At 73.0% G+C, this 111,482-nt stretch carries 109 protein-coding genes and 7 pseudogenes; 51 read left to right on the top strand and 65 right to left on the bottom strand.

Annotated elements, in window-relative coordinates:
• The first annotated feature begins 169 nt into the window (after positions 1–169).
• Positions 170–709 (top strand): RNA polymerase sigma factor, encoded by a 540-nt coding sequence (locus ACIG87_RS11615; RefSeq protein ID WP_396850381.1) that lies wholly within the window; start codon positions 170–172, stop codon positions 707–709.
• 367 nt (positions 710–1,076) lie between these two features.
• On the opposite strand, the gene ACIG87_RS11610 is transcribed toward ACIG87_RS11615, so the two are convergent.
• Positions 1,077–1,229 carry a hypothetical protein gene (locus tag ACIG87_RS11610; RefSeq protein WP_396850379.1) on the bottom strand — a complete coding sequence of 51 codons (153 nt, stop codon included), beginning with the start codon at positions 1,227–1,229 and terminating at the stop codon, positions 1,077–1,079.
• Positions 1,230–1,374: 145 nt separating this feature from the next.
• Here ACIG87_RS11610 and ACIG87_RS11605 point away from each other — a divergent pair, with 145 nt between their 5' ends.
• The 3 genes from ACIG87_RS11605 to ACIG87_RS11595 all read left to right on the top strand — a co-directional run bounded on the left by ACIG87_RS11605 (position 1,375) and on the right by ACIG87_RS11595 (position 3,402).
• The gene (locus ACIG87_RS11605) at positions 1,375–1,998 is read left to right on the top strand and encodes a hypothetical protein (RefSeq protein WP_396850377.1); all 624 of its coding nucleotides are present in this window, start codon (positions 1,375–1,377) and stop codon (positions 1,996–1,998) included.
• Between the two features lie 115 nt (positions 1,999–2,113).
• The gene (locus tag ACIG87_RS11600; RefSeq protein ID WP_396850375.1) at positions 2,114–2,455 is read left to right on the top strand and encodes a PadR family transcriptional regulator; all 342 of its coding nucleotides are present in this window, start codon (positions 2,114–2,116) and stop codon (positions 2,453–2,455) included.
• Positions 2,452–3,402 (top strand): permease prefix domain 1-containing protein, encoded by a 951-nt coding sequence (locus tag ACIG87_RS11595; RefSeq protein WP_396850373.1) that lies wholly within the window; start codon positions 2,452–2,454, stop codon positions 3,400–3,402. The genes ACIG87_RS11600 and ACIG87_RS11595 overlap by 4 nt, the downstream gene beginning before the upstream one ends.
• A gap of 93 nt (positions 3,403–3,495) precedes the next feature.
• Here the strand turns inward: ACIG87_RS11595 and ACIG87_RS11590 are convergent, their stop codons facing one another.
• The 8 genes from ACIG87_RS11590 to pgsA all read right to left on the bottom strand — a co-directional run bounded on the left by ACIG87_RS11590 (position 3,496) and on the right by pgsA (position 10,000).
• A complete protein-coding gene (locus ACIG87_RS11590; protein ID WP_396850371.1) occupies positions 3,496–3,648 on the bottom strand; it encodes a hypothetical protein in 153 nt (50 codons plus the stop codon).
• A gap of 318 nt (positions 3,649–3,966) precedes the next feature.
• Entirely contained in the window at positions 3,967–4,719 is a 753-nt protein-coding gene (locus ACIG87_RS11585; RefSeq protein ID WP_396850369.1) for a YebC/PmpR family DNA-binding transcriptional regulator, read from the bottom strand.
• A 222-nt stretch (positions 4,720–4,941) separates the two neighbouring features.
• On the bottom strand, positions 4,942–5,547 hold the full coding sequence (pdxT, locus tag ACIG87_RS11580) for a pyridoxal 5'-phosphate synthase glutaminase subunit PdxT (protein WP_396850368.1): 606 nt from the start codon (positions 5,545–5,547) through the stop codon (positions 4,942–4,944).
• A 14-nt stretch (positions 5,548–5,561) separates the two neighbouring features.
• Positions 5,562–6,479, bottom strand: a complete 918-nt coding sequence (gene pdxS / locus ACIG87_RS11575; RefSeq protein WP_396850366.1) for a pyridoxal 5'-phosphate synthase lyase subunit PdxS — start codon at positions 6,477–6,479, stop codon at positions 5,562–5,564.
• 266 nt (positions 6,480–6,745) lie between these two features.
• Positions 6,746–7,249, bottom strand: coding sequence for a hypothetical protein (locus ACIG87_RS11570; RefSeq protein WP_396850562.1), 504 nt, complete (start codon positions 7,247–7,249; stop codon positions 6,746–6,748).
• A gap of 8 nt (positions 7,250–7,257) precedes the next feature.
• A complete protein-coding gene (locus ACIG87_RS11565; RefSeq protein ID WP_396850364.1) occupies positions 7,258–8,427 on the bottom strand; it encodes a glycosyltransferase family 4 protein in 1,170 nt (389 codons plus the stop codon).
• Positions 8,428–8,441: 14 nt separating this feature from the next.
• Entirely contained in the window at positions 8,442–9,383 is a 942-nt protein-coding gene (locus ACIG87_RS11560) for a phosphatidylinositol mannoside acyltransferase (RefSeq protein WP_396850362.1), read from the bottom strand.
• On the bottom strand, positions 9,380–10,000 hold the full coding sequence (gene pgsA, locus ACIG87_RS11555) for a phosphatidylinositol phosphate synthase (protein ID WP_396850361.1): 621 nt from the start codon (positions 9,998–10,000) through the stop codon (positions 9,380–9,382). The genes ACIG87_RS11560 and pgsA overlap by 4 nt, the downstream gene beginning before the upstream one ends.
• A gap of 251 nt (positions 10,001–10,251) precedes the next feature.
• Between pgsA and ACIG87_RS11550 the strand changes: the two genes are divergently transcribed.
• Positions 10,252–12,375: an elongation factor G-like protein EF-G2 gene (locus ACIG87_RS11550; protein WP_396850360.1), complete on the top strand. Its 2,124-nt coding sequence runs from the start codon at positions 10,252–10,254 to the stop codon at positions 12,373–12,375.
• A 239-nt stretch (positions 12,376–12,614) separates the two neighbouring features.
• On the opposite strand, the gene ACIG87_RS11545 is transcribed toward ACIG87_RS11550, so the two are convergent.
• From ACIG87_RS11545 to thrS, 4 genes are all read right to left on the bottom strand, one after another.
• Entirely contained in the window at positions 12,615–13,673 is a 1,059-nt protein-coding gene (locus ACIG87_RS11545) for an aldo/keto reductase (RefSeq protein WP_396850358.1), read from the bottom strand.
• Between the two features lie 297 nt (positions 13,674–13,970).
• Entirely contained in the window at positions 13,971–14,636 is a 666-nt protein-coding gene (locus ACIG87_RS11540; RefSeq protein ID WP_396850356.1) for a hypothetical protein, read from the bottom strand.
• A gap of 29 nt (positions 14,637–14,665) precedes the next feature.
• Positions 14,666–15,238 carry an HIT family protein gene (locus ACIG87_RS11535; RefSeq protein WP_396850354.1) on the bottom strand — a complete coding sequence of 191 codons (573 nt, stop codon included), beginning with the start codon at positions 15,236–15,238 and terminating at the stop codon, positions 14,666–14,668.
• 68 nt (positions 15,239–15,306) lie between these two features.
• Positions 15,307–17,313: a threonine--tRNA ligase gene (thrS, locus tag ACIG87_RS11530; RefSeq protein ID WP_396850353.1), complete on the bottom strand. Its 2,007-nt coding sequence runs from the start codon at positions 17,311–17,313 to the stop codon at positions 15,307–15,309.
• Positions 17,314–17,521: 208 nt separating this feature from the next.
• On the opposite strand from thrS, the gene ACIG87_RS11525 reads away from it, so the two are divergent.
• The gene (locus tag ACIG87_RS11525) at positions 17,522–18,526 is read left to right on the top strand and encodes a DUF1775 domain-containing protein (protein WP_396850351.1); all 1,005 of its coding nucleotides are present in this window, start codon (positions 17,522–17,524) and stop codon (positions 18,524–18,526) included.
• Between the two features lie 2 nt (positions 18,527–18,528).
• On the opposite strand, the gene ACIG87_RS11520 is transcribed toward ACIG87_RS11525, so the two are convergent.
• On the bottom strand, positions 18,529–19,449 hold the full coding sequence (locus ACIG87_RS11520) for an ADP-ribosylglycohydrolase family protein (protein ID WP_396850349.1): 921 nt from the start codon (positions 19,447–19,449) through the stop codon (positions 18,529–18,531).
• Between the two features lie 74 nt (positions 19,450–19,523).
• On the opposite strand from ACIG87_RS11520, the gene ACIG87_RS11515 reads away from it, so the two are divergent.
• Positions 19,524–20,213: a response regulator transcription factor gene (locus tag ACIG87_RS11515; RefSeq protein ID WP_396850347.1), complete on the top strand. Its 690-nt coding sequence runs from the start codon at positions 19,524–19,526 to the stop codon at positions 20,211–20,213.
• A 29-nt stretch (positions 20,214–20,242) separates the two neighbouring features.
• A complete protein-coding gene (locus ACIG87_RS11510) occupies positions 20,243–21,646 on the top strand; it encodes an ATP-binding protein (RefSeq protein ID WP_396850345.1) in 1,404 nt (467 codons plus the stop codon).
• 222 nt (positions 21,647–21,868) lie between these two features.
• Here ACIG87_RS11510 and ACIG87_RS11505 read toward each other — a convergent pair whose 3' ends face one another.
• On the bottom strand, positions 21,869–22,888 hold the full coding sequence (locus ACIG87_RS11505; protein ID WP_396850344.1) for an adenosine deaminase: 1,020 nt from the start codon (positions 22,886–22,888) through the stop codon (positions 21,869–21,871).
• Positions 22,885–23,398 (bottom strand): annotated as a pseudogene (locus tag ACIG87_RS11500) (methyltransferase domain-containing protein). The gene ACIG87_RS11505 and the pseudogene ACIG87_RS11500 overlap by 4 nt, the downstream one beginning before the upstream one ends.
• An 84-nt stretch (positions 23,399–23,482) precedes the next feature.
• Here ACIG87_RS11500 and ACIG87_RS11495 point away from each other — a divergent pair.
• Together ACIG87_RS11495 and ACIG87_RS11490 are read left to right on the top strand one after the other, a co-directional pair.
• Complete coding sequence (locus tag ACIG87_RS11495; protein WP_396850343.1) at positions 23,483–24,466, top strand: aldo/keto reductase; 984 nt, start codon at positions 23,483–23,485, stop codon at positions 24,464–24,466.
• An 88-nt stretch (positions 24,467–24,554) separates the two neighbouring features.
• The gene (locus ACIG87_RS11490) at positions 24,555–24,749 is read left to right on the top strand and encodes a hypothetical protein (protein WP_396850341.1); all 195 of its coding nucleotides are present in this window, start codon (positions 24,555–24,557) and stop codon (positions 24,747–24,749) included.
• Positions 24,750–24,938: 189 nt separating this feature from the next.
• Here ACIG87_RS11490 and ACIG87_RS11485 read toward each other — a convergent pair whose 3' ends face one another.
• The 8 genes and pseudogenes from ACIG87_RS11485 to ACIG87_RS11450 form a co-directional block, all read right to left on the bottom strand.
• Positions 24,939–25,142: a cold-shock protein gene (locus tag ACIG87_RS11485; RefSeq protein WP_067306996.1), complete on the bottom strand. Its 204-nt coding sequence runs from the start codon at positions 25,140–25,142 to the stop codon at positions 24,939–24,941.
• A gap of 346 nt (positions 25,143–25,488) precedes the next feature.
• Positions 25,489–25,761 carry a DUF4235 domain-containing protein gene (locus ACIG87_RS11480; protein ID WP_396850340.1) on the bottom strand — a complete coding sequence of 91 codons (273 nt, stop codon included), beginning with the start codon at positions 25,759–25,761 and terminating at the stop codon, positions 25,489–25,491.
• Entirely contained in the window at positions 25,758–26,123 is a 366-nt protein-coding gene (locus ACIG87_RS11475) for a DUF3618 domain-containing protein (protein ID WP_396850339.1), read from the bottom strand. Before ACIG87_RS11475 ends, ACIG87_RS11480 begins: the two co-directional genes overlap by 4 nt.
• Positions 26,120–26,554: a phage holin family protein gene (locus tag ACIG87_RS11470; RefSeq protein ID WP_396850338.1), complete on the bottom strand. Its 435-nt coding sequence runs from the start codon at positions 26,552–26,554 to the stop codon at positions 26,120–26,122. Before ACIG87_RS11470 ends, ACIG87_RS11475 begins: the two co-directional genes overlap by 4 nt.
• 247 nt (positions 26,555–26,801) lie before the next feature.
• Positions 26,802–27,998: pseudogene (locus ACIG87_RS11465) on the bottom strand (mechanosensitive ion channel family protein); the annotation flags it as partial.
• Positions 27,999–28,078: 80 nt separating this feature from the next.
• Positions 28,079–28,900, bottom strand: coding sequence for a DUF1206 domain-containing protein (locus ACIG87_RS11460; RefSeq protein WP_396850337.1), 822 nt, complete (start codon positions 28,898–28,900; stop codon positions 28,079–28,081).
• A 60-nt stretch (positions 28,901–28,960) separates the two neighbouring features.
• Positions 28,961–29,323 carry a hypothetical protein gene (locus tag ACIG87_RS11455; RefSeq protein WP_396850335.1) on the bottom strand — a complete coding sequence of 121 codons (363 nt, stop codon included), beginning with the start codon at positions 29,321–29,323 and terminating at the stop codon, positions 28,961–28,963.
• Positions 29,324–29,559: 236 nt separating this feature from the next.
• Positions 29,560–31,047: a glycoside hydrolase family 3 protein gene (locus ACIG87_RS11450; protein WP_396850333.1), complete on the bottom strand. Its 1,488-nt coding sequence runs from the start codon at positions 31,045–31,047 to the stop codon at positions 29,560–29,562.
• 142 nt (positions 31,048–31,189) lie between these two features.
• Between ACIG87_RS11450 and ACIG87_RS11445 the strand changes: the two genes are divergently transcribed.
• The 3 genes from ACIG87_RS11445 (at position 31,190) to ACIG87_RS11435 (ending at position 33,602) form a co-directional block, all read left to right on the top strand.
• Positions 31,190–31,315 (top strand): hypothetical protein, encoded by a 126-nt coding sequence (locus ACIG87_RS11445; protein WP_396850331.1) that lies wholly within the window; start codon positions 31,190–31,192, stop codon positions 31,313–31,315.
• An 89-nt stretch (positions 31,316–31,404) separates the two neighbouring features.
• The gene (locus ACIG87_RS11440; protein ID WP_396850329.1) at positions 31,405–33,036 is read left to right on the top strand and encodes a RecQ family ATP-dependent DNA helicase; all 1,632 of its coding nucleotides are present in this window, start codon (positions 31,405–31,407) and stop codon (positions 33,034–33,036) included.
• 62 nt (positions 33,037–33,098) lie between these two features.
• A complete protein-coding gene (locus ACIG87_RS11435; RefSeq protein ID WP_396850327.1) occupies positions 33,099–33,602 on the top strand; it encodes a hypothetical protein in 504 nt (167 codons plus the stop codon).
• A 181-nt stretch (positions 33,603–33,783) separates the two neighbouring features.
• Here the strand turns inward: ACIG87_RS11435 and ACIG87_RS11430 are convergent, their stop codons facing one another.
• The 11 genes and pseudogenes from ACIG87_RS11430 to ACIG87_RS11380 form a co-directional block, all read right to left on the bottom strand.
• A complete protein-coding gene (locus ACIG87_RS11430; RefSeq protein ID WP_396850325.1) occupies positions 33,784–34,986 on the bottom strand; it encodes a helix-turn-helix domain-containing protein in 1,203 nt (400 codons plus the stop codon).
• A complete protein-coding gene (locus tag ACIG87_RS11425; protein ID WP_396850324.1) occupies positions 34,973–35,143 on the bottom strand; it encodes a hypothetical protein in 171 nt (56 codons plus the stop codon). Before ACIG87_RS11425 ends, ACIG87_RS11430 begins: the two co-directional genes overlap by 14 nt.
• Before the next feature lie 190 nt (positions 35,144–35,333).
• The gene (locus ACIG87_RS11420) at positions 35,334–36,545 is read right to left on the bottom strand and encodes a helix-turn-helix domain-containing protein (protein WP_396850322.1); all 1,212 of its coding nucleotides are present in this window, start codon (positions 36,543–36,545) and stop codon (positions 35,334–35,336) included.
• A 678-nt stretch (positions 36,546–37,223) separates the two neighbouring features.
• Positions 37,224–38,207 (bottom strand): DNA topoisomerase IB, encoded by a 984-nt coding sequence (locus ACIG87_RS11415; protein WP_396850320.1) that lies wholly within the window; start codon positions 38,205–38,207, stop codon positions 37,224–37,226.
• A gap of 1 nt (position 38,208) precedes the next feature.
• Positions 38,209–39,216, bottom strand: a complete 1,008-nt coding sequence (locus ACIG87_RS11410; protein WP_396850319.1) for a glycosyltransferase family 9 protein — start codon at positions 39,214–39,216, stop codon at positions 38,209–38,211.
• Positions 39,213–39,914 carry an SDR family oxidoreductase gene (locus ACIG87_RS11405; protein ID WP_396850317.1) on the bottom strand — a complete coding sequence of 234 codons (702 nt, stop codon included), beginning with the start codon at positions 39,912–39,914 and terminating at the stop codon, positions 39,213–39,215. Before ACIG87_RS11405 ends, ACIG87_RS11410 begins: the two co-directional genes overlap by 4 nt.
• The gene (locus tag ACIG87_RS11400) at positions 39,911–41,434 is read right to left on the bottom strand and encodes a PfkB family carbohydrate kinase (protein WP_396850315.1); all 1,524 of its coding nucleotides are present in this window, start codon (positions 41,432–41,434) and stop codon (positions 39,911–39,913) included. Before ACIG87_RS11400 ends, ACIG87_RS11405 begins: the two co-directional genes overlap by 4 nt.
• A gap of 230 nt (positions 41,435–41,664) precedes the next feature.
• Positions 41,665–42,366, bottom strand: a pseudogene (locus tag ACIG87_RS11395) (SIS domain-containing protein); the annotation flags it as partial.
• On the bottom strand, positions 42,366–43,583 hold the full coding sequence (locus ACIG87_RS11390) for a glycosyltransferase (protein ID WP_396850313.1): 1,218 nt from the start codon (positions 43,581–43,583) through the stop codon (positions 42,366–42,368). The pseudogene ACIG87_RS11395 and the gene ACIG87_RS11390, both read right to left, overlap by 1 nt.
• On the bottom strand, positions 43,568–44,542 hold the full coding sequence (locus ACIG87_RS11385; protein WP_396850311.1) for a glycosyltransferase: 975 nt from the start codon (positions 44,540–44,542) through the stop codon (positions 43,568–43,570). The genes ACIG87_RS11390 and ACIG87_RS11385 overlap by 16 nt, the downstream gene beginning before the upstream one ends.
• Before the next feature lie 113 nt (positions 44,543–44,655).
• Positions 44,656–46,299, bottom strand: a pseudogene (locus tag ACIG87_RS11380) (HAD-IIIA family hydrolase); the annotation flags it as partial.
• A 230-nt stretch (positions 46,300–46,529) separates the two neighbouring features.
• Here ACIG87_RS11380 and ACIG87_RS11375 point away from each other — a divergent pair.
• Together ACIG87_RS11375 and ACIG87_RS11370 are read left to right on the top strand one after the other, a co-directional pair.
• Positions 46,530–46,775, top strand: coding sequence for an SRPBCC family protein (locus ACIG87_RS11375; RefSeq protein ID WP_396850310.1), 246 nt, complete (start codon positions 46,530–46,532; stop codon positions 46,773–46,775).
• Between the two features lie 91 nt (positions 46,776–46,866).
• A complete protein-coding gene (locus ACIG87_RS11370) occupies positions 46,867–47,634 on the top strand; it encodes a polyprenol monophosphomannose synthase (RefSeq protein ID WP_396850309.1) in 768 nt (255 codons plus the stop codon).
• A 74-nt stretch (positions 47,635–47,708) separates the two neighbouring features.
• Here the strand turns inward: ACIG87_RS11370 and ACIG87_RS11365 are convergent, their stop codons facing one another.
• Entirely contained in the window at positions 47,709–49,313 is a 1,605-nt protein-coding gene (locus ACIG87_RS11365) for a phytoene desaturase family protein (RefSeq protein WP_396850308.1), read from the bottom strand.
• Between the two features lie 70 nt (positions 49,314–49,383).
• On the opposite strand from ACIG87_RS11365, the gene ACIG87_RS11360 reads away from it, so the two are divergent.
• Positions 49,384–50,817, top strand: coding sequence for an aldehyde dehydrogenase family protein (locus ACIG87_RS11360; protein WP_396850307.1), 1,434 nt, complete (start codon positions 49,384–49,386; stop codon positions 50,815–50,817).
• Positions 50,818–50,946: 129 nt separating this feature from the next.
• Here ACIG87_RS11360 and ACIG87_RS11355 read toward each other — a convergent pair whose 3' ends face one another.
• A complete protein-coding gene (locus ACIG87_RS11355) occupies positions 50,947–51,348 on the bottom strand; it encodes a ChaB family protein (RefSeq protein WP_396850561.1) in 402 nt (133 codons plus the stop codon).
• A 165-nt stretch (positions 51,349–51,513) separates the two neighbouring features.
• Between ACIG87_RS11355 and ACIG87_RS11350 the strand changes: the two genes are divergently transcribed.
• The 4 genes from ACIG87_RS11350 to ACIG87_RS11335 all read left to right on the top strand — a co-directional run bounded on the left by ACIG87_RS11350 (position 51,514) and on the right by ACIG87_RS11335 (position 53,261).
• Entirely contained in the window at positions 51,514–51,771 is a 258-nt protein-coding gene (locus ACIG87_RS11350; RefSeq protein WP_396850306.1) for a YihY/virulence factor BrkB family protein, read from the top strand.
• Positions 51,772–51,836: 65 nt separating this feature from the next.
• Positions 51,837–52,253, top strand: a complete 417-nt coding sequence (locus tag ACIG87_RS11345; protein WP_396850305.1) for a DUF2795 domain-containing protein — start codon at positions 51,837–51,839, stop codon at positions 52,251–52,253.
• A gap of 52 nt (positions 52,254–52,305) precedes the next feature.
• Positions 52,306–52,767: an SRPBCC family protein gene (locus ACIG87_RS11340; protein ID WP_396850304.1), complete on the top strand. Its 462-nt coding sequence runs from the start codon at positions 52,306–52,308 to the stop codon at positions 52,765–52,767.
• Positions 52,768–52,997: 230 nt separating this feature from the next.
• Positions 52,998–53,261, top strand: a complete 264-nt coding sequence (locus tag ACIG87_RS11335; RefSeq protein WP_396850303.1) for a hypothetical protein — start codon at positions 52,998–53,000, stop codon at positions 53,259–53,261.
• Between the two features lie 28 nt (positions 53,262–53,289).
• Here the strand turns inward: ACIG87_RS11335 and ACIG87_RS11330 are convergent, their stop codons facing one another.
• Entirely contained in the window at positions 53,290–54,621 is a 1,332-nt protein-coding gene (locus tag ACIG87_RS11330; RefSeq protein WP_396850302.1) for an MFS transporter, read from the bottom strand.
• Positions 54,622–54,782: 161 nt separating this feature from the next.
• On the opposite strand from ACIG87_RS11330, the gene ACIG87_RS11325 reads away from it, so the two are divergent.
• The gene (locus tag ACIG87_RS11325) at positions 54,783–54,995 is read left to right on the top strand and encodes a hypothetical protein (RefSeq protein WP_396850301.1); all 213 of its coding nucleotides are present in this window, start codon (positions 54,783–54,785) and stop codon (positions 54,993–54,995) included.
• 196 nt (positions 54,996–55,191) lie between these two features.
• Positions 55,192–55,557, top strand: a complete 366-nt coding sequence (locus ACIG87_RS11320) for a DUF6401 family natural product biosynthesis protein (RefSeq protein WP_396850300.1) — start codon at positions 55,192–55,194, stop codon at positions 55,555–55,557.
• Between the two features lie 166 nt (positions 55,558–55,723).
• Here the strand turns inward: ACIG87_RS11320 and ACIG87_RS11315 are convergent, their stop codons facing one another.
• The gene (locus tag ACIG87_RS11315) at positions 55,724–56,599 is read right to left on the bottom strand and encodes a hypothetical protein (protein WP_396850298.1); all 876 of its coding nucleotides are present in this window, start codon (positions 56,597–56,599) and stop codon (positions 55,724–55,726) included.
• A 200-nt stretch (positions 56,600–56,799) separates the two neighbouring features.
• Here ACIG87_RS11315 and ACIG87_RS11310 point away from each other — a divergent pair, with 200 nt between their 5' ends.
• Positions 56,800–58,923, top strand: a complete 2,124-nt coding sequence (locus ACIG87_RS11310) for a SpoIIE family protein phosphatase (protein WP_396850296.1) — start codon at positions 56,800–56,802, stop codon at positions 58,921–58,923.
• 68 nt (positions 58,924–58,991) lie between these two features.
• Positions 58,992–60,287: a cation:proton antiporter gene (locus tag ACIG87_RS11305; protein WP_396850294.1), complete on the top strand. Its 1,296-nt coding sequence runs from the start codon at positions 58,992–58,994 to the stop codon at positions 60,285–60,287.
• A 28-nt stretch (positions 60,288–60,315) separates the two neighbouring features.
• On the opposite strand, the gene ACIG87_RS11300 is transcribed toward ACIG87_RS11305, so the two are convergent.
• The 3 genes and pseudogenes from ACIG87_RS11300 to ACIG87_RS11290 all read right to left on the bottom strand — a co-directional run bounded on the left by ACIG87_RS11300 (position 60,316) and on the right by ACIG87_RS11290 (position 63,924).
• Positions 60,316–61,263, bottom strand: coding sequence for an NAD(P)/FAD-dependent oxidoreductase (locus tag ACIG87_RS11300; RefSeq protein ID WP_396850560.1), 948 nt, complete (start codon positions 61,261–61,263; stop codon positions 60,316–60,318).
• 38 nt (positions 61,264–61,301) lie between these two features.
• Positions 61,302–62,081 carry a glucose 1-dehydrogenase gene (locus ACIG87_RS11295; RefSeq protein WP_396850292.1) on the bottom strand — a complete coding sequence of 260 codons (780 nt, stop codon included), beginning with the start codon at positions 62,079–62,081 and terminating at the stop codon, positions 61,302–61,304.
• Positions 62,081–63,924 (bottom strand): annotated as a pseudogene (locus ACIG87_RS11290) (glycoside hydrolase family 15 protein). The gene ACIG87_RS11295 and the pseudogene ACIG87_RS11290 overlap by 1 nt, the downstream one beginning before the upstream one ends.
• Positions 63,925–64,076: 152 nt before the next feature.
• Between ACIG87_RS11290 and ACIG87_RS11285 the strand changes: the two are divergent.
• Positions 64,077–64,664, top strand: a complete 588-nt coding sequence (locus ACIG87_RS11285; RefSeq protein ID WP_396850290.1) for a general stress protein — start codon at positions 64,077–64,079, stop codon at positions 64,662–64,664.
• A gap of 110 nt (positions 64,665–64,774) precedes the next feature.
• Here the strand turns inward: ACIG87_RS11285 and ACIG87_RS11280 are convergent, their stop codons facing one another.
• Positions 64,775–65,329, bottom strand: a complete 555-nt coding sequence (locus tag ACIG87_RS11280) for an XRE family transcriptional regulator (RefSeq protein ID WP_396850288.1) — start codon at positions 65,327–65,329, stop codon at positions 64,775–64,777.
• Positions 65,330–65,438: 109 nt separating this feature from the next.
• On the opposite strand from ACIG87_RS11280, the gene ACIG87_RS11275 reads away from it, so the two are divergent.
• Entirely contained in the window at positions 65,439–65,762 is a 324-nt protein-coding gene (locus ACIG87_RS11275) for a hypothetical protein (RefSeq protein WP_396850287.1), read from the top strand.
• Positions 65,763–65,786: 24 nt separating this feature from the next.
• On the opposite strand, the gene ACIG87_RS11270 is transcribed toward ACIG87_RS11275, so the two are convergent.
• The 4 genes and pseudogenes from ACIG87_RS11270 to ACIG87_RS11255 all read right to left on the bottom strand — a co-directional run bounded on the left by ACIG87_RS11270 (position 65,787) and on the right by ACIG87_RS11255 (position 67,239).
• A complete protein-coding gene (locus ACIG87_RS11270) occupies positions 65,787–65,972 on the bottom strand; it encodes a DUF397 domain-containing protein (RefSeq protein WP_396850285.1) in 186 nt (61 codons plus the stop codon).
• A pseudogene (locus ACIG87_RS11265) lies at positions 65,969–66,193 on the bottom strand (Scr1 family TA system antitoxin-like transcriptional regulator); the annotation flags it as partial. The pseudogene ACIG87_RS11265 and the gene ACIG87_RS11270, both read right to left, overlap by 4 nt.
• Before the next feature lie 96 nt (positions 66,194–66,289).
• Positions 66,290–66,481 carry a DUF397 domain-containing protein gene (locus ACIG87_RS11260; protein WP_396850283.1) on the bottom strand — a complete coding sequence of 64 codons (192 nt, stop codon included), beginning with the start codon at positions 66,479–66,481 and terminating at the stop codon, positions 66,290–66,292.
• On the bottom strand, positions 66,472–67,239 hold the full coding sequence (locus ACIG87_RS11255; protein WP_396850281.1) for a DUF5753 domain-containing protein: 768 nt from the start codon (positions 67,237–67,239) through the stop codon (positions 66,472–66,474). The genes ACIG87_RS11260 and ACIG87_RS11255 overlap by 10 nt, the downstream gene beginning before the upstream one ends.
• A gap of 424 nt (positions 67,240–67,663) precedes the next feature.
• On the opposite strand from ACIG87_RS11255, the gene ACIG87_RS11250 reads away from it, so the two are divergent.
• The 4 genes from ACIG87_RS11250 (at position 67,664) to ACIG87_RS11235 (ending at position 70,118) form a co-directional block, all read left to right on the top strand.
• Positions 67,664–67,933, top strand: coding sequence for a hypothetical protein (locus ACIG87_RS11250; RefSeq protein ID WP_396850559.1), 270 nt, complete (start codon positions 67,664–67,666; stop codon positions 67,931–67,933).
• Positions 67,930–68,184 (top strand): flavin reductase, encoded by a 255-nt coding sequence (locus ACIG87_RS11245; RefSeq protein ID WP_396850279.1) that lies wholly within the window; start codon positions 67,930–67,932, stop codon positions 68,182–68,184. The genes ACIG87_RS11250 and ACIG87_RS11245 overlap by 4 nt, the downstream gene beginning before the upstream one ends.
• Positions 68,185–68,638: 454 nt before the next feature.
• Entirely contained in the window at positions 68,639–69,121 is a 483-nt protein-coding gene (locus tag ACIG87_RS11240) for a MarR family winged helix-turn-helix transcriptional regulator (protein WP_396850278.1), read from the top strand.
• A 10-nt stretch (positions 69,122–69,131) separates the two neighbouring features.
• Positions 69,132–70,118 (top strand): pirin family protein, encoded by a 987-nt coding sequence (locus tag ACIG87_RS11235; protein WP_396850277.1) that lies wholly within the window; start codon positions 69,132–69,134, stop codon positions 70,116–70,118.
• Between the two features lie 48 nt (positions 70,119–70,166).
• Here the strand turns inward: ACIG87_RS11235 and ACIG87_RS11230 are convergent, their stop codons facing one another.
• On the bottom strand, positions 70,167–70,295 hold the full coding sequence (locus ACIG87_RS11230) for a hypothetical protein (RefSeq protein ID WP_396850275.1): 129 nt from the start codon (positions 70,293–70,295) through the stop codon (positions 70,167–70,169).
• A 135-nt stretch (positions 70,296–70,430) separates the two neighbouring features.
• On the opposite strand from ACIG87_RS11230, the gene ACIG87_RS11225 reads away from it, so the two are divergent.
• On the top strand, positions 70,431–72,014 hold the full coding sequence (locus ACIG87_RS11225; protein WP_396850558.1) for a phospholipase D family protein: 1,584 nt from the start codon (positions 70,431–70,433) through the stop codon (positions 72,012–72,014).
• Here the strand turns inward: ACIG87_RS11225 and ACIG87_RS11220 are convergent.
• Entirely contained in the window at positions 71,963–72,736 is a 774-nt protein-coding gene (locus ACIG87_RS11220) for a hypothetical protein (RefSeq protein WP_396850273.1), read from the bottom strand. The genes ACIG87_RS11225 and ACIG87_RS11220 overlap by 52 nt on opposite strands.
• A gap of 388 nt (positions 72,737–73,124) precedes the next feature.
• Between ACIG87_RS11220 and ACIG87_RS11215 the strand changes: the two genes are divergently transcribed.
• Complete coding sequence (locus ACIG87_RS11215; RefSeq protein WP_396850272.1) at positions 73,125–73,949, top strand: SigB/SigF/SigG family RNA polymerase sigma factor; 825 nt, start codon at positions 73,125–73,127, stop codon at positions 73,947–73,949.
• A 252-nt stretch (positions 73,950–74,201) separates the two neighbouring features.
• Here ACIG87_RS11215 and ACIG87_RS11210 read toward each other — a convergent pair whose 3' ends face one another.
• From ACIG87_RS11210 to ACIG87_RS11200, 3 genes are read right to left on the bottom strand one after another with little or no spacing between them, the layout of a single operon-like run.
• A complete protein-coding gene (locus ACIG87_RS11210; RefSeq protein WP_396850270.1) occupies positions 74,202–74,795 on the bottom strand; it encodes a GNAT family N-acetyltransferase in 594 nt (197 codons plus the stop codon).
• Positions 74,792–76,312 (bottom strand): APC family permease, encoded by a 1,521-nt coding sequence (locus ACIG87_RS11205; protein WP_396850268.1) that lies wholly within the window; start codon positions 76,310–76,312, stop codon positions 74,792–74,794. The genes ACIG87_RS11210 and ACIG87_RS11205 overlap by 4 nt, the downstream gene beginning before the upstream one ends.
• A 48-nt stretch (positions 76,313–76,360) precedes the next feature.
• Complete coding sequence (locus tag ACIG87_RS11200) at positions 76,361–76,987, bottom strand: GPP34 family phosphoprotein (protein WP_396850557.1); 627 nt, start codon at positions 76,985–76,987, stop codon at positions 76,361–76,363.
• A 142-nt stretch (positions 76,988–77,129) separates the two neighbouring features.
• On the opposite strand from ACIG87_RS11200, the gene ACIG87_RS11195 reads away from it, so the two are divergent.
• The 3 genes from ACIG87_RS11195 to hrpB are packed head-to-tail and all read left to right on the top strand — an operon-like array spanning position 77,130 to position 80,827.
• Entirely contained in the window at positions 77,130–77,975 is an 846-nt protein-coding gene (locus ACIG87_RS11195; protein WP_396850267.1) for a helix-turn-helix domain-containing protein, read from the top strand.
• Between the two features lie 43 nt (positions 77,976–78,018).
• The gene (locus ACIG87_RS11190) at positions 78,019–78,219 is read left to right on the top strand and encodes a DUF397 domain-containing protein (RefSeq protein ID WP_396850265.1); all 201 of its coding nucleotides are present in this window, start codon (positions 78,019–78,021) and stop codon (positions 78,217–78,219) included.
• 25 nt (positions 78,220–78,244) lie between these two features.
• Positions 78,245–80,827, top strand: coding sequence for an ATP-dependent helicase HrpB (gene hrpB / locus ACIG87_RS11185; RefSeq protein WP_396850264.1), 2,583 nt, complete (start codon positions 78,245–78,247; stop codon positions 80,825–80,827).
• A 132-nt stretch (positions 80,828–80,959) separates the two neighbouring features.
• On the opposite strand, the gene ACIG87_RS11180 is transcribed toward hrpB, so the two are convergent.
• Positions 80,960–81,685: a PP2C family protein-serine/threonine phosphatase gene (locus tag ACIG87_RS11180; protein ID WP_396850263.1), complete on the bottom strand. Its 726-nt coding sequence runs from the start codon at positions 81,683–81,685 to the stop codon at positions 80,960–80,962.
• Positions 81,686–81,936: 251 nt separating this feature from the next.
• Here ACIG87_RS11180 and ACIG87_RS11175 point away from each other — a divergent pair, with 251 nt between their 5' ends.
• Together ACIG87_RS11175 and ACIG87_RS11170 are read left to right on the top strand one after the other, a co-directional pair.
• Positions 81,937–84,546, top strand: a complete 2,610-nt coding sequence (locus ACIG87_RS11175) for a glycoside hydrolase family 9 protein (RefSeq protein WP_396850556.1) — start codon at positions 81,937–81,939, stop codon at positions 84,544–84,546.
• 134 nt (positions 84,547–84,680) lie between these two features.
• On the top strand, positions 84,681–85,091 hold the full coding sequence (locus tag ACIG87_RS11170; protein WP_396850262.1) for a hypothetical protein: 411 nt from the start codon (positions 84,681–84,683) through the stop codon (positions 85,089–85,091).
• A 132-nt stretch (positions 85,092–85,223) separates the two neighbouring features.
• Here the strand turns inward: ACIG87_RS11170 and ACIG87_RS11165 are convergent.
• From ACIG87_RS11165 to ACIG87_RS11155, 3 genes and pseudogenes are all read right to left on the bottom strand, one after another.
• Positions 85,224–85,748, bottom strand: a pseudogene (locus ACIG87_RS11165) (snapalysin family zinc-dependent metalloprotease); the annotation flags it as partial.
• A 96-nt stretch (positions 85,749–85,844) separates the two neighbouring features.
• Positions 85,845–86,102, bottom strand: coding sequence for a UBP-type zinc finger domain-containing protein (locus ACIG87_RS11160; RefSeq protein ID WP_396850261.1), 258 nt, complete (start codon positions 86,100–86,102; stop codon positions 85,845–85,847).
• Complete coding sequence (locus ACIG87_RS11155; protein WP_396850259.1) at positions 86,102–87,679, bottom strand: Na+/H+ antiporter; 1,578 nt, start codon at positions 87,677–87,679, stop codon at positions 86,102–86,104. Before ACIG87_RS11155 ends, ACIG87_RS11160 begins: the two co-directional genes overlap by 1 nt.
• Before the next feature lie 67 nt (positions 87,680–87,746).
• On the opposite strand from ACIG87_RS11155, the gene ACIG87_RS11150 reads away from it, so the two are divergent.
• Positions 87,747–88,259, top strand: a complete 513-nt coding sequence (locus tag ACIG87_RS11150) for a TetR/AcrR family transcriptional regulator (protein ID WP_396850258.1) — start codon at positions 87,747–87,749, stop codon at positions 88,257–88,259.
• Positions 88,260–88,331: 72 nt separating this feature from the next.
• Here ACIG87_RS11150 and ACIG87_RS11145 read toward each other — a convergent pair whose 3' ends face one another.
• The 3 genes from ACIG87_RS11145 to ACIG87_RS11135 form a co-directional block, all read right to left on the bottom strand.
• The gene (locus ACIG87_RS11145; protein ID WP_396850256.1) at positions 88,332–89,297 is read right to left on the bottom strand and encodes a TIGR03885 family FMN-dependent LLM class oxidoreductase; all 966 of its coding nucleotides are present in this window, start codon (positions 89,295–89,297) and stop codon (positions 88,332–88,334) included.
• Between the two features lie 86 nt (positions 89,298–89,383).
• On the bottom strand, positions 89,384–90,796 hold the full coding sequence (locus tag ACIG87_RS11140) for an NADP-dependent succinic semialdehyde dehydrogenase (RefSeq protein ID WP_396850254.1): 1,413 nt from the start codon (positions 90,794–90,796) through the stop codon (positions 89,384–89,386).
• A gap of 13 nt (positions 90,797–90,809) precedes the next feature.
• Positions 90,810–91,073 carry a DUF6343 family protein gene (locus ACIG87_RS11135; RefSeq protein WP_396850252.1) on the bottom strand — a complete coding sequence of 88 codons (264 nt, stop codon included), beginning with the start codon at positions 91,071–91,073 and terminating at the stop codon, positions 90,810–90,812.
• 207 nt (positions 91,074–91,280) lie between these two features.
• Between ACIG87_RS11135 and ACIG87_RS11130 the strand changes: the two genes are divergently transcribed.
• On the top strand, positions 91,281–92,135 hold the full coding sequence (locus tag ACIG87_RS11130; RefSeq protein ID WP_396850250.1) for an SGNH/GDSL hydrolase family protein: 855 nt from the start codon (positions 91,281–91,283) through the stop codon (positions 92,133–92,135).
• A gap of 130 nt (positions 92,136–92,265) precedes the next feature.
• Here the strand turns inward: ACIG87_RS11130 and ACIG87_RS11125 are convergent, their stop codons facing one another.
• The 3 genes from ACIG87_RS11125 to ACIG87_RS11115 all read right to left on the bottom strand — a co-directional run bounded on the left by ACIG87_RS11125 (position 92,266) and on the right by ACIG87_RS11115 (position 94,417).
• On the bottom strand, positions 92,266–92,991 hold the full coding sequence (locus tag ACIG87_RS11125; RefSeq protein ID WP_396850555.1) for an EcsC family protein: 726 nt from the start codon (positions 92,989–92,991) through the stop codon (positions 92,266–92,268).
• Between the two features lie 215 nt (positions 92,992–93,206).
• Positions 93,207–93,356 (bottom strand): hypothetical protein, encoded by a 150-nt coding sequence (locus tag ACIG87_RS11120; protein ID WP_168222413.1) that lies wholly within the window; start codon positions 93,354–93,356, stop codon positions 93,207–93,209.
• 164 nt (positions 93,357–93,520) lie between these two features.
• A complete protein-coding gene (locus ACIG87_RS11115; protein ID WP_396850248.1) occupies positions 93,521–94,417 on the bottom strand; it encodes a peptidase M23 in 897 nt (298 codons plus the stop codon).
• Positions 94,418–94,835: 418 nt separating this feature from the next.
• Here ACIG87_RS11115 and ACIG87_RS11110 point away from each other — a divergent pair, with 418 nt between their 5' ends.
• The 3 genes from ACIG87_RS11110 (at position 94,836) to ACIG87_RS11100 (ending at position 97,971) form a co-directional block, all read left to right on the top strand.
• Positions 94,836–95,756 carry a proteasome assembly chaperone family protein gene (locus ACIG87_RS11110; RefSeq protein WP_396850246.1) on the top strand — a complete coding sequence of 307 codons (921 nt, stop codon included), beginning with the start codon at positions 94,836–94,838 and terminating at the stop codon, positions 95,754–95,756.
• A gap of 218 nt (positions 95,757–95,974) precedes the next feature.
• Entirely contained in the window at positions 95,975–96,814 is an 840-nt protein-coding gene (locus ACIG87_RS11105) for an exodeoxyribonuclease III (protein ID WP_396850244.1), read from the top strand.
• Between the two features lie 836 nt (positions 96,815–97,650).
• On the top strand, positions 97,651–97,971 hold the full coding sequence (locus ACIG87_RS11100; RefSeq protein ID WP_396850242.1) for an antibiotic biosynthesis monooxygenase family protein: 321 nt from the start codon (positions 97,651–97,653) through the stop codon (positions 97,969–97,971).
• Positions 97,972–98,295: 324 nt separating this feature from the next.
• On the opposite strand, the gene ACIG87_RS11095 is transcribed toward ACIG87_RS11100, so the two are convergent.
• Both ACIG87_RS11095 and ACIG87_RS11090 read right to left on the bottom strand, forming a co-directional pair.
• On the bottom strand, positions 98,296–98,907 hold the full coding sequence (locus ACIG87_RS11095; RefSeq protein WP_396850240.1) for a class F sortase: 612 nt from the start codon (positions 98,905–98,907) through the stop codon (positions 98,296–98,298).
• 401 nt (positions 98,908–99,308) lie between these two features.
• Positions 99,309–99,968 (bottom strand): hypothetical protein, encoded by a 660-nt coding sequence (locus ACIG87_RS11090; protein ID WP_396850238.1) that lies wholly within the window; start codon positions 99,966–99,968, stop codon positions 99,309–99,311.
• Positions 99,969–100,098: 130 nt separating this feature from the next.
• On the opposite strand from ACIG87_RS11090, the gene trmB reads away from it, so the two are divergent.
• From trmB to ACIG87_RS11045, 9 genes are all read left to right on the top strand, one after another.
• The gene (trmB, locus tag ACIG87_RS11085; RefSeq protein ID WP_396850236.1) at positions 100,099–100,812 is read left to right on the top strand and encodes a tRNA (guanosine(46)-N7)-methyltransferase TrmB; all 714 of its coding nucleotides are present in this window, start codon (positions 100,099–100,101) and stop codon (positions 100,810–100,812) included.
• Positions 100,813–100,882: 70 nt separating this feature from the next.
• The gene (locus ACIG87_RS11080; RefSeq protein ID WP_396850234.1) at positions 100,883–103,396 is read left to right on the top strand and encodes a DEAD/DEAH box helicase; all 2,514 of its coding nucleotides are present in this window, start codon (positions 100,883–100,885) and stop codon (positions 103,394–103,396) included.
• 203 nt (positions 103,397–103,599) lie between these two features.
• Positions 103,600–104,358, top strand: a complete 759-nt coding sequence (locus ACIG87_RS11075) for a GntR family transcriptional regulator (RefSeq protein ID WP_396850233.1) — start codon at positions 103,600–103,602, stop codon at positions 104,356–104,358.
• A gap of 45 nt (positions 104,359–104,403) precedes the next feature.
• Entirely contained in the window at positions 104,404–105,120 is a 717-nt protein-coding gene (gene deoC / locus ACIG87_RS11070; protein WP_396850231.1) for a deoxyribose-phosphate aldolase, read from the top strand.
• 263 nt (positions 105,121–105,383) lie between these two features.
• Positions 105,384–106,508: a zinc-binding dehydrogenase gene (locus ACIG87_RS11065; protein WP_396850229.1), complete on the top strand. Its 1,125-nt coding sequence runs from the start codon at positions 105,384–105,386 to the stop codon at positions 106,506–106,508.
• A complete protein-coding gene (locus tag ACIG87_RS11060) occupies positions 106,505–107,713 on the top strand; it encodes an MFS transporter (RefSeq protein ID WP_396850227.1) in 1,209 nt (402 codons plus the stop codon). Before ACIG87_RS11065 ends, ACIG87_RS11060 begins: the two co-directional genes overlap by 4 nt.
• Positions 107,710–108,990 carry an MGH1-like glycoside hydrolase domain-containing protein gene (locus ACIG87_RS11055; RefSeq protein ID WP_396850226.1) on the top strand — a complete coding sequence of 427 codons (1,281 nt, stop codon included), beginning with the start codon at positions 107,710–107,712 and terminating at the stop codon, positions 108,988–108,990. Before ACIG87_RS11060 ends, ACIG87_RS11055 begins: the two co-directional genes overlap by 4 nt.
• A complete protein-coding gene (locus tag ACIG87_RS11050; RefSeq protein ID WP_396850224.1) occupies positions 108,987–109,997 on the top strand; it encodes a Gfo/Idh/MocA family protein in 1,011 nt (336 codons plus the stop codon). Before ACIG87_RS11055 ends, ACIG87_RS11050 begins: the two co-directional genes overlap by 4 nt.
• A gap of 152 nt (positions 109,998–110,149) precedes the next feature.
• On the top strand, positions 110,150–110,794 hold the full coding sequence (locus ACIG87_RS11045) for a hypothetical protein (RefSeq protein WP_396850223.1): 645 nt from the start codon (positions 110,150–110,152) through the stop codon (positions 110,792–110,794).
• Positions 110,795–110,941: 147 nt separating this feature from the next.
• Here ACIG87_RS11045 and ACIG87_RS11040 read toward each other — a convergent pair whose 3' ends face one another.
• On the bottom strand, positions 110,942–111,424 hold the full coding sequence (locus ACIG87_RS11040) for a cytidine deaminase family protein (RefSeq protein ID WP_396850222.1): 483 nt from the start codon (positions 111,422–111,424) through the stop codon (positions 110,942–110,944).
• Positions 111,425–111,482 lie beyond the last annotated feature (58 nt).

The raw sequence follows: 111,482 nt of genomic DNA, 5'->3' as shown, positions 1-111,482 counted from the left end.
GCGACCGGTCCTGCTCCCGATCTCCACCGCTGCCCCGCCGCCCCGAGCCGCTCGTCCACCATGGGCCACGGCCTGCGTGACCGGTCGGCTGGCCGACTCGGCAACCACGGGGCCGGCCCCGGCGTCCTACCCTCGACAGCACGACACGGCGGTGGTCGGGAGACCTGGCATGCTCCTCTCGGACGACATCGACGACCTGGCCCGAGCCGCCGCCCAGGGCGTGCCGGGCGCGGTCGACGCGCTGCTGGCGGCGGTACGCCCCGAGGTCCTGCGACTCTGCGGCCGACTGCTGCCGTACCGCGAGGACGCCGAGGAGGCCTGCCAGGACGCCCTGCTCGCGCTGGCCCGGGGCATCGGACGATTCGAGGGCCGGTCCTCCTTCCACACCTGGCTGTACCGGCTCACCGCCAACCGGGCCCGGTTGACCTACCGGGCGCTGCGTCGACGCTGGCAGGTCGAGGCCGGCGGCGTGCCGCTGCCCGACCCGCCCGACCCGCGGCGCACCAGCGTGGTCGCCGGCACCCGGCTCGACCTGCTCGACGCGCTGGACGCGGTCCGCCCCGAGCTGGCCGAGGCGCTGACCCTGCGCGACGTGCTCGGCCTGTCCTACCGCGAGATCGCCACCCTGCTCGACGTGCCGGAGGGAACCGTGAAGTCCCGCGTCCACCTGGCCCGCCGGCAGGTACGGGAACGGCTGACCGGTGACTGAGCCGCGACGCCGGGCCCCCGTCGCGCCCGCACCGCCCCGCCACCCCGACCGGCCAACCAACGACCGTTCGCCCACCGACCCTCGGCCGGGTCGCCGGGCGACGGGGTGGCTCGACGGGGTGGCTCGACGCAGCGCCGCTCGGAAGGCATCCGTGTCGGGGTAACGGTCGGCGGGGCGGGACGCGGGGGCCCGACGCAGCACCGTAGCCACCGGTCCGGGCACACCCACCGCGCGCAGCCGTTGATCGGGACCGCCGAGCAGCCGGAGCCCCAACCGGCCCAACCCGAACACCTCGCTGCGGGTGTCCACCACGGCCAGCGGATCGTCCTGCTCGGGCGCCATGTAGCCGGGGTGCCGGCGCGGGCCGTCAGCCCGGACGCGGCGGCGAGCGCCTTGGCCAGCCCCAGGTCCGCGATGACCACCCGAGGACCGGGTCGTGGCCGAGCCAGACGGTCGCGAAGGAGCCCGTGCCGAGCAGCCGCTCGATCCGGTAGGACCCGATCCACGCCGGAGTGCTCATCGCCCCACCCCCACCGCACGGTAACCGGCGTCGACGGATGACGGGGACCGCCGCGGGCCGGGACCGGTCGGGAAATCGGCGAACCTAGTCCGGCCGGGCGGAGACCAACAGAACGACAGACCCGTACCGCCGAAGGAGTTGCGTCATGCATCGTCTCCCCGCCATCCTGCTCGCCAGCGTGCTGGCCCTCGCCACCGCCGCGCCGGCCACTGCCGCGCCCGCCACCGCTCCGCCGGCCGACGCCGCCCGGCCGGGCTCCGACAACAACGCCCGGTCCGGCTCCACCGTGGACCTCCCGCCGGGCCGCTCGGGCCCGGCGGCCGACAGCACCGACCTGCTCAGCGTCCGGGGAGCGGGTCCGTTCCGGATCGGAGCGTCGCTGACCCGGCTCACCTCGGCCGGACTGATCGACTGGACGGCCGTCGGGTGCGACGGCGTCGTCCAGGCCGGCGTCACCGGCGAGTGGGCCGGGGTGATCCTGTTGGCCTTCCGGGACGGGCGGCTGGTCGAGGTGGGTACCGCCACCGCGCCGCCCCGGTCGCCGGCCGGGGCGGCGGTGGGCATGACCTTCGCCGAGCTGGCACAGGTGTACGGCCGACAGGGCTCGTTGATCCACAGCGATGCCGGGGACGCCACGGCGTACCTGGTGCGGTTCGGCAGTCGGGTGGAGCTGTTCACCGGGCACCCGGTCCGGCCGGTCGTCGGCTACTTCCAGGTCGGGCCGGCGGACCACGTCGAGCGGGCCTTCCGGCAGGGTCGCTCCTGCTGACGACCGTACGGGCAGGGGCGTCTTGGCTTCCTCGACGTCCCTGCCGGCGTGCTGGCATGTCCCACATTGATGTACCAGTCGACATTAGTGTGCGCCACACACTATGGTGTGAAGCATGGTCAGCGACGAGATCCTGCGAACCCATCTCCAGGAGCTGCGTCGAGGCACCGTGGTGGTGGCCAGCCTGCTGGCCCTGCGCCAGCCCGGTTACGGCTACGCGCTGCTGCAACGCCTCGCCGGGCACGGCTTCCCGGTCGACGCCAACACCCTCTATCCCCTGCTCCGGCGGCTGGAGGAGCAGGGGCTGCTGACCAGCGAGTGGAACACCGAGGAGAGCCGGCCGCGCAAGTTCTACCGCACCAGCGCCGACGGGGAGACGGTCCTGGCCCGACTGCTGGACGACCTCGCCGCCGTACAGACCTCCGTGACCGGGCTGATCGAAGGAGCCGACCGATGAGCACCCTGACCGACCGCTACCTCGCGGCCACCCTGCGGGCGGTGCCGGCACCCCGACGGGAAGAGATCGCCACCGAGCTGCGCGCCGCCATCGAGGACATGATCGACGATCGGACCGGCGGCGGGCAGGACGACGCCACCGCCGAACGTGAGGTGCTCACCGAGCTGGGCCACCCGGAGCGCCTGGCCGCCCGCTACGCCGACCGCCGGCTCCAACTCATCGGCCCCACCTACTACCTGGTCTGGCAGCGGGTGCTGCGGCGGCTGCTGACCACCATCCCCGGTGCGGTGGGCGTCATCGTCGGGGTGGTCCAGGCAACCCTCGGCGACAACCCTGCCGGGGCCATCGGGTCGGGCATCAGCGTCGCCTTCCAGACGGCCGTGCAGATCGCCTTCTGGGTGACCCTCAGCTTCGCCGTCCTGGAACGCACCGCCGCCCCGCCGAAGCTGCCCGAATGGAGCGTCGACCAACTGCCCGAGGCACCGGTGGAGCGCGACGTCCGGCTCACCGACACCTGCGCCTCGGTGGCGATGATCCTGCTCACCCTGGCCTTCCTGCCCTGGCAGCACTTCCGGTCCTGGGCCCGGGGCACCGGAGGCGAACGAATCCCGCTGCTCGACCCGGCGCTGTGGACGTCCTGGCTGCCGGTGCTGGCCGCCGCGCTGCTGGCCAGCCTGGCCCTGGAGGTGGTGAAGTACCGCACCGGGCGGTGGACCTGGCCGCTCGTCGCGGTCAACGCCCTGCTCGACCTGGCCTTCGCCGTACCGCTGGTCTGGCTGGTGCTCACCGACCGGCTGCTCAACCCGGACCTGGTCGCCCGGTTCGCCTGGTTGCGCGACGGCGACGGTCTGCACACCGTCACCCGGGGCACGGTCGTGGCCGTCGCGGCGATCACGCTCTGGGACGTCGTCGACAGCGTGGTGAAGACCCGCCGGTCCGGCGCCTGAACCCCGGTCCCGGTCCGGCGCACACGGGGACGCCGGACCGGGACCGGCCCGGCCGGCCGCCCTGGCCACGATGGTTCTCCCTGGTCACGACGGTCAGCAGGGCACGCTGTCCCAGCCAGCCGGCAGCCGTGGCACCGGCCAGGACGGGTCCGGCCGCCAGTCCGCCCAGCCCGTGTCCCACCAGCGCTGCCCCGCGTCGAGCAGGTCGGCGATCCGGTCCCCCTCGGCCCGGATCGCCGCTGCCATGCCCGGATAAGCCGGCGAAGGTACGGTCGGGCCCGGTCCAGAAGACGTCGACCGAGTGCGCCTCGCCGGGGCGTTGCAGCATCAGCTTGCCGTGCCCGGACCACACGGTGCGCCCGGCGGTCCACCACGGGTGTCGGCCGCACGGGAAGACGCCGGCCTCGGGAAAGCCCAACTCGGTGCCCGACGGCAGGTAGAGCGCCAGCAGGTCGGCGGTGTCCGCAACGCAGATGGTGGGGCAGCCGAACCACACCTCACCGCGCAGGATCTCCCGCCGGACGACCACGTCGCCCGGCGGGAACCGACGTCGCGTCACCGGGATCAGGCGTCGACGGCCGCCATCACGTCGTCGGAGACGTCGAAGTTCGCGTAGACGTTCTGCACGTCGTCGCAGTCCTCCAGAACGTCGATCAGCTTGAAGATCTTGCGCGCACCGTCCTCGTCCAGCGGCACGTTGACGCTGGGGATCAGGGCGGACTCGGCCGACTCGTACTCGATCCCGGCGTCGCGCAGGGCGGTGCGGACGGCGATCAGGTCGGTCGGCTCGGAGACCACCTCGTACGCCTCACCGAGGTCGTTGACCTCCTCGGCGCCGGCGTCGAGGACCGCCATCATCACGTCGTCCTCCGTGGTGTCGGCCTTGGGGACGATCACCACGCCCTTGCGGGAGAACATGTACGACACCGAGCCGGCGTCGGCGAGCGAGCCGCCGTTGCGGGTCAACGCCGTCCGGACCTCGGTGGCGGCCCGGTTACGGTTGTCGGTCAGGCACTCGATCAGCATCGCCACGCCACTCGGGCCGTAACCCTCGTACATGATGGTCTGCCAGTCCGCGCCGCCGGCCTCTAGGCCGGAGCCACGCTTGACCGCGCGGTCGATGTTGTCGTTCGGGACCGAGCTCTTCTTGGCCTTCTGGATGGCGTCGAAGAGGGTCGGGTTGCCGGCCGGGTCACCGCCGCCGGTCCGCGCCGCGACCTCGACGTTCTTGATCAGCTTGGCGAACATCTTGCCGCGCTTGGCGTCGATGACGGCCTTCTTGTGCTTGGTGGTCGCCCACTTGGAGTGGCCGGACATCTCGTACCTCCGTCTGTTGACTCACGCCTCGCGTCGACTGGCCGCGCCGACTCCAGGCCAGGACCGGTCGCACTGGAGGGCTGCGACGGGCAGTGCCCGCGCCGAACCGCGGCAATCCTACCGAGAGCACCCACCCCACCGTCACACCCGGCGCGTCACCAGCACGAGCCCACCCCCGAATCGTCGCCCTTTGCCCGTTTCAGCGGCCGGACCGAGGCGGGCTCAACCGGCGGCCCGGACCAGGTCCGTGAAGTAGCGGTGCAGGCGCAGGTCGCCGGTCAGCTCCGGATGGAAGGAGGTGGCCAGCAGGTTGCCCTGGCGGACGGCGACGATCCGGTCGACGGCCGGGCCACCGGTGATCCGACCCAGCACCTCGACGCCGTCGCCGACCCGCTCGACCCAGGGGGCGCGGATGAAGACCGCATGGAACGGCCCGCCGTCGACCCCGGTGATCTCCACCGGGGCCTCGAACGAGTCGACCTGACGACCGAACGCGTTGCGCCGCACGGTCATCCCGATGCCGGCGAAGCCCCGCTGGTCGGGGCGGCCGTCCAGCACCTCGTCGGCCAGCATGATCATGCCGGCGCAGGACCCGTAGACCGGCATCCCGTCGGTGATCCGCTTGTCGATCGGCCCGCGCAGCCCGAAGATGTCCACGAGCTTGCTCATGGTGGTGGACTCCCCGCCGGGGATGACCAGCCCGTCGACCGCGTCCAGTTCAGCCGGCCGGCGCACCGGACGAGCGTCCGCGCCGACCCCGGCGAGGGCGGCGACATGCTCGCGGACGTCCCCCTGCAGCGCGAGCACCCCGATCACCGGTCCGCGCACGTCCCCTCCTCGCGTCACCAACCGCGCTCGGCCAGCCGGTGCGGCTGGGGGATCTCGTCGACGTTGATGCCGACCATCGCCTCGCCCAGGCCGCGGGACACCTTGGCCAGCACGTCCGGGTCGTCGTGGAAGGTGGTGGCCTTGACGATCGCGGCGGCCCGCTGGGCCGGGTTGCCGGACTTGAAGATGCCGGAGCCGACGAAGACGCCCTCCGCGCCGAGCTGCATCATCATCGCGGCGTCGGCCGGGGTGGCGATGCCGCCCGCGGTGAACAGCACCACCGGCAGCTTCCCGGTCTCGGCAACCTCCTTGACCAGGTCGTACGGGGCCTGCAACTCCTTGGCCGCGACGAACAGCTCGTCGGCCGGCAGCGAGCTGAGCCGGGCGATCTCCTGGCGGATCTTCCGCATGTGCATGGTGGCGTTGGAGACGTCGCCGGTGCCGGCCTCGCCCTTGGAACGGATCATGGCCGCCCCCTCGGTGATCCGGCGCAGCGCCTCACCCAGGTTGGTCGCGCCGCAGACGAAGGGGACGGTGAACGCCCACTTGTCGATGTGGTTGGCGTAGTCGGCCGGGGTCAACACCTCGGACTCGTCGACGTAGTCGACGCCGAGCGACTGGAGGACCTGGGCCTCGACGAAGTGACCGATCCGGGCCTTGGCCATCACCGGGATGGAGACGGCCGCGATGATGCCGTCGATCATGTCCGGGTCGCTCATCCGGGACACCCCGCCCTGGGCGCGGATGTCGGCCGGCACCCGCTCCAGCGCCATGACGGCGACGGCGCCGGCGTCCTCGGCGATCCTGGCCTGCTCGGCGGTGACCACATCCATGATCACACCGCCCTTGAGCATCTCGGCCATGCCGCGCTTCACACGGGCGGTGCCCCAGACCTGGTTGGCACCGGCGCTCGGAGAGGTCGTTTCGGGCACGGTTCATCACTCCTCGGACCTGCTCGGGGGGCTGGCTCCGGCTGATGCTACGACGCCCCGGACGCCGCTCCGACAGCCAATCAGCCCCACGGTGGCCTGCCCGGTGGCCCCCGTCACCCGACGCCCGCACCGCCCACCGCCACGTCACCCGACGCCGGCACCGCCCCATCGCCACGTCACCCGACGCCGGCACCGCCCCATCGCCACGTCACCCAGCGCCGGCACCCGTCCCGTCACCCGGCACGGCGCACCCCGGTATCCCCTGGTCAGCTGGTGGGGACGTCGGCGGGGAGGGCCAGGGTGGGGTCGTCGACGTCGAAGTAGCGTGGCCAGGGGTGGCGGCGGCCCATCCGGCACAACCGGACCAGCGGACGGCTCCGCGCGGCGCGGGCGTCCCGGACCAGGTCGGTGTGCACCTGCCGGGACAGGGCCAGTCGTCGGCTCGCCGCGATCACCGCCTCGCAGTCGGGATCGGTCGGGTCGAGCCGGACCGCCCGCAGCTGCCGGGTGAGGTCGTTCTCGGCGGCCTCCCGCTCCTCGGGCACGGCGTCCAGGGCGATCCGCGCCGCCGCGTACAGCTCCACGCCGTACCGCTTCTCGGCCAGCACCGCGGCGGCGGCGGCCCGGCGCAGCAGGTGGGCGTCGAGCGCCCGCGCCGCCGATTCCGCCCGGGTCTGCAGCCGCTCGACCCGGCCGGCCGTCCAGACCAGGTAGACCACGATCAGGCCGACGACGACCGCGGCGACCAGCGCCGCCCACACGTGCGGCATCGTCGTGGTCACTCCGGACCACCCAGCCCCGCCCACTCCTGGTCGATGACCCGGCCGTCGGTGGCCTCGATCGCCGCCGCGTAGACCTCCAGCACCCGGCGGGCCACCACCGGCCAGTCGTAGCTGGCGGCCACCAGGTCGCCGCAGGCGCTCAACGCGGCCCGCTGGTCCGGGTCGTCGAGCAGCTCGGTCAGGGCGGCCCGCAGGCCGACCGCGTCGCCGGTCGGGAAGAGCCGGCCGGCCCGCCCGCCGTCGAGGACCCGGCGGAAGGCGTCGAGGTCGCTGGCGACCACCGTGGCACCGGCGGCCAACGCCTCGGTGAGGATCATGCCGAACGACTCCCCGCCGGTGTTCGGGGCGACATAGAGGTGCACGCTGCGCAGCATCCGGGCCTTGTCCGGCTCGGAGACCAGCCCGAGGAACGTCACCCGGTCGCGCAGCTCCGCCGGGAACCGCCCGTACAGGTCGTCCGGGTCGCCCGGCCCGGCCACCAGCAGGCGCAACCCGGGCCGGTGCGGGGCCAGCGCGACGAAGGCGTCCCGCAGGATCGGGAAACCCTTGCGGGCCTCGGTGAACCGGCCCAGGAAACCCAGCGTGCCGCCGGTGCCCGGCCCGCACTCCCCCGGCCAGCCGGGCAACGGCTCGACCCCGGCGAACTTCGCCACCGCCACCCCGTTGGGGATCTCCACCGCTCCGCCGTCGAGGTGCTCGACCTGCACCTTGCGGGCCAGCGCGCTGACCGCGATCCGGGCGGTGATCCGTTCCAGCAGGATCTGCAGCATGCCCTGCGCGGCGGCCAGCATCCGGGACCGGGTCAACGCGGTGTGGAAGGTCGCCACCACCGGCCCCCGGGCCGACAGCACCGCCATCATCGACAGGCTCGGGATCAGCGGCTCGTGCACGTGCAGCACGTCGAAGTCGCCCCGGGTGATCCACCGCCGCACCCGGGTCGTGTAGAAGGGCCCGAACGCGATCCGGGCCACCGAACCGTTGTACGGCAGTGGCACCGTCCGGCCGGCGGCGACCACGTACGGCGGCAGCGTCGACTCCTCGTCGGCGGGGGCCAGGACGCTCACCTCGTGCCCCAACCCGAGCAGCGCCTCGGCCAGGTCCATGACGTGGTTCTGCACCCCGCCCGGGACGTCGAAGGAGTACGGGCACACGATGCCGATCCGCACTGGCGCCCCCTCCCTCAGACCGAACCGGCGCTGGCCGGGGGCGGCGGCGCGGTGGACCCGCCGTCGGTGGAGCCCCGCTGGTCCAGCCACATTCGTTGCAACATGTGCCAGTCTTCCGGATGACGGGCGATGCCCGTCGCCATACAGTCGGCAATCCGCTGGGTCAGCACCCGGACCCGCTCGTCCAAGGGTGCGCCGTCCGGCTCGGGCACCGGCAACGGGCCCTCCAGCTGCGCGCGTGGCATCTCCGGTTCGTACCACAGCGAGGCAACGTAGAGCGGGGCCCCGGTACGGATGGTCAGCAGGGCGGGCCCGGCCGGCATCCGGGTCCGGGCACCGAAGAAGTCGACCTCGATGCCCCGGGCGGACAGGTCCCGATCGGCCAGCAGCGGCACCACCGTGCCGGCGCGCAGCCGGTCCACCAGCACGTCGAAGGCGGGACGGGCGCCGCCGTTGCTGGGCAGGATCTCCATGCCCAGGCCCTGGCGGAAGGCGAGGAACCGCTCGTAGACACCCTCCGGCTTGAGCCGTTCGGCGACCGTGGTGATCGGCCAGCCGCTGGCGGCCACCCAGGCGCCGGCGGCGTCCCAGTTGCCGGCGTGCGGCAACGCCACCACCGCGCCCCGGCCGGCCGCCACGTCGGCGGCGAGCATCTCCGAGCCGCCCAGGTGGAACCCGGCGAGGATCTGCTGGCGGCTCAACGAGGGCAGCCGGAACGCCTCCATCCAGTACCGGGCGTACGACCGCAGGCCGCGCTTGACCAGCGCGTCCAGCTCCGCCTCGGGCAGTTCGGGGCCGACCACCCGACGCAGGTTGGCGCGCAGTCGGGTGGTAGCGGTGCCGTGGGCGCGGTGGGCGCGGTCGGCACCCGCCCGGAAGGCCGCGGCGACCACGGGCCGGGGCAGCGCGCGGGCCAGCCGCCAGCCGGCGACGTAGCCGAGTTCGGTGAGGTTCACTCCTGGCCGACCAGCTGTGCCTGCCGGTAGACGTGGACCACCCGCTGCCCCACCGTGAAGATCGACACGGCGGCGAGCAGCCAGAGCGCGATCTCCAGGGCGGGCCGGACGCCGAGGCCGGTGAGCAGCCCACCGACGCCGACGATCAGCAGCCGCTCGGTGCGCTCGGCGACGCCGACGTTGCTGGTCATCCCCAGCCCTTCGGCGCGGGCCTTGACGTAGGAGACCAACCCGCCGGCGGCGAGGCAGATCAGCGCGGCGGCCACCCCGGAGTGGTTGCCCTCGGTGGCCATCAGGTAGGCGACCGCACCGAAGACCGCACTGTCGGCGACCCGGTCCATCGACGAGTCGAGAAACGCGCCGAACCGGGTCGAGCCGCCGCTCATCCGGGCCATCGTCCCGTCGAGCATGTCGGTCAGCGCGAAGAACGTCACGATCAGCGCGCCGGCGACCAGTTGGCCGCGGGCACCGAAACCGAGCGCGCCGACGAGCACGCCGACGGTGCCGGTCACGGTGACCGCGTTGGGGGACACACCCGCGCGGAGCAGACCGCGCGCGACCGGCTCCACGACGCGGGTCATCCCCGCGCGGGCCGTCTCTTGGAAGATCTTCGCCATGGCGGTCCCACGATAACGGCCGGCAGCGGCGGGCGAAACGGCCGGTCGTCCGACCCGCCCGGCGAAGACTTGTGTCGGTTCCCGACCGGGTGTGAGATCGGGGTGGAAGGTGAGCCAGCTCACCTCCCACCCCCGTTGACCGTCGGTCGTCAGCAGACCACCGGAGGATATCGCCGCGGTACCCGCTCGGGCCCGCTTCCCGTCGCGCGCGGCGGTCGCCATCCACCACCGGCTGAGGGAGGTGCGCCGCGATGGCGCAGAAGAACCAGGAGAAGGGCTCCACCGGCGACGTGCCGGTGGTGACCGCGCCCGACCGGGTGCGCAACGTGGTGCTCGTCGGGCATTCCGGGGCCGGCAAGACGACCCTGGTCGAGGCGCTGCTCGCGGCCAGCGGCACGATCGGCCGGGCCGGCACCGTCGCCGCCGGCACCACCGTCTGCGACCACGACCCCGCAGCGGTACGCCAACAGCGCTCGGTCAGCCTGGCCTGCGCCCCGCTGGTGCACGCCGGGGTCAAGGTCAACCTCCTGGACACGCCCGGCTACGGCGACTTCGTCGGTGAGCTGCGGGCCGGTCTGCGGGCCGCCGACGCCGCGCTGTTCGTGGTCTCCGCCGTCGACGGGATGGACGCCGCCACCGCCGCCCTCTGGGAGGAGTGCGCCGCGGTCGACCTGCCGCGCGCCGTCGCGGTCGCCCGGCTGGACCACCCGCGCGCCGACTTCGACGAGACGGTGGCGCTGTGCCAGCGGGTCTTCGGGGACAACGTGCTCCCGCTGCACCTGCCGATGCTCGGCGACGACGGCGAGTCGGTGGCGGGGCTGCTGGCGCTGATCACCCGGCGGGTCCACGACTACTCGGCCGGGCTGCCCGCCGCCGTACGGGAACCGGACCCACAGCACCTGCCGGCCATCACCGAGTCCCGCGCCGAGCTGATCGAGGGGATCATCGCCGAGAGCGAGGACGAGACCCTGATGGACCGCTACCTCGACGGCGAGGAGATCGACACCGAGGTGCTGATCACCGACCTGGAGCGGGCGGTCGCCCGGGGTCACTTCTACCCGGTGGTGCCGGTCTGCGCGGCCACCGGCGTCGGGCTGGACGTCCTGCTCGACGGTCTGGTGTCGGCGTTCCCGTCACCGCTTGCCCGCGAGGTGCCGGCGGTCACCGGACTGGACGGCTCCCCCCGGCCCCCGCTGAGCTGCGACCCGGACGGCCCGTTGGTCGCCGAGGTGGTCAGGACCGCCGTCGACCGGCACGTCGGCCGGGTCTGCCTGGTCCGGGTCTTCTCCGGCACGCTGCGCCCCGACCAGACGGTGCACGTGTCGGGGCACGGGATGGCCGACCGCGGCCACCCGGACCACGATGCCGACGAGCGGGTCGGGCACGTCTACAGCCCGCTCGGGGCGAACCTGCGGGAGGTGCCCGCCTGCGTCGCGGGCGACATCTGCGCGATCACCAAGTCGGGTAGCGCGGAGACCGGCGACACCGTCTCGGCGAAGGACGAGCCGCTGCTGATCGCGCCCTGGGAGATGCCGGAGCCGCTGCTGCCGGTGGCGATCGTGGCCCGCGGCCGGGCCGACGAGGACGCTCTGGCCCGCAACCTGGGCCGGCTGGTCGTCGGCGACCCGACGCTGCGGCTGGAGCGCAACCCGGAGACCCACCAGCTGGTGCTCTGGTGCATGGGTGAGGCGCACGCCGACGTGGTGCTCGACCGGCTCCGGGCCGGCGGGGTGGAGCTGGACACCGAGCCGGTGCGGGTGGCGCTGCGGGAGACGTTCACGGTTGCCGCGAAGGGACACGGCCGGCACGTCAAGCAGTCCGGTGGGCACGGCCAGTACGCCGTCTGCGACATCGAGGTGGAGCCGCTGCCCCGGGGTGGGGGCTTCGAGTTCGTCGACCGGGTGGTCGGCGGGGCGGTGCCGCACCACTACGTGCCGTCGGTGGAGAAGGGCATCCGGGCGCAGTTGGCGCGGGGCCTGGTCGCCGGGCAGCCGGTGGTGGACCTGCGGGTGACCCTGGTCGACGGCAAGGCGCACAGCGTCGACTCCTCCGACGCCGCGTTCCAGACCGCCGGCGCGCTCGCGCTGCGCGACGCCGCCGAGCGGGGCGAGCCGACGCTGTTGGAGCCGGTGGACGAGGTGGTGATCCGGGTCGCCGACTCCTCGGTCGGCGCGGTGCTGGGTGACCTGTCCGGCCGCCGGGGCCGGGTGCTCGGCACCGAGGCCGATCCGGACGCCGAGGGCCGCACCCTGGTCCGTGCCGAGGTCCCCGCCCTCGAACTGCTGCGCTACGCAACCGAGCTACGCGCCCTCACCGCCGGCACCGCCACCTTCCACCGCCACTTCTCCCACTACCACCCCTCACCCACCCCCTAACCCGAAAGCACACCTACCTTCTCCCAATCAGGCCCCCTCCGCCCCGCAAACCACCCAGAACCACCCCACCCCCCACCCCCACCCCACGTCGCCATGCCCACCCCCCACCCCCGCGTCGATCATGGAGTTCTGGTGGACGCAATGCCCTGATAAAGACCTTTTGCGGGGCACCACAACTCCATGATCGACGCGGGCGGGGGTGGGGTGGGGGTGGGTGGGGGTGGGGGTTGGGTGGGGGGTTAGGGGCGGGCGGCGGGGATGGGGGGGAGGGGCCAGTAGGGGCGGTCGGCGTCGCGTAAGGCGGCCGTACGCAGGGCGGCGAGCTGCCGTTCCACCTCGGCGAAGTGGTCCGGGGCGAGTGGGCCGAGATGCAGGGCGGCGGCGTTCTCCTCGACCTGGGCGACGGTACGGCAGCCGGGGATCGGCACCGTCCGGCCGCTGCGCGCCCAGATCCAGCCCAGCGCGCCCTGGACCAGGGTCCGGCCGTCGGCGGTGAGCGCACCCCGGACGGCGGAGACCCGGCGCAGCCACTCCGGTGCCGGTCGACCGCTACGGAACCACTCCAGCCAGCCCGGGGCCATCCCCCGTACGTCGTCGCGGGGCACCGTCGAGCCGGTGGTGTACTTGCCGGTGAGCAGCCCCATCCCGAGCGGCCCCCGGTCGACGCTGGCCAGGTCGTGCTTGTCGCAGGTGGCCAGCATCACCGGGGCGTCCCGCAGCACCGACAGGCTGTGCTGGATCGCGGTGGCGTGCGGCGCGAACTGGGCGAACGCGGCGGCCCGGTCGGCCCGGTCGGTGCTCCACCCGTACGCCCGGACCAGGCCGTCGGCGACCAGTTCCTCACAGGTGTCGACCAGCGCCTCCACCCGGGGCAGCGGCAGATCGCCGAGGTGCAGTTGGTAGAGGTCGATGCGGTCGGTGCCCAGCCGGCGCAACGAGTCGACGACCGCCCGCCGCAGGTAGGCCGGGGAGGCGTCCTCGCCGGTGACCTGGCGGGCCCGCTCGTCGAAGGTGTACCCCCACTTGGTGGCGATCACCGCCTCGTCCCGGCGGCCGGCCAGCGCCCGCCCGAGGACCCGCTCACTGTGCCCCGCGCCGTACGTGTCGGCGGTGTCGAAGAGGGTCACTCCGAGGTCGAGCGCGCGGCGTACGGCCCGCACCGACTCCTCGTCGTCGACCGCGCCCCAGCCCAGCGGTTGGCGCCCCTCGGCCCAGGGGCCACCGATCGCCCAACACCCCATGCCGAGGGCGCTGACCTCGATGCCGCTGCGACCCAACAATCGTGTCGTCACTGCCATCGACGCATCGTGTCACCTCCGGGGCACGCGGGGGGACGAAGCTGACGCATCGTGTCCGACCGGCCACATGCGACATGCGTGTCGTCCCCGACCGACACCTCCGGCACTGCGAACCGGCGTCATCCCCGGCCGACGCCGTCGGCCCCCGGCCCGGCCCACGTCGGCAGGCCGGCCCACGTCGGCAGGCCGGCCCACGTCGGCAGGCCGGCCCACGTCGGCAGGCCGGCCCACGTCGGCAGGCCGGCCCACGTCGGCCAGCACGGGCCCCCGGCCGCCCAGGGCCCCGGCCGATGGCGGTCAGCGCGGTAGGACCCGAGCCAGCGGCAGCGGAGTCGGCTGCCCGGGCCAGGCGCCGGTCAGCGTGGCAGCGGTCGGCCCGTCCCCGGGCAGCCCGCCGGCCGACCCGTCGCCGGGCTGACCCTCGCCGGGCAACCGGCGCGCGACGACCAGGTCGACGGTGTCGGTGACGATGCGGGTCGGGTCGCCGTCGATCACCTGGCATGCCGCGCCCACGACGGGAGTCGCCGCGCTGCCGGTGATGGCCACCGTCATGGACGGCTCGCGGCGTTCCCGTGCGCCGTCGACCTCGAAGTACTCCTCGGCCTGACCGGTGCCGGTCAGGATCGCGGCGGACAGGGTGGCCGCGTAGACCGGGTCACCGCAGGCGTCGTAGACCCAGCGGAGGCCGAGCACCGAGTGCCGGGTGGTGCCGACCACCCACTCGTCGGCACCGTCCAGCGGGGCGTCCCGGTAGGTCAGCGGGACCTGGTACACCGGACCGGCGTCGACCCGGACGAGCATCGTCTCGATGCCCACCGCGCCGGCGGGGTCGTCGAACCGGTAGGCCGCCACCCGGACCGGCTCGCCGTCGGCCGGCCCCTCGTACCACCGCCGGCCGGGCAGCCAGGCGGCCAGGAGTTCGAGTTTCGTGGGGCGGATCTCCGCCCGGTGCAGCAGCGCCATGATCACATCCTAGGAATCGACCCCGTCGGTCAGGACGGCCAGGCGCGGGCGAGCAGCTCACGGGTGTCGGAGAGCAGTTGTGGCAGCACCTTCGTCCGGCCGATCACCGGCATGAAGTTGATGTCCCCGCCCCACCGGGGCACCACGTGCTGGTGCAGGTGGGCGGCGATGCCCGCGCCGGCCACCCCGCCCTGGTTCATCCCCAGGTTGAACCCGTGCGCGCTGCTGACCTGCCGGACCACCCGCATCGCGGTCTGGGTCAGGGCCGCCAGCTCCACCGTTTCGGCCTGGTCGAGGTCGGTGTAGTCGGCCACGTGCCGGTAGGGGCAGACCAGCAGGTGCCCCGGGTTGTACGGGTAGAGGTTGAGCACCGCGAAGACGTGCGCGCCCCGGGCGACCACCAGGCTCTGCTCCGCCGGCAGCCCGGGGGCCAGGCAGAACGGGCAGCCGGCCGGCTTCTCGTAGCCGCCCTCGGGTCGGTCCCCGCCGGAGATGTAGGTCATCCGGTGCGGTGTCCAGAGCCGGTCGAGCCCGTCCGCCAGGCCGTCGTCCGCAGGGCCGTGGTCCGTGTCGCCGTCGAAGTGCCGCTCCGCCCCAGTCACACCACCGATCCTACGATCCCCGGGACAGACGCCACCGGCCCGCATCGGCGGGCCGGTGGCCGGCGGGGTCAGTTCTCGGCGGCGGACGGCCCCGAGTTGGCGCGCGAGGAGACCACGTCGAGCACGTGGGTGACCGCCTCGGCGACCGGCACCCCGTTGCGCTGGGAACCGTCGCGGTAGCGGAACGAGACCGTGCCGGCGGCCACGTCGTCGTCGCCGGCGATCACCATGAACGGGATCTTCTGCTGCTGCGCGGTGCGGATCTTCTTCTGCATCCGGTCGTCGCCCGCGTCGACCTGGGCCCGGATGCCCTCGGCGCGCAGCGCCGCGACGAAACCGTGCAGGTAGTCGGTGTGGTCCTCCCGGATCGGGATGCCGATCACCTGCACCGGGGCCAGCCAGGCCGGGAACGCCCCGGCGTAGTGCTCGGTGAGCACCCCGAAGAACCGCTCGATCGAGCCGAAGAGCGCCCGGTGGATCATCACCGGCCGCTGCCGGCTGCCGTCGGCCGCCTGGTACTCCAGGCCGAACCGCTCGGGGAGGTTGAAGTCGACCTGGATGGTGGACATCTGCCAGGTCCGGCCGATGGCGTCCTTGGCCTGTACGGAGATCTTCGGCCCGTAGAAGGCCGCGCCGCCCGGGTCGGGCACCAGGGTCAGCCCGGACTCCTCGGCGGCGGAGCGCAGCGCCTCGGTGGCCCGCTCCCAGTTCTCGTCGGTGCCGACCGACTTGTCCGGGTTACGGGTGGACAGCTCCAGGTAGAAGTCGTCGAGGCCGTAGTCGCGCAGCAGTTCGAGGACGAACGCGAGCAGCGACTTCAGCTCGCCGGCCATCTGCTCCTCGGTGCAGAAGATGTGCGCGTCGTCCTGGGTCATGCCCCGGACCCGGGTCAGGCCGTGCACCACACCGGACTTCTCGTACCGGTAGACCGTGCCGAACTCGAACATCCGCAGCGGCAGTTCCCGGTAGGAGCGGCCCCGGGACCGGAAGATCAGGTCGTGCATCGGGCAGTTCATCGGCTTGAGGTAGTAGTTCGCCCCCTCCACCTCCATGGGCGGGAACATCCCGTCGGCGTACCAGTCGAGGTGCCCGGAGACCTCGTACAGGTGGCCCTTGGTGATGTGCGGAGTGTTGACGAACGAGTAGCCGGCCTGCTCGTGCTTGACCCGGGAGTAGTTCTCCATCTCCCGGCGGATGATGCCGCCCTTGGGGTGGAAGACCGCCAGGCCGGAGCCCAGCTCGTCGGGGAAGCTGAACAGGTCGAGGTCCACCCCGAGCTTGCGGTGGTCGCGCCGGGCGGCCTCCTCCAGCAGCTTCAGGTACGCCTTCAGCTCGTCGCGGGTCGGCCAGGCGGTGCCGTAGACCCGCTGGAGCTGCGGGTTCTTCTCCGAGCCCCGCCAGTACGCGGCGGCCGAGCGCATCAGCTTGAACGCCCCGATCAGCCGGGTGTTCGGCAGGTGCGGGCCCCGGCACAGGTCCGACCAGCAGACCTTGTCCTCGGTCGCGGCGAGGTTGTCGTAGATGGTCAGCTCGCCGCCGCCCACCTCCATCACCTCACTGGTGTCCAGCCCCTCGCCCTTGACGTCGATCAGCTCCAGCTTGAACGGCTCGGCGGCCAGCTCGGCCTTCGCCTCGTCCAGGCTGCCGAAGCGGCGGCGGCGGAACCGCTGGCCGGACTTGACGATCTCCTGCATCCGCTTCTCGAGCTTGGCCAGGTCGTCCGGCTGGAACGGCTTGTCGACGGCGAAGTCGTAGTAGAAGCCGTTCTCGATCGGCGGGCCGATGCCGAGCCTGGCGTCGGGGAAGACGTCCTGCACGGCCTGGGCGAGCACGTGCGCGGTGGAGTGCCGCAGCACGTTGAGCCCGTCCGGCGAGTCGAGGGTGACCGGTTCGACGGTGGTGTCCTCGGCGGGGGCCCAGTCCAGGTCGCGCAGCTGGCCCTGCGGGTCGCGGACCACCACGACCGCCTTCGGCCCGGCGGCGGGCAGCCCGGCCGCGGCCACCGCGCCGGCCGCCGTCGTCCCGGCGGCGACGACGACGGGGTCGGCCACAACGGGGGTACGGGGTGCGGACACGGTGACTCCTCAACGGCAGACGGTACGGATGGCCGGGTGTTCCGGCTGCTTCGATGCTATCGGTCGCCCTGTTCCGCCCGGTCGCCGGGAAAGGAAGCCCGGTCGTGTCGTCGGCGTCCGACCGCTTGAACCTTTTCGGCCTGCCGTCCGAACTATCAGGTGTGGCCGGAGCCGGTGCCGGCCGCGGCGAGACGGATGGGGGCGGAAAATGGCGACGACCCGCAGTGGTGCCCGGCGGGGCCGGACCGCGCTGGCGCTGGCGGCTGCGGTGGCCGGGGTGCTCGGTGCGCCGACCGCGGCGATGGCGGACGGGGTGACGTCCAGCCCGAGCCAGGCGGTCCAGGGCGACGCGGTGGAGTTGACGTTCGTGGTGCCCGAGGAGCGGCCCGGCGCCCGCACCGAGAAGATCGAGTTCAGGCTCCCGCCGGACGCCCCGATCGGTGAGGTCTACCCGCTGTCGGTGGACGGCTGGGCGCCCCTGATCACCTCCCGGGAGCTGGACGCGCCGGTGGCCGGCATCCACGCCCCCTCGGTGAGCACGGTGACCTCGGCGGTGGTGTGGACCCGGGCGGCCGGACCGGCGGTGTCGGGTCCGGCCCGGCTCTCCCTGGCCATGGGACCGCTGCCGGAGACCGACCGGATGACCTTCGAGGTGGTGCAGACGTACTCGGACGGGACGGTGGTGCGCTGGGCCGACCCGGCCGGGGGTGAGCATCCCGCGCCCACGCTGGCCCTGCTCCCGCCGTCTCCCGGGGCAGCCACCGGACACGGCCACGGTGCGGCCGACGGGACGGACGGCCAGGCCGACCCGGCCGCCGGAGCCGACTCGACGGGCGACGGTGGGGACGGTGGGCCCAGCGCGGACGTGCTGCTCGGCGGCGGCCTGTTGGTCGGGTTGGGTGGCGGCGCGGCGATCGGCTGGGTGGCGAGCCGCTCCCGCCGCCGGTCCGCCGCCGACCCGGAGACCGACCGGGACGACGACCCGACGCCGGGCACCGACCCCACCCCGGACGACCGGGCCTGGCACTTCGCCGGGCACCCCCCGATCGAACGGACCGATCCGATCGATCCGACCGACCGGACCGACCAGAGCGATCCGACCGACCGGACCGAACCGACCGGCCAGACCGACCCGACCGGCCAGACCGACCCGACCAGCCAGACCGGCATCGATGCCGACGAGCGGGCGGATGTGCGGACCGTGGCGCGCTGAGGTCAGCCGAGCCAGTCCGGCAGCGCCTCTCGGGCGGCGAGCCAGTCGTCCGGCACCCCGCCGGCCGTGCCGACCCCGGCGTAAACGCCGATGATCCCGCCGACGATCGCGGCGGTGGTGTCGACGTCGCCGCCCGCCTCGACGCAGGCGCGGATGGCGGCCGGGTAGTCGGCCAGGTGGGTGGCGGCCACCCAGAGGGTGAAGGCGACGGTGTCCTGGGCGGTCACCCGGGAGCCGTTGCCGAGCGACGCGACGGCCTCGTCGAGGGGACGACCGAGCAGGCCGATCGCCCGGCGTACCCCGCGGTGCACCTCGCCGACCGGGTCGATCGACCCGGCGACGGTGGCGAGCAGCCGGGCCACGTCGGGTCGGTCGCCGTCCAGTCGGGCCCGGGCGGCGAGCGAGGCGGCGACGGCCACCGCGACCGCGCCCGCGATCCCCTCGGGGTGGGCGTGGGTGATCTCGGCGCAGGCGCGGGCCCGGCTCGCCGCCCGGGTGGTCGAGTCGGCGTACCAGGCGCCGAGCGGGGCGACCCGCATCGCGGCGCCGTTGCCGCAGGAGCCCTGGCCGTCGAAGGCCGACGCGGCGGCCACCGGCCACGGGGTGCCGGTCCGGATCAACCGCAGGATCGTCACCGCACCCGGCCCGTAGCCCCGGTAGGGCTCGGCACGGGTGGCGAAGGCCAGCGCCAACCGGTCGGGATCGATGTCGCCGTGGGCGGCGAGTTCGGCCAGCACCGAGCAGGCCATCTCGGTGTCGTCGGTCCACTGCCAGGGCGTCGGCGGCAGCCGCCCGGCCAAGAGGTCGTCGGGCCGGCGGCCCGGGACGAAGAACTGGGAGCCCAGGGCGTCGCCGACGGACAGCCCGGCGAGGCTGTCCCGGGCCAGCGCCAGCCGGGCGTCGGGAAAGAGGGTGAACGGCATCGTCGTACCAGCTTGCCCGGTTCGCGGGTACGCCGCAACGCGCCCCGACTTGCCACGGGCAGTACGGTGCTGTCGTGGCCACCGTGCTCCTGGTCGAAGACGACCACGTCGTCCGCGGCGCGATGCTGCGTTCGCTCACCGAACGGGGGCACGCGGTGCATGCGGTCGGCACGGCGCTGGACGCGCTGCGCCGGGTCGCCGCCGAGACCCCCGATCTGGTCGTGCTCGACCTGGGCCTGCCCGACCTGGACGGCTCGGACGCGCTGCGGATGCTGCGCGGCATCACCGACGTACCGATCATCATCGCCACCGCCCGCGACGACGAGCAGTCGGTGGTCCGGCTGCTGCGGGCCGGCGCGGACGACTACATGGTCAAGCCGTTCACCGGTGCCCACCTGGAGGCCCGGATCACCACCGTGCTGCGTCGGGTCGGCCGGGCCAGCCGCACCGTGGCTCCGGCCGTGCACACCGTCAGCGGTCTGCGGGTGGACGTGGGTGAGCGCAGCGCGGTGCTCGACGGGGAGCCGCTGGCGCTGACCCGTAAGGAATTCGACCTGCTGGCGTACCTGGCCGCACGGCCTGGCCGGGTGGTGTCCCGGCGGGAACTCTTGGAGGAGGTATGGCGCCAGCCGTCGGTAGGCGAGGACCAGACCATCGACGTTCACCTGTACTGGCTGCGTCGAAAGATGGGCGAGTCCGCGGCGAAGCCGCGCTACCTGCGCACCGTGCGGGGGGTGGGGTTCCGGCTGGTGGCCCCCGACTGAGGCCGGCGCTGGCCGCCCTGACCGCCGGCATGTGCGCGCTGGTCGCGCTGGTCTTCCTCGTCCCGCTCGGGTTCAGCCTGCGCGGCGAGGTGCGGGAGGAGGCGCTGGCCGACGCGGCGCGACGCGGCGCGATGGTCACCGGCGCGCTCGCCGTCAGCACCGAAGCGGCGGCGGTCCAGCGCGCGGTCGAGGCCACCGGCGACGACCCGGCGACCCGTCCGGTGGTGCACGGCCTGGGCGGGGAGCAGCCGGCCGGCCGGGCCTCGAGCGCCGACCTGGACCGCACACGTGACGAGGAACAGTCGCGGGTCGTCGAGGTCGACGGCGGGCTGTTGCGGCTCGACCCGGTGGTGCTCGACGGCAAGGTCGCCGTGGTCGAGGTCTTCGTGCCCGCCGCCGTCCTGGACGAGGGGGCGGGGGGCACCTGGCTGCTGCTCGCCGGCGTGGCCGTGGCGCTGATCGGCGCGGCGGTGATCGTGGTGGACCGGGTCGCCGCGCGGGCGGTCGACTCCACCCGGGGCCTGGTCCGGGCCGCGCTCGCCGTCGGCGACGGCGACCTGGGGGTACGGGTCGAGCCGAGCGGTCCACGCGAGTTGGCCGAGGCCGGGTACGCGTTCAACCGGATGGCCGACCGGCTGGTCGCCGCCCGCACCGACGAGCGGGAACTGGTGGCGGACCTGTCGCACCGGCTGCGTACCCCGTTGACGGTGCTGCGGTTGGACGCCGAGGGGCTGGACTCCGACGACACCAGCGTCGGCTCGTTCAGCCCGGCGGAGTTGGACCGGCGGCGGACGATCCGGCGGATCCGGCAGGCGATCGTCACCCTGGAGGGGGAGATCGACGTCCTGATCAAGACCACCCGCAAGGCGGTGGCGCACGAGGCGGGGCCGGCCGAGTGCGACGTCAGCGAGGTGGTGCGGGACCGGATGGTGTTCTGGGCGGCGCTGGCCGGCGACCAGAACCGGCCGCACCGGGTGAGCGGCGCCCAGTTGCGGATACCGGTGCCGGTGCCCCGGGCCGAGTTGGCCGCCGCCCTGGACGCGGTGATCGGCAACGTCTTCCGCTACACCCCGCAGGGCACCGCATTCGAGGTGGCCGTCTCCCGCCGGGACGGGTACGTGGCGATCCGGATCGACGACGCCGGGCCGGGCATCGCGAACCCGGACCGGGCGTTGCGTCGCGGGGCCAGCGACCAGGGCTCGACCGGGCTGGGGCTGGACATCGCCAAGCGGGTGGCGTTGCAGGCCAACGGCTCGGTGAGCCTCGACCGGGCCCGGCTCGGCGGGGCCAGCGTGGTGATGCTGCTGGCGGACCCGCAGGCGACCCCCCGGCAGGTCAACCGGTTCGGGTTGGTGGGCCGGATGGCGCGCGAGGCTCGGGAGCAGAAGAGCGGGGGCCGACGGTGGCCCCGGCAACGCCCCACGGACGACTGACGGTCGGCCCTGACTGTGCTGCGGTGCAAGGTTTCCTTAGATCCGCATTAACGACGGCGACGCGGCGCGCGCCGGCTGACAGGATCGTGTCCGAACCCATTAGTTCCACCGGCCTGTCGCCCCTGACACCCACCGGCCGGTGGATCAGTACGCGCGGCGGGGGCACGGTCCCCCACACCAGCTCCCGCCGCGCGTACCACCTCGTGCCGGCCCTGTCGTGGGTCAGCGGGTCGCCACGAAGGCGTCGATCTCGTCGGTGATCCGGGCCTTGCCGGCCGGGTCGAGGAACGAGGCGGCCACCGCCTCCCGGGCCAGCGCCGCGAGCCGGTCGGGGCCGGCGTCGAGCAGTTGGGCGGCGACCGCGTACTCGTCGTTGAGGGTGGTGCCGAACATCGGCGGGTCGTCGGAGTTGATGGTGACCCGCACGCCCGCGTCGACAAGCTGCCGCAGCGGGTGCTCCTCGATCCGGGCGACGGCCCGGGTACGCACGTTGGACGTCGGGCAGACCTCCAGCGGGATCCCCTGCTCGGCCAGGTATCCGAGCAGCTCCGGGTCCTGCGCGGCGGAGATGCCGTGGCCGATCCGCTCGGCGCCCAACTCCCGCAGGGCGTCCCAGACGGTCTGCGGGCCGGTGGTCTCCCCGGCGTGCGGGACGGACCGCAGCCCGGCCGCCCGCGCCCGGTCGAAGTACGGCTTGAACTGTGGTCGGGGCACCCCGATCTCGGGGCCGCCGAGACCGAAGCTGACCAGCCCGTCGGGCCGCTCCTCGAGGCTGATCCGCAGGGTCTCCTCGGCGGCCGGCAGGCCGGCCTCGCCGGGGATGTCGAAGCACCAGCGCAGCACGATGCCGAAGTCGGCCTCGGCCCGTCTGCGGGCGTCCTCGATCGCCTCGCAGAACGCCGGAGCGGGGATGCCCCGGCGCACGTGCGAGTACGGGGTGACGGTCAGCTCGGCGTACCGGACCTGCTGGCGGGCCAGCTCCCGGGCCACCTCGTGGGTGAGGATCCAGACGTCCTCGGGATCCCGGACCAGGTCGACGACGCTGAGGTAGACCTCGATGAAGTGGGCGAAGTCACGGAACGCGAAGTAGTCGACGAGCGCGTCCGGGTCCGCCGGTACGGGGCTGCGTCCCTCGTGCCGGGCGGCCAGTTCGGCGACGATCCGGGGGGACGCGGAGCCCACATGGTGCACGTGCAGCTCCACTTTGGGCAGTTCGGCGATGAAGGCGGACAGGTCGGTCACTGCTTCTCCTCTGCACGGGCACCGGTGCGGGCGACCACGAAGATCCGACGGAACGGGAAGTACACCTGACCCTGCCGTACCGGGTACGCGCGGGCCAGCAGGCTTCCCAGCGCGGCGCGGAAGTCGGCGAAACCGGTGTCGTCCAGCGCGGCCCGGACCGGGCGCAGCGCGGTGCCGTCCATCCAGGTCAGCACGGGGTGTTCGGCGTCGGCGGAGGCAGGCAGCCGGTGCAGGTAGGTGGTCTCCCAGGCGTCGACGGCGCAACCGGCGGCGGTCAGCGACGGCCCAGCGACGGAGCAGGGCCGGATGGTCGGGCACCCACTGGAGCACCGCGTTGACGACCACCACGTCCACGTCGGGGGCGGGGTGCCAGTCGGCGACGTCACCGACGGTGAAGTCGACCGGGGCCCCGAACGCCTGCGGCCGGTCGGCGGCGACCCGGGCGAGCAGGTCGTGGAACGGTCGGGACCGTTCGTCGTGATAGTGGAGATAGCTGGTCGGATCCCACATGCCGCACCCAAACCGTACGTACGTCTTGTTGCGACCCCATGGCCGGCGCTGCGACTCGGCAACCAGGTCACTAGGCTCGACCGCATGGAACAGCGCAGCTTCGACCGGCTCGGCCGGCAGGTGGGTGTGGTCGGTCTCGGGGCCTGGCAGCTCGGCGCGGACTGGGGACAGGTCAGCCAGAGCGACGCCCTGGCCGTCCTCGCCGCCGCCGTGGACTCCGGCGTGACCTTCCTCGACACCGCCGACGTCTACGGCGACGGCCGCAGCGAGCAGTTGATCGGGCGGTTCCTGCGGGACAGCCCCGGACACGGGCTCACCGTCGCCACCAAGATGGGCCGCCGGGTGGAGCAGACGCCGCAGGCGTACACCCTGGACAACTTCCGGGCCTGGACCGACCGGTCCCGGGCCAACCTCGGCGTGGACACCCTCGACCTGGTGCAGCTGCACTGCCCGCCGAGCGAGGTCTTCGCCGACGACCGGGTCTTCGACGGCCTCGACACCCTGGTCGCCGAGAAGCGGATCGCCGGCTACGGGGTCAGCGTCGAGACCTGCGACCAGGCGCTCACCGCGATCGCCCGGCCCGGCGTGGCCAGCGTCCAGATCATCCTGAACGCGGTCCGGCTCAAGCCCCTCGACGAGGTGCTGCCGGCCGCCGCCGCAGCCGGCGTCGGGATCATCGCCCGGGTGCCGCTCGCCAGCGGCCTGCTCTCCGGCCGGTACGACGAACACACCACCTTCGCCGCCGACGACCACCGCACCTTCAACCGGCACGGGGAGAGCTTCGACGTCGGCGAGACCTTCTCCGGCGTCGACTTCGACCTCGGCCTGACCGTGGTCCGTCGACTCGCCCCGCTGGTCGGCGACGGGCGCACGATGGCCCAGTTCGCCCTGCGGTGGATCATCGACCAGCCCGGCGTCACCGTGGTCATCCCCGGTGCCCGCAACCCGGAACAGGCCCGGGGCAACGCCGCCGCGGCCGGCTCCCCGGCGCTGACGGCGGCCGAACTCGACACCGTCCGGTCGGTCTACGACGAGTTGGTCCGCCCCCGGGTGCACGACCGGTGGTGAGCCACGCCGGTCGGGTCGTCGCGCCGGGGCGACCCGACCCGCATCCTGGTGACCGGGCCGGGTCGACCGGCCCACGGAGGGGGGACCGGTGAGAGGTTGGCTCACGCTCACCCTGGGCCTGCTGGCCGTGGTGGCCGGCGCCGTCTGGACGGTCCAGGGCCTCGGGTACGTCAGCGGCAGCATGATGACCGGCCAGCGGTTCTGGGCCGTCGTCGGGCCACTGCTCGTGCTGGCCGGGCTGGTGCTGCTCTGGCGCGGCCTACGAGCCCGCCGCCTGCCCTGATTCCGAAGCAGGCACCACGACCGCCGCACCACACCGAGCCGCACCACGACCGGGCAGCGCTCCATCGTGGTGCGGCACCCCGGCGCGCGAGGGAACGATGCGGAAAGCCCCGCGTCCCTGAGGACACGGGGCTTCTCGTAGATCCGGCTGGCCGGATCACCCGGGCCGGCGAGCGCCGACCGGCTTCGCTCAGAGGGGGCGGACCTGCTCGGCCTGCGGACCCTTCTGACCCTGGGCGATCTCGAACTCCACCCGCTGGTTCTCCTCCAGCGAGCGGTAGCCGCTGGACTGGATGGCCGAGAAGTGGACGAACACGTCAGCACCCCCGCCGTCGACGGTGATGAAGCCGAAGCCCTTGTCAGCGTTGAACCACTTCACGGTTCCCTGCGCCATGTGTATCTCCTTCTAAAACTGGCGGCCGAGCACGCCGTGCGGCCGATTGGCCGTTCTCGAGCAGCGGTGGTCGAGGCAGACCCCCACAGCGGGAGACTGCTCTCCACCAACGCCGTCTCGCAACAGCGGGGATCAGCAAACCACGTACCCAAAAACTCTGCACAGCCTAATCGACGAAATTCTCCGACATGTGACCTGACGGATGCCCGACGGATGCTGGCCAGGTCGCCCGGACCATGCGAAAGGCCCCCCGCCCGTCGATGCGTTCGGGGGGCCACAGGCCGTCGTCAGGTGCTCGGGTGACCGCCGTCGTGGCTGGTCAGAGCGCAGGCCGTGACGGCCGGGGTCAGTCGGGCCAGTGCCCGGTCAACCGCCGTACGCCGACCGCGCCGCCCCGGTCCACCGCGGCACGGACGACCGAGAAGATCGCCCCCTGCAACGCCGCCGCCGCGAGGATCTCGCCCCAGCGGCGATCCTCGTCGGTGGGATCGGGCGCCTCGCCGTCACCGGCGGTCGCCTTCCAGACCTGCCGGAAGATCGCCCCGGCGAGCGTGCCGGCGGCCAGTCCGAGCAGCACCCCGACCGGCTTGTACGCGGTTCTGCCGATACCCTTGCTCACCTACGCCTCCCCCGAACGATCAACAACACCACCACCGCGGCCACCGCTCCGGCCGCGATCGTCGCCCACGGCGTCGGGTTGCGCCGGACCGAGACACCCGTTTCGTACGCCTGGGCCCGCGCGAGGTCGGCGCCCTGCCCCGCCTGGCCCCGTACCCGGGCCACGGTCAGCGCGGCCTGCTCGCGCACCCGGTCCTTCGCCTGCTCCGCAGAGTCCTTCAACCGGGCCTTGACGTCGGCCTTGGCAGCCAACAGTTCCATCGTCTCGCCCAGCTCCACCCGGGTCCGCCGGATCTCCTCGCGGAGCGCCTCGGAGTTGCCGGTCCCGTTGCCGGTCCCGTTGTGGCCTGTCGTGCCCGTCATGCCCGTCCCCTGTCCTTCACCGCGGCGGCGACGGTGTCCACGTCCGCGCGGACGCTGCGGACCGTCGCGGCCGGCACCGGGGGAACCGCGTGGCTGACCTGCTTCTTCCCGACCAGGGCGAGCACCCCGGCGATGAGGAAGAGCACCACCGCCACGATCAGCGCCGCCGCCCAGGCGGGCACCACCAGGGCCAGCAGCAGGATCGCGGCGGCGACCAGCGCGCCGAGCCCGTACAGGGCCAGCGCCCCGCCCCCGCCGAAGAGGCCGATCCCGATCCCGGCGTGCTTGCCCTTCTGGGTCAGCTCCGCACGGGCCAGGGCCAGCTCGTCCCGGACCAGTCGGGAGACCTGCTCGGTGGCCCGCTGCACCAGCTCGGCGGTGGACGGCTCGTTCCCGGTCCGGGACGTGCGGTGGTTCGCGACGTCAGCCATGCTGTCCTCCTTTCGTCATCACCGCGCTGTATGCCCGGAGCCGCCGTCCGTCAATCCTGCGCACGGTGACCAACCACATCTGACCCCAGGTCGGGCCGGGACGTCCGGCAAAACGCGGAAGCGGGTACGACGAAGCCCCCGCGACCCGGGGTCACGGGGGCTTCGGAGCGGCTCAGCGCCGGGCGTCGACGCTCTGCTCGGCAGCGACCGGGGCGTCGCCCCGGGCGTCCGCGTCCCGGACCGGGATCGACTCGCCCCGGGCCTCCGTGTCGGGGCCGACGAAGGCGTCGCTGCGGGCATCGCCGTCGTCGCTCCCGCCGAAGACCCGGGCGTCGTCGGGCACCTCGCCGTCGGGCCGGCGGCGGGCCGGCCGGCGCGGCTGCACCCACTGCCAGGGCAGACTGCCGGAGGAGTCGCCCAGCTCGGTACGGGTGCGGGGCAGCGCGGTCGGGCGGTGGTCGCGGACCCAGCCGACCAGGTGCTCACGCACCAGGCAGCGCAGGTCCCACAGGCTGCCGGCGTCGGCGGCGCTGACCAGGGCCCGGACCTTGATCGCGCCGCCGGTGGCGTCGGTGACCTGCAGGACGCAGACCCGGCCGTCCCACAGGTCGGTGCCCTCGACCAGCCGACGCAGCTCCTCGCGCATCGACTGCACCGGGATCGACCAGTCGAGGTCGAACTCGGCGGTGCCGAGCACCGCCGCCTCGGTCCGGGTCCAGTTCTGGAACGGGGTGCTGGTGAAGTACGAGGTGGGCAGGATCAGCCGTCGGTCGTCCCAGATCTGGACCACCACGTAGCTGAGCGTCAACTCCTCGATCCGGCCCCACTCCCCCTCGACCACGACCACGTCGTCGAGGCGGACCGCGTCGCTGAAAGCGAGCTGTAGGCCGGCGATGACGTTGCCGAGCAGGCTCTGCGCGGCCAGCGCGGCGACCACACCGACCACACCGGCGCTGGTGAGCACGCCCGCGCCGATGCCCCGTACCGCCGGGAAGGTCATCAGCATCACGCCGACGGCGAGCACCACGATCACCACGATGGTCAGCCGGCGCAGCAGCACCACCTGGGTCCGTACCCGCCGGGCGTGCCGGTTGTTCGGCACGTCCACCCGCAGGAACCGGGCCAACGCGGTGTCCTCCACCACCACCAGCAGCGAGGCGACCAGCCAGGCCAGCGCGGCGACCACGCCCAGCACCAGGATGTGCAGCACCACCTGCCGCCAGCCGGTGCCGACGGCGTAGCCGGTGGTCCACCGCACCGCGAACTGCACGGCCACCACGGTGCCGGCGACCTGGAACGGCCGGTGGACGTGCCCGGTCAGCTCGGTCATCAGGTGTGACCGGCGACCGAGCCGCCGGATCAGCCGGTGCGTCACCTCGACGAGCAGCAGCGCGATCGCCGCCGCGGTGGCCGCGGCGGCGATCGTCTCGAGGTAGTCCTGCACGTGGTTGTCTCCCTCCGGCCGGGCTGATCGCATTCGGGCAAAAGCCCAATGGTGCCCGGCGTTTCCGGTATCGACCAGGCTCAGATCTTCCGGAACCGGGACTGGAAGTAGCAGTAGACCCCGAACGCGGCGATGCCGAGGGCCATCAGCGCCAGCATGAAGGGCCCGTAGGACTGGTCCCGCAGGGTGCGCAGCGCGGCGTCCAGGCCACGCGCCTTCTCCGGGTCGTAGTTGATCGCGGCGACCACGATCAGCAGACCGGCGACGGCGAACACCGCACCCCGGGCGATGTAGCCGGCCATCCCGAGCCGGCGGGTCAGCCTCCGGGTCTTCGGGCTCATCTCGCCGGTCTTCAGGTTCCGCTCGAACTTCTTCTTGTAGCCGTAGATCATCATGCCGATGCCGACGGCGGCGAGCACCAGCCCGGCGAGCCCGACCAGCCAGCGACCGCCGCTGGAGGCCATCAGCTTCTCGCTGAACTGCTCCTGCTGGTCGGCGCTGTTGGAGCTGGCGTCCTGGACCACCTTGATCGCGGTCCAGGCGAGCCAGAGGAAGACGACGGTACGGACGCCCGAGGCGATCCGCTCGAAGAGACGTTCCCTGCCCCGCTTGGCGTGGTGGCCGACGGCCGCCTCCAGGGCCTGCCAGATGGCCATCGCGATCAGGCCGACGGCGATCGCGATCAGCAGGAACTTGCCCATCGGCTGGGCGCCCAGGGCGCGCAGGGCACCGTTCTGGTTGCCCTCCTCACCGGAGCCGGCGAAGGCGATCTGGAGGATGACCCAGGCGAAGAGCAGGTGCACGATCCCGTAGCCGATGAAACCGGCCCGGGCGAGGAGTTCCAGCCAGCGGCTGTCCGCGGTGCGGGCGGCGGTGGCTTCGGCGTTCCGGGTGAGTGACATGGCGCCACAATCTCCGCTCGGGGAGATCCCCAAACGTGATGTGTCCCTGCTTGGGGTGGTTCAGCTGCCGGGGTTGCGCGACACCCGGATCTGGACCTGCTGGTCGGTGACGCTGTCCAGGGTGACCGCGAAGCCACCCACCTCGGTGGCCTGCTGGCCGATGGTCAGCGAAAGCTGCTCCCCGGCGACCTCGACCGTCACCTGGTCGCCCTGCGCGCCGACCAGCTTCGCCTCGACGCCGAGGACGGAGGCGCGGGCGTCGACCCCCCGGTCGAAGGTGATCGTGCAGGCGTCCAGGCCGCAGTCGGTGTCGGCACCGTCCGAGCTGCATCCGGCCAGCACGGCCACGCCGAGCGCCAGGCCGGCCAGCAGGCCGGCGGTCCGACGGAGGGGGGCGGGGGCGGTGGCGCTTCGCTTCGTCACCCCACCAAGGGTACGAGACGTGGCCCAGCACGCCACCCGGGTGGATCTCCGGGCCGGTGTCGGACGCACCGCAGATCAGCAGGGCGACCGGTTCCGTGCGGGGAGGGCAACCGTTCTACACAGGGCAGGGCGACCGTTCCGTCCGGGGCAGGGGACGCCTGGCGCGGAACCAGGGCCGTGGGCCCGGTTCGGCGACCGCCGCCTGCGGCGTGGCGGGCGACCACCGGGCAGGTCGGTCAGCGCACTCCGGCGAGCAGCTCCGCGGCGGCGCGGGCGGCGGCCCGGGTGGCACCGTGGGTGGCCAGGTGCAGCCGGCCGGTGACCAGCTCGGGCACGCCCAGCTCGACGACGACGGCGTCCGGGCGGACGGCCAGGGCGCGGCCGAGGGCGGCCCGCATCCAGTCGTGCCGGTGCAGGTCCCGCACCACCAGCACCAGCGGCCGGTCGGCGGCCCCGTTGGTCGGGTCGGCGGGCAGGTCGGCCTCGGTGAACCGCACGGTGGTGGTGCCGGGGAGCAGGTCGGTGAGGGGTTCACCGATGCCCCACGGGGTCTCCGCGCCGATGGCGATGTTGTGCGGCGGGGCGAACTCGACCACGTGCGCGGCGGCGGTCAACGGCAGTCTGCCGGCCGGTTCGCCGCTGACCCGGACCGCCCGGCGGGCGGCGGTCAGCCCGATCGGGGAGCCGTCGGCGGGGCGCGGGGCAGGGACGGGCCGGCCGGCGCGGGCCGCAGTGCTCCACTCGGCGAGTTGACCGACCCGCTTCGCGGCCTCGGTGAGCCGCTCCTCGGGCAGCTCTCCGGCGAGCACCGCGGCCACGATGGCGTCGCGCAGGTACCGGGCGGCGGCCTCGTCGGCGCGTTCACCGCCGACGCAGATCGCGTCCGCCCCGGCGACGAGGGCCCGGACGGCGGCGCTGGCGAAGCCGTACCGGTCGGCGACGGCGCGCATCTCCACCGCGTCGGTGACCACCACGCCGGAGAAGCCCAGCTCGTCGCGGAGCAGGTCGCCGAGGATGCGGCGGCTGAGGGTGGCGGGCAGGTCGGGGTCGAGGGCGGGGACCAGCAGGTGCCCGGTCATCACCGCCTGCACCCCGGCGGCGACGGCAGCCCGGAAGGGGACCAGTTCGCCGGCGTCGAGGCGGCCCCGGCTGGCCTCGATGCGGGGCAGGTCGTGGTGCGAGTCGACCCGGGTGTCACCGTGCCCGGGGAAGTGCTTGGCGCAGGCGGCAACCCCGGCGGACTGGAGGCCGCGTACCCAGGCGGCGGTGTGCCGGGCGACCAGCTGCGGGTCGGCACCGAAGGAGCGCACCCCGATCACCGGGTTCGCCGGGTTGATGTTGACATCGGCGTCCGGCGCGTAGTTGAGGGTGACACCGAGGGCAGCGAGCTCGACGCCGAGGTCGCGGGCCACCTCCTCGGTGAGCGCGGGGTCGTCGACGGCGCCGAGAGCCAGGTTGCCGGGGCGGGAACTGCCCCGGCCGGACTCGATCCGGGTGACGTCGCCGGCTTCCTCGTCGATGGCCACCAGCACGTCGGGACGCTCGGCGCGCAGCGCCGCGGTGAGCGCGGCCACCTGCTCGGGGTCGACGACGTTGCGGGCGAACAGCACCACCGCGCCGAGCCCGTCGGCCAGCCACCGGCAGACCCAGTCGGGCGGGGTGGTGCCGACGAAGCCGGGTTGCAGGACGGTGGCGGCCAGGCCCGCCAGGTTGCGCTCGTTCATCCGGCCCCGGTACCCCCGTGTCGCGTGCCGACGGCCCGGTGCCGTCGCGGTGCTGCCATGGTCACACCCGGGCGACGTAATAGTCAATAAACCTTACTGTTACTGTCTGGCGTCGATCGGAGCCGCGTGCGACAGTGCGGGGATGGACCTGCTGCCGCTCGCCGACGCCACCTCGCCGGCCGACATCCCCGGCGTACGACTGCTCGGCCTGGTGGTCGGCGGGTTGCTGCTACTGGCCGCGATCCGGGCCATGTTCGGCCGCCGCTGACCCCACTCCCGCACCGCCCACACCGGACACCGGACCGATCGCGTGGGAGCGGTTTCGGGGTTGATCGGCTCGGGTACCTCCGGCCCTCGATGAAGCTGTCCACGCACTCGATGACGTTGCGCCGCGCGGCGCGCAGCCTTTTCGGCTGGACCGCGCTGCGGCCCAACCAGCTCGCCGCCATGCGCGCGGTGATGAAACGACGCGACGCCCTGGTGGTGCTCCCCACCGGCGCGGGCAAGTCGGCGATCTACCAGATCCCGGCAAGCCTGATCCCCGGGCCGACGGTGGTGATCTCGCCCCTGCTGGCCCTCCAGCAGGATCAGATCGCCGCGCTCAACGAACGGCAGCGCCCCGAGCTGCGCGCGGTACGGATCAGCTCGGACGAGAGCGCGGCCCAGCAGGCCGAGGCGATCGACGAGATCCGGCAGGGGCGGGCCGAGTTCCTCTTCATCACCCCGGAGGCGCTGAGCAACCCCGACCGGATGGCCGAGGTGAAGTCGCTGACGCCGGCCCTGGTGGCGATCGACGAGGCGCACTGTATCTCCGCCTGGGGGCACGACTTCCGCCCCGACTACCTGGCGTTGGGCCACCTGATCGACGGTCTCGGCCGCCCGCCGGTGGTGGCGCTGACCGCCACCGCCTCCCCGCCGGTACGCGACGACATCATCGCCCGGCTGCGGCTGCGCGACCCCGAGGTGGTGGTCTCCGGGCTGGACCGGCCGAACCTCTTCGTCGAGGTGGCCCACTGCCCGACCGACGACTACCGCTGGCGGCGGCTGATCGCGCTGCTGCGCGACGACGAGCGGCCCGGCATCATCTACGTGCCGACCCGGCGGGCCGCCGAGGAGCTGGCCGACCGGCTGACCACCGCAGGCTTTCCTGCCCAGTACTACCACGGCGGGATGCCCACCGCCGCCCGGCACGAACTGCACGAGGCGTTCCTCGCCGACCAGGTGCCGATCATGGTGGCGACCTCGGCGTTCGGCATGGGTATCGACAAGCCGAACATCGCCTGGGTGGTGCACATGGCGCTGCCCGACTCGCCGGACAGCTACTTCCAGGAGATCGGCCGCGCCGGCCGGGACGGTGCGCCGGCCCGGGTGCTGCTGCTGTGGCGAGCCGAGGACGTCGGCCTGCAACGCTACTTCTCCGGTGGGCTGCCGGACGAGACCGAGCTACGCGACCTGGCCGCGCTGCTGCGCCGGAAGCCGGTGACCAAGAAGGACCTGCGCGAGTCCACCGGCCTCGGCCCGCGCAAGCTCGGCCAGTACCTGGCCCTGCTGGAGCAGATCGGGGCGGCCGAGCCACGGGCCGGGCAGAAGATCGGCGCACCGCGCTACTCCCCCACACCGGTCGACGCCGGTGCGGCGGCCCTGGCCGAAGCCGAGCGGCAGCAGACCGTCACCCGGTCCCGTACCGACATGATGCGCGCGTTCGCCGAGACCACCGGCTGCCGGGGGCAGGTGCTGCTGGCGTACTTCGGCGAGCAGATGTCCCAGATCTGCGGGCACTGCGACAACTGCCACGCCGGCACCAGCGTCGCCGACAGTGGCGCGGTCGGCCCGTTCCCGGTGCACAGCCAGGTCCGGCACCCGGAGTGGGGGCCCGGCCTGGTGCTCAACTACGAGGAGGACCGGATGACGGTGCTCTTCGACGAGGTGGGCTACAAGACGCTGTCCGTGCGCGTGGTGTCCGAACAGGGTCTACTGACGCTGGACTAGCCTGACCCGGGCGACCGCCCGCGTGCGGTGCCCGCAGTGCAACAACCGAGAGGGGCTCAGTCGTGATCGAACAGCCGGCGTACACCGGGTTCGGGTTCTCCGACGAGGAGTGGGGGCTGCTGGTCGGCCTGCCGCAGTCGGTCCTGACCGCGGCGAGCGCCGCCGAGTCGGACGGCAACCGGCGGACCCGGGCCGAGAACGCGGCCGGGTTGGAGACCATCGGCACCGGCCGGGAGTCGGCCAGCCCGCTGGTCGCCGCCGTCGCCGGGGAGATCGTGTCCCGGGTCGGCGACCCGGAGGCCGGCGAGGAGCTGCCGGTGATCTCGCCGGCCGACCCGCAGGCGCTCATCGACGACGTGCTGGTCCGGGCCGGACAGGCGTCCGCCCTGCTGGCCGCCAAGGTCGACGAGGGCGAGGCCGGGGCGTACCGGCACTGGTTGGTGGAGATCGCCGAGCAGGTGGTCGGGGCGGCGTCCAGCGGAGGGCTGCTCGGCCTCGGCGGCGACCAGGTCAGCGACTCGGAGCGCAAGTTCCGCGACCGGCTCTCCCAGGTACTCAACGACTGACCCCGAGCTCCGCGCGGGCCGGGTCACCCCGTGGTGGGCCGGCCCGTCGCCCGACCGAAGACGGCCAAGACCTACCAGTACCGTCCCCGGAAGGTGGCCGGGCAGCCGCTGCCCTTCTTCAGCGGCGCGGAGGACGTTGGGCGGTCGCCACGGCGCAGGCGAGGGAATGGCGCGGTCACGCTCAGGTCACCTGGAGCGCCGCGGCGAGTTGGATGATCGCGGCTGACGCCTGCGGGTCGTGGGCCAGTTGGGCGAGCACCGATCGGGCGACGGGACGTTGGCGTACCTCTGGTGGTGCGGTGTGTTCGGCAGCGATGAGGGCACGGCCGGCGTTGACCGGGTCGCCGGCGTGCAGGTAGGCACGGGCGGCATCGAGCAGGTGGGCGGCGCGGTGTTCGGCGGGTAGCCACCGCCAGGCGTCGCGTGCGGTGGTCTTCTCGTGCCAGGCCACCGCCTCACCTGCGTTGCCCAGATCGAGGGCGGCGGCGACCCGGGCCAGGTCCACCGCGACCGGCCCGAACGCGGTCCGGTAGTGGTCATGGCCGTCGCCGACCCGGGCGGCCATCCCGGCGGCCTCGTCGAGCAGTTCGGCCGTGGCGTGGTCGTCGCCGTCCCGGGCAGCGGCCAACGCGGCCTGCACGACCAACGTCCCGCACAACGACAACTCCGGGACGCGCCCGTCGTCGAGGTCGGGCGGAGCGATCCGGTACGCGGCGGCCAGCGCCGTCGACCTTGCCGACCGCGCCCGCCCCGAGGCACGGAGCACCTGGCCAAGTTGCACGGTAGCGGTGGCCACCAGCACCGCATCGCCGGTGGCGGTGGTCATGGCCCGATCGGCGGCCAGCCACGCCAGATCCACCTCGCCGAGCTTGACCAGCAGCGACACCGTCACCCGATACGCCTCCACCAGCACCAACCGCCCCGCCACCGGATCATCCGCGTAGACACGCTGCGCGGCGGCCAACAGGCCCGGGAGCAACCCGGTCACCTGCGGATACCGGGCGTGCTGGAAGGTGACCCAGGCGTGGGTGACGTCCCGTGCCAGCCGATCCGCCGACAACACCTGACCCCGTGCTGTCGACCGACCCACCGCGATGTCGTACGTGGAGAGGGCCTCCCGGACCCGCTCGACCCCCTCGACCTGACCGGACACGTCGGCCGGCTTGATGTCCCGGCCGAGGAGAACGATCGTGTCGATACGCAGAACGGCGGCGATGTCCTGGAGGGTGGACACCTTGTCCAGCGTCCGGACACCCCGCTCGACCTTGTCCACCCAACTCTTCGACTTGCCCAGCCGATCGGCGAACACCTGCTGCGACAGCTTGCGCCGCCCCCGCCAGTACGCCACCCGACGACCGACCGGCAGCAACTCACTGCTGTCCACGACGCCACCGCCGATCCGGCACCGCCCGCGTCGTCTCCTCCACGGGTATCCGCTCCGCCTCAGCCTGCGCGAGCAGCCGCCGTCGCGCCGCCTCCCGCTCCGCCGCCTGGATCTGCTCGCCCCGGCTTCCGCCCCGATCACCGTCCATGCCACCCATGTGCGTCCCCTTCGGAAGGGGCGCGACGGTGTGGCCGGGAGGCCGCCGCCGCGCCGGATCACGGGGGCACCGTTCGCCCCCGCGCTGAGGGGACGCGGCGACCAGGTGAAGTCGCACCGTCCGCCGCATCCCGTGCGGAAGACGCTACGTATAGTGACCATCGGGAATGGGTAGGGTTTCTACCCCCGGTTTACGGGACGAGGCCGACCTTCACCGCAAGGTCGCGGGCCTCGTCGCGGGTGGACCGTGGACCGTCGAGCAGGTCCAGGGTGATCTGTCGGGCGTACCCGTTGAAGCGGATCGTCTCCGGAGCCGACTCGTACGCCTGCCTGAGCGTCGCCACGGCCGCCTCCTTGTCACCCTTCCCGTGGTGCGCCCGTGCGACCTCGATCAGGTGCCGCGCCCGACGCGGCCTCGACGGAATTGCCGCCGCCTCGTGCCGGCGCGCCTGTCGCACCGCCTCGCCGGACTTCTGCAACTCCACGGCCACGGTCACCGCATGAGCACCCATGATGACCCGGGAGAACGACGTCTGCGGCTGGTAGAAGCCCTGCGGCAGGCGCTGCGCGACCCGGTCCGCACGATCCCAGTACCGCCACGCCCGGCCCTCCTCTCCCGCCCGAGCAGCGGTGTACGCGGCCTCGAAATTCAGCGCCCCCCACATGGCCAGCAGACCCGCCTCCCCCTCAGCCGCCCGGGATTCCAGAGCCGACAGAACGTCCAGCGTCACCGCCATCGCGGTGTCCCAATCGCCGGTGTCCCGGTGCACCTGCCCCAGGAACCACCCCGCTCGGGCGATCGCCTCGGGATCACCCGACTCCTGCGCCGCCACCATCGCCCGATCCGCGACCCGCCAGATCAACTCCGCAGCGGGCTGGTAGGCGAGAAACACCTGCACCAGCCCGAGCGTCTCGGCCAGCAACGCCTGCGCCTGTCGCCGTTGCGCACCCTCGTATGCCAGGGCGGCATGCTGCACATCCCGCAGCAGTCCGGGCAAGAACGCACCGAGCACCGTCCGGTGATCCGACGCCTGATGACGCGCCCGCCACGCCGCCGCAAGCCGCTCACGCAGGCTGGACAACGACTCGGCCGGAACGTCCCGGAGAATCGCGAAGCGGTTCACCGCGTCCCGCACCGACGCCAGTGCCGGATGCTCAGGGCCGTTGACCACCGCCGACCGGTTCCCAAGCTCGCCTGCCAGGACGGAGACGTCGACCTTGAGGGCGCGGGCGATCCGGTCCAACATGTGGATGCGCGGGGGCAGGATGCGGTCGGTCTCCACCGCCTTGACCCACTCGGCACTGCGGCCGACCAGCCCACCGAGCACCGCACGGGTCTTTCCGGAACGCTCCCGGTAGACCTTCAACCGCTGCCCGAACGTCAACTCCGGCAAGGAATCCACCCCGACCTCCTCGTCAGTGCGGGATGCACCACCGGCCCACCGGCCGCCGTCACCTCAACGCTACCGACCGTCCCACCACCACATAACCCCTCGTCGCAACAGACACGCCAATGAGCGTTCGACATCCCTGCGAGATCGCAGGGAAGCTAACCGTAAACAGGAACACCCACCATGAAACCAACCGCCGAGAGGAGAGAACCCACAGCAGCCGAGGCCCCGCAAGTTGCACCGTCTGAACTGGCCATGGACCTCCCTGGAGGCGTCCTCGCACAGCTCCATCCAGAGTTTGTCCTCGCACACCGACGGGCCGGCGAGCTTGCCCGTGGCAACCTGGTCGTGGAGCCCGCGCTCGGGCCCGCTTACGTCCTCGCGACAAGGCCGAGCCCGACGGACGTCACCAACGCCGTCCAGATCGACTGGCAAGACAGCCAGGACGAGATGCCCCGCGAGGTGCGCCGCCGGGCGCTGCTCGCCCAGGTGCGGGGCCACATCCAGCAGCGCCTGGGTGACGCCGGCCTGACCCCCGGCTCGATCGCCGAGGCGCACCACATCTCGGTACGGACCCTGCACCGGCTCTTCGAGGAGGAGCAGACCACGGTGGCGTCGTACATCCGCGAGCTGTGGTTGGCGCGGTGCCCCGGCACCGTCGTACTTCCCCAGGATTCGCGGCGGGGCCGGTCAGGCCTCCTCCAACAGCTCCAGCACCACCCTCTCGACCTGCTCACGAGGAGCGCCGGGGGGCACGGGCACCACCACACCGTCGTGATAGAGGTCGACCACCCGGGGGTCCACGTACGACGTCCGGGCCACCGTGGGGGTGTTGCCGAGCAGTTCGGCGACGGCCCGCATCACCCCGGCCACCGCCCGGCGACGGGCCGTCACGGAACGTTGCGTCCCCACCGTGGCCAGCTCGGTGGCCGCCCGTACGGTGGCGTGCCAGGTACGGAAGTCCTTGGCGGTCATCTCACCGCCGCTGGCGTCGCGCAGGTAGCCGTTGACCTCGTCGCTGCGCACGTCCCGCCACCCCCGGCCGTCCCAGTAGCCGAAGAGCCGTTCCTCGGCCCGCCGCCGCCGACGCAGGTTGGTCAGCACCCGGCACAGCTCCGGGTCCTCGATCCGACGGACCTGGTCGACGCCGCCCTTGGCCGGGAACTCGAAGACCACACAGCCGCCCTGGGACCGGGCGTGCTCCGGGCGCAGGGTGGAGACACCGAAGGTGGCGTCCTCGCCGACGGCGTACTGCTCGTTGCCGACCCGGAAGGTGCCCATGTCGAGCAGCCGGGCGACGGTGGCCAGCACCCGGTGCCGGTTCAGCCCCTGGCCGGCCAGGTCGTCCGCGATGCGTTCCCGCAGGGTGGGCAGCCGACGGGCCACCTCCAGCACGTGGTCGAACTTCGCCTCGTCCCGCCTGCGCCGCCACTCGGGGTGGTAGAGGTACTGCTTACGCCCGGCCGCGTCGATCCCGGTCGCCAGGATGTGCCCGTTGGGGTACGGCGCGATCCAGACGTCGGACCAGGCGGGCGGGATCACCAACTCGCCCAGCCAGGCCAGCGCGTCGGGATCCTGGACCTGCTCACCGTGCCGGTCCAGGAAGGTCCAGCCCTTGCCGCGCCGGCGACGCCCGTACCCCGCCCGACCCGGATCGCTGCGCCGCAGTCGCACGTCAGACCCGTACCGTTTCCTCGGCCTCGGCCACGGCGGCCAGCACCCGGTCGACCGGGAGCGCCGCCAACCTCGACGCGGACGAGTCGGCCCCGGCACCGCCCGCGGCCCAGAGCACCCGGTGCCACGGCCGGTCCGCTGGCGGCCCCCACCGGGCCGGCGGGACCGGGCCGAAGAGCAGCACCGACGGGGTGCGGTAGGCGGTGGCGAGGTGACCCACTCCGGTGTCGCCGCTGACCACCAGCCGGGCCCCGGCGACCAGTCCGGCCAGCTCGCCCAGGTCGGTCCGCCCGGCCAGCACTGCCGACTCCGGCAGTCCCGCCCCGGCCGCCACCCGGGTGGCCAGGTCCCGCTCGCCGGCCGAGCCGGTCACCACCACCTGGTGCCCCTGGCCGGCCAGCCGCCGGGCCAGGGTGGCGAACCGGTCCGCCGGCCACCGTTTCGCCTCGATCTTGCTGCCCGGATGCACCACTGTCACCCGGGCCGGCAGCCGGCCCGGTGGCGGTCGGCGCAACGCCAGGTCGGTGCGGTCGGCCGGGATGCCGTACCAGCCGAGCAGCCGGCACCAGCGGTCCACCTCGTGTTCGTCGTCGCGCCAGTCGGGGCCGTCCCGGTGCCCGGCCGACGGGCAGCGGAAGGCCATCAGTCGGCCCGCGCCGGCCAGCATCCGGTGCGACCACGGGCCGCGCCCGTGCAGGTTGACCGCCAGCCGCGGCGGCGGGCCGGACCACGATGCCGAGCCGGACGACGATGCCGAGCCGGACCACGATGCCGAGCCGGACGACGGTGCCGGCCCGGACGACGATGCCGAGGCGGACCAGGGCGGGGGGCCCAGGTCGTCGGTCGGCAGCAGCCGGTCGACCCCGCCGACCAGGTCGACCAGCGGGCCCAGCCAGGCCGGGGCGGCCAGCGCCAGTTCCTCGTCCGGGTGACCGGCCCGCAGGGCGCGCAGGGCGGGAACCGCGGTGGCCAGGTCCCCGACGCCGAGCGCGCGCAGCACCAGGATCACGGGTAGGAGGTCTCCTGTTCGGCGCAGACCACCAGTTCCCGCACGGCACAACCGGGTGGTTGGGACAGGGCGAACATGATCGCGGCGGCGGTGTGGACCGGGTCGTTGAGCTTCGCGTCCGGCCCCGGTCGGTACTGCGGGTCACGGTCGTCGAAGAATGCGGTCCGCATCCCACCCGGGATCAACAGGGTCACCCCGACGCTGCCGGCCAGTTCGGCGGCGAGCGACCGGGTGAAACCGACCACCCCGAACTTCGCCGCGCAGTACGCGGTCGCATCGCCGACCGCCTTGACGCCCAGGGTGGAGGCGATCGTGACGATGTTGCCCCGGGACGCCTCCAGGTAGGGCAGCGCGGCCCGGACCACCGCCACCGTGGCGAGCAGGTCCACCACGACGATCCGCTCCCAGGTCTCGCGGGGGACGTCGGCCAGCCGGCCCGGCACGTCCATTCCGGCGGCGGTCACCACCGCGTCCAGCCCGCCGGAGCGCTCGGCGAGTTCCCGGGTGGCGTCCTCGGCGGCCCGGGTGTCGGCCAGGTCGCACTCGACCCACGGCACCCCGTCACCGGGACGACGCCGGTCCAGCACGAGCGGTCGGCCGCCGGCCCGCGCGACGGCGGTGACCACCGCCGCGCCGAGCCCGCTCGACCCGCCGGTGACCAGGACGGCCGGACCGGCACCGGGTGGACTGCTGCTCATCGTGTTCCCTCCGCTGTCGAACGCGCCGGACCCGCCGGCGAACGCGTCGGACCCGCTGCTGGACGGGTCGGACCCGGCTGCGGGGGGCCGGCCGGCCCGGTGGTCCGGCGTTCACCCCGGGCCGCCGCGATCATGTCGGTGGTGGAGCGCCCGTCCAGGTACGGCACCACCACGCTGTCCCCACCCCACCGCCGCAGCAGGTCGGCCTCCGGCAGGGTCGGCTCGTCATCGACGCCGGTGGCGTAGTCGCCGCCCTTGACCCAGATGTCCGGCCGCAACCAGCCCAACGCGGCGTGCGGGGTGGGCTCGTCGAAGACCACCACCGCGTCGACGCAGCTCAGCGCGGCGAGCAGCCGGGCCCGGTCGCCCTGCGGGGTCACCGGCCGGTCGGGGCCCTTCAGCCCTCTGACGCTGGCGTCGGAGTTCAGGCAGACCACCAGGCAGTCACCGAGCTGCCGGGCGGCCTGGAGGGTCGCCACGTGCCCGGCGTGCAGCAGGTCGAAGCAGCCGCCGGTGGCCACCACGGTCCCGCCGGCCGCCCGGACCTCGGCCACCACCGCGCCGGCGGCGGCGGCCCCGATCCGTTCCCCGCCGCCGATCAGCACCGGCGGGCAGGCGCGCACCGGTGGGGGCAGCGCGGCGGCGACTCCCCCGTCCGCCACGTACGCCGACGCCGCGCCGACCGCCGCCTGCACCGCCTCGGAGACCACCGCCCCCCGGGCCAGCGCCAGCCCGGCCGCCGAGGCGAACCGGTCCCCCGCCCCGCAGGTGTCCCCCTCGGCGGAGACCGGTGAGGAGACCATCAGCGGGGTCGCCCCGGCGTGGCAGAGCAGCGCGCCGTCGCCGCCGAGGGTCACCACCACCGCGCCGGCCCGCCAGCGGTCCCGCAACCCCTGAGCGGCCCTCGTGGCGACCGCCAACCGGGATCCGCCCGGCGGCACCTTGGCCAGCTCCCGGGCCTCCGACTCGTTCGGGGTGACCAGCTGCACCCCGGGCACGGCGACCGGGCCACGCGGGTGCGGATCCCAGACCACCGGGGCCCGGGTCGCGGCCAGCGCCGCCCGCAGCGCCGGCTGCCGGGCCACCCCCCGGCCGTAGTCGCTGACCAGCACCGCGGACGCCCCCGCGATCAACCGGAGCACGGCGTCGGTGGGCGGCCCCGGCTCCCCGGCCGCACCACCCCGGTCGTGCCGCAGCAGCACCCGGCCCCGGGCCCGCAGCCTGATCTTCTCCGGCGTCGTCCCGGCCAGCGGCAACCCGTACACCTGCACCCCGGCCGCGGTGAGCAGGGAGCTGAGCCGGGCGGCCCCGGCGTCGTCGGCGAGCGCGGTCACCAGCGCCACCTCGGCGTCCCCGCCTGCGGCGGCGAAGACCGCGGCCAGGCCCGCCCCGCCGGGCCGGTCGGCGTACGCCGTCTCGTCCAGCACCGGCACCGGCGAGTCGGGACAGAGCCGGTTCACCACCCCCTCGACGTCCCGGTCGAGCAGGGTGTCGCCGATGACCACCAGGGGGCCCCTCACGCCGCGCCTCCCCGTTTCCCGTCGGCCGGCCGGTCGACGCCGTCGACGACCACCTCCACCCCGGCCCGCATCGGCCCCGCGTCCGCCACCGGCCCGGTGGGCACGTGGTCCACCGACCGGCTGTCCGCCGGCCCGCTGGACGCGTCGTCCACCAGCCGGCGGGACGCCTCGTCTCCCGGGCCGGCCGGCACGGTGGACACCGGATCGGCTGGCACGGTGGATACCGGATCGGCTGGCACGGTGGATACCGGATCGGCCGGCACGGTGGACGCCGGACCGGTCGGCGCGGCGGTGCTCCGGTCGGCCGCCACGGCGGCGGCCTGCCCGGTCAGGGCGGTGAGCGCCGTGGGCAACGCCCGGTCGACGTACTCGCAGAGCACGTGGGTGGAGACCAGGTGCAGCTCCTGCACCACCTGGCCGTCCGGGGAGGCTACGGCGAGCGCCTCGTGGCAGGCCACGGCGAGCGGGTTCGGCGCGGGGCCGGTGAACGCCCAACAGCGCAGCCCGGCCTCCCGGGCGGCCTCGACGGCGGCGAGCAGGTTGCCGCTGACCCCGCTGGTGGACATCAGCAGCAGGACGTCCCCCGGTCGGCCGTGGGCCCGTACCTGGCGGGCGAAGACCTCGTCGTAGCCGTAGTCGTTGCCGATCGCGGTCAACGCCGAGGTCTCGGCGTGCAGGGCGATCGCCGACAGCGGCTGACGGTCGTCGCGCAGCTTGCCGACCAGCTCGGCGGTGAGGTGCTGGGCCTCGGCGGCGCTGCCCCCGTTGCCGGCGACCAGCAGTCGCCCGCCGCCGACGAGGATTCCGGCCAGTTCGGTGCCCCACCGGGCCAGCAACGGCTCCGCCGCGCGGTACGGCAGCAGCGCCTCGGCCAGCCGGTTCAGGTGCGCGTCCAGCAGGCCGGCCCGCGCCGCCCGGGTCGACGTCGTCATCAGGCGACCACCCGGCTCGGCCGGCGGACGGCGGCGACCTCGGCGTACACCTCGGCCAACCGGTCGGCGGCCGTCGCCCAGGAGTAGCTGCGCCGGGCCCGCTGCAACGCGGCGGTGGCGTACCCGAAGCGGCGGATCCGGTCGCCGAGCAGGCTGCCGATCGCGACGCCCAGGGCCTGTGGGTCGCGGGCCGGGACCAGGTCGCCGGTCACCCCGTCGACCACGGTGTCCCGGATGCCGCCGACCGCGGTGCCGACGACGGGTACGCCACAGGCCATCGCCTCCAGCGGGGTGAGCCCGAACGGCTCGTACCAGGGGGCGGCGACCAGCACGTCGGCCGACCGGTACCAGCGGCCCATCTCCTCCCGGGGCACCGCGCCGACCAGCCGGACCCGGTCGGCGACCCCGCAGGTACCGGCGAGCGCCCGCAGCCGCCGGGCGTACGGGTCGGTCTCCAGCAGCCCGGCGGGCGGACCGCCGACCACCACGCACTCGGCGTCGGGCACCAGCGCCATCGCCCGGATCACCGTCTGGAAGCCCTTGCGTTCGACCAGCCGGCCGACGGTGAGCACCCGCGGGCGATCCGGTTCCCGGTCGACGGCCGGACCGAGCGGGGCGAAGGTGTCCAGGTTGACCCCGGACGGGACGACGGTCATCCGGGACCGGGGAACGCCGAGCCGGACCAGCTCCCCCACCTCGTCGCGGCACTGGGCGACCACCCGGTCCACCGAGCGCCCCAACTCCCGCTCGTAGCCGATCCGCCGGGCCGGGCTGGTGTCCTGCACCCCCTGGTAGCGCTTCTTGACAGCGCCCAGCGCGTGGTACGTCTGCACCACCGGCACCCCGGTCTGCCGGCCGGCGGCGAGGGCGGCCAGCCCACTCATCCAGAAGTGCGCGTGGACCACCTCCGGCACCCAGTCCCCGCCCCGCCACCGGGCGGTCAGCCAGTTGCTGAACTGCTTCATGTGCGGCAGCAGAGCGTCCTTGGCGACCGGCTCGGCCGGTCCGGCGGGCACGTGCACCACCTCGTACCCGTCGGGTGCCCGGACGGTGACCGGCAGGTCGACGGCGTCGCGGCGGGTGTAGACCCGGACGTCGTGACCGGCCGCCACCAGCGCGGCGGAGAGCTCCGCGACGTGGGTGTTCTGCCCACCGGCGTCCTCACCGCCCAGCACGGCGAGCGGGCTGGCGTGCTCGGAGATCATCGCGATGCGCATACTTCCTCCTCCAGCAGGCGATCCCAGTCGGCGAGGAAACGGTCCAGGCCGTAACGGCCCAGGGCGGCGGTACGCGCCTCGGCGCCCGCCCGGCGGGCCTCGGCGGGCTCGGCGACGAACCGGGCGGCAGCCTCCAGCAGGGTGTCGACCCGGGTGGAGAGCGCCCCCGCCCCCGGCGGCACCGCACGTACGGCTTCGGTGGTGGCCAGCGCGACGACGGGCATGCCGATCGTCATGGCCTCGATCAGGCTCAACCCCAACGAGGTCCACCGGCACAGGTGCAGGTACGCCCGCCGCCGGGCCAGCTCCGCGTGCATCCGGTGCTGCGGGATGTCGTCGTGGCTGGTCAACCGGTCGGCCGGCAGGCCCAGGTGGTCGGCGAGCCCGGCCACCTTCATGCCGAAGACGTCCAGCGGGGCGATCTCGGCGAACCGGGCCAGCAGGTCGGTGCCGGTGATCCGCCAGCGGCGTACCGGCTCGTTGATCACCACGGCGAACCGGTCCAGTTCGCCGGTCCATGCCACGGCGGGCGGCACGACGCCGTGTTCGACGACGCTGGTACGGGTGGTCCCGTTGTCCCAGAACAGCTCGTTGAAGTGGGTGACGTGGGTGAGCAGCAGATCGTCGCGGTCGGCCATCGGGTGCCGGGTGTTCGGCACGTCGCCCTTCGGGGTGTTGTGCTCGACGTAGATCGCCGGCACCGCCCGGCCGACCGGTCGACCGAGCCACTCGCAGGCCAGGTCGAACTCCTCCGGGCGTTGCAGCAGCACCACGTCGACGTCTTCCCGGCGCAGTTGCTGCGGGGTCACCTCGACGGCGCTGTCCGGCCACGGGTAGGTGCGGGCACGGCCCAGCCCGTACGCACCCCGGTCGGGGGTGACCGGCACCAGGTAACGGTGCTTGCCGTGCACGAAGGACGTGGTCCACGACCCGTGCACGTGCCAGAGCAGGATGTTCATCGGGCACTCCCCCGCCCGACGGTCACCGGCACCACCCCGTCCGGCCACAACCCGGCCGGGTGGGCCGGCGGCGACCCTGCCGGGTGGGCCGGCGGCGACCCGGCCGGGTGGACCGGCGCGTCGGCGGGGACGCCCAGCAGGCGTACCGCGTCGAGGACCCGACCCGGTTCGACGGCCGACAGGCAGGGGTGGCCGGGCACCGGGCAGACCGTGGCCCGGGTGTCCCGGCAGGGCGCAGCGGCGTCGCCCAGCCGGACCGTGGGCACCCGGTAGGGCCCCCACTGTCCGTACCGGACAGTGGGGGCGAACAGGCTGACCACCGGTACGCCCAGCGCGGCGGCCAGGTGGGCGGGGCCGGTGTTGCCGACCACCACCGCACCGGCACCGGCGAGCACGGCGGCCAGGTCGGCCAGTCCGGTCCGGCCGCCCAGGTCGATGCCGGTGTCGCCGGCCACCCGGGCGGTCAGCGCGGTCTCGTCGGGTCCACCGGTGACCGCCACCCGGTGACCGGCGGCGGTGAGCACCCGGACTATCCGGGCGGCCAGCTCGGCCGGGACGGCGCGGCTCTGCACCGCCGAACCGGGGTGCAGCACCAGGTATCCGGGTCGACCGAGCCCGGCCGGGGCGGGCGGCACCCGGTCGGTGCGGATCCGCAGCCGGGGGTCGTCGCCGTCGGCCAGCGCGAAGCCGGCGGCGGCGGCCAGCGACAGCGCCCGTTCCGGTTCGGGCAGCCCGTCGGGGAGTTGGTGCCGCACGTCGAGCAGGGAACCGGGGTAGTCGTCGCTGATCGCGCTGATCCTGGGCGTGCCGGCCATCCGCAGCAGCAGCGCCAGCGGCAGCGGCGACTGGTGGAACGAGGTGAAGACGACGGCCTCGTCGGCCCGTACGGCGCGCAGCCGGTCGGTGAGCCGGCCGATGTCCTGCGGGTCGACCGGGGCGGGGACGCCGTCGATCCAGGGCAGCGGCCACTCGACGATCTCGTCGACGCCGGGCAGCAGGCCGGCGGCGTCCCGACCCCGTGGGCCGCAGAGCAGCACGACCCGCTCGGCGTGGGCGGCGACGGCGCGGATGGCCGGGCCGGTGACCAGGACGTCTCCGGCGGAGTCGCTGCGGACCACCAGCACGGTGCCGGCACGGCGCGGGGGCGGGCCGGCGACCAGGGCGGCCCGGTCCAGGATCAGGTCCACGGCGGCGGGCAGGTCGACGGCGACGTGTCCGGCGGCGGCCACCTCGGCGGCCCGGGTGGACGGGGTGGGTACCAGGACGCCGGCGGCACCGGCCGCGTCGGCGGCGACCAGGTCGGCACCGATGTCCCCGACCAGCACGCAGCGGTCCGGGGTGGTGCCGAGCGCCCGCGCGGCGGCGTGCACCATGCCGGGGGCGGGTTTGCGGCAGGCGCAGCCGGCCCGCTCGTCGTGCGGGCAGAACTGCCAGGTGTCGAAGGGTCCGAGCAGCTGTTCGACCCGAGTGTTGACGGCCCGCAGTTGCGCGGTGGAGAACAGCCCCCGGGCCAGCCCCGACTGGTTGGTGACCACCCCGAGCCGCAGGCCCGCCGCCCGCAGCCGGTCCAGCGCCGCCCGCGCCCCCGGCATCGGCCGGACCTTGTCCGGGTCGCCGTTGTAGGGCACGTCTTCGACCAGGGTGCCGTCGCGGTCCAGCAGCACCGCGTCGTACAGGGCAGGGCCGTCCCAGACCCGGCCAGGAACCGGGCCTGGCCGGTCTGACCTGCGCTGATACGGCTCCGCGTCCCGTCGCACGGGCGGCGCGTTCCCGGGGCCCCGAGGAGTAAACCTTGCCCTACCGGTCGGTACGACGGGTCACCGCCCGATCCGGCCCCGCCGGTCGAGCGTCACCTGTCCCGGTCGGTCGACCACCGCCGTCGATTCCTCCGCCGGGCCGACCCGTCCCCGTCGGTGCAGCGTTACCCGTCGGCCCGGAGAAGCTAACGCGGCGGGTTGGGCCGCACCGGTCCGGGTACCGGGCAACGGTGGCGATTGTGGAGAAAGTGATCGATGCGCCCCCGCAGCGGGTCTTCGACGTGCTGGCCGACGGTTGGACGTACAGCGACTGGGTGGTCAGCACGGTGCACGTGCGCGACGTCGACGCGCAGTGGCCCCGGGTGGGTACCCGGCTGCACCACCGGGCCGGGCCGTGCCAGCGCAACCGGGAGACCCTGCGCCGGCTCTCCGACATCGCCACCCGGCAGAAGGCCGACCAGCACGCCGAGCGGTGACCGGCCGGTCGCGGGGAGCCTAGGCGGGGTCACGGCCGGGCCAGTGGCTACCCTGTGGGGGAATGCCGTCCGCCGACTGAGGATGTCCGAGATGATCAAACCCGTGGAGCTGCCGTCACCGTGGCGGGACGCACGCCTGACCGTCGTGGTCCCCACCTACAACGAGGCGGGCAACCTCCCGGTGTTGGTCGACCGGCTGCTGGCCCTCCCCCTGCCCGGCCTGAAGGTGCTCGTCGCCGACGACAACTCGCCGGACGGCACCGGTGAGGTGGCCGACAAGCTGTCCATCGAACACCCGGACCGGGTGCAGGTGGTGCACCGGGCCGGCAAGGAGGGACTGGGCCGGGCGTACGTGGACGGCATCGGCCGGGCCCTGGACGGCGGCGCGGAGTACGTGGCGCAGATGGACGCCGACCTGTCGCACCCGCCGGAGGCGTTGCCCGGGATGCTGGGCGCGCTCCTCTCCACCCAGGCCGGCGTGGTGATCGGTTCCCGGTACGTGCCCGGCGGCCAGCTCGACGAGGCGTGGCCGCTCTACCGCCGTGCGCTCAGCGGCTGGGCCAACCTGTACGTGCACACCCTGCTGCGGGTGCGCATCCGCGACCTGACCGCCGGCTTCAAGATCTGGCAGGCGGACGCGCTGCGCGACATCGGCCTGCAGCGGGTGCAGTCGAACGGCTACAGCTTCCAGGTGGAGATGCACTACCTGGCCACCAAGCTGGGGCACACCATCCTGGAGGTGCCGATCCGGTTCGAGGAACGACGCGACGGCATCTCGAAGATGACCACCGCGACCAAGGTGGAGAGCGCGTTGATGCCGTTCAAGCTGCGTACCCGGCACCGCAACCTGGATTCCTGACGCCCCGGCGTCGGCCCGGACACCCCGGGCCGACGAGGTCGATCGTGGACGGTCGAGGTCGACCGACAGCGCGGTCAGCGGTAGAGCGTCCGGTGCGCGGCGTCGATCATGCCGGCGTACAGGCCGCCGGTGACGGCGCGGTCGCGGGCCAGCGCCGCCCGCGCGGCGTTCGCGCCGGGTGCGCCGTGCACGCCACCGCCGGGGTGCGCCGATGAGCTGGCCAGGAAGAGCCGGTCGACCGGGGTGTCCGCCCGGCCCAGACCGGGAATCGGGCGCAGGAACAGCTGTTGGTACGCCGCGGCGGTGCCACCGCCCAGCGCCCCACCGACCAGGCTCGGGTTGTCCTGTTCCAGCTCGGCCGGCCCGGCGACGTGCCGCCCGACGATCCGGCTGCGGAAGCCGGGGGCGGCGGCCTCCAGCACGTCCTCCATCCGCTCCACCTGCCGGGCGATCTCCTCGGCCCGCCAGTGCCGCCGGAACGGCAGGTGGGTGTACGACCAGAGCGACTCGGTGCCGGCCGGCGAGTGCGTCGGGTCGGCGGTGGTCATCTGCCCGATCAGCAGGAACGGCTTCGCGGGGAGCTCACCACGGGCCAGTTCGGCGGCGTACGTGGTGAGCCCGTCGAGATCGGCACCCAGGTGCACGGTGCCGGCCCCGACCACCGCCGGGTTGGTCCACGGCACCGGCGCGGAGAGCGCCCAGTCGACCTTGAGGGTGGAGCCGTCCCACCGGAAGTGGGCCAGGTCCTCCACCAGTCGGGGTGGCAGCTGGGCCGCGCCGACCAGGTCCAGGTAGAGGGCGGGAGCGGGCACGTCGGCGAGCACCGCCCGACGGGCCCGCCAGGTGGCCCCGCCGTCGGTGCGTACCCCCATCGCCCGGCCCCGGGCGGTGAGCACCCGGTCCACCTTCGCCTGGTAGGTGATCCGGCCGCCCCGCTCGGTGAGTCGGGCGACCAGCGCGTCGGTGATCCGCTGGGCGCCACCGACCGGCACCGGCCAACCGACCTGCTGGCCCAGCATGGCCAGCAGCCAGCCGTACACGCCGGAGCCGGCCTCCTCCGGGGACAGGTCGGTGTGCAGGGCGCAGCCGGCCAGCAGCACCGGGCCGCCCTCGCCGGTGAAGAGTTCGCCGCCGAGCCTGCGGACCGGCAGGACCAGCCGGCGGGCCAGCCGCAGCGCGCCGCCGACCCGCAGCGCGCGGAGCAGGCCCAGCCCGCCGCGCACCGGGGGGAACGGGGTGGTGATGGCGTCGAGCATCGGCCCGGACACCTGCACCCAGTCGGCGTACGCGTGCCGCCAACGGTCCCCGTCGCCGGGGGCGAACGCCTCCAGCGAGGCGGCGGTGCTGTCGAGGTCCCGGTTGATCACGGCGGCCCGACCGTCGGGCAGCAGGTGGGCCAGCACATCGGGGGCGTGTGTCCAGTCCAACCCGTACCGGGGCAGGTCGAGGCCGTCCAGCACCGGGGAGGCGTACCCGAGGGGGTAGAAGGAGCTGTACAGGTCGCTGAGGTAGCCGGGGGCGGTGACCTCGGCGGAGCGCACCGCCCCGCCGGGCACGGCGGTGGCCTCCAGCACCACGACGTCCCACCCGGCGTCGGCGAGCAGGTTCGCGGCCACCAGACCGTTGTGGCCGGCGCCGACGACGACGGCGTCCGCCCGGTCCGCGCCGGTGGAGATCATCGATCAGGCTACCCGGCCCACCACCGGGCGAAACGCGTTTGCGTCGGCGGGAGCCGGGCATCCCCGCAGCATGTACCGGGTGGAGCAGCTCATCGGCGGGGTGTGGGGTGCGGGCGGCGCGGGTGGTGAGCTGACGGTCCACGACCCGGCCGACGGCTCCCCGGTCGGTACCGTGCCGGTGGCGACGGCGGACGAGGTCGCCAAGGCGGTCGAGGCGGCCCGGGAGGTGGCCGCCGAGTGGGCGGCCACACCCGTGGCGGAGCGGGCCACGGCGCTGCACCGGGCGGCGGACGCGGTGGCGGCGGCCGCCGACGAGCTGGCCGCCGCGACGACGGCGGAGATGGGCAAGCCGCTGGGCGATGCCCGGGGCGGGGTGGCGGCCGGCGTCGGCACCCTGCGCCAGTACGCCGAGTTGGGCCCCCTGCGGGGCGGCCGGACGCTGCACGGCAACGGCGACGCGATCGACTTCATGACGCCGCAGCCGCGTGGTGTGGTCGCCGCGATCACCCCGTGGAACGACCCGGTGGCGGTCTCCTGTGGCCTGCTCGGTGCCGCCCTGGTCACCGGGAACGTGGTGTTGTACAAACCCAGCGAGCGCACCCCGGTGACCGGGTGGCTGCTGGCCCGGCTCCTGGACGGGGTGCTCCCGGCGGGGGTGCTGTCGCTGCTGACCGGGGGCGCCGAGGTGGGCGCGGCGCTGGCCGCGCAGCCGGTGGACGTGGTCGCCCACGTCGGTGCCACGGCGACCGGCCGGGCGATCGCGGCGGCCTGTGCCCGGACCGGGGCGAAGGCCCTGCTCGAGAACGGCGGCAGCGACCCCCTGGTGGTGGATGCCGGGGTGGATCCGAGGTGGGCGGCCGGGCAGGCGGCTGTCGGCGCGTTCGCCAACGCCGGGCAACTCTGTGTGGCGGTGGAGCGGATCTACGCGCACCGGGACATCGCCGAGGACTTCGTCGACGCGCTGGTGGACCGGGCCGCCGCGCTGACCGTCGGCCCCGGCCGCGACCCGGCTACCGAGCTGGGTCCGCTGGTGGACCGGCGGCACCGCGACCACGTACACGGGCAGGTCACGGCGGCGGTGGCGCAGGGTGCGACGTTGCGCGCCGGTGGGGTGCTGCCGGACGGACCGGGGGCGTACTACCCGGCGACGGTGGTCACCGACTGCCGGCACGAGATGACGCTGGTCCGCGAGGAGACGTTCGGACCGGTGGCTGCGGTGGTCACGGTGGACTCGTTCAGCGAGGCGCTGCGGTGCGCCGCCGACTCGCCGTTCGGGCTGGCCGCGACGGTGCTGACCGGTTCGATGAGCCACGCCCAGCGGGCCTGGCGGGAGCTGCCGGTGGGCACCGTGAAGGTCAACGCGGTGTTCGGGGGCGCACCGGGTGGTGCCGCGCAGCCACGCCGGGGCAGCGGCCAGGGCTTCGGGTACGGCCCGGAGCTGCTGGACGAGTTCAGCACGGTCAAGGCGGTCCACCTGGAACCGCCGGCCGGCGGCCACTGGTGAGCAGGCCCGTTACGCCGCTGGTGGGCGGCGGGCCGGACGCCACTGGTGGGCGGCGGGCGCGGGCCGGTGCAGGACGCGGACGGGGCCACCCCGGTCGGGGGCGGCCCCGTCGTCACGCGTACCCCCGGGTCAGTCGCCCCGGGCCCGGCGGGTAGCCCGGTCGTTGGCCTTCTCGATCGCCTTGACCAGTTCCGGCTTGGTCATCCGGCTGCGACCCGGTACGTCCAGCTTCTTCGCCACCGCCATCAGGTGGTCCTTGGTGGCGTTGGCGTCCACCCCGCCGGCCGTGGGAGCCCGCCGGGCCGGGCCGCCGCCGGCCGCCTGCCGGTCGCTCGGCCCCTTGCGTCCCTTCGGCTCCCAGTGGTCACCGACCTTCTCGAACTGGTGCTTGACGGCGGCGAAGGCGACGCGGTGCGCCCGCTGGCCCTCGCCGTAGGTCTCCACCGCCGAGTCGTGCGTCTTCGCCCAGGTGCGCTGGGCCTTGTCCGGGGAGCGTCGCAGTGTGCTGGGCAGAACCTCGCGCCCGGGCATCTCGTCCTCCTCCGCGTCGACTGTCTGGTCCACCTGAACGGTTCCCGGCCTCCGCACCGGCAAACACCGACGTCGGGTTTGTCGATTTCGGCCGCCGGGTACCGCCCGCCCAGACGCGCGCCGGACGTCGGGTCCGCCGGGTCGCCGGGCGACGAGGAGCCGAGCATGGCGGTGGCGCTGCTCTCCTGGATCGTCGTCTCCTTCGGCTTCGGCCTCTACGTGGCCAACTTCGGCTCGTACGACGTCACCTACGGCAGCCTGGGCGCGGTGATCGCCTTCCTGGTGTGGCTGTACCTGTCCAACTCGGCCCTGATGTTCGGGGTGCAGATCAACGCGGAGTTGCAGCGGGGGCGCAGGTTGCAGGCGGGCGAGGACGACCCGGGTGAGCCGGTGCTGCCGCCGAGGGCCACCGCCGATTCGTGACCGGTTGCCGGGTTCGGCGTGCGGTCCGGCGTTTCCCCGGGGCGGGCGCGGGTAGCAGACAGGACATGGAACGGGGCAGCAGCAAGCACGGACCGAGGATCGACGACCAGATGAGCCAGGAGGTCAGCGGCCTCGTGCAGGGGCCGGGGACCGGAGGTTCGCGGGTCGAGGAGTTCCGGGAGGCCGAGCCGGCCGGGGAGGACCAGCCGGGTGCCACCACGGTGCCGGCGGGCGACCTACGGACCGGCACCCCGCAGGGGATGACCTCCCAGGACGTGGAGGCGCGCAGCCGGTTGGGCCGGTTCATCACGATGACGGCCCTGCCCGGGGACCGGGCGGCGCTGGTCGCCAACGCCCGAAACAACGAGGCGCCCGACGACCTCGTGGCCGCGCTGGAGCGACTGCCGGAAGGTACCCGGTACCAGACGATCTCCGAGGTGTGGGCCGCCCTCGGACATCGGAACGAGACGACGCGTTGGTGACCGGATCGGCCCACGATCCGGACGATCGCCAGCGGACAGAGGAGGACTTCTCATGAGTGGCGTTATCGAGCATGTGGACGTGTCCGTACCGGTACGGACCGCCTACGACCAGTGGACCCAGTTCGAGGAGTTCCCCCACTTCATGGAGGGGGTTCAGGAGGTCCGCCAGCTGTCGGAGAGGATGACCCACTGGACCGTGGAGATCGCCGGGGTCAAGCGCGAGTTCGACGCCGAGATCACCGAGCAGTTGCCCGACGAGCGGGTGGCCTGGAAGTCGACCGGCGGCACCCAGCAGGCCGGCGTGGTGACGTTCCACCGCCTCGACGAGGGCAACACCCGGGTGACCCTCCAGATGGACTTCGAGCCGCACGGCGTGGTCGAGCAGGCCGGCGACAAGCTGGGCGTGGTCGATCGTCGGGCCAAGGGCGATCTGGAGCGCTTCAAGCAGTTCATCGAGCGTCGCGGTCAGGAGACCGGCGCGTGGCGCGGGTCGGTCGACCGCCCCCAGCCCTGATCCACATCCCCCGAACACCCACGTCCACCGGACGTCAGGTCCACCGACGGCCGCCGGATCCCCGGCGGCCGTCACCGGGTCCGTGGTCCCCTGCCGACGATCACGTCGGCCCGCCGACCGGGTCGGTTACCGGTCCGGCCCGCTGTCGAGCTGATGACGTTACCGAGTCACCTCGCGCTGCGGGTCGGGCCTGGCCGTTTGCGATCATCGGGTCGGGGTACCGCGATGGGATGACGGACAACGACGGCAGGGTCTGGCGGGACGAGCAGAAGATTCCGCTGGAGGAGCTGGACCGGGCGATCGCCCGATCCACCATCGACGGGCAGGCCGACGACCCGACCGGCAACGACGCGGGTGAGGAGGCCGCCTTCGGGCACGGCCCCGAACCGGTGGACCGGGATGCCGACCCGGAGACCGAGCGTCGGGAGATGACCGACACCGAGCGCGCCTACCGCCCCTCCACGACGGGACGCACCGGCCCCGACACCATGTGAGACCCGGCGGGGCGGGCGAGGGTGGTGGTCAGCCGACGGGCGACGGGGCAACGCGGCGGGCGGCTGCGGCGTGTACCAGCAGCAGGGCCACCGCCAGCACCGTCAGCGCCGGGCCGAGCAACCGCGCCGACGTGTCGCCGAGCAGCACCCCGAGCCCTGCCGGGATGAGGGCCGCCCCGATCCCGGCGGCACCGATCTGCACGCCGATCACCCGGTCCGCGTGCTCCTGGCCGACCCGTTCGGCCGTACTGAGGGTGAGCAGCGGGAACACCGGCGCGGCGGCAAAGCCGAGCACGACCAGACCGGCCACCGTCACCCAGGCGGGGGCCGGCAGCGCGATCAGCACCGCCCCGGCCGCCATCCCCAGCAGGCTGCCCCGCAGCACCCGTGCGGTGCCGAGCCGCTCGGCGACCAGCCCCTGCACCACCCGGCCGACGAAGAGGCTGCCCCAGTAGCCGGAGACACACACCCCGGCGGCTGCGGCGGGCAGCCCGCGCCCCTCGGTGAGCAGCAGGAACGCGTAGAGCCCGGCAGACACCTCGATGGCCACGTAGACGGCGAACGCCAGCGCGCCGAACCAGACGGCGGGCAACCGGAGCGTCTCCCCGATCCGCACCACCGTCGGCCCCGTCGGCCCCGCCGGCCCCAGCGGCCCCGCCGGCCCCAGCGGCCCCACCGGCCCCATCGACTCCACCGGCAGCAGACCGGCGTCGACCGGCATCGCCGGCTCCGGCGCTGAACCCACGCCGGCGTACGCAGGATCGGCAGGGGCGGCAGTGGGCCGGGCTGCCGCGCCCGTCCGGTCCCGCCAGGCACCGACGGTGAGCGCGAACGCGGCGGCCAGGGCGAGCTGCGCTGCGGCGGTGACCGCGTACCCCCAGCGCCAGCCCGCGCCGGCGCTCAACATCGCGGTCATGACCAGGGGGCCGATCGCCACGCCGAGGCCGAAGAAGGCATGCATCCAGTTCATGTGCCGGGGCCCGAAGGCCCCGGCGGCGTACGCGTTGAGGCCGGAGTCGATGGCTCCCGAGCCGAGGCCGAGCACCAGCGCACAGCAGATCAGCACGGTCAGCGCCGGTGCGGCGGCGTACCCGGTCAGGGCCAGGCTGGCCAGGAGGGTGCTGCCGGCGAGCAGCCGGCCCACGCCGAGCCGGGCGAGGGTGAACCCGGCGAGGACGCTGGAGGTGAGGTAGCCGATCGTGCCGGCGGTGAGCACCAGGCCGACCGCGCCGGTCGGTACGCCGAATTCGGCGCTGATCGAGGGCCAGCCGACGCCGAGCAGACCATCGGGCAGGCCGAGACTGACGAAGGCGAGGTAGGCGAGCAGGAGCAGGGAGGAACGGGGCGGGGCGACGGACACGGAGCCTCATCCTGCCTCATCGTCGAGAAGGAGTCGACGTGATCATCACCTCCCCCGAACCGGCAGACTGACCCGCCCGGACGGGCAGGAAACCGGACAGGTCATCCAGAATCCGCCGTTCGGCTGACGGCATTCCGAGGTGGTCGCGCAAGACTTTCGGGATGCAACAGGGTTCCGGTTTCCTCACCCCTCGTCAGCGCCGCCTGGCTTGGCTCGGCTTCCTGCTCGCCGCCGTCCAGGCCCCGGTCGCCGCCAGGTTCGCCTCCGACGACTCGTGGCTGTTCAGCCTCTGCGTCGCGCTCATGGTGGCCACCGTGATCATCGCCGACGATGCCAGCCGTCGCCGCCCGGCCGACGCCACCTCCGCAGACTGACCTGCCCGGCGCGCACCGGGCCGTCCGTCCCGTCCGTGCCCGCCCGGTCCGAACGCGCCGGATGGCGCGCGGTTCTCCTTCTGCCCGCCGGGACCGGGTCGATCCCCCTGGCGGAGGTCGGCCGACCGGAGGGGGACCGGGTACCGGCCGAGTGGCCGACTCCGCCCCGGTTACCCGGTGGTTAACCTCGGTCTTCATGCGAGTGCCCCACCCCCAGGTCGCGACCCGGACCGCCGTGAGCGCGGCGCGCTCCCGCCTGGCCCTGCTCACCGCCTCGGTCGGCACCTCCGGGCTCGCCGCCGCCAGCGCCCGGCCGGCCCTGCTCGCGCTGGTCGACCAGCATGCCGCAGCGATCCGGGACAGCCTCGACGGTGACCGCCGGCCGCTGACCCCGGCCGCCCTGGCCGGTTACGCCGAGGGGATCCGCGACACGGCCCGCGCACACGGCCTGCTCCCCGACGGCGCGACCGACTTCACCGCGCCGGACTGGGTGCTGATCCGGCTGCTCGCGGTCTGCGCCCTGGCCCGCACCCTCGACCCCCGCCACCTCGAACCGGCCTGACCCGCCCGGACCGGGAGCGACCCGGCCCGAACCCGGAGCGTCCCCCGAACCCGGAGCGGCCCGCCCGGACCCGGAGCGACTCTGTTCGGACCGACCCCGGCCGCACCGACCCGACGGGAGGGCACCCGCGCCCCGCGCGGACACCCTCCCGGTGGTACGTGCCGACTCAGCTGCCCGGACGACCGAACTGCTGCGTCTCGTCGCCGGGGTTGCCCGACTGGTAGGTGCCCCGGCCGCCGGCCATCGTCCGGGCCTCGTCGACGCGCGGCATGGTCTGCGTCCGCTCGCCGCCCCGGTCGGCCATCTGCCGGTTCATGTCACCCTGCCCGGCCGCACGGGCCCGGCGGTGTTCCTGGACCGCCCGCGACTCCTCGGCCGCCCGGTCCAGCCAGCCGTCCCAGCGGGCCTGCATCGGCTTCACCAGACCACCACCGACACCGACGATCAGGATGCCGGCCACGGTGGCGAGCACCGCGATCAGCACCGGCGTGGTGACCGTGGTGGCGATGCCGACCTGGTTCAGCGCGGCGATCACCCCGAGCGCCAGGATGAAGACGGCCGTCAGGTCGGCCAGCACCTTGCCGTACGACAGGCCGCCGAGCGCTCCGGAGATCAGGTCCCGGACGGCGTTGGCGATCGCGGCGGCGACGACCACGATGACGATCGCGATGAACGCTCGCGGCAGCCAGGCCACCACCCCTCGGATGAGGTCGCTGATCGCGTTGGGGCCCCACACCCCGAAGGCGAACTGCAGGGTGAACAACAGCACCGCGTAGTACGCCAGCCGGGCCAGGATGTCACTGGCGTCGTACCTGGTGCGTTCCAACGCGCGTCTGATTCCGCCCCGTTCGACTGCTTTGTCGAAGCCCACCCGTTCCAGCGCCGCGTCTACCACCTTGAGCACCGCGCGGGCGATCAGCCAGCCCACCACGAGGATGACGATGAACGCGATGGCCCTCGGCACGAAGAGCAGCACCGACCGCCACATGTCGGTCAACGCGCTACCGATGTCGACCTGCCTGACCGCAAGGGTTTCCGGCATGATGTCCCTCCTGTCCAATGGACTGCGCCGCCCGGTTACCCGCCCGCCGCAACAGCACGCCGCAGAAGCCGTACGGATTTTCCCGACATGTCTTCAGAAAGGCCACCTGACCTGCACGAACACCTCGGGTAGCGGCACCGACCGGGCCGACGCGGGGCACGATCGATTCGCCTCTGTGCGGCTCCGGATAGGCTGCGGACATGCCAGGCACGGTCGGGCGGTTCCCGACGTCACCCACTCCCGTACCGGGACCGGCCGGGGTGTCGCCGGCGGTGGCGGCCGTGCGGGCCCATCCCTGGGCCGACACTCCGCTGGGCCCGCAACAGGGCTGGGACGTGACGGTACGGGTGCTGGTCGACGTGATCCTGTCCTCTCCCGTACCGATGGCGCTGCACTACGGCGACGACTTCGTCCTGCTCTACAACCAGGCGTACGCGGAAGTGATCGGTGACCGGCACCCCGGCGCGATGGGTCGGCCGGCCCCCGAGGTCTACGCCGACCTGTGGCACGCGCCCGGCGTCGGCGAGGTGATCGAGCGGGCCTACCGACACGGCGAGTCTTTCCTGCAGAAGGAGTCGGTGCTCCCCGTCCACCAGCACACCGCGGCCACCGAGCACGCGGTCTTCACCCGCGGCCACTCCCCGGTGCGCGACAGCACCGGCCTGATCGTCGGCGTGCTCACCGTCGCCGCCCAGACCAGCCAGCTCACCCAGCAGTTGCAGAGCCTGTCCGACTTCGCCGCGGCGCTCTCCGGCACCCTCACCCTGGACGACGTGGCCCGGGTGACGCTGCGCTACGCGCTGCACTCCTTCGACGCCGACCAGGTGTCCTTCGCGGTCGACGACGGCCCCGCCTGGCGGATGGTCCGGCGCATCCGTGGCGAGCTGCTCGACGAGGCCGACGAGCGGTTGCCCCCGCTCTGGCGGCCCGTCCCGGCGGACACCACCGCGCCGGTGGTGGTCGGTGCCCGCAGCGGGGTGCCCTTCTTCGCCGGGGACGGCCAGCCCCTGCGGGACATCGCGGTCGACCGGCACGACCAGAAGATCCGCTCGTTGGCCGCGCTGCCGCTGCGCTCGTCGGTGATCCGGGGCGGCCTGGCCGTGGGCTACCAGGCACCGCACGGCTGGTCGGCGGCGGAACGGGCGCTGCTGGCCGCCTCGGCCGAGCTGGTCGGCCAGGCGGCGGAGCGGGCCCGCCGGTTCGAGACCCAGCACGGCACGGCCCAGTTGTTGCAACGCAGCATGCTACCGGAGCAGTTGCCGGCGCTGCCCCGGCTGCGTATCGCCGCCCGGTACGACGCCGGTGTCGACGGCAACGCCGCCGGTGGTGACTTCTACGACGCCTTCCTGCTGCCCTCCGGCGACCTGGGCGTGGTGCTCGGCGACGTCGCCGGCCACGACGTGCAGGCCGCAGCCCGGATGGGGCAGGTACGGGCGGCGCTACGGGCGCTGGCGCTGGCCGATCCACGCCCGGATGCGGTACTGGCCGGCCTGGACCGGCTGGTGGCGAGCCTGGGCACCGAGACCGGTACCCAGGAACTCTTCGTGACCGTGGCCTTCGGGGTGGTCGACGCCGACCGGGGTGAGATCACCCTGGCCAGCGCCGGGCATCCCCCGCCGTTGATCCGGCGGTGCGGGCCGGACGGCGTCGCCACCGCCACCTTCGTCGAGCTGCCGACCGGCGCACCCCTGGGGTTGGGGTGCCGACCCCGGACCGCCACCGTGCCGTTCGCCCCCGGCGACACCCTGCTGCTCTACAGCGACGGGGTGGTCGAGCGGCGACGGCAGAGCCTCACCGCCGGCCTGGCCGGGCTGGCGGCGGCGGTGGCCGGGGCGGCCAGCGGCGACCCCCGGGCGCTCTGTGCGGTCGCCACCGGCGCGGTGGCCGGCACCACCGAGGACGACGTGGCGGTGCTGGCGGTGGAGCACGCGCTCAAGCCGAGCCGTTCCGCCGGGATGGAGATGCCGGCCGAGCCGACCGCGCCGAGCCGGGTCCGGCACTGGATGACGGCGCAGCTGGGCGAGTGGCAGGTGCCCGAGGCGGTGATCGGCGCGGCGGTGCTGTGCACCAGCGAGCTGACCACCAACGCGTTGCTGCACGCCGGTACCGCCGCCCGCGTGGAGATCGACCTCAGCCCGGAGCGGTTGCTGGTGTCGGTCGCCGACTCCGGCACCCGGGGCACGGTGACCCGGGCCCAGACCGACACGCTGAGCAGCCGGGGCCGGGGGCTCGGGCTGATCGAGCAGCTCTCCGACGCCTGGGGCACCGATCCGACGGTACGGGGCTCGACGGTCTGGTTCGAGATCCTGCTGCCCCAGGCTTAGCCCGGCTACCCATTGGGCACAGTCCCACCCCCACCCACATCCGTGGCGGGGGGTGAGAGGTGGTCGGGGTGGAACTGGTCGATGTCGAGTTCGCGCTGGTGGGCGTGGGTGCCCTGCTGGCCGGGGTGCTCCCCCGCCTGCTGGAGCGCCGCCCGCTGTCCATGCCGATAGCGTTCCTCGGCCTCGGGATGCTGGTCTTCGCCCTGCCCATCGGGTTGCCCGCCCCGGACCCGCTGCGGTATCCGCAGGTCGCCACCCACCTGACCGAGATCGGCGTGATCGTGGCGCTGATGGGCGCCGGGCTGAAGATCGACAGGCCGTTGAGGTGGAAACGCTGGTCGTCCACCTGGCGGCTGCTGGCCATCGCGATGCCGATCTGCATCGCGGCGGTGGCGTTGCTCGGCTGGTGGTGGGCGGGCCTGGTGCCGGCCGCCGCGCTGCTGCTCGGCGCGGCCCTCGCCCCGACCGATCCGGTGCTCGCCTCGGACGTCCAGGTGGGCGAGCCCACCGACGCGGAGGACTCCGAGGACGAGGTGCGCTTCGCGCTGACCTCCGAGGCCGGCCTCAACGACGGCCTGGCCTTCCCGTTCGTCTACGCGGCGATCGCGATCGCCAGCACCGGGCTGGCCCCGGCGGGCTGGTTCGCCGAGTGGTTCACCGTCGACGTGCTCTACAAGCTGACCGTCGGCATCGGTGGTGGCCTGCTGGTCGGCTGGCTGCTCGGCAAGCTGTTCTTCCGCGCCCCGAGCGAGCTGCGGCTGGCCCGGCACGCCGAGGGCTTCCTCGCGCTGGCCGCCACCTTCCTGGCGTACGGGCTGGTGGAGGTGATCGGCGGGTACGGCTTCCTGGCCGTCTTCGTCGCCGCCCGCGCGATCCGGGCCGCCGAGCGGACCCACGAGTTCCACGCCGTGCTGCACGACTTCGCCGAGCAGACCGAGCGGCTACTGACCGTCCTGCTGCTGCTGCTCTTCGGCGGCGCGGTGATCACCGGCCTGCTCGCCCCGCTCACCTGGCAGGCGGCGACGGTCGGGCTGGCCCTGGTCTTCGTCATCCGGCCGCTGGTGGCCTGGGTGTCGCTGCGGGGAGCACCGGGTCGGCCGGCCGAGCACTGGGTGATCTCGGCGTTCGGCATCCGGGGTGTCGGTTCGTTCTACTACCTGGCGTACGCCACCACCAAGGCGGACTTCGCGCAGGCGGATCTGGTCTGGGCGACGGTCGGCCTGGTGGTGGTCGTCTCGGTCGTGGTGCACGGGATAGCCGCCACACCCGTGATGCAGCTGCTGGACCGGGCCGGCGAACGGACCTCCGACCCGGCGGAGCGGAGTCAGCCGGACGCGCCGGCCCTGAACGGCGTCCGAGGCTGACCGCAGACCGGCCGTCCACCCGTCGGCGTCAGCGGTCGGCGGAGAGTCGCCGGGCCAGCTCCCGGCCCAGGTCACGCCCCGAGCGCCAGGCGCTCTGCACCCGGGGCTTGCCGAAGGCGTCCCCGGCCAGCCCGACCCCGTCGTCGTCGAGGAAGAACCCCCCGTCGGGCCCCGGCTCGGCCGGGCGGGCGTACGTCCACCGGTGGACGTGTGTCGACTCGGCCGGGTCCGGCAGGCCGAGCAGGTCGCGGACGGCCTCCTCGATCGCCGGACCGGCGGCGCTGGGCTGGGCCAGGTGACCGGCGGCGAACTCGGGCGTGGTGTGCGCGACCAGCACCGGGGCACCGTCACCGCGTCGGTCACCGTCGTCGCAGACCAGGGCGAGCACCGGGTGCGCGTTGACGAAGGCACCCCGGAAGTCGGTCCACCGCCGGCCGGGGAAGTGCAGCACCCCGGTGAGCACCGGTGCCCACCGCTGCCGCTCGGCGGCCCGGGTGACGCCGGTCAGCGCCGGGTCGAGCAGCAGGGCGGCCTGCGGACCGGGGGTACAGAGCGCCACGGCGGTGGTGGGACGGCCGTCGACCACCGGGCCGGGCGCGACGGTCGACACCCAGCGGTCGACGGTCACCGGTAGCTCCCGGGCCAGCTCCTCGACCAGGGACCGCAGGCCGCGCGGGGCAGCCCAACGGACCGGTCCGGGCACCTCCCGCCGGCCGTCCGGGCCGTACGCGACGAAGGTGTCGGTCCATTCGCGCACCAACCCGGCGGCCTGCCAGCGCCGGACGACCTCGACGAAGTCCGGGTCGTCGGCGGTCAGGTACGCCGCGCCCAGGTCCACCGGGCGACCGTCGAAGCGTCTGCTGGCCATCCGGCCACCGGCCACCCGACCACGTTCCCGGATCTCCACCGGTACGCCCGCCCGTGCCAGCTCACCGGCGCACGCCACCCCGGCGATGCCGGCACCCACGACGATCACATCCGACTCCACCGGTTGATCGTATGCACCTCGGCGGCTCAGGCGCCCTGGCCCTGGTTCTGCATCAGGCCGCCGTCCATGAAGTACGTCGACCCGGTCACGTAGTCGGCGTCGTCGCTGGCCAGGAAGACGGCCAGTTTGGCGATCTCCGCCGGTTCGGCGGCCCGCTTCCACGGGATGCTCTGCACCTGCTCCGCCAGGTACCGCGGGTCGTCGATGGCCTGCTGGTTGAACGGGGTGAGCACCATCCCGGGCCCGATGTTGTTGACGTTCATCCGCATCGGGGCGACCTCCAGGGCGAGGCTCTTGGCCAGTTCGAGCATGCCGCCCTTGCTCGCGTCGTAGTCCGCGCCGCCGGCCCGGGCCACCTCCTGGTGGATCGAGGTGATGTTGATGATCTTCCCAGCGCCGCCCTGGTCGCGGCGGTGCCGCACGAACCGGCGGGCACAGAAGAACATCCCGTACAGGTTGGTGCGGATGCAGCGGTCCCAGGTCTCGGTGTCCAGGTCGGCCACCGGAATGCCGGAGGCGTCGACCCCGGCGTCGTTCATCAGCACGTCCAGCGCGCCGAACTCCGCCAGGGCCTCGTCGAACATCGCCTCGACCTGGTGTTCGACGCTGATGTCGCCCTGCACCACCACGGCCCGCCGGCCGGCCTTCTCGATCTCGGCCCGGGTGTGGTTCGCGCCGGCATGGTCGTCCAGGTAGTGCACCACCACGTCGGCGCCCTCCCGGGCGAACTCGATCGCGGTGGCCTGCCCGATGCCCGAGTCCGAGCCGGTGATCAGGGCGGTCCTGCCGGTCAGCCGTCCGCTCATCAGCGTGCTCCCTCCGTCGGTCCCGTACCGGTCGGCACGGGCTGCGGCGACCGCGCCGCGACGTCGTGCTGCCGCTCGGCGGCCTCGGTGAGCCGACCGGCGGCGTTGATCAGGCCGATGTGCGAGAAGGCCTGCGGGAAGTTGCCCAGCTGTTCGCCGGTGGCCTGGTCGATCTGTTCGGCAAAGAGACCGAGGTCGTTGGCCCGGCCGGCGAGCTGTTCGAACAGCCGGCCGGCCCGGTCCGGTTCGCCGGCCAGGGCCAGGCAACTGGCCAGCCAGAACGAGCAGATCACGAAGCCGGCCGGGTCACCGTCCCAGCGGCGCAGCAGACCGTCGCGGGACAGCCGACGCTCCACCACGTCGATGGTGGAGCGCATCCTCGGGTCGTCGGCGGGCAGGAAGCCGACCAGCGGCATGAGCAGCACCGAGGCGTCCAACCGGTCGGAGTCGAAGGCCCCGGTGTACGCGCCCAGCCGGTCGTTCCAGCGTCGAGCACCGCCGCGCGGACCTCGTCACGGGCCCTGGCCCACCGCTGGACGTCGGCCGGGTCACCGAGCCGGGGACCGAAGCGCACCGCCCGGTCCAACGCCGTCCAGCACTGCACCTTGGATGACACGTAGTGCCGTTCGGCGTCGCGCGCCTCCCACATCCCGGCGTCCGGTAGGTGCCAGGCCCGTACCGCCTGGTCGGCCAGCGCGCACAGCAGGTGCCGCACGTCGGGCGTCATCGGGTCCAGGTAGTGCCGCATCAGCCAGGCGGCGTCGAGGATCTCGCCGAGCACGTCGGTCTGTCGCTGCTTCCAGGCGTCGTTTCCGACCAGGACCGGCCGGCTGTCGGCGTACCCGCGCAGGTGGTCGAGGGTGTGTTCGGTGAGGTCCCGCTCCCCCTCGACGCCGTACATGATCGGCACCCGGCCGTCGTCGATCCGACCCATCGCCCGCGCCACCCAGGAGAACTGCCGGTCGGCCTCGTCGGGGCAGGCCGCCCGCCAGAGTGCCTGGAGGGTGAGGCTGAAGTCACGGACCCAGACGAAACGGTAGTCGTAGTTGCGGTCGCCACCCAACTGCTCCGGCAACGAGGTGGTCGCCGCCGCGACGACCGCACCGCTGGGCTGGTACGTCATGCCCTGCACCACCAGCGCGCTGCGCCGTACCTGGTCGCGGTAGTGGCCCCGGTAGTCGTGCAGGTCCGCCCAGGAGCGCCAGCCGGCCACCGCGTCGGCCACCACCCGGTCGGCGTCGGGCAGCGCCGGGTCGGCATCGCCGTAGGTCGGGGCGTACCCGAGGGTGAACCGCAGGGTATCCCCGGCCCGGACCGACGCCCGGCCGGTGGCGTTGCCGTGTCCGCAGGTCAGCGGCGCGTCGGAGCGCAGACTGAGCCGGCACGCGCCGGCCCGCGCGTCGATCACCCCGGCAGACTGCGTCAGGTACGCGGTGACCCGCCCGTACTCGAACCGGGGTGCGAAGTCGATGCGCACCGGCACCTCGCCGGAGAGCCCCTCGACCAGCCGGGCGAGCACCCGCGGCGAGCGCAGGCCGATGTCGTGCCCGCGCGCGCCCGGCTCCAGCGCCAGGGCGTCGGTGACCGCCACCGACCCGCTGGCGGTGCGGAAGACCGTGCGCAGCACCAGCGAGTCGTCCAGGTAGGAGCGGGACACCCGGACGTCGTCGGCCTCGGGCGTGATCGACCAGTGGCCGGCCCGGTCGTCGAGGATCCGGCCGAACACGGACGGGCCGTCGAACCGGGCGGGGCACCACCAGTTGACCGAGGCGTTCCGGTCCACCAGCGCGGCGCTGCGCCCGTCGGCCAGGAACCCGTGCTCGCTGATCCGTCCGCTGTCCACGGGCCGGGTTACCCGGGCGCGTCGCACCGCATTCCTCGGCCGGACGGCGTTCTTGCGACCCGCGTCGTCCCGACCGGACCCGTATTGCCGCGCCGCTCGGCGTTATCCCGTCGGGCTGGCGGGAACGCCGGTCGTTGACGAAGGAGGATGCCATGACCAGAGCATCGAACCCGACCGCCACCTGGCGACCCGGGATGCCGGGCGGCGACAACCTCCCGTCCGGTCCGGCCGGCCGGCCGGCGACGCCGCCGGGGGACGGGTACGGCCCGCAGGCCGGCTCGCCCGCGGTGACGATCGGCGCGTACCCGGACTATCCGTCCGCGCAGCGGGTGGTGGACTACCTGGCGGACAACCGGTTCCCGGTGGAGCACACGGCGATCGTCGGGACCAATCTCACCCTGGTGGAGACGGTGCTCGGCCGGCTCACCACGGGACGCGCCGCCCTGCTGGGCGCTGGCACCGGTGCCTGGTTCGGCCTGTTCATCGGCCTGCTGTTCGGCATCTTCACCGCCGGCAACTGGCTCGCGGTGATCCTGGTCGGGCTGGTGATCGGCGCGATCTGGGGTGCCGTGTTCGGTGCGGTGGCGCACGCCATGTCCGGTGGCCAGCGCGACTTCACCTCGGCCAGTTCGCTGCGGGCCGGCCAGTACGCGGTCACCGTGGACGCCGCCCTGGCCGACCAGGCGCGGCAACTGCTCGGCCGGATGCACCTGACCCCGACCGGGGCGACCGCCCGCTGACCCACCCGACTCCGCCGCCGCCCCGACGCGCCCAGCGCCGGGGCGGCGGTCGCGTCGTCGGCCCCTGACCGGGGCGAGCGGCCCGGCCACGACACGCCGGGGAGCACCCGTCACTCGGGCAGCGAAGGGTGTCCCTCTGCCGCGTCGGCCCAAAGCGCCTCGAAGTGCTCCACATACCTGCTGAACGGCCCGCCGCTCTCCCTGCGGCGAAGGTGCAGCGTGACGGAGTCCTGTCCCAGCGCGCCGCCAATGTGGGTCGCCACAATTGCGTCGTCGTCGAACACCCAGACAGACATGGCGATATGACGGTCAGACAGGCGGACGGGTAGCGGTGTGGGCGACTTCCCGATCTCGGCTTGCGTCATGGCGATCCGGGTTGCGAGATTGAGCGGCGTCGCCTCGATCAGGTCCCGGCTGGCGGTGACCTGGCTCGCTGCGTCGCCCAGCAGGAAACGCACGTCTGCACCTGCCTGGGCCTTCGCGCCGATGGTCTCCGCCGCGTGTGGCACTTCGAGCCACACGAAGTAGCTCGTATAGCCACCGAACCACAGGCGGGAGCGTGCCCCCTCGATCAGCTCCCGAAAGAGAGAACGAGGCAGGTCAGAACGTCGCGGGTAGACACCGACCAGCTCACGGTCAGCGCCCAGCTTGACCGCGCGCCGCACAGCCTCAGGCCACGGCACGTCTACATCTTTTCCCAGGACCCTCGCCACCCGCAACCGCACCCGCGAACGCGGGTGCGGAAGACGCCCCGGGATCGCTTCGAACCCGCTGATGAGCAGTGATGCGCGGAAGCGCAATGCGGAACTGCGTACGGGGGCGCTTGCGCTCGGCGTTCTCGTCGACTGGCGGGAGGTGAACAGCAACCCTCGCCTGATCCTGATGTTCGACGTGGAGACCGCCGACGGCATCTCGTTCCGCGGTATCGCAGACGAAGGCCTCACGATCACCGAGCTCACCCGACTCGCCCCAGGGCAGACGTTGCCCGTGCGCTACCGGCCGGCCGTCATGGACCACTACGTCGCCCTTGCCCGGGACGCGGACCCGGCCCGTGTGCAGCAACTCTCTGACGAGATCGCGCGCCGTAAGCGGACCTGACCCGAAGCCATCGACAGGGTGCGGCTAGCGAGACGCCCTCGCGAAGTTCACGAACCCCCGCCACGCGCCCGGCGCGAACGCCAGCGTCCCACCGTCACGGTCCTTCGTGTCCCGCACCAGGACGACGCCGGGCAGGTTGTCGGCCACCTCGACGCACGCGCCGCCGTTGTCCCCGCTCTTCGTGCTCTTGCGCCACTGTGCGCCGGTCATGTCCATGTCTCCACCATCTGCGTCAGTAGCTCGGTCGTCTGCCAGTGGGACAGCGCCTCGCCGCGCACGTTCTCCCACGCCGCCATTATCGTGCACACGCACGTGCGGGACCTGGCAGACGGCGAGGAGCGCCCCCACCTGATCCGCATGACGGCACGCCCGCCCACCGGCCGCCGCAGCACGGCTTCGTCGATCACAGTGGTGAAGTGCGGCGGGTGCTCGTCGTGTCTCCCGGCGAGATGACGTCAGACGGGGTCACTTCATCACTCCCAGGACACCAAAGACCCCCGGTCGACCGGGGGCCTTCAGATCTCTGATCAGCGAGACGCCCTCGCGAAGTCCACGAACCCCCGCCACGCACCCGGCGCGAACGCCAGCGTCCCACCGTCACGGTCCTTCGTGTCCCGCACCAGGACGACGCCGGGCAGGTTGTCGGCCACCTCAACGCAGTTCCCGCCGTTGCTGCCGCTTTTCGTGCTCTTGCGCCACCGCGCGCCGGTCATGTCCATGTCGCTGCCACTCTCCTGATGAGATCGAGAGACTGTGCCCGAGGTAGGGCCTCGCCGACTATGCGAGCCCAGCTACGTTCAAGGCTAGCGATTTCTGCCGCGTCGTCGGTGATGTGTGCGCTGGCCGGGCCGTCCTGGTGCGCCAGCCGCGCACCGTCCGGCAGCTCGGCCAGCACGAACGGACCGCCCATGCCCAGATAGATCGGCGTGTCGAGCGGCACGATATGCACCTGCACGCACGGCAGTTCGGCGCAGGCCGCGATGTGTTCGCACTGCTCGCGCATCAGCGTGCCGTCGCGTCCTGCGCGCCGCCGGAGGGCCGCTTCGTCGATCACCGCGACGACGAGCGGAGGCTGTGGCCGGTGGAGAATCGCTTGCCGCTGCACCCGCGCCGTCACCAGTTCGTCGACCTCCTCGGGGGCGGGTGTCGCCAGCGCCAGCGTCGCCCGCGCGTACGCTTCCGTTTGCAGGAGCCCCGGCACCCACGCGAGTTCGAACCCCCGCAGGGCGACCGCCTCGCGCTCGATGTCGACCCAGGACCGGAACCATGCAGGCTCGTGGCGCTTCAGCGCATCCGGCCAGAGGTCCAGAACGTCGCGGCCCAGGACCGCCGCGACCTTGGCGCGATGCCGTGTCTGCGGTATACGCCCGTGGCTCGCCCACTTGGCTGCGGTTTTCGGGTCGACACCGATCTGAGCTGCAAGGCTCTCGGCCGTCTGACCGGTCTGCGCCATCGCCTCTTTGACTGCCAGGTTCATCCTGCTCCATCCCCACGTTCCGGCCGAACGTTCCAAACGTCTGCCCCCATAATGCAACGCAGTGTGTTCGCTCCACAACAGTCAGCAAGGTAGATCCCAGAGCGACGCCGCCGGTTGGCGAAGGCATCCGCCGGCCGCGTCTGCTGCGGGGGCCGTCTCCTGTGGAGGGGCAGAAGGCGGCCCCCGTTCCATCCGCCACGACGAAGGGGGAGCACCATGCCGGACACACCGGAGCCCGACAGCTCACCGCCGCCCGAGCCGCGCCGGAAGCCTGACGACGACCCACCACCGGCGCGCCCGTCGGTGCCCGGCCCGATCGGGCCGTTCATCCCACCGTGGCGGGGCCCCGGCCGGCTGGCAAACGCCGTCCCCTGGCACCGCTGGGCCGCCGGCTGGAACGGGAGCTAGCCCGGTGACCCCGCACATGATCCGCCCCGGCGACGTACTCCACCTGACGCGCGCCGCGAGCGTGCAGTTCATCCGTCCGATCACGGTCCGGGTCATCCGGGTGCTGACCGACTGGCACACGTACGACGGTTGGTTGTGGATCGACGCGTACGAGCTGGACGCCGCCGGCGACGCGGTCCGCCGGCGGACCCTGTTCCTGATGCCGTCCGGAGCCACGCACCTGGAGCCCGCGCCCCGTCGACCGGCTCCGCGCAAGCCGATCTCGCGAAAGGTCGTGGTGGCGTGACCGCCCTGATTCCCGGCCGACACACGCCACTACGACCCACCTGGCTCTGCCGGATCGACGCCCACCCGTGGCCCTGTGGGGAAGCGAAGCTCGCGCTCCTCGCGGCGTACGCCGGTGACCGGCCGGGCCTGCTGACCCTGCTGTCGAAGCTCAAGGAGGAGGCGGAAGACCACCTCGCGCAGCTCGACAGCGGCAGGCCCATGGACGCCACCGACCGCTTCCTGACCTGGACACGCCAGCCCGGCCGCTGACCTTCCTCCCCCCTGACCCGCCCCGGGTCGCGCGCCCCCGTCCCCCCAAGCGGGGCCGCGACCCGGGGCGGGTCGCTCTCCTTGGAACATTCCCCGGCGTCGGCCCCGGCCCCGGCGCACAGCACCGGCTACCGGCCGGCGTGCTCAGGTCGATCTTGTCGCCGACGATCGTGAGACTCGGGCCGCCCTCGATCAGCTTCCGCTGCCGGTCCAGGGAGGTGGAAGGGTCAGCGGTCGCGGCGAGGGTAGTCCAGCTCACCGCCCCGGTGATCAAGAGGTTTACGTCAACATTCCGCTAGAAGCTGACCGAAACCTCTTGATCACCGAGCCGGGCGACCGCCCGCACCTCCATCCTTCAAAAGCTGAAATTCCTCAACTCAAGCATGGTTGTCGTGCTGCTCACAGCAGACGTAGGAAGCTTGTTGAAATTTGAAAGAGTGCTAATGTTCCGGGCATGACGGAGAGCCTGGACAGCGAGCGGATGGCGTGCTGGCGTGCCTACATCGAGGCGAGCCAGCGGCTGTTCACCCAGCTGGAGGACGACCTGCGCGCCGACGGTGAGCTGAGCTTCGCCGACTACCACGTGCTGGTCCTGCTCTCCGAGGCACCGGGCCAGCGACTCCGGATGGGCGAGCTGGCCGGCCGGCTGGTCTTCTCCCCCAGCCGGCTCACCTACCAGATCTCGACCATGCAGCGCCGGGGCCTGGTCGCCAAGCAGTCCTGTCCTGGGGACCGTCGGGGCAGCGAGGCGGTGCTCACCGCCGCCGGGCTGATGACCCTGCGCGAGGCCGCGCCGGGGCACCTCGCCTCGGTCCGGCGGCACCTGATGGACGACCTCGACGACGCCGAGGTCACCACCCTGACCCGGATCTTCGACCGGCTCGGCCGGCGGTTGCGCGCCGACCGGGACGCGTCGTCCACCCACCGCGACACCTGAGGAGCCCGAGATGCCCGCGATCGCCGTCGACGACGTCCTCGTCCTGCCCCGCCTGCCCCGGCTCGACGAGACCACCAGCTTCCGGCCGGTCCGCCGGCTGACCACCGCCCCCAGCGGCTACGAGGGTGAGGGTTTCCCGGTACGCCGGGCCTTCGCCGGGGTGCCGATGTCGGATCTCGACCCGTTCATCCACCTCGACCAGATGGGTGAGGTGGACTACGCGCCGGGCGAGCCCAAGGGCACCCCGTGGCACCCGCACCGGGGCTTCGAGACGGTCACCTACATGATCGACGGGATCATGGACCACCAGGACTCGCAGGGCGGTGGCGGCACCATCACCGACGGCGACACCCAGTGGATGACCGCCGGCAGCGGCCTGCTGCACATCGAGGCGCCGCCGGAGCACCTGGTGGCCAGCGGTGGCCTCTTCCACGGCCTCCAACTCTGGGTCAACCTGCCCCGGGTGGCCAAGATGATGCCGCCGCGCTACCAGGACATCCGGGGGCGGGAGGCGGCGCTGCTGACCACGCCGGACGGCGGCGCGCTGATCCGGATCATCGCCGGTGAGGTCGCCGGGCACCAGGGTCCGGGGTCGACCCACACCCCGATCACCATCGCCCACGTCACGCTCCAGCCCGGCGCGGAGCTGGACCTGCCCTGGCGGTCCGACTTCAACGCCCTGGTCTACGCGCTCTCCGGTCGGGGCACGGTCGGCACCGACCGGCGACCGTTGCAGGGCGGCCAGTTGGCCGTGCACGGTCCGGGCGACGCGCTGCGGGTGACCGCGGGCGGGAAGCAGGACGGCCACACCCCGGCCCTGGACCTCTACATCATGGGCGGAAAGCCCCTCCGGGAGCCGGTGGCGCACTACGGGCCGTTCGTGATGAACACCCGCGCCGAGCTGATGCAGGCCTTCGAGGACTTCCAGGCCGGCAAGCTGGGCGTCGTCCCCGCCGAGCGGCTGCCGCACACCGGTGGCCAGGGCGACCGTCCCTGATCGTGCCACGCGGGTGCCCCGGTCCACGCCGGGGCACCCGGGGCGGCGTCACGACACCGCGAAGATCCCGGCCACCCCGAGGATCACCATGAGCAACACCGCCAGGATCGCGCCGCGTTCGCTCTCGACCGCCTGCGGGCGGTGCTCGGTCGCGGGGTTCGTCGTATCGGCGGGCATTGTGGTGCCTCCTCGGCGTTCGCGGCTCTGTGGGGTGCGGTAGGCCACCCTCCGGGCGGTTCCGGGTTACCCGGAGTGCGTACCGGCGGTGGGGGTCCTACCGTGAGGACATCGTCGACCTCGGGAGGCTGGAACGTGGCGATCGAGGACTGGTTCCTGACCGCTGAGGAACGTGCCAACCCGGTCTCGGTGTTACCCGTCTGGACGACCGGAAACCTCGCCGAGCCACTGATTCACGGTGCGGCGTACTTCGACCGGCTGGTCACCGAGGTGGAGGCCCTCGGCGAGGGCGACCACCTCTTCTTCACCGACTGGCGGGGCGACCCGGACGAACGGATGCGCCCGGACGGTCCGACCGTGGTCCAGCTCTTCGCGCAGGCCGCCCAGCGCGGGGTGGTGGTCAAGGGGCTGCTCTGGCGTTCCCACCTCGACGCGCTGTCCTACAGCGAGGCGGAGAACCGCAGCCTGAGTGAGGCGGTCCGCGCCGCCGGTGGTGAGGTGCTGCTCGACCAGCGCGTCCGGCGGGGCGGATCGCACCACCAGAAGCTGGTGGTGCTGCGCCACCCGCACGCGCCGGAACGGGACATCGCCTTCGCCGGCGGGATCGACCTGTGCCACAGCCGCCGCGACGACGCCGACCACCACGGCGACCCCCAGGCCCTCGCCATGTCCCCGAGGTACGGCCCGAACCCGCCCTGGCACGACGTGCAGCTCGCCATCCGGGGGCCGGTGGTCGGCGCGCTGGACACCACGTTCCGCGAGCGGTGGACCGACCCGATGCCGTTGGACTCGGAGAACCCGCTGGCCTACCTGCGGGACCGGCTGCGCGGTTCCGATCTCACCCCCGACCCGCTGCCCGCCCAGCCGGCCGATCCGCCGCCCTGCGGTCCGCACCACATCCAGGTGTTGCGCACCTACCCGGCGGTCCGCCCCCGGTACTCCTTCGCCCCGGACGGCGAGCGGACGGTGGCCCGGGGCTACACCAAGGCGGTACGCCGGGCCCGCCGGCTGATCTACCTGGAGGACCAGTACCTCTGGTCGACCGAGGTGGCCGAGCTCTTCGCCGAGGCGCTGCGGGACAATCCCGACCTGCACCTGGTCGCCGTGGTACCGCGCCACCCGGACGTCGACGGCGCGTTGGCGCTGCCGCCGAACATGGTGGGCCGGGAGCAGGCGCTCTCGCTCTGCGAACGGGCCGCCCCCGACCGGGTGCACGTCTTCGACGTGGAGAACCGGGCCGGCGAGCCGGTGTACGTGCACGCCAAGGTCTGCGTGGTCGACGACGTCTGGGCGAGCGTGGGCAGCGACAACTTCAACCGGCGCTCCTGGACGCACGACAGCGAACTGTCCTGCGCGGTGCTCGACGACACCCACGACGAGCGGCCCCCCGTCGACCCGGCCGGCCAGGGTGACGGGGCCCGGGTGTTCGCCCGGGACCTGCGGCTGCGGCTGTGGCGTGAGCACCTGGACCGGGACGACACCGACGACACCGACCTGCTGGACCCGGCCACCGCGGTCGAGGCGATCACCTCGACCGCCGACGCCCTCCAGCGCTGGTACGACGCCGGCCGGTCGGGCCACCGGCCACCGGGCCGGCTGCGCCCGCACCGACCCGAGCGACTGCCCTGGCACACCCGGCTCTGGGCGCTGCCGGCGTACCGACTGGTCTACGACCCCGACGGACGGCCGCTGCACGCCCGGCGGAAGGGCACCTGGTAAGCCTCCGACGCGGGCCGCGCCGCCGGCGGGGTCGACGTCGACGCGGGCGGCGTGGGGTACCGGGTCAGTCCGCCCGGATGGGCGAACGAGGCACGCGGGGCGTAGAAGCCCCAGGCGATCAGGAGTGGGTTCTCCGGCCGCAGCGCGTAGCTCGGGTGGGCCGGGTCGAGGAACTCCACCGACTCGATCTCGAACGGGCTGACCGGCTCCGAGACGTACGGGTAGACGCCGCTGAACAGCTCGCCGTCGCGCATGGTGAAGTACCGGTGGTGCCCGGCGCGCACCTCGTGCCCGGTCTGGCCGACCCGGGCCCGCACCCGGATCAACGGGACGCCCTCGGCCTCGGTGTCGGCGACCAGCACGTCGCCCCGCAGCCGGAGGGTGGTGTGCCCCAGCACGGCCGGGGCGCCCCGGGCTGCCGCGTAGTCACGCACCCGGGGGCTGGAGGTGACGTAGTGGATCCACCAGCCGCCGGGGGTCACTCCGTCGGGCGCGTCGGCCCCGGCGAGCGCCACCCCGAGGTAGGTCAGCGAGTACGCGCCGAAGCCGGAGGTCTGGGCGGCGTCCTCGACGACGTGCTGGTTCATGAAGACCTGTCGGTCGGGCCGGGGGCGCAGGCCCGGAGGGACCAGGGCGGCGACCGCGTCCGGGTCGGCCGGCAACCAGCTGAAGTGCAGCGTACGGCTGTCGACGACGAGCTGCGGGTCCGCGGGGTCGAGCACGGTGCTCCTCCGTACAGGGATGGTCCCCCGCGACGCTACGGGCGGTCTCGTCAGCGGGACAAGGACGGATAGCCGACACTGCCCCGCACCGTCGGGTCGGGGCGACCGACGGGTGGTGGGTCGGCCCCGACCCGGGCCGGTCGCGGCGGGGCGGTGGGGTGGAGGTCGGGCAGACCAGTCGTCCGCCGTACCCGTGCCTGTGCTCACAAAACACCCCAACCGTGTCCGATATGGTGCCTTGATGACTGAAAATCACTTAAGTACATCAGCCTTTCGGCTAGATTTCCCCTCACCGATCGGGCTATGGTGACTTCCGAACGGCCCATCTGAAGCTAAACCGAAGCGTCACGTCTTTTTGTCCGCGGACGAGGTGCAGGGAGGACCACCAATGACCGCGCCAACCATGAGCGAGTCGGCGACCACAACGTCGTCGACCACCGAGAAGCTGGACCCGCGCGCCCTCACCGACAGCGCCGCCGACCTGCTGAACGCGATGGCCGCACTGCCCGCCAGCCACCCGTCCCGGGCGGCGCTGCGGGACCGGGCGATCGAGGCCTGGCTGCCGCTGGCCAACCACCTGGCCCACCGTTACAGCGGCCGGGGCGAGCCCACCGACGACCTGGCCCAGACCGCCGCCATCGGCCTGATCAAGGCGATCGACAAGTTCGACCCGTCGCGCGGCGTCGACTTCGCCGGCTACGCCATCCCGACCATCATCGGCGAGCTGAAGCGGCACTTCCGCGACCGCACCTGGGACATCCGGGTGCCCCGTCGGCTCCAGGAGCTGCGGCTGGCCATCTCCGACGCCAACAGCTCGCTGCTGCAGACCCTCGGCCGCTCGCCGACGGTCGCCGACATCGCCGCCCACCTCAAGCTCACCGAGGAAGAGGTCCTGGAGGGCCTGGAAGGCGCCTGCGCGTACAACGCGGTGTCGCTGTCCACCCCGACCGGCGACGGTGACCGCGCCACCGAGCTGGGCGACATGCTCGGCGGCGAGGACAACGAGTTCGAGCTGGCCGAGCTGCGGGTGGCCCTCGGCCCCGCGCTGGCCACCCTCGACGAGCGCGAGCAGAAGATCCTCACCCTGCGCTTCTACGGCAACCTGACCCAGTCGCAGATCGCCGACCAGATCGGCGTCTCGCAGATGCACGTGTCCCGGCTGCTCGCCCGAGCGCTGACCAAGCTGCGCGGTCAGCTCGACGGCACCTACTAGGGGTGGAGCGGTCACCGACCCGGTGGGTCGATGACCACCACGACCACAGGGCCCGGTCGGCGGTTCGCCGGCCGGGCCTTCCCGTGTCCGGGAAGTTCGCCCCGACCCGGGACGCCCGCCCCCGCCACCGCCGGTGCCCGGGGCGGCAGCCGGTGCGGACGGACCCGCCACACCGGGCGGGCAGCCCGGCGACCACGACACGCGACGAGGCCCCGACGCGAACGCGTCGGGGCCTCGTCGTCGTCGGTGCGGTCAGCCGCCGGCCGGATCCCGCCACATCGGATAGAACGGCGTGCCGTCCGGCAGCCGGAAGACCTCCCGGAGCCGGTAGCCGTGCCGGGCGTAGAGGTCTCGCCCGGCCTCGCTGCTCGCTTCCAGGTAGCCGGGCACGCCGTGGGCGTCCAGCCAGGCGTGATGGTGCCGCAGCAGCGCGGTGCCCAGCCCCTGGCCCTGCCGGTCCGGTCGGACGGCGAGCAGGGCCAGGTGGTGGTGGTCGGGATGCGGATGGTTGGCCGCGAACAGCTCGTCGAGGTGCTGGAACCGGGGGGTCCACTGTCCACAGGCGGCGGCCAGCCGGTCGTCGTAGTCCACCGGAGCCGGCGACTCGTCACCGACCTTCGGGAACCAGACCGCCACCGCGTCCCGGTCGGCGGTGCCGAAGACCAGCCCGTGCCGCATCGCGTGGTCGACCAGGATCTCGAAGTTGTCGGCCAGGACCGCCTCCCGCCCGGCTTCCTCCGGCACCAGCCACCAGGTCGCCGGGAGCACCAGGAACGCCTCGGCGATCCGCTCGGCGACGAGCCGGGTGTCGGCCCGGACGAGTCGCTCGACGGTCACCACGCTCATCGCCGGGCCTCCACCGGCACCGGGCCGTCCACCGGCAGCGTGAACAGCGAGGTGGACGCGCTCTCCGCGCCCCGCCCGATCCGGGCGTAGACGTCGGGTCGGTTGGACCGCAGCGCCATGCCCCAGAGGATGCCGATCAGCCCGGCGACCGGGTAGACCCCCGGGATGATCCAGCGCAACGACGAGTCCGGCGCGACGCCGAGCAGGGTGGCGAAGTTCGCCACCGCCACCGCGACGATGGCGGCCAGCGCGACGGTGGCCAGCGCCGGGGCGATCGCCCGCCGCCACAGCGACTCCGAGGTGTCGGACCTGGCGAAGTAGACGATCACGGCGACGCTCGTGCTGGCGATCAGCAGCAGTACGCCGAAGCCGCCGCCGGTGCCGGCGTAGTAGAAGAGCTGCACCACCGGATCCCAGCCGTTCACCGCGTACAGCGTGATCACCATCAGGCCGAGCACGCTCTGGGCCAGCGACGCCACCCGGGGGGCTCCGGTGCGTGGCGAGGTCTGCCCGAAGGCGGCCGGCAGGACCCGCTCCCGACCCAACGCGAAGGCGTACCGGGCGGTGGTGTTGTGGAACGAGATCATGGCGGCCAGCACCGAGGTCATGAAGAGCGCCTGGCCGATGGTGACCGCGGTGTCGCCGAGGTGCGCGGCGGCCAGGTTGAAGATCAGTTCGACACTCTGCTCGCCGGCCGCTGCGGAGATGTTCTCCGGCCCGACGGCCACGGTCATCGACCAGGAGGAGAGCGCGTAGAGCCCGGCGATGATCGCCACCGAGAGGTAGGTGGCCAGCGGGACCGTCCGCTTGGGGTCCTTGCTCTCCTCGCTGAACACCACCGAGGACTCGAACCCCACGAAACCGGTCATGGCGAGCACCAGCAGGGCACCCGCCCCCGGCACCAGCAGGTTCGACGGGGCCAGCGCGGCGAAGCTGGTCGAACCACCCTCCGGATGGCTGAGCTGACCCAGGTCGAACACGACGATCACCACGATCTCGGCGATCAGCAGCACCGCCAGGACCAGGCCGTTGACGTCCACCCGCAGCAGGCCGAGGAAGGCGACCAGCGCCCAGGCCACCAGGGCCACCACGGCCCAGTGCGGCTCGACGCCGAAGAGGGTGCCGAGCACCGGGGCGGCGGCGGCGCCGATGGCGCCGTAGAGACCGACCTGCAGCGCGTTGTACGCGATGAGCGCGACCCAGGCCGCGCCGACGCCGGCCGGCCGGCCGATGCCGCGCGAGACGTAGGCGTAGAACGCGCCGGCGTTCTCCACCCGACGGGCCATCGCCACGTAGCCGACGGAGAAGAGCGCCAGGACGGCGCCCACCGCGAGGAAGGCCAGCGGCATCCCGGTGATGCCGGTGACCGCGTATCCGGTGGTGACCACGCCGGCCACCACGGTCAGCGGCGCGGCGGCGGAGAGGACGAAGAAGATGACCGACGGCACGCCGAGGCGGCCGCGGGCCAGGGCGTCACTGACGTTGCTGGGTCGTTCGACTGTCGGATGGGGGGCCATGGGGCTGCTCCGGGGAGAGGGGGCGGAGGGGAGGGGTGGCACGGCGAGTCAGGGGATGCCGCGCAGCACCGCCGCGCCGACCGCGGCCTCGGTGTGCACGACCAGTTCCTTCAGGGGGGCGGGCAGCGACTGGACGAGGGCGGCGAGTCGGTGGTGGGCGCGCGGGCCGACGCTCCACAGCACCTCGCGGGTCAGCCCGGCGGCGGCCACCAGCCCGAGCAGGGTGGTGTCCGACACCAGTGGCTGCTCCGGCCGCTCGACCAGGGCACGGAGCCGGGTCGCCGGCCAGGCGGCGGCGTTGAGGTCGATCGGCAGGTAGCTGACGGTGGTACGCAGCAACCGACGGTTCTCCTGCCGACGCAGCACCCCGGCGCGGGCCAGCCGTTCCCCCACCGACGTGGTGGACGACTGGGACAGGAAGGCGAGCCAGGTGCGTACCGCCTGGTGCTGCGATTCGCCGATCAGTTGGTCGAGCACGGTGTGGGCCAACGCGTCGGACGGGGGACGCCGGTCGATCACGGTGACCAGTCCACCGGAGACGGTGATCTGTCCGAACAGGATCAGCTCGGCCAGCAACCCGGCGGCGAGGCCGAGCCCGGTGGCGCTCGGGTGGAGCTTCGCCTTGCCACGGCTGTCGTTGTGCGCGATGAGAAAGAACTCGTCGGCGATCAGCAAACGAGCCTCCAACGCATTGTCCACAGATGATCCACGCCGGGTGACAGGATGCCTCCACAAGCCCGGGTTTGCAACTCCCGGATTCCATAGTTGCACTCCGTGCTCGAGTGACCTGCGGATCTTGTCGTGACAGACTCGGAGGGTGACTGCCAGCCCCACCGTTCGCCGCCGCCGCATCGCCCGTGAACTCCGTCAACTGCGCGAACGCGCAGGGATGACCCTCGACGTCGCCGCCCGCCAACTCGACATGTCCAAGAGCAACCTGTCCCGGATCGAGAACGCCCAGATCGGCATCAAACCCCGCGACGTGCGCGCCGCATTGGCACTATACGAAGTGACAGGTGTTGATGCCGAGGCGCTCATCGAGATCGCCCGGGGCGCACAGCAGCGCGGTTGGTGGCAGAACTACAGCGACGTGTTGCCCGAGTGGTTCGAGTTCTACGTCGGCCTGGAGGCGGAGGCGGCGGGACTGCGCACGTACGAGGCGGAGTCCGTCCCCGGACTGCTGCAGACCGAGGCGTACGCCCGGGAGATGTTCCGTCGTACGGCCGGCGAGGAGGGGCTGGAGCGCAAGGTGGCCGCCCGGCTGCGCCGGCAGGAGGTGCTGCACCGGCAGTCTCCCCCGGTCGAGCTGTCGGTGGTGCTCAACGAGGCGGTGCTGCTGCGCCCGGTCGGCGGGTCGGCCGTCATGGCGGAGCAGTTGACCCACATGACCCAGGTCGCTCAATCACCGAACGTGACGTTCCACGTACTTCCGTTCACGGCCGGCGGCCACCCCGCGATGAGCACCCCGTACGTCATCCTCACGTTCGCCGACGCCGCCGACAATTCCGTGGTCTACCTGGACAATCTCACCCTGGGTCTGGCGCTGGAGGAAGCAGGACACGTGCGCGGGTATACGCTTGTGCACGAGGAGCTGTGCCGGATGGCACTCGATCCGGCGGGGTCCTTGGCCCGCCTGGAGGAGGCTTCTCGTAACTTTGCGTGATCGCGTCGCACGCGGCACGCCCGGGGGGAACGTGAGGTACGGGATGCATGCGCTGCCTCTGTCCATGATGGACTGGCGGACCAGCAGCCGCAGCAGCGGCAACGGCAACTGCGTGGAGGTCGCCACCACAGACGACCGGATCGCCGTGCGGGACAGCAAGGACCGGTGCGGGCCCGCGCTGGTCTTCTCCGCCGGTGCCTGGACAGCCTTCGTCACCGGCATGGACGCGGTGCGCCCGGGCTGACGCCCGGCGTGCCACAGTGGCAGCCGTGCTCTCCGACGTACCACTCGACCTGCCGGTCCGGCCGGCGCTGCCGCCGCTGCTGCGGGCGCTGACCGGCACCGGCAGCGCGGTCCTGGTGGCCCCACCCGGCACCGGCAAGACCACTCTCGCGCCGCTCGCGGTGGCCGACGGGGTGGCCGGCCGGGTGCTGGTCGCCCAGCCCCGCCGGGTGGCCGCCCGAGCGGCGGCCCGGCGGATCGCCGACCTGCTCGGCGAGCGGGTCGGCGACCGGGTCGGGTACGCCGTGCGTGGCGACCGCCGGGTCGGCCCCGGCACCCGGATCGAGGTCGTCACCACCGGCCTGCTGGTCCGCCGGCTGCTACGCGACCCCGACCTGCCCGGGGTGGACGCGGTGCTGCTCGACGAGTGTCACGAGCGGCAACTCGACGCCGATCTCGCACTGGCCTTCACCGTGGAGGCCCGCGCCGCGCTGCGCCCCGAGCTGTGGCTGGTGGCCATGTCGGCGACCCCGGAGGCGGACCGGTTCGCCGCGCTGCTCGGCGGCGACGCTCCGGCTCCGGTGATCCGCGCCGACGCGGCCCTGCACCCGGTCGCCCGGATCTGGACACCGCCACCGCGACCCGTCACCCCGCCGGGCGCGGGCCGGGTCGATCCGGCGCTGCTCGACCACGTCGCCGCCACCGTCCGGCGGGCCCTGCACGAGCAGGACGGGGACCTGCTGGTCTTCCTCCCCGGGGCGGGTGAGATCGGGGCGGTGGCCCGCCGGCTGGCCGACCTGGGCGACCGGGTGGCCGTCCTACCGCTGCACGGGCGGCTGCCCGCCACCGCGCAGGACGCCGCGCTGCGTCCCGCCGGACGCCGTCGGGTGGTGCTCGCCACCTCGGTCGCGGAGAGCAGCCTGACGGTGCCCGGGGTCCGGGTGGTGATCGACGCCGGGTTGTCCCGGGTCGCCCGCACCGACCTGTCCCGAGGGCTGGGTGCGCTGGTCACCGTGCCGGTGTCGCGAGCCGCCGCGACCCAGCGGGCCGGCCGGGCCGGCCGACAGGCCCCGGGGGTGGTCTACCGCTGCTGGTCCGAGGCCACCCACGGTCGACTCGCCGCCCAGCCCGAGCCGGAGATCGCCACCGCCGACCTGACCGGGTTGGCGCTGGACCTGGCCGCCTGGGGCAGCCCGGACGGCGTCGGTCTGGCGCTGCCCGATCCGCCACCGGCCGCCGCGCTGACCGTGGCCCGGGAGACGCTGACCACCCTCGGCGCGATCGACGCCGACGGTCGGGTCACCGCCCGGGGACGGGCCATCGCCGCCACCGGCACGCACCCCCGGCTGGGCCGGGCGCTGCTCGACGGCGCCGCCCGGGTCGGCCGGGACCGGGCCGCCGAACTGGTCGCCCTGCTCGCCGAGGACGGCCTGGTCGGGCGGCACGACGACCTGACCGCCGGCTGGCGGCGGCTGCGCGACGACGTGGATCCCGCCGCCACCGCCCGCTGGCGCGCGGAGGTACGCCGGCTGCGCGCCGCCCTGCCCGCCGCCGCGCCGTCGGGCGGGGACACCGGCCGGGCCGGTGCGACGGACGGCACGGCAGCCGGCCCGGCCCGCTCCGGCCGAGGGGGCGGCACCGACCGGCTACCGGACGATCTGGCGGCCGGGCTGCTGGTGGGGCTGGCCTACCCGGAGCGGTTGGCCCGGCTGCGCCGGGCCGGCGGGACGTCGTACCTGATGGCCGGGGGGACCGGGGCGGAGCTGGCGGCCGGTTCGGCGCTGGCGGGGTCGGGCTGGCTGGCCGTCGCGGTCGCCGACCGGTCGCCGGGCGCACCGACCGCCCGGGTGCGGTTGGCCGCCCCGGTGGACGAGGCGACCGCCCGGGAGGCCGGCGGCCCGTTGCTGACCGAGCTACGGGAGGTCGGCTGGGTCGACGGCGACGTGCTGGCCCGGCAGGTGACCCGGCTCGGCGCGATCGAGCTGGTCAGCCGCCCGCTGGCCCGGCCGGCCCCGGAGCTGCTGGCCGCCGCCCTCGCCGAGGGGCTGCGCCAGACGGGGCTGGACCTGTTGACCTGGACCCCGGCGGCCCGGTCACTGCGGGAGCGGTTGGCGTTCTGCCGGCAGGCGCTGGGCGGGGACTGGCCGGAGGTCACCGATGCCGCGCTGCTCGCCGCCGTCGACCGGTGGCTCGGGTCGGAGCTGGCCGCCGCCCGCCGCCGCGCCGACCTGGCCCGGATCGACGTGACCGGGGCGCTGCGCCGACTGTTGCCATGGCGGCAGGCGGGTCGGCTGGACGAGCTGGCCCCGGAGCGGATCGAGGTGCCCAGCGGCTCGCGGGTCCGGGTCGACTACGCCGACCCGGCCGCGCCGGTGCTGGCCGTGAAGCTCCAGGAGACGTTCGGCTGGCAGGACGCGCCCCGGTTGGCCGACGGACGGGTGCCGGTGCGGCTGCACCTGCTCTCCCCGGCCGGCCGGCCGGTGGCGGTCACCGCCGACCTGGCGTCCTTCTGGCGCACCGGATATCCGCAGGTACGCGGGGAACTGCGGGGGCGCTACCCGCGCCATCCCTGGCCCGAGGACCCGACCACGGCCACCCCGACCCGGCACACCACGCACCGCCGACGCTGAGCCGGCCCACGGCGTGCTCCGGTCCGGTGCGAGGGATCGCCGGGCCGGCTCACCCGTCACCGGGCCGCTCGATCGGCTCACCCGTCGCCGGCAGCTCCGGGCCGGGTCACTCGTCGCCGGCTCCGGGGCGGGTCACTCGTCCACGACGTCGGCGATGAGCACGGTGACGTTGTCGGGGCCGCCGGCCCGCAGGGCCAGGTCGATCAGGCGGCGGGCGCAGGCCTCCCGGTCCGGGGTCTCCCGGAGCACCTCGGTGAGGGTGTCCGGGCGGACCACGTTGGAGAGGCCATCGCTGCACAGCAGCCAGCGGTCGCCGGCCCGAGGCACCATCGTCGCGTACGACGGGGAGACCTCCTCGCCCTGCAACGCCTGGGTGACGACGGCCCGCCGGGGATGGCTGGACGCCTCCTCGGGGCTGATCACGCCCTGGTCCACCAGCATCTGGACGAAGGTGTCGTCCCGGGTGACCTGCTTGAGGGTGCCCTCGCGGAACAGGTAGGCCCGGGAGTCACCGACGTGCGCGAGCGCCAGGCAGCTACCCGTCCGGGAGAAGAGCAGGGCGGTCAGTGTGGTGCCCATGCCCTGCCGCTCCGGGTCCTCCTGGACCGCCTGGTGGATTCGCGCGGTGGCCAGCTCGATGCCGGTCTGCAACGCGGCCACCAGGGCGTCCTCGGGGGTCTCCACGTCGAGGGGGGCGACCGCGTCGATGGCGATCCGGCTGGCCAGGTCACCGGCCGCCATCCCGCCCATGCCGTCGGCCACGGCGACGAGCCAGGCACCGGAGTGCAGGGCGTCCTGGTTTCCGCTGCGGATCAGCCCACGGTCGCTCGTCCCGACGGAACGAAGCTTCAGGGTCATGGGTGGCAGCCTGCCAGGCGGAGGGCGTTGTTGTCTCTAGGAGATCAGGACGACTGCGCGTGGCGCGGCGAATCTCACTGTCGGACGCGTCGATCCGGGTCCGCCCGGGTGCGCCCCCACCAGCCCGAAGGTATCCAGTCGAATCGATTGACAGGAACGAGACGCGCTGGAAACATCTGGCTGACACTGGGAGCGCTCCCAGTGGCGAACTGCGCCACCACCTCCACCGCCCGGAAAGGAATCCCGTGATCCTGACCCGACGACGTCGGCGGCATCTCGCGGTACTGGCAGCGACAACCCTGATCCTCACCGGAGCCCGCGCCGGCGTGGCCCACGCCGAGGTCCCGCCGGACGCCCCCGAGCAGATCAGCAACGGCGACTTCAACGAGGGCGTCTCGCCCTGGTTCTCCTACGGCACCGGCCCGCTCGACGTCGTCGACGGCCGGCTCTGCGTCACCGTCCCCGCCGGGCTGGCCAACCCGTGGGACGCCGGCATCGGCCACGACGGGGTCCGGCTCAACGCCGGCGCGGAATACCAGCTGGGCTTCGACATCTCGGCCACCCCCGGGCTCACCGTCAACGCCGTGCTCCAGCTCGGCACCGCCCCCTACACGTCGTACGCGAGCGTCCCGGCCGTCGCCGGCCCGACGAGCAAGCGGGTGGAGCAGACCTTCACCGTCCCGGACGACAACCCCAACGCCCAGCTCATCTTCCAGGTCGGTGGGGCCGCCGCCGAGCAGCGGCTCTGCCTGGACAACGTCTCGCTGCGCGGCGGTGAGGCCGCCCCGCCGTACGTGCCGGACACCGGCCCCCGGGTCCGGGTCAACCAGGTCGGTTACCTGCCCGGCGGCCCGAAGAACGCCACCGTGGTGACCGAGGCGACCGAGGCGCTGCCCTGGCAGCTCAGGTCGGCTGCCGGCGCGGTCGTCGCCAGCGGCGAGAGCACCCCGCGCGGGGTCGACGCCGCCTCCGGGCAGCACGTGCAGACCATCGACTTCTCGTCCCACCGCACGCCCGGCACCGGCTACACGCTGGTCGTCGACGGGGAGACCAGCCACCCGTTCGACATCTCCGGTGACCTCTACGACCGGCTGCGCGCCGACTCGATGCAGTTCTTCTACGCCCAGCGCAGCGGCATCGCCATCGACGGTGACCTGATCGGCGGGGAGTACGCCCGCCCGGCCGGCCACCTCGGGGTCGCCCCGAACCAGGGTGACACCCAGGTGCCCTGCCAGCCCGGGGTCTGCGACTACTCGCTTGACGTGCGCGGCGGCTGGTACGACGCGGGCGACCACGGCAAGTACGTGGTCAACGGCGGTATCGCCGCGTACCAGCTGTTGAGCGCCTTCGAGCGGACCAAGACCGCGGAGACCGCCGCCGGTGGCGCGGCGCTCGGCGACTCGACGCTGCGGGTGCCCGAACGGGACAACGCGGTGCCGGACATCCTCGACGAGGCCCGCTGGGAGATCGAGTTCCTGCTGCGGATGCAGGTCCCGGCCGGCGAGCCGCTGGCCGGGATGGCCCACCACAAGATCCACGACAAGGCGTGGACCGGCCTGCCGCTCGCCCCGCAGGACGACGCCCAGCCGCGCGAGCTGCACCCGCCGTCGACCGCCGCCACCCTCAACCTGGCCGCCGTCGCCGCGCAGTGCCAGCGCCTCTTCGCCCCGTACGACGCGGCGTTCGCCGCCCGCTGCGGCACCGCCGCGTCGACCGCGTACGCCGCCGCCAAGGCGCACCCGGCGAACTACGCCGACCCGGCCGACGGCACCGGCGGCGGGGCGTACGACGACGGCAACGTCACCGACGAGTTCTACTGGGCCGCGGTGGAGCTGTACCTGACCACCGGCAAGAAGGCGTACCTGGACGACCTGACCGGGTCGCCGCACCACACCGGTGACCTGTTCGGCGCGTCCGGCGCGTTCGGTTGGCAGAGCGTGGCCGCGATCGGCCGGCTCGACCTGGCCACCGTGCCGAACGGCCTGCCGGCCGCCGACCGGACCCGGGTCCGCGCCTCGGTGACCGCCGCCGCCGACAAATACCTGACCACCCTGCACGCCCAGGCGTACGGCCTGCCGGTGCCGGGCGAGGCGGGCAGCTACGTCTGGGGCAGCAACAGCAACATCATCAACAACATGGTCGTGCTGGCCACCGCCTTCGACCTGACCCGGGACGCGAAGTACCGGGACGGCACCGTGCAGGCGACCGACTACCTGCTCGGCCGCAACGCGCTGAACATGTCGTACGTGACCGGCTGGGGTGAGCAGAACGCGCACAACCAGCACAGCCGGATCTTCGGCAACCAGCTCAACCCGGCCATGCCGAACCCGCCGGCCGGCTCGCTCGCCGGTGGCCCGAACGCCGCCCTCCAGGACCCGTTCGCCGCCCAGCTGCTCAAGGGCTGCGCGCCGATGTTCTGCTACGTCGACGACATCAACTCGTACGCGACCAACGAGGTGGCGATCAACTGGAACTCGGCGCTCGCCTGGCTCGCCTCGTTCCTCGCCGACCAGGGTGACGCCAAGGCGGTGGCCCCGCGCACCTGCGCGGTCACCTACCAGGTGCACGGCACCTGGCCGGACGGCTCCAACACCCAGGTCACCGTCCGCAACACCGGCGACACCGCGATCAACGGCTGGACCCTGCGGTACGCCTACACCGGCGACCAGAAGATCACCCAGGCGTGGACGGCGAAGGTGACCCAGTCCGGGGCCACCGTGACGGCGAAGAACGAGTCGTACAACGCGACGATCGCGCCGGGCGGCAGCGTGACCTTCGGCCTGCTCGCCAAGACCGGCACGCTGGCGAATCCGGCACCGGACCTGATCACCGTCAACGGCGTCGCCTGCACGGTGTCCTGACCGACGCCTTCACCTCGGTTCCCGGGCTGTCACCCGGGGTCCGAGCGCGCCGGGCGGTCGTCCCCCGACCGCCCGGCGCGCCCCACCGCCCGATCCTCGCCACCTGACCGCCCCCACCAGTGGAGACGAGTTCCATGCCCGAGCTGGCCACGATCGACGACGCCGAGCGTCGGCGCATCGTCCACGAGTTCGTCGACGAGACCGTCGGTGACGCCAACCCGGAGGTCGTGGCGATGGTCCGCGACCTCACCCACCGGGTCCGCGACACCGTCGAGCTGGCCCGCGCCGCCGGCATCGCCCCGGAGTCGGCCCGCGCCGGCCACGTGGTGGCCGCGCTGGTCGCCGCGTACGGCGAGGTCTTCGGCCGGGCCGACGAGGCCGGCTACCGCAGCACGCTGCTGACCCGCCTGGAGGTCGCCAACGACCCCCGCACCGAGCGGTACTTCCAGCTCCTGGCAACGGTCAACGGCTGGACCCCACCCCCCACCCTGACCCCGGTCCTCAACTGGTTCATCACCGCCCTCCACCACCACCCCACCCCCTAACCCACAGTTCCCCCCACACACACCCCGGTGATCAAGAGGTTTGCGTCAAAGTGGTGATCGACTTTGACGCAAACCTCTTGATCACCGGGGTACAGCGAGGGTGGGGGTGGGGGTGGGGGTGGGGGTGGGGGTCCAGGTGTAGGTGGTGGGGGTGGGGGTGCGGGAGGTGGCGAAGAGGGAGTTGACCCGGGATGCCTCGGCGGCGCTGGGCTGGGCGTTACGGCATGAGACCGGGGCGCTGCTGCCGGACATCAGGTCGGTGCACAGGCCGGTGCGGTTGTCCGGCAGGCCGAGAATGTGGCCGATCTCGTGGGTGGCGATCCGGGTCCGGTCGTACCCCTGCTCGACGGCCTGGGTGCCCATCCACACCCGGCCGTTGCCCAGGCTGGTGGTCTGCGCCCGGGGCCAGCCGGTGTCGACGTAGATGGTGATGTTGCCGGGCGTGCGGGCGGCCAGCTTGACGTTGGTCACCGAGCTGTTCCAGATCGTCGCGGCCTGGTCGAAGTTGGTGCGGAACTCCCCGGCCCGGCTCGCGTCGTAGTACACGGTCCGTACGGCGGCGGACGCGGTGGTGCCGACCGCGGTGACCGCGCCGGTCGCCGCGAGCACCAGCGCCAGCAGGGTTCCTGCGGTACGCGAGAACTGTCGTCGTCGGATCATCCGACCTCCCCATCGATAGAAGTCCACCGATGCTATGCGGTCGGTCGACTCAGGGTCGAATAGCGGATCCGTCATACCGCCGCGACCGCCCGGTCAGCCGATCTCCTCGTCGACGAAACACCAGCGCCAGCTCTCCCCCGGCTGGATCGACCGCATCACCGGGTGCCCGGTCGCCTCGAAGTGCTTCGTCGCGTGCTGGTACGCCGACGAGTCGCAGCACCCCACCTGCCCACACTCCAGGCAGGACCGCAGATGCACCCAGTCGTCGTTGCCGACGGCGACGCACTCCGGGCAGACGTCGGTGACGGTCGGCTCGGCGGTCCCCGCCCCGGTCAGGTGCTGGCAACTCATCAATCGGTCTCCCGTCGCAACAACGACTCCTCCAGGTCCAGATCACGATAGGCCCGCACCAGCACCTCCTCGGGAATCCGCCCCTCGTCGCGGGCGGCCCGGAAGACCTCCCGCTCGGCGTCGATCATCTCCTGCCGCAACCGACCGTACGCCTGGGACGGGGTCTCCCGGTCGGTGCCGCCGAGCCGCTCCCAGGCCAGGTTGGTACGGCTCTGCACCAACCCGCGCAGCCGCTCCACCACTGCCGCGGGAGCGCCCTCGGCCAGCTCGTCCAGCCGCTCCCGGGCCGCCCGACCCGCCTGCTGCTGCACCGTCGCGGCGGAGAGCGCGTCGGCCACCGGGTCGTCCGGCGGCAGTTTCAACCGGCGGGCCACCCACGGCAGGGTGGCCCCCTGTCCGATCAGGGTCGCCATGATCACCGCGAAGGCCAGCCAGATGAACAGCGCCCGCTGGTACGGCTGCTCCCCGGCCAGCGTCAACGGCAGGCCCAGCGCGGCGGCCAGCGTCACCACCCCGCGCATCCCGGCCCAGCCGATGACGATCGGGAACCCCACCGGCAGCCCCGGGCCCCGTTGCCGGCCCCGGGGCACCAACCGGGCCAGGTAGGTGGCCAGGAAGACCCAGACGAAGCGGGTCAGGAAGACCGCCGCCAGCACTGCCGCGGTGATCCCCACCAGCCGGCCGGTCGGCTCGTCGAGATCCTGCAACACGTCGGGCAGTTGCAGGCCGACCAGCAGGAAGACCAGCCCCTCCAGCAGGAACTGGGCCAGCCGCCAGAACGCGCCGGTCTGCAACCGGGAGGCGGCCGACAGCAGCAGCGGCATCTTGTGGCCGATCCCCAACCCGGTGACCACCACCGCGACCACCCCGGAGGCGTGGATCTCCTCGGCGGCGAACACCACCGCGAACGGCACGATCAGCGACAGCGCGTTGTCCAGCAGCGGATCGGTGGTCCGCTTGTGCAGGAACCCGAAGACCACCACGCCCAGCAACCCGACCAGCACGCCACCCCCGGTGGCGACCACCACCTCCTGTGCGACGTACCCGAAGCCGACCGAACCGGCGCTCGCGGTGGCCGCGACGATCGCCACCCGCAGCAACACCAGCGCGGTGGCGTCGTTGACCAGGCTCTCCCCCTCCAGGATGGTCACCACCCGCCGGGGCAGGCCCACCCGCCGGGCCACCGCCGTGGCGGCGATCGCGTCCGGCGGCGCCACCACCGCACCCAGCGCCAGACAGATCGCGTACGGCAGCTCGGGCAGGAACAGGTGCACCACCGTGCCCACCACGAAGGCGGTGAAGATCACCAACCCCACCGCGAGCAGCAGGATCGGCCGCAGGTTGAGCCGGAACGCCGGCACCGAGGTCCCCAACGCCGCCACGTAGAGCAGCGGCGGCAGGATGCCCACCAGCACCAGGTCCGGGTCGAGCCGGACGTGCGGGAAGCCCGGCAGGAAGGACAGCCCGAGGCCGAGCACCACCAGCAGGATCGGTGCGAGCAGGCCCAGCCGACGTGCCAGCGCGGCACCGAAGGTCGCGATGGCCAGGAAGACCACGACCTCGAACAGAGCTTCCATGGGGTACGAGCCTAGGTGGTCGACATCCCGCCATCGTCGCGCCGCCGGGTTGGCTGAGGTGACTCAGTTGCCGACTGACACCACGCCTGAGGCGGTGCTGCTCGAACTGCTGGACGTCTTCCTGGGCAACTGGCTCGCCGAGCTGGCAGACGAACCGGCCACCGGCATCGACGCGCGGGCGGCACCGCAGGTGCGGGCGGGTCAGCTGGCCGAGATCCTCGGCCGGTCGCTGGCGGAGCGGGTGGTGCTCGGCGACCTCTTCGGTGCACAGGGTGGCGTCCTCGAGCACAACGTGTCGGTCGAGGTGGTCAAGCGGCACAAGCGTTCCTCCCTCGCCAGGCTCGCGACCATGGTCGATCTCGTGCGCCGTCACCTGCCGGAACTCGGCGACGGCGCACAGCTGTTCTGCCTGATGAGCCTCGTCTCGGCCGGTGCCCTGTCGGCGTACGTCCCGCCGCCGCCCAGCCTCCTCGCCGCCTATGCGGACGAGCCCGCCCTCGGCGTGTTCCACATGGAGCTGCGCGACGCCCTGCGGGCCTCCTTCACCTCGACGCTGGTGGGCGTGCTGCCGCGCTCCTGAACCTCTCCGTTCCCGGCGGGGGCGGCCCTGCGGACGACGCATCTGGTACGGCGTACCGGCGCACCGGGTGGATCACCCGGCGGCGCGCAGTTTCGGCAGCACCTCCGCGCCGAACGTGTCGATGAAGGCGCGCTGCTCCTGCCCGACGTGGTGCAGGGCGATCTGGTCGACGCCCAACGCGAGGTACTCCTCCAGCCAGCCGACGTGCCGGCCCAGATCCGCCGAGACGTTCACCACCTCGGCGACCTGCTCCATCGGCACCCGCTCGCTGACCACGTCGAAGTGCTCGGCGGTGTCCAGGTCCCAGCAGACCGGCGGCGGGAAGATATTGCTGCGCCACTGCTCGTACGCGATCGCCTCCGCCTCGGCCTGCTCTTGCGCCCAGCTCACGTGCACCTGGAGGTGCACCGGCCCCCGCCCACCGGCGTCCCGGTAGGCGTCGATCATCTCGCGTAGGTGCGCGGTCGGCGCGTTCACGGTGATCAGGCCGTCCGCCCACTCGGCACACCAGCGGGCGGTGGCCACGCTGACCGCCGCCCCGATCAGCGCCGGCGGTTGCTCCGGCCGGGTCCACAGCTTCGCCCGGTCCACCCGGACCAGGCCGTCGTGACTGACCTCCTCGCCGGCCAGCAGCGCCCGGATCACCTCGACGCACTCCCGCAGTCGGGCGGTACGGACGTCCTTGCGCGGCCAGCCGTCCCCGGTGATGTGCTCGTTGCTCGCCTCGCCGGTGCCCAGTGCCGCCCAGAACCGGCCCGGGTACATCGCGCCCAGGGTGCCGATGGCCTGCGCGATGATCGCCGGGTGGTAGCGCTGGCCGGGGGCGTTGACCACGCCGAACGGCAGCCCGGTGGCCTGGAGCGCGGCGCCCAGCCAGGACCAGGCGAAGCCGGACTGGCCCTGCCGGGTGCTCCACGGCGAGAAGTGGTCCGACGACATCGCGGCGTCGAAGCCGGCCCGTTCGGCGTGCACCACCGCCTCCAGCAGGCGACTCGGATGGATCTGCTCGTGGGAGGCGTGGAAGCCGAACACCGTCATGGCGTCCTTCCGTACCCATGACGGTGTTCGGTTAAAGCTCGCCCGCGCCGGCTACCCGGCGGCGGCGTTCGCTGCCCGGCGCGGTGTCACTCGGCGTGGGCGCCGGCGCCGACGGTGGCGGCGCCCTCCCCCACCCAGACGGTCTTGGTGTTGCAGAACTCCCGCATCCCGAGCGCCGACAGCTCGCGGCCGTAGCCGGAGTTCTTCACCCCGCCGAACGGCAACTCGGGGTACGAGGTGGTCATGCCGTTGACGAAGACGTTGCCGGCGTCCAGGTCGGTGGCGAACCGCTCCTGCTCGGCCGGGTCGGTGGTCCAGGCGTTCGCGCCCAACCCGAAGGAGGTGCCGTTGGCCACCTCGACCGCCTCGTCGTACGACGACACCCGGTAGAGCCCGGCGACCGGCCCGAAGACCTCCTCGGCCCACATCCGCATCTGCGGGTTCAGGTCGGTCACCACGGTCGGCGGGTAGAACCAGCCGTCGCCGGTCGGCTTCTCGCCGCCGCAGAGCACCGTCGCGCCGTGCTCCACCGCGTCCTGCACCTGGGCGTGGATCTCGTCCCGCCCGCCCTCGCTGGCCAGCGGGCCGACGTCGGTGTCGCCGTCCATCGGGTCGCCGACCCGCAGCGCGGCCATGTTCGCGGCGAACTTCCCGGCGAAGGCGTCGAAGACGTCGGTGTGCACGATGAACCGCTTGGCCGCGATGCACGACTGGCCGTTGTTCTGGCAGCGGGCGGTGGTCGCCACCTCGGCGGCCCGGTCCAGGTCGGCCGAGGGCATCACCACGAACGGGTCGCTGCCGCCCAGCTCCAACACCGTCTTCTTCAGTTCCCGGCCGGCGATCTGGCCGATCGAGCGACCCGCGCCCTCGCTGCCGGTCAGCGTCGCCGCCCGGACCCGGGGGTCGCTGAGGACCCGGTCGACCGCCTCGGAGCCGACCAGCAGCGTGGTGAACGCGCCTTCGGGGAAACCGGCCCGGCGGAACACGTCCTCCAGGTACAGCGCGGTCTGCGGCACGTTGGAGGCGTGCTTGAGCAGGCCGGTGTTCCCGGCCATCAGGGCGGGCGCGGCGAACCGCATCACCTGCCAGAGCGGGAAGTTCCACGGCATCACCGCGAGCACCGGCCCGATCGGCTGGTAACGGACGTACGCCCGCTTCGCCCTGACCGCGGCGGCGTCGGCGGGCTCGTCGGCGAGCATCCGCTCCGCGTGGGCGGCGTAGAACCGGCAGGCGCTCGCACACTTGGTGACCTCGGCCTTCGCCGCGGCGTACGTCTTGCCCATCTCGGTGGTCATCAGCCGGGCGGTCTCGTCGCGCTCGGCGTCGAGCAGGTCCGCGGCGGTGTTCATCCACTGCGCCCGCTGGGCGACGGTGGTCCGGTGCAGATCCCGGAACGCCAGGTCGGCCCGCTCGATGGCGGCGTCGATCTGCTCGGACGACATCGGTTCGTACGACTTGAGCAGCTGACCGGTGGCCGGGTTGGTGGTGGCGATGGGCATCTCGTACTCCTGTTCACTCGAAGAGTGAGTGCCGCGCGCCCGGTTCCTCGCGGCGGCGGGCGGCGCGGCGGCGCTGGATGACGATCAGGTCGACCACCGCCACGACGGCGAACAGCACGCAGAGCACGCCCAGCCAGGCCAGGTCGGCCCAGAACGCCAGGACCGCGAAGACGGTCATGGTGACCAGGCCGAACAGGGCCAGCGCCAGCCGGAGGTTCAGCGCGCTGTACGCGTGGCCGACCGTGCCGCGGCCACGCCGGGGCTGCGATCTCGTCATTGTCTCGGGCTACCCCGGCACGGACGCCGCTAACCGACCCCGACGCCCGGATCGCCCCGGACTGTTTCGCGCTGTCGACACTCCTACCAGATCCATGTTTCTAGATATTTAATCTGCCCGGAAGTCGACACGAGCGCACCGGTCCACCTTGCTCGCCCCATAGAGTCACCATACTGTCGCTCTGCGCCGTCTGACCGGGGGAAGCGCATGCCTCGACGCTGGGTCGCCGCCGTGGCCTGCCTGTTGGCGCTGGTCGCCCTCGCCTGCGAGGAGGGCGGCGGAGCCTCCCCCCGCCCCACCCGGAGCGGGTCGACACCGACCGGCCTGCCGACCACGATGGCCGCCCTCGGCGACTCGATCACCACCGGCTTCGCCTCTTGCCTCGTGCTCACCTCGTGCCAACGCAACTCCTGGTCCACCGGGGACGGCATCCGGGTGGAGAGCCACTACCGGCGGCTGCTCGACGCCGACGCGCCGATCCGGAACCGGGCCCGCAACCACGCCGTGCCGGGCGCCCGCGCCGAGGCCCTCGCCGCGCAGGCCGGCGCCGCCGTCCGCGACAAGGCCGACTACGTCACGATGCTGATCGGCGCCAACGACGCCTGCCGCGACGACATCGACCGGATGACCGCGACAGCCACCTTCCGCAGCCAGGTCGACCAGGCGCTGCAGGTGCTGCGGGAGGGCCGCCCCAAGGCCCGGGTCCTGGTGGCCAGCATCCCCGACCTGAACCGGCTCTGGGAGGTCGGGCACACCAAGTCCAGCGCGGTCCGGATCTGGAAGACCGGCATCTGCCCGGCCCTGCTGGCGAACGCCACCTCGGACGCCCCGGCCGACCGGGCCCGCCGGGCCCGCTTCGCCGAGCGCATCGACGCGTACAACAGCCAGCTCAAGGCGGCCTGCCGGGCGTACGGCTCGCGGTGCCACTACGACGGCGGCGCGGTGCACCGGGTGCGGTTCAGCCTGGACGAGGTCAACACGCTGGACTGGTTCCACCCCAACGTGGCCGGGCAGAACCGGCTCGCCGACGCGACCTTCCCGGCCGCCGGCTGGCGACTCTGAGTCCACGCGCTGTCGCACCCGACCGTGTAGCGACCTACCTGGCCGCGCCGCGCACCCCGACCGCGCCGCCACCTACCTGGCCGTGCCGCGCCCGACGGCGGGCCGGGTGCGGCGCGGTGGGGACGTCTGATCAGGGCCGGCGCGGTTGGGGCACCCCGCCCCGGTGTTCCCGGTAGAGCGCCTGGGCCCGCTCGGCGAGATCCTTGGTGGCCGACGAGTTGGCCCAGGTGCCGAGGATGATCGCGGCCCCCGGAACGACCTTGGCGAAGATCCGCTTCGCCGCCCGCACCCCGGCCATCCGGGCCAGCCGGACGCCCAGTTGCAGCATCACCCGACCGAGCGGGTTCTGGGCCGCACGGCCGAACAGCGCGCCGGCCCGCTCCCGACCGGCCGCGACGCCCAGGGCCAACCGGGCCGTCTCGGCCGCCTTGTGCACCTTCTGCAGGACGAGCAGGTCGGTGGCCCGGTCCGGGTTCATCGGGTCCGCCCCGTACGCAGCGGCGACGTGCAGCACCAGCCGAGCCTGGGTCCAGGCCAACACGCCGACGTCGATGACCGCGCCCGGCAACCCCGCCGCCCCGGAGACCGCGCCGGAGAGCCGGGCCCGGTTGACGAAGCGCCGGATCGCCTGCTCGGCCAACTCGTCCGCGGAGGCGTGCGGGCGGTCCGCCCGCGCACGGGCGACCCACTGCGCCGCCTCCGGACCGAGCCGGCGGACCGCCTCCAGGGCGAGGTGCTCCGGGGCGTACTGCGGATCTTCACGCATCCGGTCCCAGAGCCGGGCCGGTGGCGCCTCGGGAGCGTCCCCCGGATCACCGGCCGGCGTGCCGGGAACGGGAGATCCCGGAGCCGCCACCGGTGCGGGAACGGCCGGAGCCGGTGCGGGAACGGCCGGAGCCGGTGCGGGAACGGCCGGAGCAGTCGGAGCCGGTGTGGGAACGGCCGGTGTCGTGGGGACGGCGTGGCCCGGGGTGACCGCCGCGACCGGCGGCGTGGGGACGGTGGGTGCGTCGTCGGCAGGCACGGCGTCGGTCACAGAGGCTCCCGGGGATGGGCTCGGTTCAGGGGTGGTCAGCGGCGGCGGCCCGACAGCTTGCCGGCCGCCTGCTTGAGCCGCGCCTGGTTCTCCGGCTTGGCCAGCTCACGCCGGCCCCGGTCGACCAGTTGCTGCCCCTTCGGTGAGCGCAGGAAGGCGCTGATCCGCTGCATCAGTGCTGACATGTCGTCCTCCGATCGGATGTCCTGCGTCATGTGTACCCGCTCGGAGCAACCACCAACCGTCCATTGTGTTCGGTCGAGGGTAACCAGCAGGTGGTTCCGCTCCGGAACGGCCCCGGCCCGCCTGGGCCGGGCTCAGGCGGGCCGGGTCACCCGGGCGGGGTCGCTCAGACCAGGATGGCGGCGACCACCTCGGTTGCCCGCCACTCGTGCTGGGCGTAGAGATCCGGGTAGGCGGAGATCTGCACGGCCTGCGCCGCGACGGTGAGCGGCAGGTCCTCCCAGCCGGGGATCTCCTGGAGCGCACTGAGGAACGCCCGGGTGGCGAACGCCGGGTCCATCAACTGCCCGACCTCGCCCCAGCCGCTGCTGGGCCGCTGCTGGAACAGCCCGACCGAGTCGTGGTCCCAGCCGATCGCCTGGTGCGGATAGTTCTGCGACTCGGGCAGCACGCCGCTGGCGTAGTTGTAGAGGTTGCTCTCCTGCATCGCGGTGGCCACCGCGATGACCAGGGCACGCCGGGGCACGCCCATCGCCCGCCCGGCCTTGACGATCTCCTTGGCGTTGTCCATCTGGGCCTGGTCGAGGCCGGCCACCGGGCTGATCCGCTTCGGCCTCGGCTTGGGCCGGGGCTTGGTGGTCCTGGTCGAGGTCGCCGTCGGGGCGGCGGTCGGGCTGGCGGTGGTCGGGCTGGGGGCGGCAGCACTGGGAACCGGGGTGCTGGGAGCGATGGTGGCCGAGGTGCGGACCTCACCTCGGGAGGCGGCCTGCTGACCACGCTCGGCGAGCGCAGCCTCGGTGCCGACCCGGTCCGCCCGATCGGTCGGCAGGTCCTGTACGCCGGCCACGGCGGTGACGCCGAGGCAGCAGAGCACACCGGCGGCGAGGGCCACCCGGGTGCCGGTCGGACGGCGGTGCAGGGGGTTAGTGAGCCCGCCGAGGCGGGTACGGAGGGAACGAGGTGCACGGAGAGCGCCGACCTGAACGGACGAGGGGGTGTCGTCCGAACGGCCAGTCGTGCCCCTGGGGGCGCCCTGGTCGTCGATGGTGTCGTCGTCACGCATCCGCCGAGGCTAGGCACGCCCTCCTCCGGCCACCCACCGCCACAGAGTGGCCCTCGCCACAATTGCCGACCCGCCTGCGGGACTCCCGCCCTGGACGCGCAGCCCAGCAGACAGACCACATGCAACGGGCATTACGGTCAATCTCCTCCTGCCCCGTCGCCAGGCGCGGTCGATCGCCCAGACCTCCCCGCCCGGCAGCATGATCCACCATGTCCACCTTTCGGCTGACAAGCCGGAACCGTCCGGCCCAGCCACCTCGGCACACTTGGCGAATTGACGGCTTCCTCCGGGTTTGACAGCCGGATCGGTCACGACGCGCCCGGTGATGGAATGGATGCCCGCGACAGGTACGTTCCCCGAACCGGGTGCCGCCCGTGCACGGCCGCCCGTACGCGCGTTTCCTCAGGAGGTCCGACCGGTGCTCGACCCACACGAGCTCTACCAGCTCACCGACGATCTGCCCGACCTCGGTCAGCCGGTGCTGATCCAGGCGCTCACCGGCTTCGTCGACGCCGGCAACGCCAGTCGCCTGGCCCGCGAGCAGTTGCTCACCTCGCTGGACGCCCGCACGATCGCCACCTTCGACGTCGACCAGCTCTTCGACTACCGGTCCCGCCGCCCGGTGATGACCTTCGTCGAGGACCACTGGGAGGACTACGACGCCCCCGAGCTGGCCCTACACCTGCTGAACGACGACGACGAGACACCGTTCCTCCTGCTCACCGGCCCGGAACCGGACCTACAGTGGGAACGCTTCGTGGCAGCGGTCAGCGGGGTCGCCGCCCGGCTCGACGTCCGGCTCACCGTCGGGCTCAACTCGATCCCGATGGCCGTCCCGCACACCCGTCCCACCGGGGTCACCGCACACGCCACCCGGCGGGAGCTGATCGCCGGTTACGAACCGTGGTTGCAGCGGGTGCAGGTCCCCGGCAGCGTCGGCCACCTGCTGGAGTACCGGCTCGGCGAGGCCGGCCGGGACGCGCTCGGTTTCTCCGCCCACGTGCCGCACTACGTCGCCCAGACCGAGTACCCGGCCGCCGCCGAGGTGCTGCTCTCCTCGGTGTCCCGCAGCACCGGGTTGCTGCTGCCCAACGACAGCCTCCGCTCCGCCGCCGAGGTAGTCCGGGTGGAGATCGACCGTCAGGTCGCCCAGACCGACGAGGCCGCCGCCCTGGTCAAGGCCCTGGAGGAGCAGTACGACGCGTTCGCCCGGGGCAGGGGCGAGAAGAACCTGCTCGCCGCCGAAACCGGTCCACTGCCCACCGCCGACGAGCTGGGGGCCGAGCTGGAGCGCTACCTCGCCGAGCAGACCCGCCCCGGAGACACCCCCGGCACCTGACCAGCCGTACGCCGACGGCGGTGTCCCGATCCGGGACGCCGCCGTCCGACCGCCCTCGGGGAGCCTCGCGCGACGGCGAGCTGCTCGCCGCTGCCGGGGCCACGGGCCACGATGCGGCAGACCCGGCGACTCCCACAGGTGACCGTCCGACCCGGCCGGCCCGCCCGACACGGTAGGCCGACACGGCGCGGTGGGCCGCGATGCGGCAGGCTGGTCCCATGCGCCTGGCGACCTGGAACGTGAACTCGGTGAAGGCCCGCCTACCCCGGCTGCTGGACTGGCTCGCCGGCACCGGCCCGGACGTGGTCTGCCTCCAGGAGACCAAGTGCCCCGACGGGGCGTTCCCGGTCACCGAGGTCGGCGAGTTGGGCTACGAGGTGGCCAGCCACAGCGACGGCCGGTGGAACGGGGTGGCGATCCTGTCCCGGGTCGGCCTGACCGACGTCGCCGTCGGCTTCCTCGGCGAGCCGGGCTTCCCGCAGCCCGAGGCGCGGGCCATCTCCGCCAGCTGCGCCGGGGTCCGGGTCTGGTCGGTGTACGTCCCGAACGGCCGGGCACCCGACGACCCGCACTACACGTACAAGCTGGCCTGGTTCGCCGCGCTGCGCGACGCGCTGGAGCCGGAGCTGGCCGCCGGCGGCCCGGTCGCCGTCTGCGGAGACTTCAACGTCGCCCCGACCGACGCCGACGTCTGGGAGCCGGCGCTCTTCGCCACCTCGACGCATGTCACCCCGGCCGAGCGGGCCGCCCTGACCGCCCTGCGCGACCTCGGGCTCACCGACGTGGTGCCCACCCCGATGAAGGGCCCGCACCCGTACACCTACTGGGACTACCGGGCCGGCATGTTCCACCAGAACAAGGGCATGAGAATCGACCTGGTGTACGCCTCCGCGCCGCTGGCCCGGACGGTCCGCTCCGCGTACGTGGACCGGGAGGCACGCAAGGGCAAGGGCCCCTCCGACCACGCCCCGATCGTGGTCGACACCGACACCGACACCGACCTCGGCACCGGCACCGGCACCGACCTCGGCCCGCCGCCCGTCGTCGAGGCGTCCTGACACCCCTTCCCGGGTCCGCGGCGACACCGCTGATCCCCGGCCCAGCGACGAGACCGGGGGTCCGCGGTGACACCGCTGATCCCCGGCCCAACGACGAGACCGACCGCCGGCTCAGGCCAGATTCGATGATCGACTCCTTGTCATCGATGTGGCGGTCCACCCCGCTCAGGACCTTCCTCCGCCGACCAGATTCGCTCCGCCGACCTGCCCGGTGGCGGCCCACCCTCGTCCCTCGATCCCAGTGGCTGGGACAGAGGGCGACATCCGATGGATCGTGAAGAGTTGTTGCGGTCCTGGCGACAACAATTCTTCACAAACCCCGCCGCACTCTCGTCAATCCGCACCGCACCACACCGCAGGGCACCCACCGCCCACACCGCACCGCCCACCGCACGGCAGGCTCACCAGCACCCGGACCGGAATCGGCAGGGCACTCGCCGAGCACTTCCTGGAATCCGGGCACCAGATCGTCGGAAGCACGGCACCGCACCGCACCGCACCGCACCGCACCGCACCGCACCGCACCGCACCGCACCGCACCGGCCCCATGCTCACACCTCGACACCTCGACACCTCGACACCTCGACACCTCGACACCTCGACACCTCGGCGCATCGGCACCTCGACACCTCGACACCTCGGCGCATCGGCACCTCGGCGCATCAGCGCATCAGCGCGTCGGCGCATGGGCGCATCAGCGCGTCGGCGCATGGGCGCATCGGCGCATCGCGCGGACCACCGCGCATCCACCGGCCTGCTCAACGCCGTACCGCCACCGCACCCCGAGGAGCGCCGCCCGGCGTCCTGGACGGGGCGGGCGGGGCTAGGGTGGGGAGATGGCAGTCGTGAAGATCAACGCGATCGACGTCCCGCCCGGTGCCGGCGAGGAGTTGGAGAAGCGGTTCGCCGCTCGGGCCGCAACGGTGGAGAACTCCCCCGGATTCCTCGGCTTCGAGCTGCTGCGCCCGGTAGCCGGGGAGAGCCGCTACTTCGTCTACACCCGGTGGGAGACCGAAGAGGCGTACCAGACCTGGGCAGCCGGGCCGTCCCGGGCCGCGCACGCCGGCGGCGAGGGTGGCGAGCAGCGACGCCCGGTCGCCTCGGGCGCGACACTGCTGGAGTTCGAAGTCGTCCAGCAGGTGACCGGCAAGGGCTGAGCGGCGTACGGCCCGGTTCAGCGAAGGCGGGTCGGGCCACGCCGGCAACACGTGCAGCGGCCAGCGGCGGGGACGCACCGCGACGAGCCGGCAACACGCACCGCAGCACGGCGGCGAGCCGCGGGAACACCCATGGATCAACGAGCCGCAGGAACGCACCGCACAGCGACAAGCCCAGGGACACACCGCACAGCGACGAGCCCAGGGACACACCGCACAGCGACGAGCTGCCGGAACGCACCGCGCATCGACGATGCCTGCGGCACATCGCAGCACAGCGGGGAGCTGCGGGGACACACCGTGTCCCGACGAGCGGCGCGGCGGTCAGGGTGACCGGGTCTCGGCCAGCGAGGCAAAGGCGATGACGTTGTCGGCGTAGCCGCTACGCCCGCCGATCCACTGGCCGCCGCAGGTGATCAGCCGAAGGGCGGGCGGACCGTCGTCGCCGTAGACCCGGTCCGCGGGCAGGGCCGACTTGTCGAAGAACTCCACCGAGTCGACCCGGAACACCACCACCCGCCGGTCGTCCCGGGTCACCTCGATCTGGTCGCCCGGTGTGAGCTTGCGCAGGTCGTAGAAGACCGCCGGCCCGCTCTTGGAGTCGACATGACCGACGATGATCGCCCGGCCCGGCTCTCCGGGGGTCGGACTTCGGTCGTACCAGCCGGTGTCGTTGTGCCGGTCGAGCGGCGGGACGTCGATCGACCCGTCCCGGGCCTGACCGACCGGGGCCACCGGAGCGGCCACCTTGATCGCCGGGACGGCGAGCCGCACCGGCCGGCTGGCCGGCAGACTGCCCGGTGCGGGGCTCTGCCGGGCACCGGCCGCCGGGCGCTGCGACGTCGCGTCGGTCCAGCCCAGCGGCCCGACCGAGCGGCCCAGCCCGGCACCGGTGGCGAAGACTCCGAGCAGCACCAGCAACACGGCCAGCGGCACCGACCAGGGCCCGCGTGCCGCTACCGCCCCAGAGGCCGACGTCGTCGGATGTGCTCGGCCGCGGTGCTGCGGCGTCGGACCAGTGGGCTGCGGCGCGGGGCGGGCCCGGCCACTGGGCGACGGAGCCGGGCCGCTGCGCTGCGGCACCCCGCCACCGCGCGGCGCTGCCGGATCACCACGATCCACGGCCCGACCACCGCCCTGCGGCACCCAACCACCACGCACCACCCCCGGATCACCACGATCCACGGCCCGACCACCGCCCTGCGGCACCCAACCACCACGCTGCGGGATCGGGTCACCGCGCGACACCGCCGGGGCACTGCGCTGGGATGCCCAGCCGGTGTGCTGCCCGGCCGGGCCGGGCCGGGGGTCCGAGGGGACAGGCGGCGGGGGCATGGTCAGCTCCCGGCGACGCCACGCGGCCGACGAGCCGCCACGATCCCGACGACCGCCCCGGCGATGGTCAGCGCCAGCCCACCGGGAACCAGCAACCCATCGGCCATTCCGTTGCCGGCCGCGCCGCCGAAGCCGGTGTGCGGCCCGGGACTGGGCTTCACCCTCTTGACCACCTGGAGCGACGTCGAGGCGGTCGCCCCGTCGGGGCATTCCAGCTTGATCCGGTAACTGCCCGGCCGGACGCGCTCCTTGACCATCGGGGCGGCGGTGAGCAGACCTCGCTGCGGCTGCACCTGGACCCGGCCGAAGGCGTCCGAGACGACGGTCGCCGGGATCGAGTTGTCGTGACAGCTCGCCTCGATGCCGACCAGGTACCCCGGCTCGACGGTGCTCGGGGTCACCTCGACGAAGAGCAACCCGGGAGGCGGCTGGGTGCTGCCACCCTGTTCCGGCGCGGGCTGTTCCGGCCCGGGAACCGGAGCGGCCAGCGGCCGGACCGGGACGGCTGCCAGGGGCGGGACGGCAACCGCAGGCAGCACAGCTGCGGGGGGCGGGACGCCAACCGGCAGGGCGGCCGAGGCCGGGGCAGCGCTCCACAACGCGGGACCGAGGGCACCGGCGGCGACCGCCAACGCGGTGCGGTACAGCGCGATCGACACCATTCCCCCTTCCGGCGTCTCGGGCAGCGCCGGACCGACACGCGCGCTGACCTGCAGTACGGGATGAATCGTCTCACTCCCCGACCGACATCACATCCGATACGGCGGAACCGTCGCGTACGCTCGGCTCGCTGTGACCTCCATCGACCAGAACCCCGCCGCCCCGGTGGCCCCGCCGGCCACCCGGATTCGCACCTTCCACCCCCGTCGTGGCCGGATGAGCAGCCGGCAGACCGACGCGCTGGCGCGGCTCCAGCCGACGTACGGGATCGAGATCGCCGACCTCGACGGGCCGGTCGATCCGGCCGGGTTCTTCGGCCGTGCCGCCCCGGTGGTGCTGGAGATCGGCTCCGGGATGGGTGACGCCACCGCCGCGATGGCCGCCGCCGACCCGGATCGCGACTACCTGGCGGTCGAGGTGCACACGCCGGGCATCGCGAACCTGCTCGACCTGGTGCATCGCCACGGCCTGCGTAACGTCCGAATCGCCGAGGGCGATGCGCTGGACCTGGTCCGGGCGATGCCGGAGCGGTCCCTGGACGCGGTGCACGTCTTCTTTCCCGACCCGTGGCCCAAGTTGCGGCACCACAAGCGGCGGATCATCCAGCCGGAGCACGTGGCGCTGCTGCGCTCCCGGCTGGCCGGCGGCGGAATCCTGCACTGCGCCACCGACTGGGCCGAGTACGCCGAGTCGATGCGGCTGACCCTGACCGCCGACCCCGAGCTGGACGACGTGCACGCGGGCTTCGCGCCCCGGCCCGCCCACCGCCCGGTGACCAAGTTCGAACGCCGGGCCCTGGCTGCCGGCCGCCCCGTCTTCGATCTGATCCACCGCCGTCGCTCCTGACCGACAAGGTGGGCTGGGGTGGGTGGCCCGGTTGGCGTGGGGGTGGTGGTGCGGGCACGATGGGGGCGCTATGACGCTTACTGCCGCGCTGCCTCGAAGCGCCGACCCCGACACCCTCTTCGACGCGTTCGCCGGCTGGGCGTCCGAGCGTGGGCTTGACCTCTATGCCCACCAGGAGGAGGCGGTCATCGAGATCGTCTCCGGCGCTAACGTGATCATGAATACGCCGACCGGCTCGGGCAAGAGCCTGGTCGCCATCGCGGCGCACTTCACGGCCCTGGCCGACGACCGGACGAGCTTCTACACCGCTCCGATCAAGGCCCTGGTGTCGGAGAAGTTCTTCGCGCTCTGCGAGGTGTTCGGCGCGGAGAACGTCGGCATGCTCACCGGCGACGCCAGCGTCAACGCCGATGCCCCGATCATCTGCTGCACCGCCGAGATCCTGGCCAACCTGGCGCTGCGCGAGGGCGCGAAGGCCGACGTCGGCCAGGTGGTGATGGACGAGTTCCACTTCTATGCCGAGCCGGATCGGGGCTGGGCCTGGCAGGTGCCGATCATCGAGCTGCCGCAGGCGCAGTTCGTGCTGATGTCGGCCACCCTCGGCGACACCACCCGGTTCGTCGACGACCTGACCCGGCGTACCGGCCGGCCGACCGCCGTCGTCCGCTCGGCCGAGCGGCCGGTCCCGCTGATCTTCTCGTACGCGATGACGCCGCTGCACGAGACCCTCGAAGAGCTGCTGGAGACCAAGCAGGCCCCGGTGTACGTCGTGCACTTCACCCAGGCCGCCGCGCTGGAACGCGCCCAGGCGTTGATGAGCGTGAACGTCTGCACCCGGGCCGAGAAGGACATGATCGCCGCCGCGATCGGCAACTTCCGGTTCACGTCCGGCTTCGGCAAGACCCTGTCCAGGCTGGTCCGGCACGGCATCGGCGTACACCACGCCGGCATGCTGCCCAAGTACCGCCGCCTCGTGGAGACCCTGGCCCAGGCCGGGCTGCTCAAGGTCATCTGCGGCACCGACACCCTGGGCGTGGGCATCAACGTGCCGATCCGCACGGTGCTGTTCACCGGCCTGAGCAAGTACGACGGGGTACGCACCCGGCTGCTCAAGGCCCGCGAGTTCCACCAGATCGCCGGCCGCGCCGGGCGGGCCGGCTTCGACACCCTGGGGCGGGTCGTGGTGCAGGCCCCCGAGCACGTCATCGACAACGAGAAGGCCCTCGCCAAGGCGGGCGACGACCCGAAGAAGCGCCGCAAGGTGGTGAAGAAGAAGCCGCCGGAGGGGTCGATCGGCTGGGGCGAGCCGACCTTCCAGCGCCTCGTCGAGGCCGAGCCGGAGCCACTGACCTCCAGCTTCCAGGTCAGCCACTCGATGCTGCTCAACGTGATCGGCCGCCCCGGCGACGCGTTCGCCTCGATGCGGCACCTGCTCACCGACAACCACGAGGACGCCGCCGCCCAGCGCCGGCACATCCGCCGGGCCGTCGCCATCTACCGGGCACTGCGGGCCGGTGGGGTGGTCGAGCAGCTCGCCGAGCCCGACGAGACCGGCCGCCGGGTCCGGCTCACCGTCGACCTCCAGCTCGACTTCGCGCTCAACCAGCCGCTGTCGCCGCTGGCCCTGGCCGCCATCGAACTGCTCGACGTCGAGTCCCCGTCGTACGCCCTGGACGTGTTGAGCGTGATCGAGTCGATCCTCGACGACCCGCGCCAGGTGCTCTCCGCGCAGCAGTTCAAGGCGCGCGGCGAGGCGGTCGCCGCGATGAAGGCCGAGGGCATCGAGTACGAGGCCCGGATGGAACTGCTCGACGAGGTGACCTGGCCCAAGCCCCTCGCGGAGCTGCTGTACGCGGCGTACGAGATGTACCGGCAGGGGCATCCCTGGGTCGCCGACCACCAGCTCTCCCCCAAGTCCGTGGTCCGGGACATGTACGAGCGGGCGATGACCTTCGGCGAGTACGTGCAGTTCTACGGGCTGACCCGGTCCGAGGGGCTGGTGCTGCGCTACCTCGCCGACGCCTACAAGACACTGCGGCAGACCGTCCCCGAGGACGCCAAGACCGAGGAGCTGGTCGACCTCATCGAGTGGCTGGGCGAGCTGGTCCGCCAGGTCGACTCCAGCCTGATCGACGAGTGGGAGCGGCTGCGCAACCCCTCCGACGTCGCCGACGCGGCCCAGGCCCACGCCGCGCTGGAGGAGCGGGTGCCGGCGGTCACCCGCAACGCCCGCGCCTTCCGGGTGCTGGTCCGCAACGCGCTGTTCCGCCGGGTCGAACTGGCCTCCCTGCGCCGCTGGTGGGATCTCGGCGAGCTGGACGGCGCATCCGGTTGGAACGCCGACGCCTGGGCGGAGGCGCTGGAGCCGTACTTCGAGGCGTACGACGGGATCGGGGTGGGGCCGGACGCACGGGGGCCGGCGCTGCTCATGATCGAACAGGGCCGGGAGAAGTGGACCGTCCGGCAGATCCTGGACGACCCGGAGGGCGACCACGACTGGGGGATCAGCGCCGAGGTCGACCTGGCCGCCTCCGACGAGGTCGGTGCCGCCGTCGTCCGGGTGACGGAGGTCGGTCAGCTCTGACCCGGCCGTCGCGGTGCGGACGCGACGGCACTGTCGTCACGCCTGCGGAGGCACGACTGCGTCGGCCTCCGGGACGGGAAGCCCGACTGTCGGAGGAAGCGCCACCGCCGGTGGGCGCAGCCCGCGCGACCGTTGGCCCGGACGTGGATCGACGCAGGCCAGGGCTAGTTGACTAGACAGCTAGACGGTGTAATGTACGCACCGTGTCGGACAGATCGCTACGGGGTACCGAGTTCGCGCCCAGGTACTACCAGATCGAGCAGGAACTCAAGGCGCGAATCCGGACGATGCAACCGCATGAGCCGTTGCCGTCCGAGGCCGCCCTCACGGAGCAGTTCGAGGTGAGTCGGATGACCGCCCGCGCCGCAGTGCAGCGGCTGGTCGCCGAAGGGCTGGTCTACCGGCAGGCGGGCCGGGGCACGTTCGTGTCCCCTCCGGTGACCCAGCGTCGCGCCGACACCCTCGTCCGGTTCAGCAGCGAGATGCGACGACAGGGCCGCGTCCCGTCGTCGCGGGTCATCTCCGCCCGCCTGCGCCCGGCAGCGCCCGAGGAGGTCAGCCGGCTACGGCTGTCGACCGGGGCCGAGGTGGTGGCCATCGAGCGGGTACGGCTGGCCGACGCGGTGCCGGTCGCCCTGGAGCAGGCGGCCTTCCCGCCCGACGTCCGCGAACTGCTCGCCGTCGACCTGGCCCACCGGTCGCTGCACGAGACGTTGATCCGGCTCGGCCGGGTGCCCATGCGCGGGTATGCCGCCGTGGAGGCGCACTCCGCCGGCGAGGACGACTGCCGACTGCTCGACGTGACCCCCGGAACCGCCCTGCTGGTGGAGAAGCGGCTGGTGCTCGACCAGGACGACAACCCGCTGGAGTTGACCCAGTCCCGTTATGTCGGAGCGCGGTATTCCCTCCAGGTCGCGTTCTCCGTGGACCACGACAACTCACCCGCGTCCCGAAATCCGTAGGCAGAGCGATCATCGGCCCGCCAGCCGTAGCGAAAGGTGGCCCCCGTGAGTGCAGCCATGACCCCAGTGAACATTTCCGTCGAGCGGGTGGCGAAAATGATCGACCACTCCCTGCTGCGACCCGAACTCACGATCGGCGAGGTCGGTGACGGCTGCGAACTTGCCCTCCGATACGACGTCGCATCGGTCTGCGTGAAACCGGCCGACGTGCCATTCGCGGCCGGCCTGCTGGCCGGCACGGATGTCGCGGTCGGTACGGTCGTCGGCTTTCCGCACGGCAGCAGCACGAGTCGGATCAAGGCCGCCGAAACCGCCGCCGCGCTCAACGACGGAGCCCGCGAGATCGACATGGTGATCAACATCGGCTGGCTCCGGCAGCGTCGGGACGACGACGTCCTCGCCGACATCGAGATGGTGGTCCGGGAGGCCGGCGACGCGGCCCTGGTGAAGGTCATCCTGGAGAACGCCTACCTGGACACGGAGGAGAAGATCCGCGGCTGCCGGATCTCCGAGCAGGCGGGGGCGGACTACGTCAAGACCTCCACCGGGTTCGCCCCGGGCGGGGCGACCCTCGACGACCTGCGCCTCATGCGCGCGACCGTACCGCCCAGGATGGGGGTGAAGGCTGCCGGCGGGGTCCGCACCCTGGACCTGCTCCTCACGATGGCCGAGATCGGCGTCACCCGGTTCGGCGCCACCGCCACCGCCACCATTCTCGATGACCTGCGCGCCCGGATCGACGGGCAACACAAAGAAGTGTAGAAGGTTATCCGCAACTAACCCGGTGAATACTTCCCGGAAACAATTCAGGACGCGATCAATTGTCACCACCGGCCCCGCACCGGACGTATACGCATTTCCCAAAACAGGTAGCCGCAACTGTGACCCAGTGCACAATAAATTCGGCTAGCCCGCACCAGAACCGCCGACCTAACCTTCACTCAGCGGCAATGAACACGGATTTCCGATCATTGTCTCCACGGATTCCGGATCATTGTCTCAGGGATTCTCTTTGGGGAGGTTCGATGCAGGCGTATGTCATGTATGGGCCGGGCGTTCTGGATTCGACCGAACAACCCGAGCCCATTTACGGCGAAGACGAGATCCTGCTCCGTACGGAAGCGGTGTCGATCTGTTCGACCGACGTCTCGTACTTCCGGGGCCACCTGTTCCCGGAAACCTGGCCCATCGTGCCCGGACACGAGTACGTCGGCGAGGTCTCCGGCATCGGCGCCCGGCTCAAGGGAGCGGTGGAACTCGGGCAGCGGGTCTGCTACTGGGGACAGACCGACTTCGGCGGCATGGCCGAGTACCGGGTCATCCGACCGATCTTCGGTCACCAGGTCGCCGCCGAGACCGCGTGGTACACCGAGCGGAACTTCTACGACGCCGACCAGGCCGCGGCCGTCATCGTGCCCGACTCGCTGTCCTGGGACGCGGCCACCATCATCGAGCCGCTGACCTCGGTGCTCCGCTCGATCCTGGTCAACCCGCCCCGGCCCGGCGACGTGTGCGTCGTGCTCGGCTGCGGTCCGAGCGCGGTGCTCGCCACGCAGATCCTCACCCGCTACGTGGGGGCCCGTTCGGTGACGGTGGTCGACCGCAACGAGTACCGGTTGAAGATCGCCCTGAGCAATGGGGCGTCGCTCGGCTTCAACACCTCGACCGACGCCGAATCACTGGAGGCGTTCGTCCGCGACAACCACGACCAGTATGCGGACTACGTGTTCGACGCGCTGCCGCACGTGGCCGTCGACGGGCACGGCAAGGACGTCCGCGAACTGGCGATGGGGCTCCTGCGCCCCGGTGGCACCTACGTCGTCTACGGCGCGACCGGCGTACGTCAACAGATCAACACCTGGCTCATTCTCGCCAAGGGACTCAACGTCCGGGCCACCCCGTTCGACGTACGGCTGTTCCCGATGGCCAGGTCGGCGCACGTCGCCAACATCGCCGTACGACTCCTCCAATCCGGACTGGTCGACGCCGCGCCGGTGGTCAGCCACCGGATCTCCTTCTACGACCCGAAGGCCGTGGTCGGGGCGTTCGAGAGCTACGGGCAGGGCGACTCCATGAAGACGTGCCTGCGGCTGTCCCCGGTCGCCCACGCCACGGCCGGTGCCGAGGTGCTCCTCGGAGATCTGCGATGACGACCGATGCCCCGTACACCCGCGACCGGGTCACCTGGCTGGCGTTCGCCGTCCTGGCCGTCTACGCCTACGTCCTGTACGCCCTCGGGCCGATGCTGACCCTGCTGCGTCGGGACCTGGACCTGCCGTACGCGATGATCGGCATCCACTCGACGGTGTTCGCCGCAGGCGTGCTCGTACCCGGCCTGTTCTTCTCCCGGCTGGTGGCCGCGTTCGGCCGGCGGCGACTGCTCTGGGCTGCCATGACCGTCGTCGCCGTCGGATCGGTCGTCCTGGCCGTGGGTCGGGCGCCCGCCGTCACCCTCCCGGCCGTGGCGATGCTGGGGGTCGGCGGCGTCTTCCTCCAGATCATGGCGTTGGCACTCCTCGCCGACCGGCACGGCCAACGGCGGGACCGCTCGATCGTGGAGGCGAACGCCGGTGCCAGCGCCGCCGCCGTGCTGGCCCCGCTGCTCGTCGGCGCGCTCGACGCGAGCGTGGCGGTCTGGCAGGTCAGCCTCGCGCTGCCGGTCGTGGCGCTGCTCCTGCTGAGGGTCGGCTACCGCACGGAGACCCTCGTAGTCCACCCGGCCCCCGGCACGACGCCGCGCCCAGCCGGTCCCCGACCGCCGCTGCCCGGCGCCTTCTGGCTGATGTGCGCCGTCTGCGGGCTGGTGGTCGGGGCCGAGTTCTGCGTCGTCTTCTTCGGTGCCTCCCTGCTCCGCCAGGTCACCGGAATCGACACCGGAACCGCCGCGGCGATCATGACCGTGTTCGCGGTCGGGGAACTCGTCGGCCGGCTCGCCGGCAGCCGGCTCACCTCCCGCCCCGGCCAGACCCGACGAATCCTGCTCGCGACACTCGGGCTGAGCGCCGTCGCGTTCGTCGCGCTCTGGGTGTCACCGAGCCTCGTCCCGATGGTCGTGGCGCTGCTGTTCCTCGGTCTCGGCATGGCCAACCTGTTTCCGCTGGCGCTGTCCCTGGCCGTCGCGACCGCACCGGACCGCACCGACGACGCGACCGCACGGACCCAGCTCGTCGTCGGGGTGGGCATCATGCTCGCGCCCCTGCTGCTCGGTACGCTCGCGGACCGGCTGGGCGTCGCCCCGGCGTTCGGCGTCAACCTGGTCCTGCTTGCCGCCGCGACCCTGCTCCTGCTCGTCCGGCGTCAGCCCGCCCGCACCGGCGCGGACCAGGGCACCGAGCAGCAGTTGGCCGCCCGATGAGCGGCGACACCGCCACCGCCGCGGTCGCCGCCGCCACCGACGTCCTCCGTGGCAACCTCCGCACCGGCTACTCCGCCGGGGCCGGACACGAGTTCCGGTTCACCTGCCCGTCACCGGACACGTATCCGTTCCAGTGGTCGTGGGACAGCGCCTTCCACGCGATCGCGCTGTCCCACCTCGACCCGGGCCGGGCGCAGGCCGAGATCGGCTCGCTGCTCACCGCCATGACGCCGCAGGGCTTCCTGCCCCACATGCTCCTGTGGCAGGACCACCTGCGCCCCCGTGCCGTCGAGGACTTCCGCATCCGGGTGAGGGGCTGGACCTCGGCCACCATCGCACCGCCGGTACTCGCCCGCGCCGTGGAACGGGTGTTCCTCGCCACCGGTGACCGGGACTGGCTGCGCAGCGTGCTGCCCCGCACGCTGTTGTGTTACGAGTGGCTGCGCACCCACCGGACCAACCCGCACACCGGCCTGCTGCTCACGTTCCAACCGGACGAGTCCGGTCTCGACTCCAGCCCGAAGTACGACGAGGCGATCGGGTTGGACGTCACCACCGGGGACGTCTCGCCGCACTGGCACGACGCGATGCGCAAGCTGCTCGACTCGTACGCGACGGCGACCAGCGACGCGGAACTCCTCGCCGCCCGCCGGTTCGTCTGGCACGACGTGCTGTTCAACAGCATCTACGCCGACGGGCTCCGGACGGTGGCCCGGCTGTGCCGGCTGTCGCCGCAGGCACAGCGAGTCGCCGACGTGTGCGAGAACCGCGCGCACGCGGTCACCGCCGCCCTGGCCCGGCACTGCTGGGACGAGGACCGGGGCGTGTTCTGGGACCTCGACGTGGTCCGTGGCACACCCGCCCGGTGCCTCACCGCCAGCAGCCTGTTCCCGCTGATCCTCGAGGACCTTCCCGCCCCGATGGCCCGCCGCCTGGTCGAGGAGCACCTGCTCAACGACCAGGAGTTCTGGACCGCCTTCCCGGTGCCGAGCGTGGCGGCGAACGAACCGGTGTTCGACCCGGACTTCCGTACCGGGGCCATTTTCCGGGGGTCGAGCTGGGTCAACCTCAACTGGTACCTGCACGCGGGACTGCGCACCCACGGCTTCACCAGGGTCGCCGACGTACTCGCCCGCCGCACCCTGGAGATGACCGCCCGATCGGGGATGCGGGAGTGCTACGGCCCGTTCGACGGGGCCGGGCACGCGGCCCGGGAGTTCGGCTGGAGCAGCCTCGTCATCGACCTCGTCGCCGCCGGGGAAGGGGACCGACCATGACGATCCGGTGGGGATTTCTCGGGGCCGGTTCGATAGCTCGCTCCAGCGTCGGACCGGCCGTCCGGAGCGCGCCGGGCCACACCCTGCACGCCGTTGCCGCCCGGGACGAGCGACGGGCCGCCGCGCTGCGACCGGCCCGGATCTACCGCCGGTACGAACAACTCCTGGAAGACCCCGAGGTGGACGCGGTCTACGTCTGCCTGCACAACCGGGCACACCGGGTCCGGGTCGGCGCGGCGCTGCGGCACGGCAAGCACGTCCTGTGCGAGAAGCCGCTCGGGCTGACCGCCGACGAGGTCGCCGCGATGACCGCCGAGGCGACGGCCGCGCGACGCCTCCTCGTCGAGGCCGCCTGGAACCGGTGGCATCCCCGTACCCGGGCGGCGGAGACCCTGCTGACCGCCGGCGCCGTGGGCCGGGTCGAGCAGGTCGTCACCCGGTTCCACGGCGCGTCCCCGGCCCCCGGGAACTACCGACGCGAGGCCGCCCTGGGTGGCGGCGCGCTGTGGGACGTCGGTTGTTACGCCGTGGCCGGAGCGCTGTCGGCGCTGTCCTGGCAACAGCCGACGAACGTCACCGCCACGATGACCTGCTGGGACGGCGGTGACGCCGACCTCGCGACCCGGGCCCGGCTCGACTTCGGTGCGACCACCGTGGTGCACCTCGTCGCGGCGTTGGACGGCCGCGACGAGCAGTTCCTCGAAGTACGCGGCGACGCCGGCGTCCTGCGGCTGCTGCGTCCCGCGTTCACCGCCGGCACCGCGCCCGCCACGTTGCAGTTGACGCTGGGCGGCGCCGCGCCGAGGGTGATCGAATACCCGGCCACCGATCCGTACCGCCTCATGGTCGAGGCGTTCGGCGCGGCGGCGCGGGGCGAGAACGCCTGGCTCGTGCCGCTCGCCGAGTCGTCGGCGGTCGCCACGACGATCGACGCCGTCCGGGCGGCCGGCCTCGCCCCGGACCAGGCACCGGGCCGGCGTCACCCGGGTCCGGTCGCCCACTCCTGAACCGGCGTCAGGTGGCGGATCAGCGGCGCGGCACGGGTCACGCACCACTCCTGCGGAGGCGACACCGAAAGCCCGCTCCACACACTGGGCGATGTCACCCCCATCGATTAGAATGTGTGTACTAATCGAGTTCCTGACCTGGGAGGACGCTCGTGACCGCGCCCATCGCCACCCCCCTCACGCCGTACGCCACCCTCCTCGGTTTCACCCGGTACGTCGACCGCACCGGGCCCACCAAGGCCACCTTCGTCGGCGGCCTGCGCAAGCAGCGGGCCAGCCGGCACGGCTTCAACCCGCACGGCCAGTTCGTCAAGGCGCTCAAGGCCGACATCGCCTTCCACACCGGCGGCACCCACCTGGCCGGCGTGGCCGACCTGGTCAAGCCCCGCTGGCGTCCGCTCTACCAGGCCCTGGTGCCCGGCGCGACGGCCTGGCTGGAGTCACTCGGCGAGCCGGCCGGCGTGGACCTGGCGCAGACCCGCGACGCCCTCGCGATGCTCGGCGACCTCCCTGTCAAGATCAACCCCCAGTTCGGCGTCCGGTACGCCGACGGGCATGCCGAGGCGATCCGGCTGCACTTCGACGAGACGCCGCCGAGCGAGGAGGCCATCCTGGCCACCCTGCACCTGATGGCCCGGCACATGGACGCGGTGCTGCCGCACGCCGCGCCGATCCTGGTCGACGTGCGGCGCGGCGTGGCCCACCGGATGCCCGACGCCGCCCGCCCCGAGCAGATCGAGCAGTGGCTGGCCGGCGAGGCCGCCGCCTTCCGCGCCATCTGGTCCACCGCCGCCTGACACCACCCGCGCCCCGCTTCCGACCTCTCCCCGGGGCGGGGGCGGGGCCCTCCCGCGCTGAAGGGCAGGGACCGGCCCGGCGGGCCCGGCCCGGCAGGGACATCCCTGCAGAGACCAGCCGGGCGGGGAGCAGCCCGGCGGGGAGAGTCAGTCCTCCGAGGCGGGCCGGCTCGCCGGGACCGTCGGCAGCGGCCACGGCCCGGTCCGGACGGTCGGCGGCTCGTCGCGCCGATGGTCGGCCCAGACGTAGGTCTCCGGCAGCAGGTCGGTCACCGGCAGCCTCCGCAGGGCGTCCATCGGCCCGAGGATGACCTGGATGGACGGGTGGTAGTCGAGCAGTACCTGCCGGCACCGGCCGCACGGCGGAAGCACCCCGCGCCCCCGGTCGCCCACCGCGACGATGGCCTCCAGCTCCCCCGCGCCCTGGGTAGCCGCCGCCCCGAGGGCCACCACCTCGGCACAGGGGCCGCCGGTGAAGTGGGCGAGGTTCACGCCGGTGAAGACCCGACCGTCGGCGGTCCGGGCTGCCGCCGCGACGGTGTGGTTGTCGCTGCGGCAGCGCAGCTTGGCGACCGCCGTGGCGGCCTGCACCAGCGCGCGGTCGGTGTCGAACAGCATCGTCGTCGTCATCCGGCAGCCCCCCGTGGTCGCATCGTCCGGCGGTCAGCGTAGCCCGGCGGAGGCCGGT

Source organism: Micromonospora sp. NPDC051925, from assembly GCF_044548625.1.
Classification (GTDB): Bacteria; Actinomycetota; Actinomycetes; order Mycobacteriales; family Micromonosporaceae; genus Micromonospora.
Note: the sequence above shows the minus strand (reverse complement) of the source record. Positions and strands in the feature narration are given on the sequence as shown.

Bases quoted from the DNA above. Each gene is read 5' to 3' on its own strand.
- ACIG87_RS11615 (WP_396850381.1), top strand. From the start codon at position 170: ATGCTCCTCTCGGACGACATCGACGACCTGGCCCGAGCCGCCGCCCAG.
- ACIG87_RS11610 (WP_396850379.1), bottom strand. From the start codon at position 1,229: ATGAGCACTCCGGCGTGGATCGGGTCCTACCGGATCGAGCGGCTGCTC.
- ACIG87_RS11605 (WP_396850377.1), top strand. From the start codon at position 1,375: ATGCATCGTCTCCCCGCCATCCTGCTCGCCAGCGTGCTGGCCCTCGCC.
- ACIG87_RS11600 (WP_396850375.1), top strand. From the start codon at position 2,114: ATGGTCAGCGACGAGATCCTGCGAACCCATCTCCAGGAGCTGCGTCGA.
- ACIG87_RS11595 (WP_396850373.1), top strand. From the start codon at position 2,452: ATGAGCACCCTGACCGACCGCTACCTCGCGGCCACCCTGCGGGCGGTG.
- ACIG87_RS11590 (WP_396850371.1), bottom strand. From the start codon at position 3,648: ATGGCAGCGGCGATCCGGGCCGAGGGGGACCGGATCGCCGACCTGCTC.
- ACIG87_RS11585 (WP_396850369.1), bottom strand. From the start codon at position 4,719: ATGTCCGGCCACTCCAAGTGGGCGACCACCAAGCACAAGAAGGCCGTC.
- ACIG87_RS11570 (WP_396850562.1), bottom strand. From the start codon at position 7,249: ATGCCGCACGTGTGGGCGGCGCTGGTCGCCGCGGTCGTCGTCGGCCTG.
- pgsA (WP_396850361.1), bottom strand. From the start codon at position 10,000: ATGGCGAAGATCTTCCAAGAGACGGCCCGCGCGGGGATGACCCGCGTC.
- ACIG87_RS11550 (WP_396850360.1), top strand. From the start codon at position 10,252: ATGGCGCAGAAGAACCAGGAGAAGGGCTCCACCGGCGACGTGCCGGTG.
- ACIG87_RS11545 (WP_396850358.1), bottom strand. From the start codon at position 13,673: ATGGCAGTGACGACACGATTGTTGGGTCGCAGCGGCATCGAGGTCAGC.
- ACIG87_RS11540 (WP_396850356.1), bottom strand. From the start codon at position 14,636: ATGGCGCTGCTGCACCGGGCGGAGATCCGCCCCACGAAACTCGAACTC.
- ACIG87_RS11525 (WP_396850351.1), top strand. From the start codon at position 17,522: ATGGCGACGACCCGCAGTGGTGCCCGGCGGGGCCGGACCGCGCTGGCG.
- ACIG87_RS11520 (WP_396850349.1), bottom strand. From the start codon at position 19,449: ATGCCGTTCACCCTCTTTCCCGACGCCCGGCTGGCGCTGGCCCGGGAC.
- ACIG87_RS11510 (WP_396850345.1), top strand. From the start codon at position 20,243: ATGTGCGCGCTGGTCGCGCTGGTCTTCCTCGTCCCGCTCGGGTTCAGC.
- ACIG87_RS11495 (WP_396850343.1), top strand. From the start codon at position 23,483: ATGGAACAGCGCAGCTTCGACCGGCTCGGCCGGCAGGTGGGTGTGGTC.
- ACIG87_RS11485 (WP_067306996.1), bottom strand. From the start codon at position 25,142: ATGGCGCAGGGAACCGTGAAGTGGTTCAACGCTGACAAGGGCTTCGGC.
- ACIG87_RS11475 (WP_396850339.1), bottom strand. From the start codon at position 26,123: ATGACGGGCACGACAGGCCACAACGGGACCGGCAACGGGACCGGCAAC.
- ACIG87_RS11470 (WP_396850338.1), bottom strand. From the start codon at position 26,554: ATGGCTGACGTCGCGAACCACCGCACGTCCCGGACCGGGAACGAGCCG.
- ACIG87_RS11460 (WP_396850337.1), bottom strand. From the start codon at position 28,900: ATGTCACTCACCCGGAACGCCGAAGCCACCGCCGCCCGCACCGCGGAC.
- ACIG87_RS11450 (WP_396850333.1), bottom strand. From the start codon at position 31,047: ATGAACGAGCGCAACCTGGCGGGCCTGGCCGCCACCGTCCTGCAACCC.
- ACIG87_RS11445 (WP_396850331.1), top strand. From the start codon at position 31,190: ATGGACCTGCTGCCGCTCGCCGACGCCACCTCGCCGGCCGACATCCCC.
- ACIG87_RS11440 (WP_396850329.1), top strand. From the start codon at position 31,405: ATGAAGCTGTCCACGCACTCGATGACGTTGCGCCGCGCGGCGCGCAGC.
- ACIG87_RS11425 (WP_396850324.1), bottom strand. From the start codon at position 35,143: ATGGGTGGCATGGACGGTGATCGGGGCGGAAGCCGGGGCGAGCAGATC.
- ACIG87_RS11405 (WP_396850317.1), bottom strand. From the start codon at position 39,914: ATGAGCAGCAGTCCACCCGGTGCCGGTCCGGCCGTCCTGGTCACCGGC.
- ACIG87_RS11390 (WP_396850313.1), bottom strand. From the start codon at position 43,583: ATGCGCATCGCGATGATCTCCGAGCACGCCAGCCCGCTCGCCGTGCTG.
- ACIG87_RS11385 (WP_396850311.1), bottom strand. From the start codon at position 44,542: ATGAACATCCTGCTCTGGCACGTGCACGGGTCGTGGACCACGTCCTTC.
- ACIG87_RS11370 (WP_396850309.1), top strand. From the start codon at position 46,867: ATGATCAAACCCGTGGAGCTGCCGTCACCGTGGCGGGACGCACGCCTG.
- ACIG87_RS11365 (WP_396850308.1), bottom strand. From the start codon at position 49,313: ATGATCTCCACCGGCGCGGACCGGGCGGACGCCGTCGTCGTCGGCGCC.
- ACIG87_RS11360 (WP_396850307.1), top strand. From the start codon at position 49,384: ATGTACCGGGTGGAGCAGCTCATCGGCGGGGTGTGGGGTGCGGGCGGC.
- ACIG87_RS11355 (WP_396850561.1), bottom strand. From the start codon at position 51,348: ATGCCCGGGCGCGAGGTTCTGCCCAGCACACTGCGACGCTCCCCGGAC.
- ACIG87_RS11350 (WP_396850306.1), top strand. From the start codon at position 51,514: ATGGCGGTGGCGCTGCTCTCCTGGATCGTCGTCTCCTTCGGCTTCGGC.
- ACIG87_RS11345 (WP_396850305.1), top strand. From the start codon at position 51,837: ATGGAACGGGGCAGCAGCAAGCACGGACCGAGGATCGACGACCAGATG.
- ACIG87_RS11340 (WP_396850304.1), top strand. From the start codon at position 52,306: ATGAGTGGCGTTATCGAGCATGTGGACGTGTCCGTACCGGTACGGACC.
- ACIG87_RS11335 (WP_396850303.1), top strand. From the start codon at position 52,998: ATGACGGACAACGACGGCAGGGTCTGGCGGGACGAGCAGAAGATTCCG.
- ACIG87_RS11325 (WP_396850301.1), top strand. From the start codon at position 54,783: ATGCAACAGGGTTCCGGTTTCCTCACCCCTCGTCAGCGCCGCCTGGCT.
- ACIG87_RS11320 (WP_396850300.1), top strand. From the start codon at position 55,192: ATGCGAGTGCCCCACCCCCAGGTCGCGACCCGGACCGCCGTGAGCGCG.
- ACIG87_RS11315 (WP_396850298.1), bottom strand. From the start codon at position 56,599: ATGCCGGAAACCCTTGCGGTCAGGCAGGTCGACATCGGTAGCGCGTTG.
- ACIG87_RS11310 (WP_396850296.1), top strand. From the start codon at position 56,800: ATGCCAGGCACGGTCGGGCGGTTCCCGACGTCACCCACTCCCGTACCG.
- ACIG87_RS11295 (WP_396850292.1), bottom strand. From the start codon at position 62,081: ATGAGCGGACGGCTGACCGGCAGGACCGCCCTGATCACCGGCTCGGAC.
- ACIG87_RS11285 (WP_396850290.1), top strand. From the start codon at position 64,077: ATGACCAGAGCATCGAACCCGACCGCCACCTGGCGACCCGGGATGCCG.
- ACIG87_RS11275 (WP_396850287.1), top strand. From the start codon at position 65,439: ATGAGCAGTGATGCGCGGAAGCGCAATGCGGAACTGCGTACGGGGGCG.
- ACIG87_RS11270 (WP_396850285.1), bottom strand. From the start codon at position 65,972: ATGACCGGCGCACAGTGGCGCAAGAGCACGAAGAGCGGGGACAACGGC.
- ACIG87_RS11260 (WP_396850283.1), bottom strand. From the start codon at position 66,481: ATGGACATGACCGGCGCGCGGTGGCGCAAGAGCACGAAAAGCGGCAGC.
- ACIG87_RS11255 (WP_396850281.1), bottom strand. From the start codon at position 67,239: ATGAACCTGGCAGTCAAAGAGGCGATGGCGCAGACCGGTCAGACGGCC.
- ACIG87_RS11250 (WP_396850559.1), top strand. From the start codon at position 67,664: ATGATCCGCCCCGGCGACGTACTCCACCTGACGCGCGCCGCGAGCGTG.
- ACIG87_RS11240 (WP_396850278.1), top strand. From the start codon at position 68,639: ATGACGGAGAGCCTGGACAGCGAGCGGATGGCGTGCTGGCGTGCCTAC.
- ACIG87_RS11235 (WP_396850277.1), top strand. From the start codon at position 69,132: ATGCCCGCGATCGCCGTCGACGACGTCCTCGTCCTGCCCCGCCTGCCC.
- ACIG87_RS11230 (WP_396850275.1), bottom strand. From the start codon at position 70,295: ATGCCCGCCGATACGACGAACCCCGCGACCGAGCACCGCCCGCAGGCG.
- ACIG87_RS11215 (WP_396850272.1), top strand. From the start codon at position 73,125: ATGACCGCGCCAACCATGAGCGAGTCGGCGACCACAACGTCGTCGACC.
- ACIG87_RS11210 (WP_396850270.1), bottom strand. From the start codon at position 74,795: ATGAGCGTGGTGACCGTCGAGCGACTCGTCCGGGCCGACACCCGGCTC.
- ACIG87_RS11205 (WP_396850268.1), bottom strand. From the start codon at position 76,312: ATGGCCCCCCATCCGACAGTCGAACGACCCAGCAACGTCAGTGACGCC.
- ACIG87_RS11190 (WP_396850265.1), top strand. From the start codon at position 78,019: ATGCATGCGCTGCCTCTGTCCATGATGGACTGGCGGACCAGCAGCCGC.
- ACIG87_RS11180 (WP_396850263.1), bottom strand. From the start codon at position 81,685: ATGACCCTGAAGCTTCGTTCCGTCGGGACGAGCGACCGTGGGCTGATC.
- ACIG87_RS11170 (WP_396850262.1), top strand. From the start codon at position 84,681: ATGCCCGAGCTGGCCACGATCGACGACGCCGAGCGTCGGCGCATCGTC.
- ACIG87_RS11160 (WP_396850261.1), bottom strand. From the start codon at position 86,102: ATGAGTTGCCAGCACCTGACCGGGGCGGGGACCGCCGAGCCGACCGTC.
- ACIG87_RS11155 (WP_396850259.1), bottom strand. From the start codon at position 87,679: ATGGAAGCTCTGTTCGAGGTCGTGGTCTTCCTGGCCATCGCGACCTTC.
- ACIG87_RS11145 (WP_396850256.1), bottom strand. From the start codon at position 89,297: ATGACGGTGTTCGGCTTCCACGCCTCCCACGAGCAGATCCATCCGAGT.
- ACIG87_RS11140 (WP_396850254.1), bottom strand. From the start codon at position 90,796: ATGCCCATCGCCACCACCAACCCGGCCACCGGTCAGCTGCTCAAGTCG.
- ACIG87_RS11135 (WP_396850252.1), bottom strand. From the start codon at position 91,073: ATGACGAGATCGCAGCCCCGGCGTGGCCGCGGCACGGTCGGCCACGCG.
- ACIG87_RS11130 (WP_396850250.1), top strand. From the start codon at position 91,281: ATGCCTCGACGCTGGGTCGCCGCCGTGGCCTGCCTGTTGGCGCTGGTC.
- ACIG87_RS11120 (WP_168222413.1), bottom strand. From the start codon at position 93,356: ATGTCAGCACTGATGCAGCGGATCAGCGCCTTCCTGCGCTCACCGAAG.
- ACIG87_RS11115 (WP_396850248.1), bottom strand. From the start codon at position 94,417: ATGCGTGACGACGACACCATCGACGACCAGGGCGCCCCCAGGGGCACG.
- ACIG87_RS11105 (WP_396850244.1), top strand. From the start codon at position 95,975: ATGCGCCTGGCGACCTGGAACGTGAACTCGGTGAAGGCCCGCCTACCC.
- ACIG87_RS11100 (WP_396850242.1), top strand. From the start codon at position 97,651: ATGGCAGTCGTGAAGATCAACGCGATCGACGTCCCGCCCGGTGCCGGC.
- ACIG87_RS11090 (WP_396850238.1), bottom strand. From the start codon at position 99,968: ATGGTGTCGATCGCGCTGTACCGCACCGCGTTGGCGGTCGCCGCCGGT.
- ACIG87_RS11080 (WP_396850234.1), top strand. From the start codon at position 100,883: ATGACGCTTACTGCCGCGCTGCCTCGAAGCGCCGACCCCGACACCCTC.
- ACIG87_RS11065 (WP_396850229.1), top strand. From the start codon at position 105,384: ATGCAGGCGTATGTCATGTATGGGCCGGGCGTTCTGGATTCGACCGAA.
- ACIG87_RS11060 (WP_396850227.1), top strand. From the start codon at position 106,505: ATGACGACCGATGCCCCGTACACCCGCGACCGGGTCACCTGGCTGGCG.
- ACIG87_RS11055 (WP_396850226.1), top strand. From the start codon at position 107,710: ATGAGCGGCGACACCGCCACCGCCGCGGTCGCCGCCGCCACCGACGTC.
- ACIG87_RS11050 (WP_396850224.1), top strand. From the start codon at position 108,987: ATGACGATCCGGTGGGGATTTCTCGGGGCCGGTTCGATAGCTCGCTCC.
- ACIG87_RS11040 (WP_396850222.1), bottom strand. From the start codon at position 111,424: ATGACGACGACGATGCTGTTCGACACCGACCGCGCGCTGGTGCAGGCC.